This window comes from Flavobacterium pygoscelis, from assembly GCF_023162025.1.
Classification (GTDB): domain Bacteria; phylum Bacteroidota; class Bacteroidia; order Flavobacteriales; family Flavobacteriaceae; genus Flavobacterium; species Flavobacterium pygoscelis.
In genome coordinates this window covers 1-115,343 of the sequence record NZ_JALNUB010000003.1, presented here as the reverse complement: position 1 = coordinate 115,343, position 115,343 = coordinate 1, and the positions used below count along the sequence as shown (strand labels likewise).

118 protein-coding genes, 3 tRNA genes and 1 riboswitch are annotated in these 115,343 nt (G+C 32.1%); of the genes, 53 read left to right on the top strand and 68 right to left on the bottom strand.

The window, feature by feature from the left end:
- The first annotated feature begins 20 nt into the window (after positions 1-20).
- Positions 21-860: an aminotransferase class IV gene (locus MW871_RS05010; protein ID WP_248427773.1), complete on the top strand. Its 840-nt coding sequence runs from the start codon at positions 21-23 to the stop codon at positions 858-860.
- Here the strand turns inward: MW871_RS05010 and MW871_RS05005 are convergent.
- The 5 genes from MW871_RS05005 to MW871_RS04985 form a co-directional block, all read right to left on the bottom strand.
- A complete protein-coding gene (locus MW871_RS05005) occupies positions 857-1,417 on the bottom strand; it encodes a YqgE/AlgH family protein (protein ID WP_188051114.1) in 561 nt (186 codons plus the stop codon). The genes MW871_RS05010 and MW871_RS05005 overlap by 4 nt on opposite strands.
- Positions 1,418-1,535: 118 nt before the next feature.
- On the bottom strand, positions 1,536-1,808 hold the full coding sequence (locus MW871_RS05000) for an HU family DNA-binding protein (protein ID WP_026706853.1): 273 nt from the start codon (positions 1,806-1,808) through the stop codon (positions 1,536-1,538).
- A gap of 179 nt (positions 1,809-1,987) precedes the next feature.
- Positions 1,988-2,935 (bottom strand): methionyl-tRNA formyltransferase, encoded by a 948-nt coding sequence (fmt, locus tag MW871_RS04995; RefSeq protein ID WP_248427772.1) that lies wholly within the window; start codon positions 2,933-2,935, stop codon positions 1,988-1,990.
- Entirely contained in the window at positions 2,935-4,830 is a 1,896-nt protein-coding gene (locus MW871_RS04990) for a RecQ family ATP-dependent DNA helicase (RefSeq protein ID WP_248427770.1), read from the bottom strand. Before MW871_RS04990 ends, fmt begins: the two co-directional genes overlap by 1 nt.
- Positions 4,831-4,891: 61 nt before the next feature.
- Positions 4,892-5,431, bottom strand: a complete 540-nt coding sequence (locus tag MW871_RS04985; protein WP_188051117.1) for an AAA family ATPase — start codon at positions 5,429-5,431, stop codon at positions 4,892-4,894.
- A gap of 145 nt (positions 5,432-5,576) precedes the next feature.
- Here MW871_RS04985 and MW871_RS04980 point away from each other — a divergent pair, with 145 nt between their 5' ends.
- The 4 genes from MW871_RS04980 to MW871_RS04965 all read left to right on the top strand — a co-directional run bounded on the left by MW871_RS04980 (position 5,577) and on the right by MW871_RS04965 (position 9,042).
- Positions 5,577-5,861, top strand: a complete 285-nt coding sequence (locus MW871_RS04980) for a DUF493 family protein (protein WP_188051118.1) — start codon at positions 5,577-5,579, stop codon at positions 5,859-5,861.
- Between the two features lie 86 nt (positions 5,862-5,947).
- The gene (locus tag MW871_RS04975) at positions 5,948-6,673 is read left to right on the top strand and encodes a DUF4290 domain-containing protein (RefSeq protein ID WP_188051119.1); all 726 of its coding nucleotides are present in this window, start codon (positions 5,948-5,950) and stop codon (positions 6,671-6,673) included.
- A 77-nt stretch (positions 6,674-6,750) separates the two neighbouring features.
- The gene (gene murA, locus MW871_RS04970; RefSeq protein ID WP_210645733.1) at positions 6,751-8,061 is read left to right on the top strand and encodes a UDP-N-acetylglucosamine 1-carboxyvinyltransferase; all 1,311 of its coding nucleotides are present in this window, start codon (positions 6,751-6,753) and stop codon (positions 8,059-8,061) included.
- A 111-nt stretch (positions 8,062-8,172) separates the two neighbouring features.
- Positions 8,173-9,042, top strand: coding sequence for a cation diffusion facilitator family transporter (locus MW871_RS04965; RefSeq protein ID WP_248427769.1), 870 nt, complete (start codon positions 8,173-8,175; stop codon positions 9,040-9,042).
- Between the two features lie 75 nt (positions 9,043-9,117).
- On the opposite strand, the gene aroQ is transcribed toward MW871_RS04965, so the two are convergent.
- The 3 genes from aroQ to MW871_RS04950 all read right to left on the bottom strand — a co-directional run bounded on the left by aroQ (position 9,118) and on the right by MW871_RS04950 (position 11,553).
- Positions 9,118-9,531: a type II 3-dehydroquinate dehydratase gene (gene aroQ, locus MW871_RS04960; RefSeq protein ID WP_188051122.1), complete on the bottom strand. Its 414-nt coding sequence runs from the start codon at positions 9,529-9,531 to the stop codon at positions 9,118-9,120.
- A 266-nt stretch (positions 9,532-9,797) separates the two neighbouring features.
- The gene (locus MW871_RS04955; protein ID WP_248427768.1) at positions 9,798-10,448 is read right to left on the bottom strand and encodes a hypothetical protein; all 651 of its coding nucleotides are present in this window, start codon (positions 10,446-10,448) and stop codon (positions 9,798-9,800) included.
- A gap of 541 nt (positions 10,449-10,989) precedes the next feature.
- Positions 10,990-11,553: a porin family protein gene (locus tag MW871_RS04950; protein WP_188051124.1), complete on the bottom strand. Its 564-nt coding sequence runs from the start codon at positions 11,551-11,553 to the stop codon at positions 10,990-10,992.
- Between the two features lie 260 nt (positions 11,554-11,813).
- On the opposite strand from MW871_RS04950, the gene MW871_RS04945 reads away from it, so the two are divergent.
- On the top strand, positions 11,814-12,326 hold the full coding sequence (locus MW871_RS04945) for a hypothetical protein (RefSeq protein ID WP_188051125.1): 513 nt from the start codon (positions 11,814-11,816) through the stop codon (positions 12,324-12,326).
- A 77-nt stretch (positions 12,327-12,403) separates the two neighbouring features.
- Positions 12,404-13,300, top strand: a complete 897-nt coding sequence (gene xerD / locus MW871_RS04940; protein ID WP_188051126.1) for a site-specific tyrosine recombinase XerD — start codon at positions 12,404-12,406, stop codon at positions 13,298-13,300.
- A gap of 63 nt (positions 13,301-13,363) precedes the next feature.
- On the opposite strand, the gene rny is transcribed toward xerD, so the two are convergent.
- From rny to MW871_RS04925, 3 genes are all read right to left on the bottom strand, one after another.
- Entirely contained in the window at positions 13,364-14,929 is a 1,566-nt protein-coding gene (rny, locus tag MW871_RS04935; protein ID WP_188051127.1) for a ribonuclease Y, read from the bottom strand.
- A gap of 208 nt (positions 14,930-15,137) precedes the next feature.
- Entirely contained in the window at positions 15,138-15,431 is a 294-nt protein-coding gene (locus MW871_RS04930) for a cell division protein ZapA (protein ID WP_121926008.1), read from the bottom strand.
- An 8-nt stretch (positions 15,432-15,439) separates the two neighbouring features.
- Complete coding sequence (locus tag MW871_RS04925; protein WP_188051128.1) at positions 15,440-15,730, bottom strand: hypothetical protein; 291 nt, start codon at positions 15,728-15,730, stop codon at positions 15,440-15,442.
- Between the two features lie 176 nt (positions 15,731-15,906).
- On the opposite strand from MW871_RS04925, the gene MW871_RS04920 reads away from it, so the two are divergent.
- From MW871_RS04920 to MW871_RS04910, 3 genes are all read left to right on the top strand, one after another.
- On the top strand, positions 15,907-17,604 hold the full coding sequence (locus MW871_RS04920; protein ID WP_248427767.1) for a M23 family metallopeptidase: 1,698 nt from the start codon (positions 15,907-15,909) through the stop codon (positions 17,602-17,604).
- Between the two features lie 54 nt (positions 17,605-17,658).
- Complete coding sequence (locus MW871_RS04915; RefSeq protein WP_248428027.1) at positions 17,659-20,076, top strand: TonB-dependent receptor; 2,418 nt, start codon at positions 17,659-17,661, stop codon at positions 20,074-20,076.
- A gap of 119 nt (positions 20,077-20,195) precedes the next feature.
- Complete coding sequence (locus MW871_RS04910; protein WP_188051130.1) at positions 20,196-20,918, top strand: hypothetical protein; 723 nt, start codon at positions 20,196-20,198, stop codon at positions 20,916-20,918.
- Between the two features lie 8 nt (positions 20,919-20,926).
- On the opposite strand, the gene MW871_RS04905 is transcribed toward MW871_RS04910, so the two are convergent.
- The 5 genes from MW871_RS04905 to MW871_RS04885 all read right to left on the bottom strand — a co-directional run bounded on the left by MW871_RS04905 (position 20,927) and on the right by MW871_RS04885 (position 27,346).
- Positions 20,927-21,628: a hypothetical protein gene (locus MW871_RS04905; RefSeq protein ID WP_248427766.1), complete on the bottom strand. Its 702-nt coding sequence runs from the start codon at positions 21,626-21,628 to the stop codon at positions 20,927-20,929.
- Positions 21,629-21,674: 46 nt separating this feature from the next.
- Positions 21,675-23,543: an ABC transporter ATP-binding protein gene (locus tag MW871_RS04900; RefSeq protein ID WP_248427764.1), complete on the bottom strand. Its 1,869-nt coding sequence runs from the start codon at positions 23,541-23,543 to the stop codon at positions 21,675-21,677.
- 75 nt (positions 23,544-23,618) lie between these two features.
- Positions 23,619-25,346 carry a phospho-sugar mutase gene (locus tag MW871_RS04895; RefSeq protein ID WP_248427763.1) on the bottom strand — a complete coding sequence of 576 codons (1,728 nt, stop codon included), beginning with the start codon at positions 25,344-25,346 and terminating at the stop codon, positions 23,619-23,621.
- Between the two features lie 496 nt (positions 25,347-25,842).
- Positions 25,843-26,799 (bottom strand): glycosyltransferase family 2 protein, encoded by a 957-nt coding sequence (locus MW871_RS04890; RefSeq protein ID WP_210645742.1) that lies wholly within the window; start codon positions 26,797-26,799, stop codon positions 25,843-25,845.
- Between the two features lie 4 nt (positions 26,800-26,803).
- Positions 26,804-27,346, bottom strand: a complete 543-nt coding sequence (locus MW871_RS04885) for a DUF4199 domain-containing protein (protein WP_210645743.1) — start codon at positions 27,344-27,346, stop codon at positions 26,804-26,806.
- Between the two features lie 242 nt (positions 27,347-27,588).
- Between MW871_RS04885 and MW871_RS04880 the strand changes: the two genes are divergently transcribed.
- From MW871_RS04880 to MW871_RS04865, 4 genes are all read left to right on the top strand, one after another.
- Positions 27,589-27,840 (top strand): type B 50S ribosomal protein L31, encoded by a 252-nt coding sequence (locus MW871_RS04880; protein WP_188051136.1) that lies wholly within the window; start codon positions 27,589-27,591, stop codon positions 27,838-27,840.
- Between the two features lie 174 nt (positions 27,841-28,014).
- Complete coding sequence (locus MW871_RS04875; protein ID WP_188051137.1) at positions 28,015-29,190, top strand: GlmU family protein; 1,176 nt, start codon at positions 28,015-28,017, stop codon at positions 29,188-29,190.
- 298 nt (positions 29,191-29,488) lie between these two features.
- Complete coding sequence (locus MW871_RS04870) at positions 29,489-30,952, top strand: alanine/glycine:cation symporter family protein (protein ID WP_188051138.1); 1,464 nt, start codon at positions 29,489-29,491, stop codon at positions 30,950-30,952.
- 165 nt (positions 30,953-31,117) lie between these two features.
- The gene (locus tag MW871_RS04865; RefSeq protein ID WP_210645745.1) at positions 31,118-32,752 is read left to right on the top strand and encodes an ABC-F family ATP-binding cassette domain-containing protein; all 1,635 of its coding nucleotides are present in this window, start codon (positions 31,118-31,120) and stop codon (positions 32,750-32,752) included.
- An 83-nt stretch (positions 32,753-32,835) separates the two neighbouring features.
- Here the strand turns inward: MW871_RS04865 and MW871_RS04860 are convergent, their stop codons facing one another.
- The 6 genes from MW871_RS04860 to MW871_RS04835 form a co-directional block, all read right to left on the bottom strand.
- On the bottom strand, positions 32,836-33,993 hold the full coding sequence (locus tag MW871_RS04860; RefSeq protein WP_248427762.1) for an ABC transporter permease: 1,158 nt from the start codon (positions 33,991-33,993) through the stop codon (positions 32,836-32,838).
- Positions 33,994-33,996: 3 nt separating this feature from the next.
- On the bottom strand, positions 33,997-34,950 hold the full coding sequence (locus tag MW871_RS04855; protein ID WP_248427761.1) for an HlyD family secretion protein: 954 nt from the start codon (positions 34,948-34,950) through the stop codon (positions 33,997-33,999).
- Between the two features lie 12 nt (positions 34,951-34,962).
- Positions 34,963-36,348: a TolC family protein gene (locus tag MW871_RS04850; protein ID WP_188051142.1), complete on the bottom strand. Its 1,386-nt coding sequence runs from the start codon at positions 36,346-36,348 to the stop codon at positions 34,963-34,965.
- Position 36,349: 1 nt separating this feature from the next.
- Positions 36,350-36,796: a MarR family winged helix-turn-helix transcriptional regulator gene (locus MW871_RS04845; RefSeq protein ID WP_188051143.1), complete on the bottom strand. Its 447-nt coding sequence runs from the start codon at positions 36,794-36,796 to the stop codon at positions 36,350-36,352.
- 268 nt (positions 36,797-37,064) lie between these two features.
- Positions 37,065-37,367: a GNAT family N-acetyltransferase gene (locus tag MW871_RS04840; RefSeq protein WP_223151108.1), complete on the bottom strand. Its 303-nt coding sequence runs from the start codon at positions 37,365-37,367 to the stop codon at positions 37,065-37,067.
- An 11-nt stretch (positions 37,368-37,378) separates the two neighbouring features.
- Positions 37,379-38,095: a pirin family protein gene (locus MW871_RS04835; protein ID WP_188051144.1), complete on the bottom strand. Its 717-nt coding sequence runs from the start codon at positions 38,093-38,095 to the stop codon at positions 37,379-37,381.
- A gap of 114 nt (positions 38,096-38,209) precedes the next feature.
- Between MW871_RS04835 and MW871_RS04830 the strand changes: the two genes are divergently transcribed.
- The 3 genes from MW871_RS04830 to MW871_RS04820 are packed head-to-tail and all read left to right on the top strand — an operon-like array spanning position 38,210 to position 40,186.
- Positions 38,210-38,872: an alpha/beta hydrolase gene (locus MW871_RS04830; protein WP_210645750.1), complete on the top strand. Its 663-nt coding sequence runs from the start codon at positions 38,210-38,212 to the stop codon at positions 38,870-38,872.
- Between the two features lie 37 nt (positions 38,873-38,909).
- Positions 38,910-39,800, top strand: a complete 891-nt coding sequence (locus MW871_RS04825; protein WP_248427760.1) for a lytic transglycosylase domain-containing protein — start codon at positions 38,910-38,912, stop codon at positions 39,798-39,800.
- Positions 39,801-39,811: 11 nt separating this feature from the next.
- Positions 39,812-40,186 carry a sulfite exporter TauE/SafE family protein gene (locus tag MW871_RS04820; RefSeq protein WP_317192530.1) on the top strand — a complete coding sequence of 125 codons (375 nt, stop codon included), beginning with the start codon at positions 39,812-39,814 and terminating at the stop codon, positions 40,184-40,186.
- A 164-nt stretch (positions 40,187-40,350) separates the two neighbouring features.
- Here MW871_RS04820 and MW871_RS04815 read toward each other — a convergent pair whose 3' ends face one another.
- On the bottom strand, positions 40,351-41,196 hold the full coding sequence (locus MW871_RS04815; protein ID WP_188051148.1) for a hypothetical protein: 846 nt from the start codon (positions 41,194-41,196) through the stop codon (positions 40,351-40,353).
- A 144-nt stretch (positions 41,197-41,340) separates the two neighbouring features.
- Positions 41,341-41,856, bottom strand: coding sequence for a DUF2892 domain-containing protein (locus MW871_RS04810; protein WP_188051149.1), 516 nt, complete (start codon positions 41,854-41,856; stop codon positions 41,341-41,343).
- Between the two features lie 162 nt (positions 41,857-42,018).
- On the opposite strand from MW871_RS04810, the gene rpmH reads away from it, so the two are divergent.
- Both rpmH and carB read left to right on the top strand, forming a co-directional pair.
- Positions 42,019-42,180 carry a 50S ribosomal protein L34 gene (gene rpmH / locus MW871_RS04805; RefSeq protein WP_007136275.1) on the top strand — a complete coding sequence of 54 codons (162 nt, stop codon included), beginning with the start codon at positions 42,019-42,021 and terminating at the stop codon, positions 42,178-42,180.
- 157 nt (positions 42,181-42,337) lie between these two features.
- Positions 42,338-45,190, top strand: a complete 2,853-nt coding sequence (gene carB, locus MW871_RS04800; RefSeq protein ID WP_248427759.1) for a carbamoyl-phosphate synthase large subunit — start codon at positions 42,338-42,340, stop codon at positions 45,188-45,190.
- A 100-nt stretch (positions 45,191-45,290) separates the two neighbouring features.
- On the opposite strand, the gene yiaA is transcribed toward carB, so the two are convergent.
- Together yiaA and MW871_RS04790 are read right to left on the bottom strand one after the other, a co-directional pair.
- Positions 45,291-45,686 (bottom strand): inner membrane protein YiaA, encoded by a 396-nt coding sequence (yiaA, locus tag MW871_RS04795; protein WP_248427757.1) that lies wholly within the window; start codon positions 45,684-45,686, stop codon positions 45,291-45,293.
- 28 nt (positions 45,687-45,714) lie between these two features.
- Positions 45,715-45,951, bottom strand: a complete 237-nt coding sequence (locus MW871_RS04790) for a hypothetical protein (protein ID WP_248427755.1) — start codon at positions 45,949-45,951, stop codon at positions 45,715-45,717.
- A 61-nt stretch (positions 45,952-46,012) separates the two neighbouring features.
- Here MW871_RS04790 and MW871_RS16315 point away from each other — a divergent pair, with 61 nt between their 5' ends.
- Positions 46,013-46,141, top strand: a complete 129-nt coding sequence (locus tag MW871_RS16315; RefSeq protein ID WP_282454596.1) for a hypothetical protein — start codon at positions 46,013-46,015, stop codon at positions 46,139-46,141.
- A gap of 418 nt (positions 46,142-46,559) precedes the next feature.
- Here MW871_RS16315 and MW871_RS04785 read toward each other — a convergent pair whose 3' ends face one another.
- From MW871_RS04785 to MW871_RS04750, 8 genes are all read right to left on the bottom strand, one after another.
- Complete coding sequence (locus MW871_RS04785) at positions 46,560-47,168, bottom strand: YkgJ family cysteine cluster protein (protein ID WP_248427754.1); 609 nt, start codon at positions 47,166-47,168, stop codon at positions 46,560-46,562.
- Between the two features lie 170 nt (positions 47,169-47,338).
- Complete coding sequence (locus MW871_RS04780) at positions 47,339-48,391, bottom strand: hypothetical protein (RefSeq protein WP_248427753.1); 1,053 nt, start codon at positions 48,389-48,391, stop codon at positions 47,339-47,341.
- Positions 48,388-49,374, bottom strand: a complete 987-nt coding sequence (locus tag MW871_RS04775; protein WP_248427752.1) for a PD-(D/E)XK motif protein — start codon at positions 49,372-49,374, stop codon at positions 48,388-48,390. Before MW871_RS04775 ends, MW871_RS04780 begins: the two co-directional genes overlap by 4 nt.
- Positions 49,364-51,604, bottom strand: a complete 2,241-nt coding sequence (locus tag MW871_RS04770) for a Z1 domain-containing protein (RefSeq protein ID WP_248427751.1) — start codon at positions 51,602-51,604, stop codon at positions 49,364-49,366. The genes MW871_RS04775 and MW871_RS04770 overlap by 11 nt, the downstream gene beginning before the upstream one ends.
- A gap of 10 nt (positions 51,605-51,614) precedes the next feature.
- Positions 51,615-53,150, bottom strand: coding sequence for an ATP-binding protein (locus MW871_RS04765; protein ID WP_248427749.1), 1,536 nt, complete (start codon positions 53,148-53,150; stop codon positions 51,615-51,617).
- The gene (locus tag MW871_RS04760) at positions 53,101-54,492 is read right to left on the bottom strand and encodes a DNA cytosine methyltransferase (RefSeq protein ID WP_248427747.1); all 1,392 of its coding nucleotides are present in this window, start codon (positions 54,490-54,492) and stop codon (positions 53,101-53,103) included. Before MW871_RS04760 ends, MW871_RS04765 begins: the two co-directional genes overlap by 50 nt.
- Before the next feature lie 607 nt (positions 54,493-55,099).
- A complete protein-coding gene (locus MW871_RS04755; RefSeq protein ID WP_248427746.1) occupies positions 55,100-55,969 on the bottom strand; it encodes a DUF808 domain-containing protein in 870 nt (289 codons plus the stop codon).
- 3 nt (positions 55,970-55,972) lie between these two features.
- Positions 55,973-56,866 (bottom strand): dienelactone hydrolase family protein, encoded by an 894-nt coding sequence (locus MW871_RS04750; RefSeq protein ID WP_248427745.1) that lies wholly within the window; start codon positions 56,864-56,866, stop codon positions 55,973-55,975.
- A gap of 302 nt (positions 56,867-57,168) precedes the next feature.
- Between MW871_RS04750 and MW871_RS04745 the strand changes: the two genes are divergently transcribed.
- The 6 genes from MW871_RS04745 to MW871_RS04720 all read left to right on the top strand — a co-directional run bounded on the left by MW871_RS04745 (position 57,169) and on the right by MW871_RS04720 (position 62,947).
- Positions 57,169-58,071, top strand: a complete 903-nt coding sequence (locus MW871_RS04745) for a MerR family transcriptional regulator (RefSeq protein ID WP_188051157.1) — start codon at positions 57,169-57,171, stop codon at positions 58,069-58,071.
- A 40-nt stretch (positions 58,072-58,111) separates the two neighbouring features.
- Positions 58,112-59,581, top strand: coding sequence for a phytoene desaturase family protein (locus MW871_RS04740; protein ID WP_248427744.1), 1,470 nt, complete (start codon positions 58,112-58,114; stop codon positions 59,579-59,581).
- Between the two features lies 1 nt (position 59,582).
- Positions 59,583-60,425, top strand: coding sequence for a phytoene/squalene synthase family protein (locus MW871_RS04735; protein WP_188051159.1), 843 nt, complete (start codon positions 59,583-59,585; stop codon positions 60,423-60,425).
- A 45-nt stretch (positions 60,426-60,470) separates the two neighbouring features.
- Entirely contained in the window at positions 60,471-60,911 is a 441-nt protein-coding gene (locus tag MW871_RS04730) for a sterol desaturase family protein (RefSeq protein WP_210645768.1), read from the top strand.
- A 279-nt stretch (positions 60,912-61,190) separates the two neighbouring features.
- Positions 61,191-61,652: an SRPBCC family protein gene (locus tag MW871_RS04725; protein ID WP_188051161.1), complete on the top strand. Its 462-nt coding sequence runs from the start codon at positions 61,191-61,193 to the stop codon at positions 61,650-61,652.
- Positions 61,652-62,947 carry a cryptochrome/photolyase family protein gene (locus tag MW871_RS04720; protein WP_248427743.1) on the top strand — a complete coding sequence of 432 codons (1,296 nt, stop codon included), beginning with the start codon at positions 61,652-61,654 and terminating at the stop codon, positions 62,945-62,947. The genes MW871_RS04725 and MW871_RS04720 overlap by 1 nt, the downstream gene beginning before the upstream one ends.
- Before the next feature lie 435 nt (positions 62,948-63,382).
- On the opposite strand, the gene MW871_RS04715 is transcribed toward MW871_RS04720, so the two are convergent.
- The 9 genes from MW871_RS04715 to MW871_RS04675 all read right to left on the bottom strand — a co-directional run bounded on the left by MW871_RS04715 (position 63,383) and on the right by MW871_RS04675 (position 71,507).
- Positions 63,383-64,801, bottom strand: a complete 1,419-nt coding sequence (locus MW871_RS04715) for an SDR family oxidoreductase (protein WP_188051163.1) — start codon at positions 64,799-64,801, stop codon at positions 63,383-63,385.
- Positions 64,802-64,919: 118 nt separating this feature from the next.
- Entirely contained in the window at positions 64,920-65,531 is a 612-nt protein-coding gene (gene folE, locus MW871_RS04710) for a GTP cyclohydrolase I FolE (RefSeq protein ID WP_236023911.1), read from the bottom strand.
- A gap of 31 nt (positions 65,532-65,562) precedes the next feature.
- Entirely contained in the window at positions 65,563-66,246 is a 684-nt protein-coding gene (locus MW871_RS04705) for an SDR family NAD(P)-dependent oxidoreductase (RefSeq protein ID WP_248427742.1), read from the bottom strand.
- A 58-nt stretch (positions 66,247-66,304) separates the two neighbouring features.
- Positions 66,305-66,589 (bottom strand): TIGR03643 family protein, encoded by a 285-nt coding sequence (locus MW871_RS04700; RefSeq protein ID WP_210645772.1) that lies wholly within the window; start codon positions 66,587-66,589, stop codon positions 66,305-66,307.
- A gap of 46 nt (positions 66,590-66,635) precedes the next feature.
- Positions 66,636-68,120, bottom strand: a complete 1,485-nt coding sequence (locus MW871_RS04695; protein ID WP_248427741.1) for a cryptochrome/deoxyribodipyrimidine photo-lyase family protein — start codon at positions 68,118-68,120, stop codon at positions 66,636-66,638.
- A 6-nt stretch (positions 68,121-68,126) separates the two neighbouring features.
- Positions 68,127-69,431 (bottom strand): DASH family cryptochrome, encoded by a 1,305-nt coding sequence (locus tag MW871_RS04690; RefSeq protein ID WP_248427739.1) that lies wholly within the window; start codon positions 69,429-69,431, stop codon positions 68,127-68,129.
- Positions 69,407-69,541, bottom strand: a complete 135-nt coding sequence (locus MW871_RS04685) for a DUF2256 domain-containing protein (protein ID WP_188051168.1) — start codon at positions 69,539-69,541, stop codon at positions 69,407-69,409. The genes MW871_RS04690 and MW871_RS04685 overlap by 25 nt, the downstream gene beginning before the upstream one ends.
- Positions 69,541-70,848, bottom strand: a complete 1,308-nt coding sequence (locus tag MW871_RS04680) for an ABC1 kinase family protein (protein WP_188051169.1) — start codon at positions 70,846-70,848, stop codon at positions 69,541-69,543. The genes MW871_RS04685 and MW871_RS04680 overlap by 1 nt, the downstream gene beginning before the upstream one ends.
- Positions 70,848-71,507 carry a TetR family transcriptional regulator C-terminal domain-containing protein gene (locus MW871_RS04675; RefSeq protein ID WP_248427738.1) on the bottom strand — a complete coding sequence of 220 codons (660 nt, stop codon included), beginning with the start codon at positions 71,505-71,507 and terminating at the stop codon, positions 70,848-70,850. Before MW871_RS04675 ends, MW871_RS04680 begins: the two co-directional genes overlap by 1 nt.
- A 207-nt stretch (positions 71,508-71,714) precedes the next feature.
- Between MW871_RS04675 and MW871_RS04670 the strand changes: the two genes are divergently transcribed.
- On the top strand, positions 71,715-72,623 hold the full coding sequence (locus tag MW871_RS04670) for a TIGR01777 family oxidoreductase (RefSeq protein WP_248427737.1): 909 nt from the start codon (positions 71,715-71,717) through the stop codon (positions 72,621-72,623).
- Between the two features lie 8 nt (positions 72,624-72,631).
- On the opposite strand, the gene MW871_RS04665 is transcribed toward MW871_RS04670, so the two are convergent.
- From MW871_RS04665 to MW871_RS04645, 5 genes are all read right to left on the bottom strand, one after another.
- Entirely contained in the window at positions 72,632-73,171 is a 540-nt protein-coding gene (locus tag MW871_RS04665) for a YceI family protein (RefSeq protein ID WP_248427736.1), read from the bottom strand.
- Between the two features lie 78 nt (positions 73,172-73,249).
- The gene (locus MW871_RS04660; RefSeq protein WP_210645778.1) at positions 73,250-73,804 is read right to left on the bottom strand and encodes an acyl-CoA thioesterase; all 555 of its coding nucleotides are present in this window, start codon (positions 73,802-73,804) and stop codon (positions 73,250-73,252) included.
- Positions 73,805-74,170 (bottom strand): 6-phosphogluconate dehydrogenase, encoded by a 366-nt coding sequence (locus MW871_RS04655; protein WP_188051174.1) that lies wholly within the window; start codon positions 74,168-74,170, stop codon positions 73,805-73,807.
- Positions 74,171-74,177: 7 nt separating this feature from the next.
- Complete coding sequence (locus tag MW871_RS04650) at positions 74,178-75,548, bottom strand: DNA recombination protein RmuC (RefSeq protein ID WP_248427735.1); 1,371 nt, start codon at positions 75,546-75,548, stop codon at positions 74,178-74,180.
- A 230-nt stretch (positions 75,549-75,778) separates the two neighbouring features.
- On the bottom strand, positions 75,779-76,156 hold the full coding sequence (locus tag MW871_RS04645; RefSeq protein ID WP_248427733.1) for a hypothetical protein: 378 nt from the start codon (positions 76,154-76,156) through the stop codon (positions 75,779-75,781).
- Between the two features lie 171 nt (positions 76,157-76,327).
- On the opposite strand from MW871_RS04645, the gene MW871_RS04640 reads away from it, so the two are divergent.
- Both MW871_RS04640 and MW871_RS04635 read left to right on the top strand, forming a co-directional pair.
- Positions 76,328-76,963: a pseudouridine synthase gene (locus MW871_RS04640; protein ID WP_248427732.1), complete on the top strand. Its 636-nt coding sequence runs from the start codon at positions 76,328-76,330 to the stop codon at positions 76,961-76,963.
- On the top strand, positions 76,964-77,419 hold the full coding sequence (locus MW871_RS04635) for a tRNA (cytidine(34)-2'-O)-methyltransferase (RefSeq protein WP_248427731.1): 456 nt from the start codon (positions 76,964-76,966) through the stop codon (positions 77,417-77,419). It abuts the gene before it with no gap.
- 3 nt (positions 77,420-77,422) lie between these two features.
- Here the strand turns inward: MW871_RS04635 and MW871_RS04630 are convergent, their stop codons facing one another.
- The 3 genes from MW871_RS04630 to MW871_RS04620 are packed head-to-tail and all read right to left on the bottom strand — an operon-like array spanning position 77,423 to position 80,380.
- Positions 77,423-78,205, bottom strand: coding sequence for an ABC transporter ATP-binding protein (locus MW871_RS04630; RefSeq protein WP_248427729.1), 783 nt, complete (start codon positions 78,203-78,205; stop codon positions 77,423-77,425).
- The gene (locus MW871_RS04625; RefSeq protein ID WP_248427728.1) at positions 78,205-79,236 is read right to left on the bottom strand and encodes an iron ABC transporter permease; all 1,032 of its coding nucleotides are present in this window, start codon (positions 79,234-79,236) and stop codon (positions 78,205-78,207) included. Before MW871_RS04625 ends, MW871_RS04630 begins: the two co-directional genes overlap by 1 nt.
- 1 nt (position 79,237) lies before the next feature.
- Positions 79,238-80,380 (bottom strand): ABC transporter substrate-binding protein, encoded by a 1,143-nt coding sequence (locus MW871_RS04620; RefSeq protein WP_248427727.1) that lies wholly within the window; start codon positions 80,378-80,380, stop codon positions 79,238-79,240.
- A 97-nt stretch (positions 80,381-80,477) separates the two neighbouring features.
- Here MW871_RS04620 and MW871_RS04615 point away from each other — a divergent pair, with 97 nt between their 5' ends.
- The 8 genes from MW871_RS04615 (at position 80,478) to MW871_RS04580 (ending at position 88,532) form a co-directional block, all read left to right on the top strand.
- A complete protein-coding gene (locus tag MW871_RS04615) occupies positions 80,478-80,885 on the top strand; it encodes a C1orf53 family protein (protein WP_248427726.1) in 408 nt (135 codons plus the stop codon).
- 36 nt (positions 80,886-80,921) lie between these two features.
- The gene (gene cobU / locus MW871_RS04610) at positions 80,922-81,431 is read left to right on the top strand and encodes a bifunctional adenosylcobinamide kinase/adenosylcobinamide-phosphate guanylyltransferase (protein WP_248427724.1); all 510 of its coding nucleotides are present in this window, start codon (positions 80,922-80,924) and stop codon (positions 81,429-81,431) included.
- 2 nt (positions 81,432-81,433) lie between these two features.
- Positions 81,434-82,084: a Dph6-related ATP pyrophosphatase gene (locus tag MW871_RS04605; RefSeq protein ID WP_248427723.1), complete on the top strand. Its 651-nt coding sequence runs from the start codon at positions 81,434-81,436 to the stop codon at positions 82,082-82,084.
- A gap of 35 nt (positions 82,085-82,119) precedes the next feature.
- Positions 82,120-83,793, top strand: coding sequence for a nicotinate-nucleotide--dimethylbenzimidazole phosphoribosyltransferase (gene cobT, locus MW871_RS04600; protein ID WP_248427721.1), 1,674 nt, complete (start codon positions 82,120-82,122; stop codon positions 83,791-83,793).
- 175 nt (positions 83,794-83,968) lie between these two features.
- Positions 83,969-84,766 (top strand): adenosylcobinamide-GDP ribazoletransferase, encoded by a 798-nt coding sequence (locus MW871_RS04595; protein WP_248427720.1) that lies wholly within the window; start codon positions 83,969-83,971, stop codon positions 84,764-84,766.
- Positions 84,751-85,272 carry an alpha-ribazole phosphatase gene (gene cobC / locus MW871_RS04590; protein ID WP_248427718.1) on the top strand — a complete coding sequence of 174 codons (522 nt, stop codon included), beginning with the start codon at positions 84,751-84,753 and terminating at the stop codon, positions 85,270-85,272. Before MW871_RS04595 ends, cobC begins: the two co-directional genes overlap by 16 nt.
- A gap of 99 nt (positions 85,273-85,371) precedes the next feature.
- Positions 85,372-85,634: riboswitch (cobalamin riboswitch) on the top strand.
- Positions 85,635-85,664: 30 nt separating this feature from the next.
- Complete coding sequence (locus MW871_RS04585; RefSeq protein ID WP_248427717.1) at positions 85,665-87,500, top strand: TonB-dependent receptor plug domain-containing protein; 1,836 nt, start codon at positions 85,665-85,667, stop codon at positions 87,498-87,500.
- Between the two features lie 3 nt (positions 87,501-87,503).
- Positions 87,504-88,532, top strand: coding sequence for a YncE family protein (locus MW871_RS04580; protein ID WP_248427716.1), 1,029 nt, complete (start codon positions 87,504-87,506; stop codon positions 88,530-88,532).
- A gap of 130 nt (positions 88,533-88,662) precedes the next feature.
- Here MW871_RS04580 and MW871_RS04575 read toward each other — a convergent pair whose 3' ends face one another.
- The gene (locus tag MW871_RS04575; protein ID WP_248427715.1) at positions 88,663-90,123 is read right to left on the bottom strand and encodes a S41 family peptidase; all 1,461 of its coding nucleotides are present in this window, start codon (positions 90,121-90,123) and stop codon (positions 88,663-88,665) included.
- A 123-nt stretch (positions 90,124-90,246) separates the two neighbouring features.
- Between MW871_RS04575 and MW871_RS04570 the strand changes: the two genes are divergently transcribed.
- The 4 genes from MW871_RS04570 (at position 90,247) to MW871_RS04555 (ending at position 93,114) form a co-directional block, all read left to right on the top strand.
- Positions 90,247-90,756: an RNA polymerase sigma factor gene (locus MW871_RS04570; protein WP_248427714.1), complete on the top strand. Its 510-nt coding sequence runs from the start codon at positions 90,247-90,249 to the stop codon at positions 90,754-90,756.
- Positions 90,743-91,240: a hypothetical protein gene (locus tag MW871_RS04565; RefSeq protein ID WP_248427713.1), complete on the top strand. Its 498-nt coding sequence runs from the start codon at positions 90,743-90,745 to the stop codon at positions 91,238-91,240. The genes MW871_RS04570 and MW871_RS04565 overlap by 14 nt, the downstream gene beginning before the upstream one ends.
- Positions 91,241-91,282: 42 nt before the next feature.
- Complete coding sequence (locus MW871_RS04560; RefSeq protein ID WP_210645796.1) at positions 91,283-91,885, top strand: DUF4252 domain-containing protein; 603 nt, start codon at positions 91,283-91,285, stop codon at positions 91,883-91,885.
- A 269-nt stretch (positions 91,886-92,154) separates the two neighbouring features.
- A complete protein-coding gene (locus MW871_RS04555) occupies positions 92,155-93,114 on the top strand; it encodes an MBL fold metallo-hydrolase (RefSeq protein ID WP_248427712.1) in 960 nt (319 codons plus the stop codon).
- 109 nt (positions 93,115-93,223) lie between these two features.
- Here MW871_RS04555 and MW871_RS04550 read toward each other — a convergent pair whose 3' ends face one another.
- From MW871_RS04550 to MW871_RS04535, 4 genes are all read right to left on the bottom strand, one after another.
- On the bottom strand, positions 93,224-94,564 hold the full coding sequence (locus tag MW871_RS04550) for a Kelch repeat-containing protein (RefSeq protein WP_248427711.1): 1,341 nt from the start codon (positions 94,562-94,564) through the stop codon (positions 93,224-93,226).
- Positions 94,565-94,755: 191 nt separating this feature from the next.
- A tRNA-Leu gene (locus MW871_RS04545) sits at positions 94,756-94,838 on the bottom strand.
- A gap of 41 nt (positions 94,839-94,879) precedes the next feature.
- Positions 94,880-94,952, bottom strand: a tRNA-Lys gene (locus tag MW871_RS04540).
- Positions 94,953-94,989: 37 nt separating this feature from the next.
- Positions 94,990-95,062 (bottom strand) — tRNA-Lys (locus MW871_RS04535).
- 128 nt (positions 95,063-95,190) lie between these two features.
- Here MW871_RS04535 and MW871_RS04530 point away from each other — a divergent pair.
- Positions 95,191-95,709 (top strand): shikimate kinase, encoded by a 519-nt coding sequence (locus tag MW871_RS04530; protein WP_188051196.1) that lies wholly within the window; start codon positions 95,191-95,193, stop codon positions 95,707-95,709.
- Here the strand turns inward: MW871_RS04530 and MW871_RS04525 are convergent.
- Entirely contained in the window at positions 95,701-96,201 is a 501-nt protein-coding gene (locus tag MW871_RS04525) for a phosphoribosyltransferase family protein (RefSeq protein WP_188051197.1), read from the bottom strand. The two genes, MW871_RS04530 and MW871_RS04525, sit on opposite strands and share 9 nt — an antisense overlap.
- Positions 96,202-96,245: 44 nt before the next feature.
- Complete coding sequence (locus tag MW871_RS04520) at positions 96,246-96,632, bottom strand: RNA-binding S4 domain-containing protein (RefSeq protein WP_188051198.1); 387 nt, start codon at positions 96,630-96,632, stop codon at positions 96,246-96,248.
- Between the two features lie 80 nt (positions 96,633-96,712).
- Here MW871_RS04520 and bamM point away from each other — a divergent pair, with 80 nt between their 5' ends.
- Positions 96,713-97,723, top strand: coding sequence for a BamM family beta-barrel-assembly machinery protein (gene bamM, locus MW871_RS04515; protein ID WP_248427710.1), 1,011 nt, complete (start codon positions 96,713-96,715; stop codon positions 97,721-97,723).
- Between the two features lie 71 nt (positions 97,724-97,794).
- On the opposite strand, the gene MW871_RS04510 is transcribed toward bamM, so the two are convergent.
- Positions 97,795-98,748, bottom strand: coding sequence for a transketolase family protein (locus MW871_RS04510; RefSeq protein ID WP_188051200.1), 954 nt, complete (start codon positions 98,746-98,748; stop codon positions 97,795-97,797).
- A 118-nt stretch (positions 98,749-98,866) separates the two neighbouring features.
- Positions 98,867-99,721 carry a transketolase gene (locus MW871_RS04505; RefSeq protein ID WP_210645800.1) on the bottom strand — a complete coding sequence of 285 codons (855 nt, stop codon included), beginning with the start codon at positions 99,719-99,721 and terminating at the stop codon, positions 98,867-98,869.
- A gap of 152 nt (positions 99,722-99,873) precedes the next feature.
- Between MW871_RS04505 and MW871_RS04500 the strand changes: the two genes are divergently transcribed.
- From MW871_RS04500 to MW871_RS04490, 3 genes are all read left to right on the top strand, one after another.
- Positions 99,874-100,455, top strand: a complete 582-nt coding sequence (locus tag MW871_RS04500; RefSeq protein WP_248427709.1) for a Crp/Fnr family transcriptional regulator — start codon at positions 99,874-99,876, stop codon at positions 100,453-100,455.
- A gap of 91 nt (positions 100,456-100,546) precedes the next feature.
- Positions 100,547-101,026, top strand: coding sequence for a hypothetical protein (locus MW871_RS04495; protein ID WP_248427707.1), 480 nt, complete (start codon positions 100,547-100,549; stop codon positions 101,024-101,026).
- Positions 101,027-101,066: 40 nt separating this feature from the next.
- Positions 101,067-102,155, top strand: a complete 1,089-nt coding sequence (locus MW871_RS04490) for an alkene reductase (RefSeq protein WP_248427706.1) — start codon at positions 101,067-101,069, stop codon at positions 102,153-102,155.
- 122 nt (positions 102,156-102,277) lie between these two features.
- Here MW871_RS04490 and MW871_RS04485 read toward each other — a convergent pair whose 3' ends face one another.
- Together MW871_RS04485 and MW871_RS04480 are read right to left on the bottom strand one after the other, a co-directional pair.
- Positions 102,278-102,598 (bottom strand): rhodanese-like domain-containing protein, encoded by a 321-nt coding sequence (locus tag MW871_RS04485; RefSeq protein ID WP_248427704.1) that lies wholly within the window; start codon positions 102,596-102,598, stop codon positions 102,278-102,280.
- Positions 102,599-102,604: 6 nt separating this feature from the next.
- Complete coding sequence (locus MW871_RS04480; protein WP_248427703.1) at positions 102,605-102,931, bottom strand: rhodanese-like domain-containing protein; 327 nt, start codon at positions 102,929-102,931, stop codon at positions 102,605-102,607.
- A gap of 199 nt (positions 102,932-103,130) precedes the next feature.
- Between MW871_RS04480 and MW871_RS04475 the strand changes: the two genes are divergently transcribed.
- A complete protein-coding gene (locus MW871_RS04475; protein WP_248427702.1) occupies positions 103,131-103,964 on the top strand; it encodes an alpha/beta hydrolase in 834 nt (277 codons plus the stop codon).
- 77 nt (positions 103,965-104,041) lie between these two features.
- Here the strand turns inward: MW871_RS04475 and MW871_RS04470 are convergent, their stop codons facing one another.
- Positions 104,042-104,461 (bottom strand): DoxX family protein, encoded by a 420-nt coding sequence (locus MW871_RS04470; RefSeq protein ID WP_210645807.1) that lies wholly within the window; start codon positions 104,459-104,461, stop codon positions 104,042-104,044.
- Between the two features lie 347 nt (positions 104,462-104,808).
- Here MW871_RS04470 and tgt point away from each other — a divergent pair, with 347 nt between their 5' ends.
- From tgt to MW871_RS04440, 6 genes are all read left to right on the top strand, one after another.
- On the top strand, positions 104,809-105,939 hold the full coding sequence (gene tgt / locus MW871_RS04465) for a tRNA guanosine(34) transglycosylase Tgt (RefSeq protein ID WP_188051208.1): 1,131 nt from the start codon (positions 104,809-104,811) through the stop codon (positions 105,937-105,939).
- Between the two features lie 56 nt (positions 105,940-105,995).
- Complete coding sequence (locus MW871_RS04460) at positions 105,996-107,084, top strand: LptF/LptG family permease (RefSeq protein ID WP_210645808.1); 1,089 nt, start codon at positions 105,996-105,998, stop codon at positions 107,082-107,084.
- Positions 107,071-107,958: a DMT family transporter gene (locus MW871_RS04455; protein ID WP_188051210.1), complete on the top strand. Its 888-nt coding sequence runs from the start codon at positions 107,071-107,073 to the stop codon at positions 107,956-107,958. The genes MW871_RS04460 and MW871_RS04455 overlap by 14 nt, the downstream gene beginning before the upstream one ends.
- Before the next feature lie 114 nt (positions 107,959-108,072).
- Positions 108,073-109,026 (top strand): acetyl-CoA carboxylase carboxyltransferase subunit alpha, encoded by a 954-nt coding sequence (locus tag MW871_RS04450; RefSeq protein ID WP_210645869.1) that lies wholly within the window; start codon positions 108,073-108,075, stop codon positions 109,024-109,026.
- A 144-nt stretch (positions 109,027-109,170) separates the two neighbouring features.
- On the top strand, positions 109,171-110,715 hold the full coding sequence (gene dnaB / locus MW871_RS04445; RefSeq protein ID WP_188051211.1) for a replicative DNA helicase: 1,545 nt from the start codon (positions 109,171-109,173) through the stop codon (positions 110,713-110,715).
- Positions 110,716-110,816: 101 nt separating this feature from the next.
- On the top strand, positions 110,817-112,079 hold the full coding sequence (locus tag MW871_RS04440; protein ID WP_210645810.1) for an asparagine synthetase B: 1,263 nt from the start codon (positions 110,817-110,819) through the stop codon (positions 112,077-112,079).
- Positions 112,080-112,174: 95 nt separating this feature from the next.
- On the opposite strand, the gene MW871_RS04435 is transcribed toward MW871_RS04440, so the two are convergent.
- The 5 genes from MW871_RS04435 to rpmI all read right to left on the bottom strand — a co-directional run bounded on the left by MW871_RS04435 (position 112,175) and on the right by rpmI (position 115,288).
- On the bottom strand, positions 112,175-112,978 hold the full coding sequence (locus MW871_RS04435) for an endonuclease/exonuclease/phosphatase family protein (protein WP_248427701.1): 804 nt from the start codon (positions 112,976-112,978) through the stop codon (positions 112,175-112,177).
- A gap of 409 nt (positions 112,979-113,387) precedes the next feature.
- Entirely contained in the window at positions 113,388-113,822 is a 435-nt protein-coding gene (locus tag MW871_RS04430) for a carboxymuconolactone decarboxylase family protein (RefSeq protein WP_248428026.1), read from the bottom strand.
- 79 nt (positions 113,823-113,901) lie between these two features.
- On the bottom strand, positions 113,902-114,408 hold the full coding sequence (locus tag MW871_RS04425) for a Crp/Fnr family transcriptional regulator (RefSeq protein WP_248427700.1): 507 nt from the start codon (positions 114,406-114,408) through the stop codon (positions 113,902-113,904).
- 163 nt (positions 114,409-114,571) lie between these two features.
- The gene (gene rplT, locus MW871_RS04420) at positions 114,572-114,916 is read right to left on the bottom strand and encodes a 50S ribosomal protein L20 (RefSeq protein WP_121365987.1); all 345 of its coding nucleotides are present in this window, start codon (positions 114,914-114,916) and stop codon (positions 114,572-114,574) included.
- Positions 114,917-115,090: 174 nt separating this feature from the next.
- Complete coding sequence (gene rpmI / locus MW871_RS04415; protein ID WP_022827375.1) at positions 115,091-115,288, bottom strand: 50S ribosomal protein L35; 198 nt, start codon at positions 115,286-115,288, stop codon at positions 115,091-115,093.
- Positions 115,289-115,343: the final 55 nt, after the last annotated feature.

Sequence of the window (115,343 nt, the reverse complement as noted above, 5' to 3'; positions counted from 1 at the left end):
TATTATTTAGGGCTTTTTTTATGATTAATTTTAATGGATCTATTGTATCACAGGATACCAATGTACTAACTCATAACCGTGCTTTTTTATATGGTGACGGTGTGTTTGAAACAGTTAAAATTTTTAACAATAAAATTCTTTTTCTTGAAGATCATTATTTTAGATTAATGGCTTCGATGCGAGTTGTTAGAATGGAGATTCCTATGAATTTTACAATGGAATATTTTGAACAACAAATTCTTTTAACTTCAAGCGAAAATAATTTTGGTAATTCTTCTCGAGCCAGAATTACTGTTTATAGAAATGACGGCGGATATTATTTGCCACAAAATAATACAGTATCCTTTATAATTCATACGTCAGTACTAGAGAATAGGTTATATTTTATCGAAAAAGAGCATTATGAAGTAGATTTGTACAAAGATTTTTATATTACAAAACAGCTACTTTCGTCAATTAAAACAACTAATAAAATCATTAATATTACAGGAAGCATATTTGCTGATGAAAATAGTTTAGATAACTGTTTGTTATTAAATGACAGTAAAAATGTTGTTGAGGCACTACAAGGAAATGTATTTATGGTATTGGGTAATAAGTTGATTACACCACCAATTTCTGAGGGTTGCTTGAACGGAATTATGAGAAAACAAATACTTGTCTTAGCAAAAAAAATAGAAGGGTTAGAGGTTTTAGAAGAGATTATTTCTCCATTTGATCTACAAAAAGCAGATGAATTATTTGTGACTAATGTTATAAAAGGAATTCAACCGATAACTAAATATCGTAAGAAGAGTTTTGTAATCAACAGAGCAACGCAGTTATTAGGGAAACTTAATGAAATGATAAGCGCTAGTTAATTTAAATAAGGATTTTCAGGCGCATTTAGCCATATAAGATATTCTCCACCCAATTCTTTGATTTGTTCTTTCCAAAAATGAGTCGCAGATTTGCCTATTATTTTATTTTCATATCTATTGGAGTTGATGATCCATGAGTGACTTTCCATTTCGCTTTCTAATTGTTTTTCATGCCATCCTGTATAGCCTAAAAAGAAACGAATATTGTCATTACTGATTTCTCCTCTATTGATAAGTTCTTTGGTAGATTCGAAATCACCTCCCCAATAAATACCATTAGAAATTTCAATACTGTTCGGAATTAAATCTGGAATGTTATGTATAAAATAAAGGTTGTCTTGTTCTACTGGACCGCCATTATAAATTTTAAAACGCGCATCAATCTCTGGAATTAAATCATGAATGGTATATTTTAAGGGCTTGTTGATTATAAAACCAACAGATCCTTCTTCATTATAGTCAGCTAATAAAATCACTGATCTATTGAATGATAAATCACCTATTATTGTTGGTTCTGCAATAAGTAAGTGGCCTTTTTTTAATTTATCTGTAATCATAGGATTTTATTTTTTAATAAATTTAAGTTTTTTATTATAATACTGCCAAATAAAATCGTTAAAAAGTATAAAAAAACCTTCCATATGGAAGGTTTAGATTATATAGAAGCGAATAGAATTAGTTTACTGCACCTTCTAATTCAGCTCCTGCTTTAAATTTAACTACATTTTTAGCAGCAATTTGAATAGTTTTTCCTGTTTGAGGATTTCTACCATCTCTAGCAGCTCTAGCAGAAACAGACCATGATCCGAAACCTACTAAAGATACTCTTCCACCTTTTTTCAAAGTCTCTCCTACATTTCCTAAAAATGATTCTAAAGCTAATTTTGCTGCAGCTTTTGTAATTCCTGCATCAGCAGCGATAGCATCGATTAATTCTGATTTGTTCATAATAAATAGTTATTAATTGTTGGTTATACAAATTGTTAATACACAAATTTAGTAGGAAATACGTTCCTTGCAAGCGTTTTGTGTTAATTTAATTTATTTTGTTGATAACTTATTTTTTTTGTTGATAAATGAATGCTTTTTTTCTTAATAAAGTTAAAAAAATCCCATTTTTATTGACTTTAGTGCACTTTTGCCTCTTCAGAAAATGATATTCCATTCAGTAATTCTGAGGTGCTCATTTTCTTCTTTCCTGGAAATTGTAATTGTAAAATTTGAATAAATCCATCTTTAACTGCAATTTTCATTTCTTTTTTAGTGCAAATTATGCTTCCGATAGCGTACTGGTGTTCCTCGTTAATAAGATTAGCTTCGTATATTTTTACGTTCCACTCTTCGTTTTTATCTGCAAAAAAGCACCAAGAACTAGGATATGGACTTAAACCTCTAATTAGATTATTAATTTCTAATGCAGATTTTGTCCAATCAATTTTGCAGTTTTCCTTATTGAGTTTGTAGGCTGTTTTAATATCTGAGTCTTCTTTCTGAATGATAGTTGCTACATTTCCTTTTTCAATTAATTTTAAAGTGTCAATAACCGTATGACTTCCTAGTTCCATAAGTCTATCATGCAAATTACCTGCACTTTCTGATTCCTGAATCGCTAATTCGGAACTCAAAATCATTGCGCCAGTATCAATTTTATCATCTATAAAAAAAGTAGTTACTCCAGTTTTTGTTTCACCATTTATAATTGCCCAATTTATGGGTGCTGCACCGCGATAATTAGGAAGTAGTGAGGCGTGAAGGTTAAAAGTTCCTAGTGAAGGCATTTCCCAAACTACCTTTGGTAACATTCTAAAGGCGACTACAATTTGTAAATTGGCTTGTAGCGCTTTTAATTCGGATAAAAAACCCTCGTCTTTTAAGTTTGTAGGTTGTAATAAAGGGAGATTATTGGCTAAGGCGTAATCTTTTACTGCTGAATATTTTATTTTTTGTCCACGGCCAGCAGGTTTGTCTGCAGCGGTAATAACCCCTACAACTTCATAGTTGTTTTTAAGTATAGTATCTATAATTCCTACTGCAAATTCTGGAGTACCCATAAATACAATTCGTAATTTTTCCATTATGATTTTAGTGTGTATTTGTTATTTGGCTTTACCAAAATTGTGTTATTTTCTAATAGATCTTGAAGTACAAATATAACTTCCTCTGGACTATTTTTAGTCTTATTTTGAATTTCTCTTGAATTTAAATCTTCCGATTGTAATAATTGAATTATTTCTTTACCAAGAGATGTAAAATCTTTTTTCTGAATTTTCTTAGTGATGCAATACGAGCAAATACCACAATTCACCATTGTTTTTTCTCCAAAATAATCTAAAATCAATTTGTTTTTACAAACTGTTTTCTCGTTAATATAATGAACTATGGCTTGAAGTTGCTCTTTTTTTAACTGATTTTGGTTTTCTAAGTGTTTCGAAACCCGACTGATAGTTCTCTCATCTTCTCGAACTTCATTAAACACTATAGTAGCATCATTATTTTTAGAATGAAATGCTATGATATCTTTTTCTTTCAATTTATGTAAAACAGCTAATACTTGAGATTCTTTATGATTCGATTTTTTTGCAATTAATTGTAAGTTAAAAGCCGTTTGCATTTCATAAATTCCAGGATAGGTTCGTAGAATAGCCAAAATAATTTCTTCATCATTTTGATTCAAACTCATGTATCGAATTACTTCTTTGGACGGAATAAGGAACTGTAAAGTTATTTTTTCTGAAAATTCCTGTGATAAAGTGATGATTCCTTGGCGGTCAAGAAATTGCAATGCGTTATAGGTTTTTAGTGTAGGAAATTCATATTTTAAACAAAAGTGATGCAAATTAAAAGTAAACTGCTCATTGATTCCTTCTCCATAAGCAATTTGAAAATAATTGTTAAGCTTGATGTAAACTGAATTTAAAAATTTTTTATCTGGAAGTACATTTATAAATTGACTTTCAGCTTGGATAATATCCGAGGAACTAGTTAGCAATACTGCAAAAGCTCTTTCTCCATTTCGGCCTGCACGTCCTGCTTCTTGGTAATAATTCTCCATATTTTCGGGTAATTGAATATGGATAACTGCTTTTACATTGGCTTTGTCAATCCCCATTCCAAAGGCGTTTGTTGCTACAATAACCTGAACTTCTTCATTCATCCATAATTGCATGTTCTTGTCTTTTTCTTTAGACGAAAGTCCACCGTGATAATAGGTAGCTTTAAATCCTAAAGATTGCAATTGTGAGGAGATGTCTAAACATGATTTTCTGTTTCGAACATAAATTATAGAAGGTTGTGGGTTTTTTTTAAGAATTTGTTCTATCCTAAAAAGTTTATCTTCCACTTCAAAAACCATGTAGGCGATATTCTCTCTTGCAAATGATTTTTCAAATAGTTTTGGCTCGTGTAATCCTAACGCATTGATAATGTCTTTTTTTACTCTTGGAGTTGCGGTTGCTGTAAGGGCTAAAAAAGGTGTTTTTGGAAAATGTTTTTTTAGTGCTGAAATTTTTAAGTAAGCGGGGCGAAAATCATGACCCCATTGTGAAACGCAATGCGCTTCATCAATAGTAATTAGATTTATAGGTAAAGATTTTATACGTTCTAAAATCCAATCTGATTGTAATCTTTCTGGAGATAAATACAAGAATTTATAATTACCAAACTGGCAATTGTCTAGTAAATCGATTAATTCTTCGGAACGTATGCCACCAGTTAATGCAATTGCTTTTATATTGCGCTTTTGCAAATTTGCAACCTGATCTTTCATCAGCGCAACTAATGGCGAAATGACTAAGCATATTCCATCATTCATTAAAGCCGGAATCTGAAAACAAATAGATTTTCCGCCTCCAGTTGGCATTAAAGCAAAAGTATCATTACCGTCTAAAACAGCTGTGATAATTTCTTTTTGAAGCGATCTAAATTTGTCGTGTTTCCAATACTTTTGGAGTAAGGCTAGTGCTTCGGGCATATAGTACAGATTTCAGTTCCTTTAAAAACACCTTAAAACATAAATAACTAAGAAAGTTAGATTATTTAGAAATTTCATCTAATATAAAAATAATTCTGTTATCCATGGTGTCTTTTGGAACTTCTATTAATTCATAACCGTAATTTTTATAGGTTTCTATAAGATGGGTATTGATCAATTTTGCCTGTTCAAAGTTTTCATAACGCGCTTCGTCACTGATGTAAATTTCTTCCCATGGTGGAAGAATAAAAATTTTAGAGTAAGTATGTTCTCGGCACGCAGTATCAAAGCTAGCTGGATAACTATCTCCAATATAGTGCATGTAGGCAAGCACATCAGGAATTCCTCTGTCTATAAACACCACATCATGTGATTCATTGTAGGCATTTACGAATTGTTTTTTTCTTCCCTCCAGCAATAACTCGCTGAATAATAAAGGTTTTTCTAAAAACAACTGTTCAATTCCTTGTTTTTTTGCTTCCAAAGTAACTTCCCGAGAAATTTCGGGATAGCAACAATATCCTTTCGCGACTAATCCGTCGATAATAGTAGATTTACCTGTTCCAGGACCGCCAATAATAACTATGATTTTTGTTTGCACTTTTAAAAAATAAGGCGCAAATTTACTTAAACTAATTGGAATTTGAAAAAATCATTTGTTTTAAATGGGATTAGTTAAAAAATTATATTTCAAAATTCATAATATAGGTTTGAAACAGTATCTTTGCTAATATTTTAAAAACACTATGGATAACAAGACTAAAGAGTTCTATGATAGGTTAAAAGTAGAGTTGGATTTGAGTAATACTTGGCCAGCAATCTATTTATTCAAATTTATTGTACCTACAGAAAATGATAATATAGCGCGTGTAGAAGCTGCTTTTGATTGCATGGGCGCAGTTATCAATACCAAAAAATCTAAAACTGGAAAATTCACTAGTATTTCTGTTGATGTTACTATGAAAGATTCTCAAGAGATAGTAGATAAATATCTAGAAGTTTCAACTATTGAAGGTATCATTTCCCTTTAAATAATTAAGATGATTTAATTGGCATAACCGATTTTAATTCATAAATCGTTTCAAAAGTCAGTTGAATAAAAAACATAAATTCCAATATGAATTCAAAGTACATTAAAGAAAATGCAAATGATATTGTTCATCATTTGGAATACAATGCAGAGCGATCGCATTTAATTATTCCAGAATACGGTAGACATTTGCAAAAATTGATTGATCAAGCAACTCAAATAAAAGATGATGTAGAGCGCAACAAAGCGGCCAAATACATTATACAAGTTATGGGAAGTTTGAATCCTCATTTGCGTGATGTTCTTGATTTTCAGCATAAATTATGGGATCAGCTTTTTATAATGTCTGATTTTAAATTGGTAGCAGATTCTCCTTATCCAATTCCATCTCGTGAAGTTTTACAACTAAAACCAGATGTTTTAAACTACCCACAAAATTTCCCAAAATACAGGTATTATGGTAATAACATAAAATACATGATTGATGTGGCAAATAAATGGGAAGATGGAGATATGAAAAGTGCTTTGGTCAAAGTGATTGCCAATCACATGAAGAAATCTTATTTAAGTTGGAACAAAGACACCGTTAAAGACGATGTGATTTTTGAACATTTATACGAGCTCTCTGATGGGAAATTGAATTTGCTTCAAAGTAGTGAGGAGTTATTAAATACCACAGATTTATTGAGAACTAATAAACGAGTTTCTAATAAAATTTTACCGGTAGGTCAGCCTAAAATTCTAAGTAATAAGAATTCAAAAACGGGTAAACCTAATCCAACGCATAAAAATCAAAATAGAAAACCTTTGTAACACAGTTTAGGCAAAAATCACTCTTAATTTAAGTAGTAATATAATGCCTTAAACAATAAACTCATAACCTTAAAAAAATGGGAATTTTTAAAATAGAAGGCGGTATTAGTCTAAAAGGTGAAATTACACCACAAGGAGCAAAAAATGAAGCTTTGCAAATATTGTGTGCTGTTCTTTTGACACCTGAGAAAGTAATTATTAATAATATTCCTGATATTATCGATATTAATAAACTAATCACTCTTTTGGGTAATTTAGGAGTTAAAATCCAAAAAAATGGTTCAGGTTCTTATATTTTTCAAGCAGATGAAGTGAATATGAGTTACCTAGAAACAGAAGCATTTAAGAAAGAAGGCGGCTCGTTGAGAGGTTCAATTATGATTGTTGGGCCACTTTTAGCACGTTTCGGTAAAGGATATATTCCAAAACCTGGAGGAGATAAAATTGGTCGCAGAAGATTGGACACCCATTTTGAAGGATTTATTAATCTTGGTGCTAAATTTAGATACAACAGAGAAGATCATTTTTATGGTGTAGAAGCTCCAGAAGGATTAACAGGTGCGAGTATGTTACTCGATGAAGCATCGGTAACTGGAACTGCTAATATTGTTATGGCAGCCGTTCTGGCAAAAGGAATGACTACAGTATATAACGCTGCTTGTGAGCCTTATTTACAACAGTTGTGCAAAATGTTAAATTCTATGGGTGCTAAAATTACTGGCGTAGGATCTAACTTGTTGACAATTGAAGGAGTAGAGCGTTTGGGAGGTTGTGAACACCGAATTCTTCCTGATATGATTGAAATAGGAAGTTGGATTGGTCTAGCGGCTATGACAAAATCTGAAATTACTATCAAAAATGTAAGCTGGGATAATCTAGGATTAATTCCGAATACATTTAGAAAATTAGGGATTACATTAGAACGCAGAGGAGATGATATTTACATTCCTGCTCACGTAAATGGGTATGAAGTAAAAACGGATATTGATGGTTCTATATTAACTATTTCAGATGCACCTTGGCCTGGATTTACGCCAGACTTATTGAGCATAGTTCTTGTAGTAGCAACTCAGGCAAAAGGAGATGTTTTAATTCATCAAAAAATGTTTGAAAGCAGATTGTTTTTCGTTGATAAATTAATTGATATGGGAGCTAAAATTATGTTGTGCGATCCGCATCGTGCTGTAGTTATGGGCCATGATTTTAAATCACAATTAAAAGCAACTACAATGTCATCTCCGGATATTCGCGCTGGGATTTCATTATTAATAGCGGCGCTTTCGGCAAAAGGAACGAGTACTATTCAAAATATTGAACAAATCGATAGAGGATATGAACTAATAGATGAACGATTGAGAGCTATTGGAGCTCAGATTATTCGTGCCTAAATAACATTAATTATATAAAATTTCGTTTAAGTAAACCTATAGAATTTGAATTTAAAATCGAATTCGGTTTACTTAAACGATTTTAGTTTTAATACCTCATATAATACAAGCATGTCAAGCGAACAAACTGCAATAAAGGCTACCTATTTTAGTATCATTGGGAACACTTGTATGGCCATTATTAAAGGTTTAGCTGGTTTTTTTGGAAATTCTTATGCCTTGATTGCAGATGCAATTGAATCAACTACTGATATTTTTGCTTCTTTCTTAGTATTGTTTGGAATTAAATATTCTAGTAGACCAGCAGATAAAAATCATCCGTATGGACACGGAAGGGCAGAGCCACTAATAACTTTTTTGGTTGTAGGTTTTTTAATCACTTCGGCTACAATTATTGCTTACGAAAGCATTATAAACATTCAGACGCCACATGAGTTGCCGAAACCTTGGACGTTAATCGTTCTTGGAGGCATTATTATTTGGAAAGAATATTCTTTTAGAGTAGTCATGAATAGAAGCGTGCAAACCAATAGTTCGTCTCTTAGAGCTGACGCTTGGCATCATCGTAGTGATGCCATAACTTCTGTGGCAGCTTTTCTAGGAATTTCAATTGCTTTATTTTTAGGCAAAGGATATGAAGCTGCTGATGATTGGGCAGCACTATTTGCATCAGGTTTTATTTTGTATAATAGTTATCAGATATTTAGACCTGCATTAGGCGAAATAATGGATGAGCATTTATATGATGATCTAATTATTCAAATTAGAGCTGTCTCCTTAGAAGTTGAAGGAATTATTGATACTGAAAAGTGTTTTATCAGAAAAGCCGGAATGCAATATCATGTTGATTTGCATGCAACCGTAGATTCTACAATTACGGTTAAAGAAGGGCATTTCCTTGCTCATAAATTAAAAGACACATTACGAGAAAGAATACCAGAATTAGGCCATGTGCTAATACATGTAGAACCTAATGATTAAAGCAAAATTCTACCTAGATTTTGAAAAAACATCCAATTTTATTTTAATAATTTATTGTATTTTATAAGTAATAATTTATAAAAAAGATTGAATTGCTAATTGGTAACTTTTTAAACCAAAGCCTAGAATAACACCTTTGGCATTTCCAGAAATGTAAGATTGATGTCTGAAGCTTTCGCGAGAAAAAGTATTAGAAATGTGAACTTCTATAACTGGAGTTGTAATTGATTTTACAGCGTCACCTATTCCAATAGAAGTATGAGTATAGGCTCCAGCATTCAGTATAATACCATCAAATGAAAATCCGTACTCTTGAATTTTATCGATCAATTCGCCCTCAATATTACTCTGAAAATAAGAGAAGTCAATAGTTGGAAATTGTATTTGAAGCATTGTAAAATATTCTTCAAAAGTTTGGTTTCCGTAAACGGCTGGCTCGCGTTTTCCTAACAAGTTTAAATTGGGTCCGTTGATAATGCATATTTTCATAGAAAGTGTTTCTTGTAAAAGTAAAAAAAAATATCTCCATTACTAAAAAAAAAATATTTTTTGAAACATTGATTTCTTAATAAATTAAGTAGCATTCTTAGAATGTTAAATAAAATTAAGACCTAAATTGTAATCTCTCTTAATTGTTCCTGCTTTAATTATGAATAATGTCTAATCTTTTTTTCTTAGGAGGATATTAATTGTTTATATAAAAAAAATCCCGTTCTGAATTTTCAGAACGGGATTTAATATAATGATTGTTAGGACTAGAATTGGTATCCAAGTCTAACTCCACCAAAAACATCAGTAGCTAACGTGTTCCCTTTACTACCTGGAGTAGTTGTAGTGTTTGTAACGTTACCAACTTTTGTTGAATTTTTAGCATCTTTTAAATTTTCAGTCATAAAGCTTAATCCAGCTTCAACTCCTAAGTATACTTTTTTAACGATGTAGTAATCTGCACCAGTAAAAACGGCAACTCCAAATCCTGATCTTTTTTGTTCCAATTTGTTGTAGTTCCCATTGTCAAAAATAGCATCTGTAGTGTTTTTTCCAAAACCTAACATTAAATCAGCTCCACCATAAGTAGACAATCTGTTTGTTCCAGCAAAATGCTTTTCAACACCTAATTTTACTGTGTTTGCTGCCGTTTTTGTAGTAGTTGTAAGTGTATTAGCAATAGCTTCAGTTTTTTTGTTATCTAAACCTAAACCAACTCTAAAAGCTAAATCATCTTTTAAGAAATATCTGAATTTCACACCACCACCATTTAAATCAAAATTAGCTGCGTTTAATCCACCAGTTAAAAGTACTTCAGTTGTAAGTGTACCAGTTGTTGGTTTGTAAGAAGCATCTTCTTGTGCGTTAGCTGCTTGAAAAGCGAAAAATCCTACTGCGATTAAAAAAATCTTTTTCATCTTAATTATTAATTTTTGTTATTTGATATCTTTTGCTCTGTGCAAAATTTTTGCAAAGGTAGATATAAAGATCTTATTTTTATTACTTTTTAATGTTAAATCTTCAATTTTTTGAAAGTAAAATACTATAGTATTTTTAAATCATTGATTCATAACACATAAGGTTACTGGTATTGATTTCTTTTTTAATCTAATTTTATGTTTTTTTTTATTTACACGATTAATCTTTCAAAAAGTAATTCAAATAATTTTTAAATTCATAAATAGTTACATCCTTTAATGTAATTTGAATCTTTTTTTTATATCTGAAATCCATTTAATTATCATTATTAAAGAATTAGTTGTTTTCTGAAAGATATTAAAAACTTGCTTGAAATTATTTTCTAAAAGTTATTCCTTATTTTTATCAAATTCATTTCATTAAAAATTAATCTTTAATAAAGAGCATTATTAATACAATTAGAGGATTATTACTGTTATCGATAAAAAAAAAGCCGTTACAAATTATCTAACGGTTTTATCTATATTTAAATATATTTTATTAGAATTTAAAACCTGCTGAAACTTGAAGTACTGAGTTCTTAACTTGAGCCTCTTTCGAAGCATCTGTAAGTCCTAATACATAACGTCCTTGCAGAAAAAAGTTTTCAGTAATGTTTAAACTTAATCCACCAGCTAAGCCAAAGTCAAAAGTTTCTGCATTTTTTGCATCAAATTTATTTTTTTCACTTACTAAAAATGAAGCTTGTGGACCAAGATCTAAACTAATGGCTTTATTTAAGCTTATTTTAGCCATTACTGGTATAGACAAATAACCTAATTCATTTTTAAAATCTTCAATGGCATTTTTGTAGGTAGCGCCTTCAGTGGAATATAATAATTCTGGCTGTATTGCAAAACCATCTGTTAGTTTTAATTCTACTAGCAAACCTACATGATAAGTAGTTATAGCGTCTGTTTTGTAATTTTTGCTATTTACTGTAATATCACTTCCGGTTTGATTGGCGTAATTCAAGCCTGCTTTAAAACCAAATTTGACTGCTTGTGCATGTAAAGCTGTAAAACTGAATGTTAATACAGCTGCTAAGATGATTATTTTTTTCATAATTTGTTTTTTAATTTATTAAAATTTCGATTCGAGATTAAAACTCTATAAACTTAAAATTATTATGTTTTTTCTATTTCTAAAATCACTATTTTAATGTTGTTTTATCTCTTTTTTATCATAATTTGTTTCAATAGAAAGAATTAGTTTTTTCTTTCTAGGTTTAATAACGATAAAATATAATTATTTTTTAACAGAGTTAATTGAAAAATTAACAAGATTAATTATATATTTGGCCTATTAAATTTAAAAAAAATAAAATGAAAAAAATTATTTTAGCTGCTGTAGCAGTTATGGCATTTGGTTTTGCAAATGCACAAGAAGGTCAGTTTAAGATTGGTGCTCATGTTGGTTTGCCAATGGGGGATATCAAAGATGCGTATTCTTTAAACGTAGGTGCAGATGTTGCTTATTTATGGAATGTAGCAGATGGTTTTAAAGTTGGAGCTACTACTGGTTATAGTGCTTATTTGGGTAAAACAACAACAGTTGATTTGGGCCCATTTGGTTCAATAGAAACAAAAACACCAACTGCTAGTTTTGTACCTGTAGCAGCAACAGCTCAATTTTCTGTAGCTGACAACCTATTTTTAGGTGCAGATTTAGGGTATGCTGTTAATGTTGGTAAAGGTGATGGTAATGGTGGTGTATACTACCAACCAAAATTTGGTTTCCAAACTGAAAAAGTAGAAGTTTATTTAGGATATAAAGGAATTTCTGTTGATGGTGGATCATTTTCTTCACTTAATGTAGGAATGAATTTTAAATTCTAATTTTCCTAGAAATTATTTTAAAAACCTCTCAACTGAGAGGTTTTTTTATGCCTTAAAAAAAGTGTTTCTTTGTATTTATGGATTGGAAAAAGTACATAAAGAAATATCAGTCGTATTTAAGAATCGAAAGAGGTTTGTCTAAAAATACACTTGAAAATTATTCCTATGATATAGAGCGACTTTGTCTTTTTCTAAATCAGAACGAAATCGAAATTTCACCAATTGCAATTAAGGAAGAAACCTTGCAACAATTTATTTATAGTGTTTCAAAAGAAGTTAATCCACGTTCGCAAGCCAGAATAATTTCAGGTCTTAAGAGTTTTTTTGATTACTTAATATTTGAAGATTTGCGAGTTGATAACCCTTTAGAGCTTATAGATTCTCCTAAAACGGGTCGTAAACTTCCAGATACATTAACCGTAGAGGAAATAGATACGCTTATTGAGGCTATTAATCTGAATTCTAATGAAGGAGAGCGCAACCGTGCTATGCTAGAAACTCTTTATGGTTGTGGACTTCGTGTTTCTGAACTTATAACATTAAAAAATTCAGATTTATTTTTTGAAGAAGGTTTTATCAAAATAACGGGTAAAGGAAATAAACAACGGTTCGTTCCAATAAGTGAAATTACACAAAATTACATTCAGATGTATAGAGAAACGAGTAGAAATCATGTTACTATACAAAAAGGATTTGAGGATACTTTATTTTTAAATCGCAGAGGAAGACAGTTAACGCGTGCTATGATATTTACTATTATTAAAAACTTAGCTGTAGTAGTGAATTTAAATAAAACAATAAGTCCTCATACATTCCGTCATTCTTTTGCTACACATCTTTTAGAAAATGGTGCCGACTTGCGGTCTATTCAATTAATGTTAGGGCATGAGTCTATTACAACTACAGAGATTTATGTGCATCTGGATCGTAGGTTTTTAAAAGAAGTGATGAATACCTATCATCCTAGAAAATAAAAATTCCAAAAACCATTTGACTGGGATTTGGAATTTTTAAGTTTCAATAAATGAAATTATAATTTATTTAGCAATATTCACAGCTCTTGTTTCACGAATTACTGTTACTTTAACCTGCCCTGGATACGTCATTTCTGTTTGTATCTTTTGTGATATATCAAAAGATAAGGTAGCCGCATTATCATCTGAAACTTTTTCGCTTTCTACAATAACACGTAGTTCTCTACCAGCTTGAATAGCATAAGCATTTTTAACGCCGCTAAAACCGTAAGCAACTTCTTCTAAGTCTTTTAAACGTTGAATATAAGAGTCTAAAACTTGTCTTCTTGCACCTGGTCTTGCACCAGAAATCGCATCACATACTTGTACTATTGGTGATAGTAAAGATTTCATTTCGATTTCATCGTGATGCGCTCCAATAGCGTTGCAAACTTCTTCTTTTTCACCATATTTCTCAGCCCATTGCATTCCTAATAAAGCGTGAGGTAAATCACTTTCTGCATCCGGCACTTTACCAATATCGTGCAATAAACCAGCTCTTTTAGCCAGTTTAACGTTTAAACCAAGTTCGGCTGCCATAATTCCACAAAGTTTAGATACTTCGCGAGAGTGTTGTAATAAATTTTGTCCGTAAGATGAACGATATTTCATACGGCCCACCACTTTTATTAATTCGGGATGTAAACCGTGAATTCCTAAATCGATCACAGTACGTTTTCCTACTTCAATAATTTCATCGTCAATTTGTTTAGCCGTTTTAGCAACTACTTCTTCAATTCGCGCTGGGTGAATACGACCATCTGTTACTAATTTGTGTAATGCTAAACGGGCAATTTCTCTACGTACAGGGTCAAAACAAGAAAGGATAATGGCTTCTGGCGTGTCATCAACAATGATTTCTACTCCAGTTGCGGCTTCTAATGCACGAATGTTTCTACCTTCACGGCCAATAATTCGTCCTTTAACATCATCAGATTCGATGTTAAATACAGAAACGCAATTTTCTACCGCTTCTTCTGTACCAACGCGTTGTATGGTATTAATGATGATTTTTTTAGCTTCTTGTTGTGCTGTAAGTTTAGCCTCTTCAATAGTGTCCTGAATATGAGACATTGCAGAGCTTTTTGCTTCCGCTTTTAATCCATCTACTAATTGATTTTTGGCTTCTTCTGCAGACAAACCAGAAATTACTTCAAGTTGTTGCAATTGGCTTTTGTGTAAACGATCTACTTCAGCTTGTTTTTTATCTAAATTTTCAATTTTTGCAGTAAACTCAGCAGTTTTAGATTCAAAATCGTCATTTACTTTCTTTGCTTTTGATAATTCATTAGAAATTTGGGATTCCTTATCACGTACTCTTTTTTCTATTTCAGCTACTTTTTTATCGCGGGATAAAATTACTTGTTCGTGTTCAGACTTTAACTCGATAAATTTTTCTTTGGCTTGAAGTATTTTATCTTTCTTTATGTTTTCTGCTTCAAGGTTTGCGTCTCTTAGGATAGATGCTGCTTCTTTTTTAGAATTTTTAATTAAGTTAGAGATATTGCTTTTTTCTATTAATTTGGCGATTGCAAAACCCGCTACAATACCTATAATTCCTGCAATAATAATCGTTAATATGTTGTCCATGTTTGTTAAAATTTATATATAAAAAAAGCCTACATTAATTGCTTGAATAAACTCGAAAAGACAAGTTTTGAGCTAACTCACTGTTCAAGTTTCCTCGCCGAAGCGTGGCATGCTTTAGTAGTGATGATTTGCTCATTCTAAATTGTTAGTGTTGAGTTTACCAAATGTGAACTAATGTAGGCAGTATCTTAGTTTTTGTAAAGAACGTTTATTTGTCGAGATATTGATCTAAAACAGCATTGATTTTTTTAATTCTTTCAATGGTTGCTTCTCCATCAATGGCGTTATCAATTTGTTTTTGTTCTGTTTGTGAAGCAAATTGTAGGGCACACATTGCCAAAACATCTTGTTTATCACGAACAGCGTAATTTTCTTCAAATTGCTTTATCATCTTATCAATTTTTTTCGAAGCACTTCGAAGTCCTTCTTCTTGAGAGGGATCTACCGTTAACGGATAAACCCTGTCGGCTATTGATATTTTAATTTTAAGCTTTTCGTCCATATCTTTTATTAATCTGATAGCTGTGCTATACAGTAATCAATTTCGCGAATTAATGAATTTATTTTAAGCTTTGTATCTCTTTTATTATCGTCACTGCCTAATAATGAATTGGCTATCTTAAGTGTTTCATACTGCTTTTTCAAAGCTTCAATCTCTTCTAATTGAATTTGTATTTGGGATGCATTTTTTATTAATTCCTTTTCTAATTCTTGATTGTTTTGTTCCAAATTTTTCATTTTAATGAAAAGTTTTTCGACTTTATTTTCAAGAGTATCAATAATTTCTGCAATTACACTCATTATATATCTTAATTCATTACATAATCATACAAAGTTAGTATTCCTTTTTAAATTTACAATATTTTATTATTTTTTTTGCATAAAATTAGTTAAACATCAGTATTACAAATAGTTGTATTCTTTTTTTTTTAGTGGGGTTTTGAATACTTTTTTTATCTTAGCAAAAATGTAAAACAATGAAATTTTCTGTATTAATTTTATTTTTTGGTGTCTCTGTTTTTGCACAAGTAGAGTATCCTAAAGACTATTTTAGAGCGCCTTTAGATATTCTGATACAATTGTCAGGAAACTTCGGTGAATTACGTCCCAATCATTTTCATGCTGGTTTTGATTTAAAAACACAGCAAAAGGAAGGTTTGAATGTATATGCAGTAGCTGATGGTTATATTTCTAGAATTAAGATATCTACTTTTGGAAACGGAAAAGCAATTTATATTAATCATCCCAATGGCTATACCTCTGTTTATGGTCATTTAAAATTAGCGAATGATGAAATAGAAAAATTCATTGAGGCTACACATTATAAAGAAGAAAATTTTGAAATTGAAATGTTTTTAAAGCCTGGTGAACTGCCCGTTAAAAAAGGCCAAATCATTGCTTTCTCTGGTAATACTGGATCTTCAGAAGGACCTCATTTGCATTTTGAATTTCGAGATACAAAAACCGAATTTGTTATTAACCCAATGTTTTTTGGTTTTGATCAATTGACTAAGGATACTAAAAAACCAATAATTTCTAGTGTTTATGTATATCCTTTAGATTTTAAAACAGCTGTGAATCGGGCTAAAAGGCCTTTGCTGCTAAACTTAACTCTTCAAAATGATGGCACTTATTTATCTGAGAAAGTGGTATCCAATGGCGCAATAGGTTTTGGAATTACTACTTATGATACCGATGACGTTTCGTTCAACAATAACGGTGTTTATAAGGTGCAATCTTTTTATAATGGAAAACCTAATTTTGGATATGAATTTAACACCTATTCATTTGATGAAATGCGATATATTAACGCATTGATTGATTATCCAAGATATAAGAAAATGCAACAAAGGGTTCAGAAACTTTTTATGAAAAACCCCTATAATTTAAGTATTATCAAAACGGATGAGAATAAAGGAATTTTACAAGTTTCTCCAAATTTAAACTCCTCGTATCGTATAGAAGTATCCGATTTTTACGGTAATAAAAGAAGTGTTACTATTCCGGTACAATATGATTTATTATCGACTATTATAGACGCAGAACCGTCACAATCTAATTATTACATAAAGGCGAATAAAGATATGAATTTTGCTCTAGGTGGGATGTCCGTGTTTTTTCCTGCTGGAACTTTTTATGATGATTTTGAATTTAATTTTGGGGTAAAAAATGACACTTTAATTTTACACGACGATACTGTTCCCGCTCATACTAATTTTACGGTTAGTATTGAAGACACTAAATCTACATCAGTTCAAAAAGAAAAAATGTTTATTGGTAGAATAGATGGTAATAAAATCAGTTATAATTCGACTTATAAAAAAGACAATGTTTTTAGTGCAAAAGTTAAAACATTAGGTAAATATAAATTGGCAATTGATACTATTGCACCAAAAATTAGTATAGCAACTCCAATTGAAGGGAAATGGATAAGTGCTCAAAAAACACTGCAGTTATCTATATATGATGAATTGTCTGGTATAAAATCCTATAACGGTTATTTGAACGGAAAGTGGATTTTGATGGAATATGATAATAAAACTAGAAAATTAACTCACTTTTTTGCTGATGGAATCGTTGCCGAAGGTGCAAATGATTTAAAAGTTGTTGTAATAGATAATGTAGGAAATTCGACTACCTTTGAAACGCATTTTTTTAGAAATCAAAAAAAATAATCACTTTTGAGTACAAAACAATTCTTTACTATTTTTTTATTCTCACTAAGTCTGATGATTTTTGGTCAGACAGCTAGGATTAAAGGGATTGTTTTGGACAAAAATAATCATCCAGTAGAGAATGTTAATATTTCTTGTCTTTCAATAAATACAAAATCGAATTATGATGGATTTTATGAGCTAAAAGTTCCTGCCAATCAAAAAGTTACAGTTGTTTTTTCTCATGTGTCTCTAAAAAAAGTTACAGTTTATCTTACTTTAGCTACCAACGAAACTAAAGAGTTTAATCCTGTAATGAGTGATCAAGAGGAACAAATGAGTGAAGTTTTGGTTGACGGTAGTTCTAAAAAGTTATTTCAAAATGGGATTTATATTGAGCCAGAAATGCTTAAAAGAATTCCAGGAGCTAACCCAGGAGTCGAAAATATTTTGAAAACTTTACCAGGTGTCAATTCTAATAATGAATTAAGTACTCAATATACAGTTCGTGGAGGAAACTATGATGAAAATTTAGTTTATGTAAATGAAATTGAAGTCTATCGCCCTTTTCTTATTCGATCTGGTCAACAAGAAGGTCTTAGTTTTACCAATACTGATTTAGTACAAAATGTAGATTTTTCTGCGGGTGGTTTTCAAGCTAAATTTGGAGATAAATTATCCTCAGTTTTAGATATTACATATAGAAAACCTATAAAATTCAGCTCTGGTATTGAAGCGAGTTTCCTTGGCGGAAGCGTATTTGTAGATGGCGTTTCTCAAAATAAAAAATGGTCTGTTATTACGGGGGTTAGGTATCGCAATAATAGTCTATTAGTCAAAAGTCAAGAAACACAAACCAATTTTAAACCCTCTTTTGCGGATCTTCAAACGAATATTAATTATGTAGCATCTGCAAAATGGCAATTTAGTTTTTTAGGAAACATTTCTCAAAATAAGTATCAATATCAACCCTTGACGCGACAAACTAATTTTGGAACAATTGATAAACCAATGGTTTTGACTGTATTTTATGAAGGTCAAGAAAAGGACAAGTACGATACTTATTTTGGAGCTTTTAAGACCACATACAACGCCAATGATCACTTTACTTTGAAATTTATAGGTTCTATATTTCATACAATTGAACAGGAATATTTTGATGTTTTGTCACAATACAAACTTGGTGAAGTTGATTCGAGTTTGGTTTCCGGAAGTTTTGGGAAAGTGGGTTATACAAGAGGGATTGGTTCGCAGCTCAATCATGCCAGAAATGATCTGGATGCATTAATTGTAAATACAGAAATTAAGGGTTTTCAGGATTGGAAAAATAGTCAATTAGAATGGGGAATTAAATATACTAGAGAGTCCATAAGAGATCGTATCATAGAGTGGGAGGTAATCGATTCAGCAGGTTTTTCTATAAATCCTCCAATGATTAATTTGCCTAAAAATGATCAACCTTATTCTTCCTACACCGGACCACTTATTCCGTATCAAAATGTAAGAGCTACTAATTTTAACTCTATTAATAGATTTTCTGGTTATTTTCAATGGAGTTTAAAAGGAATGATTGGTTCGAGTGAAGTTTTTTATAATGCTGGCGTTCGGGCGCAGAGTTGGAATGTTTTAGGAGATTACGAAATAGGGAAATTTCAAACTACTTTTAGTCCAAGAGCACAAATTGCTATAAAACCGAATTGGCAAAAAGATATGGTATTTAGATTATCTGGAGGATTGTATCACCAACCTCCGTTTTACAGAGAATTAAGAAATGCCCAAGCCGTAGTTCAAACCAATACAAAAGCACAACAATCCGTACATATTGTGTTAGCGAATGACTACAGTTTCAAGATGTGGAGCCGTCCTTTTAAACTAGTTTCCGAGTTGTATTATAAATCATTAACCAATGTCAATACCTACACAATAGACAATGTTCGAATTCGATATGCCGCAAATAATGATGCTATAGCTTATGTACAGGGTTTAGATCTAAGGTTAAATGGCGAGTTTGTCCCAGGTACGGAATCTTGGATTAGTTTTGGTTATTTAAAAACCCAGGAAAATAGTCAAGAAAAAGGATATATTGCCAGACCTACGGATCAAAGATTAAAATTCGGATTGTTATTTCAAGATTATATGCCAACAATTCCAAGTTTAAAATTATACTTAAATTTAGTTTATAATACAGGATTACCAGGAGGATCACCTTCATACACGGATGCTTATTTATATCAAAATAGATTGAATGACTATCGTAGAGTAGATGTAGGTTTTTCTAAAGTTTTGATTGATTCTAACACTGAAAAAAGAAAAACACTTTGGCTGAATAATTTTAAAGAATTGACTTTAGGTTTAGAGATTTTTAATCTTTTTAACAATCAAAATGCGATTACAAATACTTGGGTAAGGGATGTGTATTCTAAAAATCAATATGCCATTCCAAATTATATGACTACCCGTGTCTTTAATTTAAAATTGACTGCAAAGTTATAATAAAAAGAAAAAGAACGTAAGTTAGCAAGCCGTACAGCTATTTATTAAGTTAAATCAAGTTTTAATGCACGTACCATTTTTTAAAAATGATTACATTTGAATATTAATAGTATTACAATATGAAAAAAATACAATTTACATTTATAGGAATAGCAGTTTTACTTTTAGCAAGTTGTAAGGAAGAGGTAGAAAAGCCTAAAGTAACTTACGATCAAACCGCTAAAGCAAAAGATCCAGTTCGAACAGATTCATCTCAAATTCAAATTGCTGATTTGCCAATACAAATGGATGGAACAGATTACTTATTGCATCCAGTTGCTGATTTAAGCATTCGTGAAAAAGGAATTAAAGCACGCTATGGTTCGTCAAATGTAAATGACTTGAGTTTTACGATTTCTAATTATGGAGAATTTGAAATTACGGGTTATTTACAAAACATTAAATTCCAAAAAATTGATTCTGATTCTATTAGGAAGTTAACTGACAAACCAGTTTTAATACAAACTGCAACTTATTTAAAGTCTGTAGCTGATAAAACTAACAATCATGTCATGGTATATACTATGGTAGATATGGATACTAACAAAGATGGCAAATTAGATACCAGTGATATAAAAGCATTGTATTTGAGTGATATTAGCGGAGAACGATTTACTAAAATATCTACTGATTTTCAGGAATTAATCGATTGGAAATTAATAACCTCTAAAAATCGATTGTATTATAGAACAGTTGAAGACACTAATAAAAATGGTGAATTTGATAAAAATGATGCTGTAAATTACTACTACATTGATCTATCCAATAAAGAATGGAAGATAGTAAGCTACGAACCGGTTTAGAATTAATTCTAAATTAAAATATCACTTTCTAAATCTGATTTTTCTATTGTAAAATCGAAATTCAGCTTTTTTACTAATTGTATAACTAGGTTTTTATACCAGTTTTCAGATTTAGGATGAATGTATATTTTTTCAATGAGCTCGTTAATATTAACATTGATTTTCAATCCTTCATTTATCCTTAATTGATTGTCGCCAATATCAGTAATAACACGTACTTCACCTTCATATTGAAAGCTTTTACGTTTGAATAAAAAAGGAAAGAACATATCGTCAAAAGGAATATGTTCTTTCTTGTAATCAATATAGTTTACTTCCCCAATGTATTGGTTGAAATTTGTTTCGGGAATAAGCGATTTTTGTAGCCTTCCTATAGTAGATTGTATGGCTAAACCTTCACTGTTTTGAGTGAAAATTTGCCACATAGCAAACGATTCATACTCATTAATATGCCAACTGCTAATGGCTACTTTTTCTCTATGACTTTTATAAAAATCTAAAAAAGAAGGATTGTCAATAGAAAGCTTCTTTATTTCTTCAAATGTAGGCTCGCTGAAAGTACCTTCGTACTGATCTTCAAATTTATCAGATCGAGACATGAATAGTTTTTGCGACATCAGTAAATCCAGAAACTTTGACAAATCGAGATACTTCCAAATAATAGTATTTGGATCCTCAGGTAGTTTTATGTTTGTATTATGGATGTACATGGTATTAGATTTTAATTAAATAAAAAAAATACTTCTTAAAAATAAGTTATTCAAAAGATTGCATAGAGACTAACTTGTTATAATTACCATTCATTGCCATAAGTTCGTCATGTTTGCCTTGCTCAACAATTTTTCCTTTTTTCATTACCACAATCAAATCGGCTTTTTGAATGGTCGAAAGTCGGTGCGCAATTACAATAGATGTTCTGTTTTGCATCATATTCTCTAACGCAATTTGAACAAATTTTTCGCTTTCCGTATCCAAGGCTGATGTAGCTTCATCTAAAATCATGATAGGAGGATTTTTCAAAACGGCACGAGCGATAGATAAACGTTGTTTTTGTCCACCAGAAAGTTTGTTTCCGCTATCACCAATATTGGTATAAATTCCAAGAGGTAGGTCTTTTACAAATTCGTAAGCATTAGCAATTTTTAGCGCTTCCATAATTTCATAATCTTTGGCATCGTGCTTTCCTAAAGCAATATTGGCTTTAATAGTGTCATTAAACAAAATGCTATCTTGTGTAACCAGTCCCATTAAATCACGAAGAGAATGTAGATTCATGTCTTTAATATCAACTCCATCAATACATATAGTCCCTTCATTAACATCGTAAAAACGGGTTAGCAAATTAGCAATAGTACTTTTTCCGCTACCCGATTGGCCTACAAGTGCAATGGTTTGTCCTTTTTTTACTTCCAATGAAAAATGTTTCAAAACATTCTCATTTTCGTATTTAAAGTTGATGTCTTTGATGACAATGTTTGTGTCAAAAGAATCTTTCTTAATCGCATTAACTTTACTAGTAATGGTATTTTCTTGTTCTAAAATTTCTAAAACTCGCTCTGCAGCTGCGTTTCCTCTTTTTACAGAATATGAAGCCTTAGATATTGATTTTGCTGGTGTAAGAATGTTATAAGCAAGTCCCATGTAAGCAATAAAGGAAGCTCCATTTAAAGTTTTTTCTATCAAAACCATTTGTCCGCCATACCATAATAAGATCGCAATAACCATAATTCCCATAAATTCACTCGCAGGTGAAGCTAGATTCTGACGGTTTCCAATGCTGTTTGATAAATTAAAAAAACGTTGGGTAGATTCTTGAAAAACTTTATAAAAATGATTCTCTGAGTTGTATCCTTTTACGACTTTTAATCCCCCTAAGGTTTCTTCAATCGTAGATAGGAAAATACCTTGTTCTTGTTGTGCTTTTGTTGATTGTTTTTTTAATTGCTTTCCTATTAATGATATGATATAACCCGAAACTGGAATGAAAATAAATACAAATAAGGTTAATTTTACACTTATTGAAAGCATAGCAATTATGGTAAAAACAATGGTCAGAGGTTCTTTTACCACAAGTTCTAGTATAGACAAAAAGGAAGTTTGCACTTCGTTTACATCAGCAGAAATTCTAGAGATAACATCACCTTTTCTCTTTTCAGAAAAAAAGGATAAGGGTAAATTGATGGTTTTTTTATACATAGCATTTCGCATGTCTTTTAGAATACCATTTCGTAAAAAGGTAATAAAAAACATAGCCAGATAATCAAAAAGATTTTTCAATAAAAAAATCGAAATAATAACCGCAACCATTATAGACAATGTATAACCTACGCCTTGTGTTGCTGTTGTTGTGGTAATAAAGTAACTTAGATAGTTTTCTAAAAAGAGTTTTGTACTTTCAAAATAGAGTTTTATATCCTCAAAAAAATGATTGGTATTTATAAAACCGTTATAAATAGGAACGATAGTATTTTTTTTTGTTTGGTCAAATAAAACCTGCATCATGGGTATCAATGCCATGAAGGAAAGTGTGCTAAAAAGCGCATACAAAACATTAAAAAATATATTTAAGTAAGCGTATTTTTTATAGGGAATTATAAAAGGAAATATCTTTTTGAAATTGCTCATTGTTTGTTTTTTACCATCAAGACCCGACCTTTTATAGAATGGGTCGGGTCTGTCAGAAAAATTAATATTTTATAATTAATTCAGTTGCATTGCTGCAATAATGTCTTTTATTTTATTGTCTAAGATTTCTTCTACTTCCTTAAAATCTTCTACCGCATGTAATTCCGTGTTTACACTAATGTAAAACTTTATTTTTGGTTCTGTTCCGCTAGGACGGGCGCAAATTTTAGAACCGTCTTCGATATAATAGATTAAAACATTTGATTTTGGAATGTGTAATGTAGTAATCTCGTCGTCTAGTAAGTTTTTAGCAGTTGATGACTGATAATCCTCCACCATTATAACGCGTTGTCCGTTGATCTCTTTTATTGGATTCTCTCTCATATCAATCATCATCTGATTGATTTCTTCTAAGCCATGCATTCCTTTTTTGGTCAACGAAACTAAATGCTCTTTGTAGCATCCATTATCTACGTATAATTTGACTAACTCTTTGTAAATGGTACTTCCTTTTGCTTTTGCTTGAGCTGCCATTTCGCAAATTAATAAAGTAGCGGCAACAGCATCTTTATCACGAACAGCATCACCTACCATAAAACCAAAACTTTCTTCACCGCCACCTATGAATTCTAGTTCTGGAAAATCTTTTATCATTTTGGCTATCCATTTAAAGCCAGTCAATCCTATTTTACATTCTACTTCATAATTAGTCGCTAACTCCATCATCATAGGAGTAGAAACGATTGTAGAACCTACAAATTGTTTTCCGTTAATTTTTCCCGCTTTTTTCCATTGTTCTAATAAAAAAGCAGTCATCAAGATCATAGTTTGATTCCCGTTTAACAAAATCATTTGACCTGCATTGTTTCGAACGGCGACGCCTAAACGATCACAATCTGGATCTGTTCCTATAACAATATCCGAATTGGTTTTTTCTGCCAATGCAATCGCCATAGCCAATGCTTCTGGCTCTTCTGGATTTGGAGATTTTACGGTAGGGAAATCGCCATTAGGAACCGCTTGTTCAGGTACGATATGCACATTGGTGTATCCAGCTTGCGCTAAAGTATCAGGAACCAAAGTGATAGAGGTTCCGTGTAAGGAGGTAAAAACGATTTTTAAATTTTCTTTGGCTGCAGCATCCGTGTTAAAGCTCGCATTTTGAATAGATGATTTTATAAAAGCTTTATCGACTTCTGTGTCTATATAATGAATCAAATCTTCGTTAGCTGTAAAGTTGATTTCATTGTAATTTAAATTTTCAATACTCGTAATAATACCTTTGTCTTCTGGAGGTACAATTTGGCCCCCATCTTCCCAATATACTTTGTAACCATTGTATTCAGGCGGATTGTGTGAAGCTGTTAAAACGATTCCTGCTTGGCAACCTAAATATTTTACGGCAAAAGATAATTCTGGCGTAGGTCGTAAATCTGAAAACAAATACACTGAAATTCCATTAGCAGTAAATACATCTGCTACAAGTTTTGCTAAAGTTTTACTGTTGTGGCGACAGTCATAAGCAATAGCAATTTTTAATTTTTTGTTAGGAAATACTTCATGCATGTAATTGCAAAGGCCTTGTGTGCTTTTTCCAAGCGTATATTTATTGATACGATTGTTTCCAACTCCCATTACACCACGCATTCCGCCTGTTCCAAATTCTAAATTTTTATAGAAACTCTCTTCTAATTCCGCAGGTGATGTAGTCATTAACTCTTTAATGGCAATGTGAGTTTCATTATCAAATGTTGGTGTTAGCCATTCATTTACTGCGTCTAATATATTTTGTTTAATCTCCATTTTTAATAATTTTTAGTTCAAGAACTATTTGTAATTCCCAAGGTTTTTAGATTTTTCAATCTTTGGTTGAAAAACAGTAAATAGTTTATTCAAACCAATCAAGACTTGCTAGGCATTTATGAACTTTTTGTATAACTTTTTTTCTCTCTTTATTTTGTTGGTATTGTCTGTGTTGTCAGCAAAATGTTTGTTGATAATTAGATACTGATTTTTAATTATTTGAATATAATACAAGACAAATAGTCTTCAAACTTAGATTCAATACTAGCAAAGCTACAATAGTAATCTAAAACTCTATTTTACACTTTAGGAAAGATATTAGAAAAAATTTTAGCTTTTTATGTAATAGGAAACAATCATCACTATAGAAAATATATTTCATGCAATCCTATTTTCGATCATAAATAAACGAAATTCTGTATTTAAAAAAAAACGATAATTTAGTGCTAAGTATGCAAAAAGCATTTGTTTCTAAGTTTCAGTTGTATGAAATTAACTAAAAATTCACTTCTCTAGATACTTTGTAGCGCTCTTCGTTGTTTTTGGTTCGTAATATTATTTCTCCAAGGAAACCAGCTAGGAATAATTGAGTTCCTAAAACCATTGATGTTAATGCAATATAAAACCAAGGATTACTTGTTACAAGGCTGTATCTCATGTCATTGTACATATGGTATAATTTAGAGATACCAATAAATCCTGCTAACATAAATCCAATTATGAACATCAAAGAACCTATAGCACCAAATAAATGCATGGGACGTTTTCCAAACCGAGAAAGAAACCAAATCGTAATTAAATCCAGGAAACCATTGATAAAACGTTCCATACCAAATTTAGTTTCACCATATTTTCTGGCTTGATGTTGCACTACTTTTTCACCAATTTTTCCAAATCCGGCATTTTTAGCTAAAACAGGAATATAACGGTGCATTTCACCAGAAACTTCGATGTTTTTTACGACAACATTTTTATAAGCTTTTAGCCCACAATTGAAATCATTGAGTTCTACTCCCGAAGTTTTTCTTGCAGCCCAATTGAATAATTTTGAAGGTAAGTTTTTGGCAACAACGGAGTCGTAGCGTTTCTTTTTCCAACCAGAAACCAAATCATACTTACCGTTTACGATCATTTCATATAATCCCGGAATCTCTTCTGGACTATCTTGTAAATCGGCATCCATCGTAATAATTACATCGCCTTTAGCTTTTGCAAAACCAGCATGTAGTGCTTGCGACTTGCCAAAGTTTTTCATGAAACGAACACCTTTTACAAAGTTGTTTTCTTGAGCAAAACCTTCAATAATTGCCCAAGAATTATCCGTACTACCATCATCTAAAAAAATAATTTCATAGGTATAGTTGTTTTCTTGCATCACTTTGATGATCCAAGTGTATAATTCTTGTAGCGATTCCTCTTCGTTAAGAAGCGGTATAAGTATGGATAAATTCATTAATTTATATGCTTTGCGGGTTTTGGTTCTTTACAAATGCACCAACAATCAATGAATATATTAATCCGAAAAAGGAATACATTGCAAGAGTAGCTGGAAAAACAATATATGGGTTCATGAATTTTTTAATCATTCCTAAACCTAATTCTAATTGTTCACTTGTAATATTTGGAGTTGTTTTGATCATTTCGCTTCTTGAAATGGAAATCATCTCATCTATGAATTCTGGAAAAATCAAATTGAAGATAATACTAAAAATAGCATATATAAGTGCTGCGATAAAGGTGATTGACACACCAGTTTTCAAACATTCACCAAAAGAAATAAATCCATTATTGATGTTTTTTTTATAATTATTACATCCTATATAAATAAAGACAAATGGCAGTATTAGATAATTGGCAATATTTACAATCAAACCTGCACTTGTTCCTACAAGGGCTTTCATGCCGATAATGTACATTATAACAAACTCTAATACCATTATTACACCGAATAAAACGCCATATTGGAGTCCAGATTTCGCAGGAGATATTTTCTTTTCCATATTTATACTTATATTTATTAAGCTACAAATATAACAATTCCCAATATATGGCGGTGCAAAAATCTCTTTTTACAATTATATAAAAAAAGTCATGCATATAGTTGATTATTGGAAATAAATTGTAAATTTGCAAACTCAAAATAATATTGTAAAACAAAAAGTTATAATGAGTTTATACCTTTTCTGTTAGAGGAAAAGCTTCAAAACAAGTTGTAGCCAACAAATAAAAAAAGATTAACACGATGAAAAAAGGAACGCACCCAGAAAATTACAGATTAGTTGCATTTAAAGACATGTCGAATGACGAAGTTTTTATTACTAAATCTACTGCAGATACTAAAGAAACAATTACTCACGATGGTGTTGAATACCCAGTAGTGAAAATGGAGATCTCTAGAACTTCTCACCCTTTTTACACAGGTAAATCTAAACTTATCGATACTGCAGGACGTATTGATAAATTTAAAACTAAATACGCTAAGCACGTTAAATAATTTTAATTTGTTTATCTATATAATTAAGCCATGCTGGGAAGCGTGGCTTTTTTTATTAATAATAAGTAATGTGAAGTGAATTTTAGTACTAATTTTATTAAAATAACGCATTTTTATAATTATTTTTGCATTTAAAAAGTTTAAAACTAAGAAATCTATAAATAAATTCGTTTTATGAATTATATCCTTTTTGACGGACCTGCACGAAATGCCTTATTACCTTTTACTTTTACAAGACCTGTTGCTGATATTCTTATCGGAATCGTGACCATTCGTCAAAAATGGGAAATGCGTTTGGGTTCTACTACAACGACATTAACCGAAGAATACTTGTCTGAAAAATATCCTATGGTAGAGTTAGAAGAAAATGTTATGATAAACGCCTCTTTTCTTCCTAATGATGTTTTGGCTGAAATGGTTAGTAATTTAGAGGTGAATCAAGCTATTTTTAAAGGAGATGAAGTCATTGCTTTTTATACCAGCGAAGAGCAGGAAGAAGTAGATTTTGATACTTACGAAATTATAGAATACCACGACGAGTGTATTACGATTAAAAATACTTGGGAGATTTTTTCTAAAAATGATTTGGCAATTCAGGAGGATTTTAAATATTTAACAGAAGATAGAAAATCACAACCTATTCCTAGAAGTGTAAATGTGATTGCTCCTGAAAATATATTTATTGAAGAAGGTGCAAAATTAGAATTTGTTACTCTAAATGCCTCTGCGGGACCTATCTATATAGGTAAAGACGCCGAAATTATGGAAGGTTCTATGGTTCGTGGTCCTTTTGCGCTTTGTGATAATGCCTCTGTTAAAATGGGATCTAAAGTTTATGGTGCTACAACTGTAGGACCGCATTCAAGAATAGGTGGTGAAGTAAAAAATACCGTTCTTTTTGCACATTCTAATAAAGGACATGAAGGATATTTAGGGGATTCTGTTGTGGGAGAATGGTGTAATTTGGGTGCAGATACTAACAATTCAAACCTAAAAAATAATTACGAAGAAGTAAAATTATGGAGTTATGAAACAGAAGGATTTGCTAAAACGGGTCTTCAATTTTGTGGATTAATGATGGGTGATCATAGTAAATGTGGTATCAATACCATGTTTAACACTGGAACTGTTGTGGGTGTAAGTGCCAATATTTTTGGTACTGGTTTTCCGCGTAATTTTATACCGAGTTTTTCTTGGGGAGGTGCTTCTGGATTTACAACCTATCTTACTAAAAAAGCATTTGAAACTGCTAAATTAGTAATGATTCGTAGAGGTGTTGAATTCGACGAAAGAGAAGCTGCTATTTTAGAGCATGTTTTTGAAGAAAGTAAAAAATGGAGGAAAGACTAATTTAATTTAGAAAACTCATCGATCTAGAACTGCCTTATTTTTGTAAAAGGGGCAGTTTTTTTTTAGTTCATTTTTGCCGATTTAATTTTACATAATGAGTTTTATATGTTAAAAAAACAACTTTAAACTAAAATAAAGGTGATCTATTAGATGTTGATTTATAGAGAATTAATTATTTTTTTAGTTTTATTACTGCACATAGTTAGTTTTTATTGTCTGTATGTTATAGTTTTATCGAAAATTAATAATAAAATCAAACCTTTATTGGTTTTATGATAATTATAAATGAATTAATTATATGGAGAATTTTGTAAGTGTCATCAATGGACTTGTTTGGAGTAATGCATTAATCGCTTTGTGTCTTGGAACAGGACTTTATTTTTCTGTAAGAACGCGTTTTTTACAAGTACGTCATTTCAAAGAAATGTTTCGTTTGTTATTTGATGGTAAGAGCACTGATTCGGGTGTTTCCTCTTTTCAAGCTTTATCAATGTCTTTGGCGGGTAGAGTAGGTACGGGAAATATTGCAGGAGTAGCAACAGCAATTGCTTTTGGAGGTCCAGGAGCCATGTTTTGGATGTGGTTAGTGGCTTTTTTAGGAGCGAGTACAGCGTTTATTGAAGCTACTTTAGCTCAAATTTATAAAGAAAAACATTTAGGTGAATTGCGAGGTGGTCCTGCATTTTATATCGAGCGCGGATTAGGAATTAAATGGTTTGGAGTTTTATTTGCTATTGTTTCTGTAATTTCTGCTGGAGTTCTTTTGCCAGGTGTTCAGGCAAATTCTGTTGCAGACGGAATCAAAAATGCCTTTAACTTAGAAACATGGGTTACTGGTGTTGGTCTTGTTTTGATATTTGCTGCAATTGTTTTTGGAGGTGTAAAAAGGATCGCAAAATTCACTGAATATATTGTTCCTTTCATGGCTATTGGGTATATGTTAATTGCGGTGATAATTATAGTAGTTGATTTCAAGAACCTTCCTGATGTAATTGCCTTAGTTTTTAAAAGTGCCTTTAATATGGAAGCTGGTTTTGGAGCTGTTTTTGGTTTAGCAGTTCAGTGGGGAGTAAAAAGAGGAATTTATTCTAATGAAGCTGGGCAAGGAACAGCTCCACATATTGCAGCGGCTGCCAATGTTTCTCATCCCGCGAAACAAGGTTTAGTTCAGTCCTTCTCTGTTTATATTGATACTTTATTAGTGTGTTCTGCAACAGGATTTATGTTATTAATGACCGGTAAGTACAATGTGCATAATCCAGATTTTGGAATCGCAGGTGCCTCTGAATTCTTATATTCTGGTGCTCAAAATATTGCAGTAGGTCCAGGATACACGCAGAGTGCTATGGATAGCGTTTTTCCAGGTTTTGGTTCTTATTTTGTAGCTATTGCATTGTTTTTCTTCGCGTTTACTACTATTTTGGCTTATTATTATATTGCAGAAACAAATATTTCTTACCTAACAAGAAAATTTGAATCTCCTTTTTTTAATTATGTTCTTAAAATAATTATGATGTTAGTGATCATGTATGGTTCTATAAATCAAGCTAAACTAGCATGGGATATTGGAGATATTGGGGTTGGATTGATGGCATGGTTTAATATTATTGCAATCATTTTACTTCAAAAACCAGCATTAGCAGCGCTAAAAGACTATGAAAAACAGAAAAAGCAAGGTTTAGATCCAGTTTTTAACCCGGAAGATATTGGAGTCACTAATGCGCATATTTGGAACACTATTCAAAAAAACGAGCAAGTCTAAACCTTTTTTTTATTTGCAAAAGCTTCTAAAAATAGTAATTTATTACTGTTCTTAGAAGCTTTTATTTTATAAAAACTAATTACTTATTTACTCTATATTTGCACCTTCAAATTTTAGGCACTATTTTGATTCTATTTTTTGATTTCTAATCTCTAACTTATAAAAATGATTACAGTTAACGATATTTCTGTGCAATTTGGAGGCACAACACTTTTTAGTGATGTTTCTTTTGCTATAAATGAAAATGATAAGATTGCCCTAATGGGTAAAAATGGAGCGGGAAAATCGACGCTGCTTAAAATAATTGCAGGTCAAAGCAAACCATCAACTGGAAATATTTCGGCACCAAAAGAGGCGGTTATCGCTTATTTGCCACAGCATTTATTAACTACAGATGGCGCAACTGTTATGGAAGAAACTTCAAAAGCATTTGGAGAAATTTTTTCTATGAAGTCAGAAATAGATGAAATCAATGAACAATTAACGATTCGTACGGATTACGAAAGTGATGCTTACATGAAATTAATTGAAAGAGTTTCTGATCTAAGTGAGAAATTCTATGCTATCGAAGAGGTAAATTACGAAGCTGAGGTTGAGAAAATATTAATTGGTTTAGGATTTGTTAGAGAAGATTTTAGTCGTCAAACTTCTGAGTTTTCAGGTGGTTGGAGAATGCGAATAGAATTAGCTAAAATCTTGTTGCAAAAACCAGACTTAATTTTGTTAGATGAGCCTACCAATCACATGGATATCGAAAGTATTCAGTGGTTAGAGGATTTCTTGATTAATTCAGCCAAAGCGGTTGTAGTAATCTCGCACGATAGAGCTTTTGTAGATAATATAACCAATCGTACTATTGAAGTGACAATGGGACGTATTTATGATTATAAAGCGAAGTATTCTCATTATTTAGAGTTGCGAAAAGACCGTCGTATGCACCAACAAAAAGCATACGATGAACAACAACGTATGATTGCGGATAACAGAACTTTTATTGATCGTTTCAAAGGAACTTTTTCTAAAACAGATGCCGTTCAATCGCGTGTAAAAATGTTAGAAAAGTTGGTTATTGTTCAAGTCGATGAGGTAGATACATCTGCTTTAAAATTGAAATTTCCACCAGCTGTCCGTTCGGGTCAATATCCTGTAATTGTAAAAGATTTATCTAAATCGTATGGCGATCACGTGGTTTTCAAAGATGCTAATATTGTTATCGAAAGAGGCGAGAAAGTAGCATTTGTTGGTAAAAATGGAGAAGGAAAATCGACAATGATAAAAGCTATTATGAAGCAAATCGAAATCGATGGCGGAAGTCTAGAGATTGGTCATAATGCACAAATTGGTTATTTTGCTCAAAATCAAGCGTCTTTATTAAACGAAAATGCTACGATTTTTGAAACTATTGATGATATTGCTGTGGGTGATGTTCGAACAAAAATCAAAGACATTTTGGGTGCGTTTATGTTTCATGGCGATGACGTGACTAAGAAAGTGAAAGTGCTTTCTGGTGGAGAAAAAACACGTTTGGCGATGATAAAATTATTGTTAGAGCCCGTAAACTTATTAATTCTGGATGAGCCTTCCAATCACTTGGATATGAAAACTAAAGATATTATCAAAGATGCGTTGCGCGATTTTGATGGAACTTTAATATTAGTTTCTCACGATAGAGATTTTCTTGATGGTTTAGCAACTAAGGTTTTCGAATTTGGAAACAAAAGAGTAGTGGAGCATTTTGAAGATATCACAGGTTTCTTAGCGCACAAGAAAATGGATAGTATGAATGAAATAGAGAAATAATCCTTTAGCTCTAACAGGCAAAGTACAAAAGTAAAAGGCATAAGTTAAATTCTTATGCCTTTTGCTTTTTATATATCAGGATATTAAATTTCTTTTAAAACACTTTTTCTTTTTAAATACAAAGCAATATAGGATAGAATGCTGCAAATTGTTCCAATGATAACCATATTCCAAATGGAACTAGTAGTTTGGGATAGCGTTCCGTCTTCAATAATTAAAATGCGAAATGCTTTTAGGAAATGAGTTAGCGGGATACAATTAGCAATGCCTTGAACCCAGACTGGCATTTGACTTAAAGGCCAGGTAAATCCACTCAAAATAAAGCTTGGCGTAGCAATTACCATTAAAATCTCGGTTGCTTTTAACTGGTTTGGAATCATAATACTGACTAAAATTCCGATAAAGCACACAGAAAGTACAAATATTCCTGCCACAAATGTAAGCGGAAGCAGGTTCTCATAGAAGGGAATTCGGAACCAAAAGGTAAATAACCAAAACAATAGCCAAAGTCCGAAACTCATCATCAAATAGGGAATAATTTTTACACTCATCAATTTTAGTAAAGAAGGGCTTTTTTTTACTAATTTTTTGAATGTGCCGTTCTCGTATTCTGACGCAAAAGACAAGGCTAAACCCAGCAAAAGAACTTGTTGTAAAACGGCTGCTAATACTCCTGGCCAAAGGAAATACATATAGTTAGTGCTGCGGTTGTTCTTTTTTATAAAGGTTGTTTTAAACGGTTCATATTGTGTCGCTAGTAATTTTTCGGGTATTCCTTGTTTGCGTAATGTTTCCATTTGAACCCCTGCTTTTAATGTTCCAAGACAAAGTTGCAAAGCACCAGAAGCGTAATTAGCCGTTAAAACATTTGAGGTGTTTACGATAGTTACAATTTCTGGATATTTTTTGGTCAACACCATTTTCTCAAAACCCTTTGGAATAATTACAACGCATGCTGCTTCTTTTTCTATGGCAATTTGGGAAAGATTATTTTGGTCGTATAATAATGAGGTGATATTAAGCACTTCATTATCATCAAACATCTGCAATGCTTTTGCGCTCATTTCGCTACGGTCTTCATCCACTACAACGATCGGTAAGTCGGTAACTTTTCCTTTTCCATAAACGTAGCCTAACAAAATACCATAAAGTAACGGTGCTCCAATAAAAAGCAATCGGAGTACTTTATTTTGCCAAAAGAGTTTGAATTCTCTTTTAAGAAGTGACCAGAAATTTTGCATAATTTATAGGGATAAAGTTACGGTGGTTTTTGTAATCAGGTCTTTTGCTTCCTTACTATTCGAAGGCGTTATTTTTATTTCAAACAAGCTTTCCTGCATTTCATAATCGGGATAGGCAGTTGCAATGTTTCCATAGGCGCCCAATTGTTTTACGGTAGTAACAATTCCTTTTATGTCTTTTTTAGTATAGGGGATATGAACTAGTATTTCCTGCCCTTTTTTTATTTTGCCTAATTGGTTTTCTGCAACCGTAAAACGAAAATAAACACTATCGGCAATATAGCCATTAAACAAGGTATATCCAGGCAATGCAAGTTCGCCTAAGTTTAGGGTTATGGTTTCGATGCTCATGTCTTGAGGGGCAATAATGTAACGCTCTTTGTCTGCGGTTTGTACTTCTTGCAATGCGCCAACAGCTCTGTCTTGTTGACCAAGAGCCATCGTTTGTTGCTCGATTCGGCCACCTTTCTTTGCTTCGTTCAATTCTGCCTGAACAGCATTGTATTGTGCTTGTGCTCCTTGATATTTAGCAAATGTTTCATCATAGGTTTGCTGTGAAACTAAGGAATCTTTGAGCATATTACTCAATCTTTTGATGGATTTTTGAGCAAATTCATACTGTTCTTTCAGGCCTTGTTTTTTTGCTTCAAGTTGTTTAATTTGGTTTTCAGTAGCCCCTTTCACAGCCATATTGTACTGTGCTTTTGCCGAAGTAACCGCGCCTTCAGCCTGCTGTTTTTTGGCGTCAACTTCTGGAAGATCCAGAATAGCAAGTGTATCTCCTTTTTTTACCAAATCGCCTTCTTTTACAAATAGTTGGACGATTTTTCCAGGAACCTTACTAACTATCGAAATTTGTTCTTTTTCTACTTTCCCTTGAATTTGAGCTTCTTTTTTTGATTTTCCACAGCCAATTAGCAAAACTACGATTGCCACTAAAGTGATTATTTTTTTCATGGATTCTGGCTTTTAATTTGTTATATATTTTGTTAATTCGCCCGTAGCTATAATGGTTTCAATAGCTGATAGACGCTGTTCTATTAGGATATTTATTTTATTTAAAGATGCTTTATAAGAATCGTTTTCGGCTTCTAGACGTTCAGATATGTTTATCAAACCTTCTTTATATTGTTTAATGGCTAAATTCAAATTGTTATGGGCTACTTTCTCTTGTTGTGATGCTATTTCTATTTTTTGATTCAAAACCGAATAGTTAACATAATTGTTTTCCAATAGCAATTGTAATTTTTCTTTAGTGTCATCAATTTGGTTTTGTACTTGTTCAATATTTATTTTGGCTTCATGAACTTTATGATTTCTTTCAAAACCGGCAAAAACTTCCCATTTTATTCCTGCACCAATCATCCAATTTGGACTTATCGTGATCTCATTTAACTGTAAATGAAGAGGCGTATTTAGGCCTGGAATTACAGGAGTTGTTGAGTTTGCATCAAATACACTGCTGTGGGTTACGCCCCCAAAAGCACCTAAAGTAGGAAGAAAAGTTCCTTTTTCTTTCTTTAGCAAATATTCATAGGCTACTTTAAATGATTCTAAGGCTTTGATTTCTTTTTTGTTTTCGGTGCTTAAATTCTCTTCCAAAATTAAATAAGGAACTAAATTGTATTGAACATTATTTATTTCTGAATCGGAATAGCCGGTTAAATAGCGTATTTTTCTATATACTAATTTTCGTTTTCCCTCTAGTTCAATTCTTTTAGATTTCAATTCTAATGAGGCCAATTTTATTTTATCTCGATCATAAGGAATAGCAAGACCTTCTTCGATTGCTTTAGAAATTCTTTTGGTTTCTGTTTGCAATCTCTTTTCACTGTCATTCAAAAGTTTTTCAACTTCATTTAATAAAGTGATTTGGTCAAAGGTGTTAATTACGTCTTTTATAATAATGTCCTTCTCAGATTCTTTTAGGTATTCTGTTCCGATTGCTTTTTGCTTCAATGCCTTAGCACCATTAGGAATTTGCATACCGCTAAATAAAACCGTTTTTGCCATTATACTTCCATTAAAAATATTTCCGTAATTATCAAAAGTCGATTTTCCACCAAACACCGGAATGTTAATTATAGGTAGGGTTGTGGCAGGAAGATCAACTGTCAATTTATTGTCAAAATAGGAGTAAATGGCACTAGCTTCTACCGTTGGGATATATTTATTCCAAACGCTTTTTTCCTGAAGTTGCAGTTTTTCAATTTCGAGTTCTTTATTTTTTATCGAACTGTTTTTTTCAATAGCTTTATGAATCGCCTCTTGTAAAGAAGTTGAAATTTCTATTTGCGCATAACCAGTAGCAAATGTAAAAAGCGAAAAAAGGGAAAGTAGTAGATATTTTTTCATCTTATTTTTTTGTTTCTAAATTATTATAAATTTGAAGAAAAGTCTCCTTTACGATTTCGAGCCTTTCTGGTTCAATGTCTCTTATCGCATTTTTAAGAGTTTCATTGACAACAATCATTACTTCCTTTTCAATTGATTTCCCTTTGGGAGTCAAAAAAATTAATTTTAATCGTTTGTCATTTGCGTCAGGATGCCGTTCTACTAAATTTTCTTTTTCCAAATGATCAATTAAACGCGTTATTCCGGGTTTGTCAGTCGAAGTTTGATCTGCTAAGGTTTGTTGTGTACAGCCTTCATTTTTCCACAAAACACCTAAAATAGTCCATTGCTCTTTTGTTAGCGAAATATTGTTTTTTCTAAAATTAGTCAACAACGCTCTGTTAAAAGCGGAGTGCGTCCTTCCAGACAAAATAGTATATAAATTTTCTGTTGAAAAAATTGTTCCCATAAATATAGTTGTTTAAACAACTACAAAGGTATTTAAAATTTACTTGTAAATTACAAGTATTATTTTTTATTGTAAAAGAGTGTCTTATTAACGATTTTAGATGTTGATTTTATCAAATAAATAACAGCTACAATGATTTTTCAGCAGCATACAGAATGAACGAACTAAATGGTGCGATAACTGGAACTGATTAGTAAAAAAGGATATTGATTTTGTTTTAAACAATTTATAAAAAAAAGGTGCAGCTCATTCGAACGGCACCTTTTTACTAAAGTCTAATTCCCGGTGGAAGTAATTCTTTATATACTGGGTTTTTCTTGAAGAAAACCACTATTTTTGGAAGAATTGGAACTACTTTGAACTTTCGCTCTATCGCAATTTCCATTATATTTTTTAGAAAATTAGTGATAAACTCTTCATTTTCATACGATTCTGGAGTATTAATTTTCGTTAGAAATATCTTCTTCTCTTGAAAAGAATATTCAACAGTAACTAATCCTTCCTCTACTGTAGTTTCAAATTGTCGTGCAAATGTGTTGTCTTTAATGTCAATAGTGATTAATCCATCCATGATAATTAACGCTAATTCATTGGTACTTCTACCAAAAGTATTTTTGATTTGGAAATAATCTGAATTTCAACGGAATCAAAATCCGTTATTCCCATGGCATCTCTTGCCTTCAAAACTTGGTTATTAATTAGTATTTCGCCTTCAATTAAAAATAAATAAACACCATTTTTAGTAATCCTAACCGAATAATTGGTTGTAGTGTTACTGTCAAAAATTCCTAAATGGAAAAAGGTTTTCTGGTAAACCCAAAGTGCATTGCCATCATTTTGATCGTTTGGCGAAACAATATTTACAAAGGTATTGATTTGATTTTCAATATCAAATGATTTCTGGTCGTATCTTGGAGCTACATTTTCTCGATCAGGAAATACCCATAATTGTAATGTTTTTGCTTCTTCTAATTTGCTTGCGTTCATTTCAGAATGTTCTACGCCAGATCCAGCGCTCATAACCTGAACTTCTCCAAAGCGAATTACTCCTTCATTTCCCATGCTATCTCGATGTTCTAGACCGCCTTCTAAAGGAATAGTTATTATTTCCATGTTAGCGTGACTGTGTGTGCCAAAGCCAGTTCCTCCGTCAATAGTATCGTCATTTAATACGCGTAACATTCCAAATTGTACGCGATCGGCATTGAAATAATTGCCAAAAGAAAAAGAGAAATTTGCCTTTAGCCAACCAAAATTAGCAGTACCTCTTGTGTCTGATTTAAAAAGTTGTGTATTCATAAATTATTGGTAATATAAGGTGTGAAGTGGGATGAATCTAAATAAAAAAAATTAATTTTATACAAAAATCGAGATAAAAAATCAGAATGTTGTTATAAAATCGTTAAAACAATTATGAGTAAAATACCTGTTTATCTAATGCCAGGATTGGCCGCAAGTACTTCAATTTTCGAGCGAATTAAGCTTCCAGAAGCTGATTTTGAAATTTACTTATTAGAATGGGAAATCCCTTTAGATAATGAAACTTTGTTGGATTATGCTAAACGAATAGCAGCTAAGATAAAGCATCCTAATCCCGTTCTCATTGGTGTTTCATTTGGTGGAATTTTAGTGCAAGAAATGGCTCGCTTTATACAGGTAAAAAAAGTTATTATTATATCCAGTGTCAAAAGTAATTTAGAGTTTCCTCGTAGATTTAAGTTAGCCAAAACGACTAAAGCTTACAAGTTAATTCCAATGAGTTTACTAATGAATCTAGAGAATTTAGCTAAGTTTTCCTTTGGTGAAACTATAAATAAGCGTTTAGAATTGTATGAAAAATTCCTTTCCGTTAGAGATATTCGATATTTACAGTGGTCGGTAGAGCAAGTAATTCTTTGGGATAGAACTGTGGTTGATAAAAATGTGATTCACATTCATGGCGATGCAGATGATGTTTTTCCTATAAAATACATCAAGGATTGTATCGTGGTCAAAGGAGGAACGCATATTATGATTTTAAATAAATACAAATGGCTCAATGAAAATTTACCTGAAATAATATTGGGAACAAAATAGGGTAGCCGTTAATCAGTAATGATAAAACATAGAAAATATGAAAGGAATACACAAAACCATAATAATTGTTGCAGTAATTTTTTTGAGTGGCTTGTTTGTTTTTGCAACAACTAAAAAAACAAATTTTACAGTTGACAGTATTGATACGTCTGCTTTTCCAAGTAAATTAGACTTTGCTGGCGAGCCCACTCCATTGCATATTGCAGATGTTAAAGAGCGATTTGATCGAGAATTATTGGTCAATGTAAACTTACATGCTTCTACAATTTTAGCAATAAAAAGAGCCAATCGTGCTTTTAAAATTATTGAACCTATTTTGAAAAGAAACGGTATTCCTGATGATTTTAAATATTTAGCTGTCATTGAAAGTGGTTTAGTAAATGCGGTTTCGCCAGCTGGAGCGAGAGGAATTTGGCAGTTTATGCCAGAAACAGGAAAAGAACGCGGTATGGAAGTGAATGAGAATGTTGATGAACGTTATGATCTGGCAAAATCTACACAAGCTGCTTGTAGTTATTTTTTGAGTGCTAAAGGTAAATTAGGTACTTGGACTTTGGCTGCTGCTTCCTATAATGGTGGAATGGCAGGTGTTAATAAGCAAATTGCAATTCAGAAAATATCGAATTATTATGACTTGTTACTTACTGAAGAAACTTCTAGATATGTTTTTAGGATCTTAGCTTTAAAAGAAATTATGAATAACGCCTCAAAATATGGATACAACATCGCTTCTGAGGATTTATATACGGTGTTGCCTACTCGAAAAATTGAAATTGATAGTGCAATTACAGACTTAGCTGATTTTGCAAAAGGACAAGGTATCAATTATAAAATTTTGAAAATTCATAATCCTTGGTTGAGAGAAGCAAAATTGATTAATTCGGAGGGCAAAAAATATCAAATAGAAATTCCACTTAGTGGTTATTAATCTTAAATGACATGAAAATGACAATGCAAACTATAGTTTTATTGATGTGTATAGGTTTAGCTGCTGGTATTCTCAGCGGATTAATAGGAATTGGTGGAGGCATAATTATGGTTCCTCTTTTATTACTGATGGGATTTACACAACAACAAGCACAAGGAACGAGTTTAGCGGCTTTATTGCCTCCAGTAACCATGCTTGCAGTGATTAATTACCATAAGGCTGGATATATTGATTGGCGATTTGCAATAATTATTTCGATAGTATTTGTAGTAGGTGGTTATTTTGGAAGTAAATTAGCGATTAACATTGACCAAAAAATATTAAAGAAAGTTTTTGCGGTTACTTTGTTATTTATAGGAGGATTTCTTCTTTTTGATAAGAGCTGAATTAGATTATTTTGCCAATCTAACCAATCTAAGTTTTATTTTTTGTTTTTTTTTATTCCTAGAAAAGAAGGTTTTATAACAAATTATCTGCTGTAGAAGAGGGAAGTAGAAAAGTAGAATACTGTTAGGTTCTATATTTTAAAACCATTTCGGACATACTAATTTTATTCAAAGACAAATATTTTATCAAGTAATTCTGTTTTTACAATTTTTGCATTTTCTTGATCATAAAAATTTTTCATTCCATTTATCGTAGTAAAACCAAACCATTCTGTAAATCTTTCAAACGTTCTCACAGTATAACAACTATTAAATTGTTTTTCAGGGGAAACGTAATCGTCGTTGAATAGAGTTAAGAATTTTTCGAAAACTTGTAAATATTTTGAAGCATAAAAGCTTGTTGCATTTTCTTTATCTCCAAATATCTTCAATAAGTAGATTGAAAATAAACAGCCATATTGACCAACAGGTTCTTTCGTATAACCATCAATGTAAGCCCAATTAAATTTTTCGGTAAAAATTAAATAAATTACTTTAAATAATTCAACGCGATTTTCAGCTTTCAAACATCTTTCTCCATTTTTTGTCAAGAGTAATTTTCCTTTACTTTTTTTAACAAGATTGGTAGATTCGCAAACTATTCGAGCTGTTTTTAAAGAGATGCATTCGTCCTCTCTATAAAGCTTGTTTATACCAGAGGCTATGTGTTCGTCAGTGATAAAGTTGAAGTCGTATAATTCTACGAGAATTTTTTTAGGAAGTGCGCCAAGTGGAGTAACTTTTAGGAATCCATCACGTTTAATAATCTTTAAAAGTTCTTCTGCAGTTCTAAAAAAAGGAATTTGGTCTAGAATTTCATTAGTGATGTGTGAACTAAATTTAATACAAGAATTTTCGCCTAATGGATTGTGAATTAATTCATGAGTTTGAGAAGGAGAAAGTCCAGATAATTTTTCTTGTGGAGAATTATTGTATTTGTTAATGGCCTCTTCGGTCTTAAAATGATCCATGTTCAACGTGTTTAAAAGTATTGTGGTGAATTACTATTTTCAGGAAAAAATATGCTAAAAGTAAAAACAGAAAAGGATGCGATATTCTTTATGTGAATTAAAACAAAAAAGGACCAATGAAATGCATTTGGCCCTTTTTGTTATTTAGATCTTTTTCATCTGATCTTTCATCATCGTGATCTGTTCTTTTAACATATTTTGTTTGTCTAGCTTTTTAGCTTCATTCAATAAGGTGGTTGCTTCTAGCTTTCTTCTTCTTGACATGGCTACTCCGGCAAGGTTTAATTTAGCAACAGCTAAATCCATATCCATAGACAATCCCAGTTCGATTGCTTTTTTAAAATATTTCTCCGCTTGATTGATATTTGTTTGTGACAACATGATACCCTGTAAATAATTAAAGTATCCTTGTTGTTTTCTTACCAAAGCCGTATCTGGATTTTTAATGTATGCTAGCCATTTTTTAGCTCCTTCAAAATCTTGTTTTCTTAGTTTTAAGAAGGCTAATAAGATGAATTCATTTTTGAAGTAAAGAAAAATAGGAATTGCACTTAATAGTATAAGGAAAATTCCGTTACCAATATTACTTTCTGTAAATTGCCAAAAGCCAGTAGCAATGATAAGTCCGGCGATAATAAGTTTAATATTTCTGTGAAACATAGTGTGATTATTTTAAGATCACAAATATAGTAAAATGAATTGAAAATATTTTTACAAAACTACTTGTGAGGAAAAAAAGTCTTTGTATATTTGCACTCGGATTTCGGGTAACAGGTATCCGAATTAAGAAAGATATAAATAAGTTTTTAAAGATACAAAGCAATGAGCAAAAGAACGTTTCAACCATCGAAAAGAAAAAGAAGAAATAAGCACGGATTTATGGACAGAATGGCTTCTGCTAATGGAAGAAAAGTTCTTGCGCGTAGAAGAGCTAAAGGAAGACATAAATTGACTGTTTCTTGCGAACCAAGACACAAAAAATAATGTTTGTATAAACATAAATAAGGCGTTACTTTCTTTAGTATCGCCTTTTTTTATACCTAATCGGTAAATAAAGCCTAAAGAGCAGCGTTTAAAGTCGTATAATTTAAGTACTTTAAACCCTTAAAAAATAACTACACAACACAATAATTACTACAAAATGCCAAAAGATACATCGATAAAATCCGTCTTAATAATAGGTTCAGGTCCTATTGTAATTGGTCAAGCGTGCGAATTTGATTATGCAGGATCTCAATCTGCTCGTTCTATTCGTGAAGAAGGAATTGAAGTTATTCTAATCAATTCTAATCCTGCAACCATCATGACCGATCCAACTATGGCCGATCATGTTTACTTGAAGCCATTAACGACTAAGTCTATTATTGAAATACTAAAAGAACATCCTCAAATCGATTCTGTTTTACCTACAATGGGTGGACAAACTGCTTTAAACTTGTGTTTAGAGGCGGATGAAAAAGGAATTTGGAAAGATTTTGGTGTAAAAATGATAGGTGTTGATGTAAACGCCATCAATATTACCGAAGACAGAGAGCAGTTCAAACAATTGCTTAAAAAGATAAATGTACCTTCTGCACCTGCAGAAATTTGTACATCATATTTAAGAGGAAAAGAAATTGCACAAGAATTTGGTTTTCCATTAGTAATTCGTCCTTCGTTTACCCTTGGAGGAACTGGAGCTGCAATTGTTTATAAAAAAGAAGAATTTGACGAAAAACTAACCTACGGTTTAGAAATGTCACCTATTCATGAGGTTTTGATTGACAAAGCTTTGATGGGTTGGAAAGAATATGAGTTGGAATTGTTGAGAGATAAAAACGATAATGTGGTAATTATCTGTTCTATCGAAAACATGGATCCAATGGGAATTCATACTGGAGATTCGATTACTGTTGCGCCAGCGATGACTTTATCTGACACGACTTTCCAAAAAATGCGTGACTATGCGATTTTGATGATGCGTAGCATCGGAAACTTTGCTGGAGGTTGTAACGTGCAGTTTGCTGTTTCGCCAGACGATAAAGAAGATATTGTAGCGATTGAAATCAATCCTCGTGTATCTCGTTCTTCTGCTTTAGCATCAAAAGCGACGGGTTACCCAATTGCAAAAATTGCTTCTAAACTAGCTTTAGGATACAATTTAGATGAATTACAAAATCAAATTACCAAATCGACTTCTGCTTTATTCGAGCCGACTTTGGATTATGTGATTGTGAAAATTCCACGTTGGAACTTTGATAAATTTGAAGGTGCTGACAGAACTTTAGGACTTCAAATGAAATCCGTTGGTGAAGTAATGGGAATTGGACGTTCGTTCCAAGAAGCGTTACACAAAGCGACGCAATCATTAGAAATCAAAAGAAATGGTTTAGGTGCTGACGGAAAAGGATACACGAACTACGAACAAATTATCGAGAAACTGACTTATGCAAGTTGGGATCGTGTTTTTGTGATTTATGACGCAATTGCAATGGGAATTCCTTTGAGTCGTATTCATGAAATCACTAAAATAGATATGTGGTTCTTGAAACAATATGAAGAACTTTATACTTTAGAAAAAGAAATTTCTAATTATAAAGTAGAAACGTTGCCAAGAGAATTGTTGTTAGAAGCCAAACAAAAAGGGTTTGCTGACAGACAAATTGCGCACATGATGGGTTGTTTAGAAAGTCAAGTACACAGTTTGCGTGACGTGATGAACATTAACCGTGTGTTTAAATTAGTAGATACTTGTGCGGCAGAATTTAAAGCAAAAACACCATATTACTATTCTACTTTTGAAGCGGAAATAGAAAAAGCAGACGGAACACGCTACGTAGATAACGAAAGTGTAGTTACAGATAAAAAGAAAATTATCGTTCTTGGATCAGGTCCAAATAGAATTGGTCAAGGAATTGAGTTTGATTATTCTTGTGTACACGGAGTTTTGGCTGCAAAAGAATGTGGTTACGAAACAATTATGATCAACTGTAATCCAGAAACAGTTTCGACTGATTTTGATACAGCAGATAAATTATACTTCGAGCCAGTTTTCTGGGAGCATATTTACGATATTATCCAGCATGAGAAACCAGAAGGGGTTATCGTGCAATTAGGTGGTCAAACGGCTCTTAAATTAGCGGAGAAACTATCTAAATACGGAATAAAAATTATAGGAACTAGCTTTGATGCTTTGGATTTAGCTGAAGATAGAGGAAGTTTCTCTGAATTATTAACCGAATTAAACATTCCTTTCCCACAATTTGGAATTGCTGAAACGGCTGACGAAGCTTCTGCTTTAGCGGATGTTTTAGACTTTCCATTATTGATTCGTCCTTCTTATGTGTTGGGTGGTCAAGGAATGAAAATTGTAATCAACAAACAAGAACTGGAAGAGCACGTAATCAATTTATTGAAAACAATTCCAGGGAACAAATTACTTTTAGACCATTATTTGGATGGAGCGATTGAAGCAGAAGCGGATGCGATTTGTGATGGTGAAAATGTGTATATCATAGGAATTATGGAACACATTGAACCTTGCGGAGTGCACTCTGGAGATAGTAATGCGACTTTGCCACCTTTCAACTTAGGGGAATTTGTAATGCAACAAATAAAAGATCATACTAAAAGAATTGCTTTAGCGTTGAAAACAGTTGGTTTAATCAACATTCAGTTTGCCATTAAAGATGATACGGTTTACATCATCGAAGCGAATCCTAGAGCGTCTCGTACGGTTCCTTTTATCGCAAAAGCATATGGAGAACCTTATGTGAATTATGCAACTAAAGTAATGTTAGGTCACAATAAAGTAACTGATTTCACTTTTAATCCACAATTGAAAGGATTTGCGATCAAACAACCGGTTTTCTCTTTCAGCAAATTCCAAAATGTAAACAAAGCATTAGGACCAGAAATGAAATCAACCGGAGAAAGCATCTTGTTTATTGATGATTTAAAAGACGATCAATTTTACGAATTGTACTCTAGAAGAAAAATGTATTTAAGTAAATAATACTTGGATTGTATATATTGAAAAAGCCCCGTTTGGGGCTTTTCGTTTTTCTAAATCAGTTTTATCTGCGCTGGTATTCTTATTAGGAACAAGCTATTTATTATTTTTGTTCTGTAATTGTCATATTATCTCTTGTGTTTTTTTGAACTGCAATCGCTCCAAAAATCGCCAATAAAAATGCAAAACCATAAAATCCTTTTTCACTTGGTAATAAAGTTGCATTCCAAAGTCCAACGATTAATAACACGATAGATAAAATTGTTCCAAACCAACAAATACCATAATAAATATCGGTTACAGGAAAGCCTTCAATTCTATCTCTAACACTTTTTTGAAGTGATATTACTGAAAAAAGACCAAACATTAGAACTGTAAAATAGTAGCCTATTTCATTTAGTAACATTTCTGAACGCCATAGTCCAACTAAGTAACCGATCATTCCCGCCCCTAAGGCCACCCAAGAAGCTGCTACGAAAGCATTTGAAGTTTTTTGCATTGTTTTTATTTATTTAATATGTGAATTATTATCTGTTGCTACGATTATTGCAACACTTAGTTTTTAGTAAATGACGTTTTTTATCTGCTTCTTTTAAACCTTTTGTTACCTGCTGCATTACATAATTGAATGCAAAAAGATTACTTTCAAGTTCTAAAAGCAAAGAAGTAAAACCACTTAAAATTTTTCTAAGACTTATTTTTTGGGTAAATATAGTCGATTTATCGTACAAAAATAAATTTTTAAATAATTTCTTGAAACTCATTGATTTGAATTTATTTATCCAAAAAGTTATAGGCCTAACTTACTTTTAATTCAGAAATTTCATGAGTTATATCATCCTATTTACGCATGTTTTAAAATGTAAACAAGTAGTAGGACCAGAAATGAAATCAACAGGAAAAAGCATCTTGTTTATTGACGACTTAAAAGACGATCAATTCTACGAATTGTAGTCTAGAAGAAAAATGTATTTGAGTAAGTAATACTTGAATTATATATATCGAAAAAGCCCCGTTTGGGGCTTTTTTTGTTGGTTGAAACTATATGATTTTGTTTTATGACGTATTCAACAGTAGTTTTTAATGAAATAATTATTTAGAACTAATAGCAGTTTTTCAGTTATTTCAGCCAAATAATAGAATTCAATTTATAGGTAAACATCACCCTTAGTTTGTCACGCTGGAAGCGTCTCAACAAACATGAGCAACTTTGCTGCTAAAGCTCTAACGAAGAAAATTGTACAATGAATTGTTAGTTAGAGTTTTTGCATTATGGTTTTTTACGTCTAATTGCAATACTGTTTTACATTTTTAACCATTAAGTGATTTAAGTAAAATTAAGACTTAAACAAACTTAACTTTGTTATTGCTTTTAAGCACTATTTCCTAGACCATTCGGTAATGGTCTGTAAGCGTAATAATGCAAGACTTCTTCTATGGCTGTTGCCAAAGCTTGGTTTATAGGAAGTAGTGTAGTAGCGAGTCTATTGTCTATTTGTGACAGTTGCATATAATAATCGGTAAAAACAGGAACGTAAAGTCCTTTGCTGATCGCTACTTCGGCGGTGTTGTAGTTTTCTTGTTGGCCTTCTTTAATTATCTTACAAGTGGCTAAACGGAGCTGTCCATATTTATCTCTACTGGCTGCATATCCAAAAAGTCTACAAATTAATCCCCGATAACGATAGTCGCTACAACTTCCCATACTTCTATCAATAAAAGAATGCGGACGATATAAATGACAGTTGGAGTCTGATTTTTGTTGGAGTTGGAGCAAGATATCTTCGGCTTCTCCATTTAAAAATAAATGAAATGCCCAAGGCAAAAACTCTAATGGCGAGGCATCTATTTCTGGAGTCGAACAACACTTACCGCATCCAGCAATACAATGCAAATGCGTTTCTGACTGGAATACAGCAATTTCTTTTTCAAGACGGTCGAACAACTCTTCAACCAATCGAACCTTGTGCTCTATAGCCATTATTTTTTTTGAAAGGTAGTTTATTCTAATTCCTTACAGAGAAAATGAGGTTTTTTGTGATAATTTTATTTTTTGTGGAGAAGATTGGATTTTAAAATTATCCTACAGACATTTTAGCAGATTTAATGTAATAATATTTAAAATTTTAATTGTATTTATATTTACGATAGCTAAATTTCTCGAACAAGATTAATCCAATCAGATAATTCCATTGATGGATATTGATTTTGATAGTAATTGCCAACTATCTGAGCCGCTGAAAGTAGTCGGTTCGACTTAATGTATGGTTCTATTTCGTTTATTAAATCTGAATTATTTATTTTTAATAATTTACCTATTCTACAGTATTCTTCATTTATATCATTTACAATAGTAGCATTTTCTTCAACCTCATACACATAAAGGTTTTTTATGAAATTAATATAATTATCAAAAGCACAAGAATACATGTTTTTCCCTGTTGAATTTAGTGCTTTATATTCCTCTTTTTTAAAAATTTGAATTTTTAATTCCTCTAAAATTAAAAGGTTTTCAATAAAATATATCGTTTCTAGAGTTGGAATAAAATATTTTCTAATGCCTTCAGAAATTCTACTTTTAAGTGCATTTGAATAATTTTTTATTGATTTATCTGATAGGTTTCTATTTTCTTTTAAATAGACTTTAAATTTTTCTTCATAGTTAATTTTACCGACTGCATTAATAAATTCATTTTTTGGAAAAATGCCTGGTGCAAAAAAAGTATCAATATTTGTGAAAAATTCAATTAGAGAAGACCTTTTAAATAATATAGGTAAGTCACCATTTTTCAATTTTTTTCTAACTAACTCACCTTCTTTAACATCAGACTGAAAAAAAGTACGCGAGTAGAAAGAAACACTTTTACCAAGATTTAATCTTTCTTTAGCAACGTGAAAATTCCAACATACAAAAACATCATTTATGCCGTCATAACCTAAAAATATAAATGGATAAGGTGATGATTTTATTAAATTAAACTCTTTCTTAATTGGTAATTGTGCTCTTGTGGTTTTATCTCTATCTGAAAAATACGCACTCGAAATATTCTTTACATATACATAAAACTTTTGACCTTCAAAAGACATGAAAAATGGTTGAGTACCATTAATATATGAAAATTTAGAAGATTGATCTAGTACTTCGCGCATTAATGCGAGCAAAGTTTCTGGTTTTATTTTTTCTATGTTTTTATATTCATTCATATTCCAAGACTTTCAAATAATAAACTATCTTTTACCTCTAATACGTCTGGAACATTCGTAAGATCACAACTAAACGTGACATTTGAAATTTGGGACGGAATTGCGTCAATATGGATACTGGGTATATCCTTAATTTTATAAAATGATAATGAATCTGATGCTTGTTGATAATCAAAAAAAATATCTCCTAGCTTTTCATAATCACTCCCCATCGTTTTATAAATTATTTCATTTAAGCGAAGTTGAACTTTTATGTTACTTATTTTAGAAACTATGTTGTCCCTAAGGTTTATAATACTTTTACCAGAGCCAGTCTCAATTGTAAAAGCGGAAGCAATTAATAAATCAGAACCAGGATTATTGTTTAATTGTTCAATAGAAAAATTGTGAACTCTTTTTGACTTAGTCGTAGATTTTACTTCAAGTTTATCTATTCCGTCATTGAAATCAAATTTATCGAAAGGAGAAATGTGCCAAGCATTAATTAAATATTCTGGATTAATTGCTTTTTCAATTACTAATAACTCAGTCCAAAGACCTTGTATTGATTTAAGAGGAGGTTTGTTAATTGAACTAAATAAATCAATAACCTTTTTTACCTCCCTGTATAAATCTCTTTCTGATGGAATTGATTCAATATGTTTAAGAATAATTGAAAAAACATCCGTAAAGTATTGTTGTAAGTCTGAGTTATATGTTTTTAATAAAACAATAGTATAAATTTCAGTAGTATTATTTTCATTTTCTTTTATACTACATTCTTGAGAAAAAAAAACCGAAATTAATTCTAAATTAATATTAATAGCTTTAGTAAGGCCATCACATTTAACAAAAAACATTGGATATCCTTCAGATGAAATACCAATTTTATGATGCTTAGAGAAAGGTACAGACTCAACAGAAACATATTCTTTACTACTTGAATCTCTTCTTAATAGTTCTAAAAAAACTTTATATCCAGAATTTTCCATATTATTCGTCATCTTCAAAAGTTAATATTTCTGGTTGAGCTGATACGTATCCAGTTGCAAAATCATCAGGATAATATATAGCTATTGTATATATTATTTTGCCGACTAACTTATGAACTGCATGGTTTTTTAATTTAATTTTATGAATTTGAATACAAATAGTATCTTCGCCTTTAATTCCTCTATCACTAGGATATACCTGGCTACCTGTGGTTGAACGACCAGAAAATAATTGATCAATTTTTAAATTTAATAAGTTAAATGAACGCTCACGATACTCTCTTTCGTAAGCCATTTGAATAAATTGAACATTAGTAATTGGGTATTCAGTTTTTTCGCTTAAGTATTGTAAATATCTGATGGTTGCCATTTTACGAGCAGTATCTCCATAGTTACCAAACTTGAATTGCGTCAAAAAATCAATTGCTTTATCAACATCTACTCTTACCGTTTTATGATTCCTATCCGTTGTATCATATTGAGGTTCATATAGCGAAAAATTATTGACTTTTAGAAAATCATCTACAACCAATTTATTATTTTCAATATACTGTAAAGCATTCATAGCATGCCATCCTTTCATCTTAGCCTGAACAATACCATATGGTAAAATATTTTTTCTAGTAGGACTTAATTTTTCGGATAAAATAAGTTGTTGTTGGACTTTAGCTAAACTTTCTGTACTTTTTAACCAATTACGCATCTCTTCTTCATGAATTACATATTCAACATATTCAGCAATAGAGTCTGTTGGTAGGTAAACACGACATGCATTAAGGTATTTCTGTTTGTAGCCAAAAAAACGACACCTTTGTTGAATTGTGTCAGCATTAGATTTGCTTTTTGTATATCTTGGCATATACGTAACAGCAAGGTTTTCCACTGTAAATCCACGATTAAGCATGTCAGCACCGACTAATATATGGGACGATGCACTATCCCAGTCTACTTCTCTTGTGGCATCAGTTTCGCTTATTATTAAATATAATTGAGAGTCATTTATAGCATCAGCAATTAGAGGCTTAATTTCTGAAAAATTAGGTACATTATCCTTTTCAGAATAAAACTTAGAAGTTTCTTTATTATATAAATTTTCAAATTCATTATCTAAGTCAATTCTAGCTATATCACCATCTTCCAGATTTAATATAGTAGCCCATCTACTAATTAATTCTTCAACCCAACCATGAAATAATCTACTCACATCCTTTTGTCTATCTGCATGTATCATCATGGACAAAAACTTAACTTTATTCCAATGGTTAGTAATAAGTGCTACATTTAAAATATATAATTGTAATGATTCTTTTAAAGATTTTGGTGGACTTGTCAATGGATTATCTTTGTAATGATAGACCTCATCGTCAGGAATAGAGATTACTAAATCAGGGAAATCTTGAAAAAACATTTTACCTCCTGTATACTTTTTTCCAGGAGTCAATATTGTATGGCTTTTAGGAGAAAGTAAGTCCATAATACTTATAAGTAAAGGCCCTTGAGGAGTTGCTGTATACTGAACATACGAATGGTTAGGTATTGAAGCTCTTAAGTTTAAAATACTAGAATAAGTACTCGATTCTTTATTATCTGTCTCTTCATCCCATTCATCTGAAACACTTGCCTTTTTACTGTTTGCATAAGAAAAACCATTTAACGAAGCTTGGTCTGCTTCATCATCAATTATTAATACACCTTGTTTTCCTAACTCTTGTTGGATTATTCTTGACTTAAATATTTCTGCAAGCTCATTTACATACTTATAGTGTTTAAGTAAAGTAATCAAGATAGTTGGTTTTGTTGACAATCTCATTTTACCCCTAATTTCAGAAACTTTTGCTAAGCCTGGATTTTCTAAAATTTTATAAATGTTGTTTAGAGAACTATCTTTAATTAAGTCTTTAGTTAATCGTTTAGTTGTTTGTGAAAGTAAATTTGTTTTTGTACCTGCTAAATAAATTATAATACGATAGCCGTTATCCGCAGACAGTGCAGTTAATGCAGTAAAAGACATTGTTTTACCACTTTGCACATACCCAACAGACAGATGTGTTGTGTCTTGTTCCTGTAGTAATTTTGGATTAGTACAATTAGATAGAATGTGATAAGTTTCAGTAATTAAATTATCAATCTCATCTTGATCTAAAAACAATTCAAAACGAGATATTATATCATTCATTTTTTCGCCAACGGTCGGCTTAAAAACTTCTGTAGTCTTTTCAGTAGGTATAATTTTTATTTCCATTGCATTAATTTTATTCTTGTACTATATAATTATTGAAAAGCGTTCTTAATTCAGAAGGATACTGCATACTTTTTTTAGTAGCAAGAAACTCTGCTAATGCAAAAGATTTAAAAATGGCCATAATTGGTTCATAATCGTTTGCCTTTCTGAACTGTTCAAAACGATTAAAAAAAGGGTGTGCTAGATTGATTTTACATATTACACATGGTACTTCAAACATTCCTTCATGAATAATAATCTGTTTAACAGAATAAAGAGCATCTGATTCATCTTCATTAATTAAATCTACCTGAAATTTATATGCCACTCCCTCATAATCAAAAGAATCTAAAACTGAACCTAAAGAAAGTGCTTCTTCAATTATTTGTTCATCTTTTAAAGTGTTTATTCTGTCTGCGCCTAAGTCTTCAACTTTTTTAATTTTATCTGTTATTGGCTCATTAACAATATCTTTCTTTTGAGAGTTAATTATCTTTTCTGCTATTTTGGAGTTTTCTTCTTTTGTTTTAACTCTAAAATTATCTGCTTGACTTAGTAAATTTAAATTAGGATCTTTAAGTTCATCTCTTAACGCGTCAATAAAAGCATTAAGATTTTCCTCGTCGGTAAAGCCATTTTTATTAAAAGTCACATCAAATCCTTCTAATTCAAGTTCACCAAAAAGACGTTTATATCTAAAATTACCTGCTGCTCCAAAAATCGAAGAAGGAAAGAAGCGATCCTCGTCTCCTCCAACAATTACACGTCCTCTTCTTAGCAAAACTAACCCATTTGCATTGTTCTGAATTGCTTTTAATATTGCAATGAATCCTTTAGCTTTGTATTTTCCAATTTGAAAATCAATATCTTTTTTCCATAAAATATCTTTTCCATTAGATTCTTTGAAAAAAGGAACGTTTAGGATTTCATATTTTGGAGCTTGAAGGTTTTCTCCATTTACAATAATTTTAATTTCTTCATTCCTTAAAAAAATTCTATAAATACTTGCTAAATGTCTTCGGACTTTATCCATTTGATGTGCTGAAGGTGCATTATGTGATAGTTCTGATAATATTATCTCTGTGTAATGCTCAACTTCATCTTTTGGGGTTTCTGTAACAATTAACTCTTCTTTGTTTTCAGCTATTACCTTTTGCAAATCAAATTCAGTAAATCTTTCAATGGTTTCTCCAATAGCTTTAGTATTAACTGACCATTTATTAGCAAGCCAAACTGAAGCAGTTTTCATACCCATACCAAACTCATTTAGTTTTGTATTATCTAAAGGAATATTGGCTGGTTCAAAAGCTCTTAAATAATTCAGTGAATCAATACCTGCAGCATTATCTTTAATTATTATTTGATTTGCTTTTTGATCAACTTCAATGCTAACTTCAAAAAAATAATCTTTATTAATTTGTAATAATTTTTCCTTATTATCTAAATAAGATTGTACTGAATTATCTACATACTCACTTAAGGTGAGAGCTACAGTATTGTTTAAAGCTCGAAATGTATTATATACACTCGGTTGCAGTGCAATTGATACTTTTTCTATTTTGTTCATGTGTTATTAATTTCTCAGCTATTATTTTTACTAAATCAACATTTACAGCATTCCCGAACGCTTTAAACGCTGCAGGAATAGTTTCTGGATATTTTTTTAACCTTTGCATTCCTTGTAATGAAGCCGCTTCATCTTTAGTCATATAACGACCTTTTAGACCTTCTCCTTCTTCCAATGATTCGTTTGGAAGATTCACCCATGGGAAAATTGGAATTTGTGTTGTAGTTAAAACTAATGCAGGTGAAAATGTTGGTTTTTTAACTCTAATACCAGATGGTCTGAATTGAATGATTTTATTAAAAATTGTTGGATTCTCTTCAGTACCACAATTCCACTCAAATTTTTGATGACTATTTTCAAAATTTTTTATTTTTGGAAGCCATAAATCTAGCCATGTTTTATTTAATTTATAAAATTCTCTATTTCGCTTAATAAATTGAATTTTCCAATTTGGAAATTTTTCACTTTTATTAGTTACAGCATAATTCGGTAAAAATGATAGGCAATCATCTTTTGAACTTCCATTAATTGTAGTTCCAAATTTACCTTTCTTGTTTTTCAATTGATTAATTGATTGAAATGCTGGAGCTATTTCTTCGAAATCATAATCAGCGCCAAATTCCATTGCCCAAATTGGGAAAGTAGGTAATTTTCCACCATGTTTATAAAGTTCATCTACGAATTCTTGCCAAATTAATAAATGATTTCTTGTTTCATTTCGTAAATGCATAAAGTCGGTTGCAGATTCATCAATTATGTTTCTAATATCACATTCATAGTTTTTAGGTTCGGGAAATTCAAAATATTGAAGAGGATTATAATTGATTTGACTTTTTAGAATACCAACTATATAAATTCTAAACCTATGCTGAGGTGTTCCAAACTGATGTGGTGACAATATAGACTCTTTAACATCGTATAACTTAGAAAGTGTCTCATTAATAACTTTCCAAGTATTACCTTCATCATGATTTTTTAAATTTTGAACATTTTCTAAAATAACATATTTAGGTTTATGGTAATCAAGAATTTCCATAATGTTTCCAAATAAACTTCCTCTCACTTCTGTAAAACCTAATCTTTTTCCAGCTTGTGAGAACGGCTGACATGGAAATCCACCACATAAAATATCGTGACCAGGTATTTCATTAACTGGGATCTTTGTAATATCCCCATAAATTGGAGTGTTTGGAAAATTTTCAGTATAAAGTTTTTGTAACTCTGGTTGAAGTTCACTTGCGAAAACACATTTATGCCCTAATTCTTCTAAAGCTAAATGGAATCCGCCAAGGCCTGCAAATAAATCTATGAACGTATATTTTTCTTTATTCTTTTTTGACATTATTTTTTTATTAACCTTTTACTTTCATGTTTTTGTTCAGTTTAATTTAGTTTCTCAATTTTTTTTGAAAATATTTTTCAAATCATAATAGGTGTTATATTTTTTATCCTCATTTACTTTTTAAGAAACCATTATTTTTATGATATTTTTAAACTTTCGTTGTTATATGGAGGTAAAATTCGTCCGATTAAAAATATAAAAATTGTCATTTAAGCAAATGTAATAAATTGACTTGTATTAGACGAGAAGTATGAAACAGTTGATGGTAATATTTTGTACTAAAATTATTAAGTTTTAAAAACATTTAAATACTTCTAATACAATAATACACAATCCTTTTGAAAGAAAAATACGTAAAACCGTAAAAGACTAATTATTTACAACATTACTTTTTTCATAACTTAATTACATCTACACAAACAACTTGTTTACCACTTTTTTTAAAATCGTCAACAATAAACTAAATCCTCATTTCACCACAATTTTGCGTTAGGGATTATAGCAGAAATCCTTTTGTTTTTGAGAAAAAACAAAAGATTGTAGCGGAAAGCCCGACCTTTAGGGAACGCCCAAAAGAATTTAATCGCAATGTTCTGAGGTCTTGCGATTACTTCTTTTTAATCTTCCTCCAGATCATTGTACATCCTTTTACGACTATAAAAGCGAGGATTCCGCCGATTAATCCGGCTAGAAATTCACCAATTATCGAAGGTAAGTTTTGTAGTAAATGATGTAGCGGTTCTATCTTGTGCATGAATATTCCTCCGGCTACTAGAATCAGCGCGATGGTTCCTATAAATGCCAATCCTTTGATAACCATAGGAAGTAAGCCAATTAGCATTTTCCCGATTTTTTTTCCGATTTTAGATTTTTTAGTAAGGAGTAGCATTCCGAAATCGTCCATGCGTACAATGGCTGCAACAATTCCGTAAACGCCTATCGTGGCTACTAATGCAACAAATGAAACTACAATAATTTGGGTAGTAATTGGTTTTCCGACCACGCTGCCTAAAGCAATGATTACAATTTCTATAGAGAGGATAAAGTCGGTTACTATGGCGGCTTTTACTTTTTGTTTTTCTAATATTAAGAGTTCTTCTGGCGTGAGATCTAAATCTTCAGTTGTAGTTTCTTCTTTTGGATGTGGTACAATGTATTCGTATATTTTTTCGGCACCTTCGTAAGCTAAATAGACAGCACCTAATAAAAGAACTACCGTAATTAACCACGGTACAAAATAGCTTAGTAAAAAAGCGAGTGGTAGTATAATTAATTTGTTTAAAAGTGAGCCTTTGGTAATGGCCCATAAAACGGGAATTTCTCGTGAGGAAACAAAACCTGATGCTTTTTCGGCATTTACGGCTAAATCATCGCCTAATATTCCTGCCGTTTTTTTGGTGGCTATTTTACTCATCATTGCAACATCATCCATAATTGCTCCGATATCGTCTAGTAATGCAAAAAATCCTGTAGCCATAATTTATTTCTTATTTAGTTTTTCGTTAAAAAATTGTAATGTTCTTGTCCAAGAGAGTGTTGCGGCTGCTTCATCATATCGAGGTGTGGTGTTGTTGTGAAAACCGTGATTGACTTCGGGATAAATATAGGCTGTGTTTTCGACTTGGTTTTTATTGAGAATGGCTTGAAAAGCGGGCCAACCTTCATTTACGCGAGTGTCTAAACCGGCGTAGTGTAGTAGGAGTGGTGTTTTGATATTTTGGGCTTCTTCTGCAGTGGGTTGTCCTCCATAATACGGAACAGCGGCACCTAATTCTGGGATTTTGACTGCCATCATATTCGCTATCCAACCACCAAAACAAAATCCAACAACACCAACTTGTCCGTTGCAGTTTTTATGGGATTTTAAATAGTGATAGGCCGCAATAAAATCTTCGAGCATTTCCTCACGAGAACGTTTTTTTTGTAATTCCCTTCCGTCATCATCATTTCCGGGATAACCACCCAAAGGCGATAGTGCATCAGGTGCGAGAGTGATGAATCCTTCAAGAGCTGCTCTACGACCTACATCTTCAATATATGGATTAAGTCCACGGTTTTCATGCACGACTATAATTCCTGGTAATTTGTTTTTTGTTTTTGATGATTGTGATAAAAGCCCTTTGATTGAACCACCGCCTTGTGGAGAATCATAAGTTATGAAAGCTGATTTCAATCGAGGATCTTCGGGTTTTATCAAAATAGAATCCAAGTAATTAGGCGTCATAAAACTGAGTAACGAAGGAAGTGTAAGCGTTCCTACAGCAAATAGTGATAGTTTTTCGACAAACTGTCTTCTTCCAATTTTATTGTGCGCGTAATCATCGTATAAATCGAATATTTCCTGACTGATCTCTTCTTTAGTGAGCTTTTTCATGCGGTATTTTTGAGACACCTAATGTAAGAAAAAAAGTTTTTTTTGAAGCAATCTCTCTTTTAATGTTGCAATTAAATTTCATGACTGAATTTGAAATAGTTAATCGCAATTTGGTTTTGGATAGTGTTTTTAGTTGAAATTAAAACTACAAATCGCAACTAATTAGAAATGAGTAATTTGTATTTTTTATTTGGTTTTGTTTAACCTTTTTCAAAAAAATAACACATTTTTATAAAGTTTGAGGTGGAATGTGTCGTTTATAAATAAAAATTATTTTACATTTGTTTAATAAATATGAAGTAATGATAAACAATAATATAAAAAACGTGTTCAGTATTAAAGATCTAGAGAATCTTTCTGGTATCAAAGCCCATACCATACGTATTTGGGAGAAAAGATATGATATTTTGCAACCCATGCGTACTGATACTAACATTCGATTATATGATTTGGCGAGTTTACAAAAACTGCTAAACATTACCTTATTGCATGATTATGGTTATAAAATTTCAAAAATAGCTACGTATCCACAAGATAAAATTCCTTCTTTGGTGCGAGAAATAATTTCTAACAAAACTGCCAAAAGTCATGCTATTAGTGAGCTGAAAATGGCAATGATGAATTTTGATCAAGAGCTTTTTTTTAATACATATAACTGGCTGATTGCTGAAAAGTCATTCAAAGAAATTTTTCATCAAGTTTTCATTCCGCTGATGAATGAGTTGGGATTATTATGGCAATCAGATACGATTACTCCTGCTCACGAACATTTTATAAGTTATTTGATTAAACAAAAATTACTGATAAATACAGAAAAACTGCAGGTTTTAAAACCGACCAAATTAAATAAAGTGTTTGTTTTATCACTTCCAATGAATGAGATACATGAGTTGGGTTTAATGTATCTGAATTATGAAATTTTATTGCACGGTTACAAAAGTATTTTCTTAGGAGAAAGTATGCCAATAGACAATCTAAAAGACATGAAAAAGCATTTTGATTCTATCGTTTATGTGTCTTATCTGACAGTACAGCCAGAAAGAGATATTTTAGATTCCTATGTTCAAAAAATGTCAGAAGAATTAGTGGATGATACTACAGAATTGTGGTACATTGGGAGAATGGTAGAGTTTATAAATCGAGAGGGACTTTCGGATACTATTTCTATTTTTAATTCAATCGGTGATTTAGTAGAACAACTTTAACTTTTTTTTTGTCTAATCTTTTTGTATATTTGCTAAACAAATGAAACAAACAATTTCTATTATAGGTTCGGGATTTTCAGCTATGGCAGCATCTTGCTATTTGGCTAAAAGCGGACATCAAGTTACCGTTTACGAAAAAAACAGTAGTATTGGCGGTAGAGCCAGACAGTTAAAAAGAGAAGGATTTACATTTGACATGGGGCCAAGTTGGTACTGGATGCCGGATGTATTCGATCGTTTTTTTGCTGATTTTGGAAAAAAAACAAGCGATTACTATGAGTTAATAAAATTATCACCAGCCTACCGCGTGTATTACGGTATAGACGATTTTATTACTATTGCCGATAATTTAGAAGAAATTGTTGCCTCTTTTGAAGCGATTGAAAAGGGAAGCGGTACGCAATTGAAAAAATTTATGGCTGAGGCCAAAAGTAATTATGATATTGCTATTAAAGAATTGGTGTATCGTCCAGGTGTTTCTCCATTAGAACTGATCACGCCAGAAACGGCTATGAAAGTAGGACAGTTTTTTAGTAACATTAGTAAAGATGTTCGCAAGAAATTCAAAAATAAAAGACTGATTCAAATTCTAGAATTTCCTGTTTTATTTCTTGGAGCAAAGCCATCAGACACGCCTTCTTTTTATAGTTTTATGAACTATGCCGATTTTGGTTTAGGAACTTGGCACCCAAAAACAGGAATGTTTGATGTAGTTCGCGCTATGGAAAGTTTAGCTACAGAATTGGGCGTTCAGTTTGTTACCAATGCCAATATAGAAAAGATTATTGTAACGGATAAAATTGCCAAAGCAATCGTAGTAAATGGTGAAACTATTTATTCTGATTTGATTTTGAGTGGTGCCGATTATCATCATACCGAAACGCTTTTGGATCAAGAACACCGTGCTTATTCAGAAAAATATTGGGACAGTCGCGTTTTTGCACCTTCCTCCTTATTATTTTACGTAGGATTCAACAAAAAAATTGAAAATATTTCGCATCATGCTTTGTTTTTTGATGTTGATTTTTACCAACATGCAAAGGATATTTATGATGAGCCACAATGGCCTGCGGAGCCCTTATTTTATGCTAATTTTCCATCTGTTACCGATAAAACAGCTGCTCCTGAAGGAATGGAATCAGGTTTTTTTCTAGTGCCATTAGCACCTGGAATTAATGATACAGAAGCACTTAGAGAAGAATATTTTGATAAAATAATAGATCGTTTTGAGACTTTAACCAAGCAAAGTGTAAAAAATAGTATTATATTTAAGGAGTCGTTTTGCAAAAATGATTTTGTATCTGAATACAATTCTTATAAGGGAAATGCTTACGGCATGGCAAATACGCTATTACAAACTGCATTTTTAAGGCCTAAACTGAAGAGTAAAAAAGTAAAAAACTTATATTTCACTGGACAATTAACGGTTCCAGGACCAGGAGTTCCACCTGCATTAATTTCTGGAAAATTAGTGTCGGAATTAATTAATAAACAATTTTCAGAGCAATAATATGAAGCAATTATTTGATGATGTATCTTTTAAGTGTAGTAAGCTAGTTACTAAAAACTATAGCACTTCTTTTTCTTTGGCGGTTTATATGTTATCGCCAAGCATTAGAGACGCCATCTATAGCATCTATGGATTTGTTCGTTTTGCGGATGAAATAGTAGATAGTTTTCATGGTTTTGATAAGGAAGATCTTATTACTGAATTTGAAGAGGACTACTACAAAGCTTTTGATAGAGGAATCAGTTTAAATCCCATATTAAATTCTTTTCAGCAAACGGTCAAAGAATATAATATCACTGACGATTTGATACAAGCGTTTTTACGCAGCATGAAATTAGATTTGATAAAATCGGATTATCATAGTAAAGAAGAATACGATGCCTACATTTATGGATCAGCAGATGTGGTGGGTTTAATGTGTCTAAAGGTATTTGTTTCTGGAGATAACGAGCGTTACAATCAGTTAAAAGACGAAGCCATGAGACTCGGCTCTGCCTTCCAAAAAGTGAATTTCCTTCGTGACTTAAAGGATGATAATTTGGTTTTAAACCGAAATTATTTTCCTGGCGTAGATTTAAATTCATTTGATGAGAATGCTAAAACGGCTATCATCAACGAAATAAATGAGGATTTTAGAGTCGCTTATGAAGGTATTATCAAACTTCCGCTCGAAGCTAAGTTTGGTGTTTATACTGCTTTTGTTTACTACAAAAAATTGCTAAAAAAGCTAGAAAATACGCCCTATCAAGAGATAGGAAATGCAAGAATTCGGGTTTCAAATTATACAAAAGCAGGATTATTAGCCAAGTCATTCGTGTCTTATAAATTAAATTTAGTTCAATAAAAGACTTGTTATTAAAGGAATTTTTAAATTAAACAGCGCATAAAAATGATATTTTTTTTGATATTTTTCGGTACTTTTCTACTAATGGAATGTGTTACTTGGCTTACCCATAAATACGTAATGCACGGATCTATGTGGTATTTTCACGCCGATCACCACCAACCTAAATACGCAAATGTTTTCGAACGTAATGATATTTTCTTTGTCATATTTGCCATTCCTAGCATCGTACTTTTTTATTATGGGGTTGAAGGTGGCTTAAACTACTTATTTTTCATAGGCTTGGGAATCATGTTTTATGGAATGTGTTATTTCATGATCCATGATGTATTGATTCACCAACGTTTTAAATGGTTCAAGCACACCAATAATAAATATTTAATTGGACTTAGAAAAGCCCACAAAGTACACCACAAACACCTTGGCAAAGAGCACGGAGAATGTTTCGGAATGCTTTTCGTTCCTTTCAAGTACTATAAAATCTAAACGGTTTTTGAGCTAGTCATTTTAGTATAAATTACAGTTTGTGACTTAATTTGCGCAATTTGTGGTTAAATTATTTAGCAAGTTTGGATTTGCAATACTATAAAGTTTTATCAGGGCGTGACCCCGCTTTCACTCCCCGAAAAATCGGGAGTTAAAGCGAGGTCGGGCTATCCGTTCCCGCTTTTTTATACCTGGCAAAAAGCCAGTTATAAAAAGAGCTCCACTACTATCCCTCACGCAAATTGCGTATTTCATCAATATTTTTCTTAAAAATTAATCATGAAAATATACAAACAAGAAACCGTTCAGCACGTAAATGCAAGTCTTGAAGAATGTTGGTCTTTTTTTTCAAGCCCTAAAAATCTTCAAAAAATAACACCAAAAGAAATGGGTTTTCAAATCACCGATTTTGATGATAAAAACATGTATCCAGGTCAGATAATACAATATAAAGTAACGCCACTTTTAGGGATTTCTTTATCCTGGATGACTGAAATTACGCAGGTCAAAGACCATAGTTACTTTATCGACGAACAGCGTTTTGGTCCTTACAGTTTTTGGCACCACAAACATTTTTTTGAAGCTACACCAACAGGAACTAAAATGACTGATGTGGTACATTACGGATTGCCTCTCGGTTTTTTGGGTAGAATCATGAATACTTTAGTAGTACAAAACAAGTTGAAATCTATATTTGAGCACCGTCGTGTAGTCATTGACAAAATGTTTAATTCGAAATAATGAGCAAGCAACCAGTTTCTTTTTTTTGGTTCCGACGTGATTTGCGATTGGAAGATAATGTAGGATTATTTCAGGCCTTACAGTCTAAATATCCGGTAATTCCGCTCTTTATTTTTGATGATGCTATTCTGGATAGTCTGCCAAATAATGATCCAAGAGTTGGATTTATACACGAAAATCTTTCTAAAATTAATGCGCAATTACTAGAACAAGGAAGTTCCATTTTAATAAAAAAAGGAAAGACTTTTGAAGTTTGGGAAGCTCTTTTAAAAGAATTTGATGTCAAAGAAGTTTTCTTTAATAAAGATTATGAACCGTATGCCATTCAAAGAGATACTGCTATTTGCGAACTTTTAGAAAAAAACAATACTATTGCTTATTCCTTTAAAGACCAAGTAATTTTTGAAGAAAAAGAAATCACAAAAGCCGATGGATTGCCTTATACCGTTTATACTCCGTTTAAAAATAAATGGTTAGAAAAATACAAAACTTTAGCTCCTGTTCCTGAATACGACTGTGCTGCTTCGTTTTCTAATTTTTATAAAAGTATTTTTATTTTCCCCACTTTAGAACAAATAGGTTTTCAAGAAAGTACGATAAAAGTAAAGGATCATAATCTCAAATTTATTACCAATTACCAAGAGATAAGAGACTTTCCAGCTTTAGATCAAACCTCTTATTTATCTCCACATTTGCGTTTTGGAACCGTAAGCATCCGAAAATTAGTGAACTGGGCTTTTCATAAAAACGATGTTTTTTTGAGTGAATTAATCTGGAGAGAGTTTTTTATGCAAATTCTTTTTAGTTTTCCAAAAGTTGTGACTCAAAACTTCAAAGCGGCTTATGACGGAATTCAGTGGCGCAACAATGAGGAAGATTTCAAACGTTGGTGCAACGGAACTACTGGATATCCTATGGTCGATGCAGGAATGCGTCAACTTAATGAAACAGGCTATATGCACAACAGAGTACGTATGGTGGTGGCGAGCTTTTTATGCAAGCATTTATTGATTCAGTGGCAATGGGGCGAAGCGTATTTTGCTGAAAAACTATTAGATTACGAAATGTCTGCTAACGTAGGAAATTGGCAATGGGCGGCGGGAACAGGTTGCGATGCGGCTCCTTACTTTCGTGTTTTTAATCCTGAAATTCAACAAAAGAAATTTGACGAAAAAGGAATGTATGTTCGTAAATGGATCAAGGAATTCCAATTAGGATACGGAAAACCAATGGTTGATCACGCTATGGCGAGAGATCGTGCAATTGCCACTTATAAGGCTGGAATTTTAAAGTAGTATTTTTTACTTCAATTATTTTATCGTATAAGTCATTTAAGTTTTTTTAAATAATGAGTAAGTTTGTGAAGCAGGATTTAAGAATTACAAGTTTTTTTAAACACGGATTTAAAAGATTACCGCAGATTTTAATGTATTCTTTTGATTAAATAATTCGTAGTTCAAGAAATCATATATTAAGAATATACTACTTCTAAACTTCAATCTATATTTTTTTCCAAATTAGAGTTAATTAAATTCATCTCTAACGCTCGAGCCTCAAAACTTTTTTAAAAACTTAATTGAACTTTCTTTTTTGGGTGGTAAAAAATCACATTTATGCTTATTTGTCTTATATGTTTAATAAATTTTGGCAGTTCATTTCCCTTTCAATATAATTACTAAATGTGTTTAAGTTTACCACGTAAATAAACCCAATCTTGTTCATTGAATTAATTACTTGATTAACTTCTCTAGCATTCCCTTAAAAATAAACCCATGGAAAGGTAACACAGAATACCAATACACTTTTCCCCAAAAACCTCTAGGTCTAAAAGTCGCTGCTTGGTATAAGGTATTGTGAATAATCTTAAATTCTAGCCAAGCTTCGCCTGGCAGTTTCATTTCTGCAAAAAGAATTAATTTGCCTTCTTCTTTATTGGCATATAACACACGCCAAAAATCTAAAGCATCACCAGAATGAATATCGTGTCGGTTTGTTCTTCCTCTTCTTGAACCAACGCCACCATATAATTTATCTATAAATCCTCTTAAATCCCACAACCAGTCGCCATAATACCAACCCGTATCTCCACCAATAGACCAAATTTGGTTAATGGTGAAATCGCGATCTATAATTTCCATTTTGCGACGGTCTATGAAACAGTCTTTTTTAGGAACTTTTAAATATTCCGACATATTACTCGTGAAACGACCGCTTACTAAGGAATCTTTCCAACTCGATGCTACTTTATCTTCATCTACTTTTATCAAAGCACGAGATAGCGCTTGTTTGTACGACATTGGAGTCACCTCCAGTAATTCATTAATTCGGGTATCGCTACAAACTACTTCTACTTTCATACTGCTAACTAATGCGGAAGCCAATCTATAGGAAGTTGAGGTCACAAAATACAGCCAATAGGAAGATAATTTGGGTGTCATTATCGGAACGGTAACAATCCAACGTTTTAGGTTTTTTGCTTCGGCAAAACCAAGCAACATTTCTTTATAAGTCAAAATATCAGGACCACCAATATCAAAACTTTGATTGTAAGTCGCTGGATTAAATAATGATTTAGATAAAAACTGGAGTACATCTGTAATTGCAATAGGTTGGCATCTTGTGTTTAGCCATTTTGGTGTAACCATTACAGGTAATTTGTTCACTAAATCCCGAATGATTTCAAACGAAGCACTTCCTGAACCAACAATGATTCCGGCTCTCAATGTAGTGGTGTCAAATACACCTGAATTTAGTATTTCCTCTACTTTTTTTCTAGAAGATAAATGTTTGGATAATGAGGTATCATTCACAATACCACTCAAGTAAATCACCTGTTTTGCGTTAGTTTCATTCAGTCGGTTTACAAAATTTAATGCAGATTGACTCTCTAACTCATCAAAATTAGAGGCAGAACCAGACATCGAATGAATCAAATAATACGCTGCATCAATACTATCTGGAATGTTGGTTAATGTTTCATGATTTAAAAAATCGACTTCGACAACACTAACTTTATCTTTAAACTCAATAGGAAAATAAAATCTATTTTTATCTCTTACACAACAGATTATATCGTGTCCTTGAGCTACCAATAATGGTAAAAGTCGCTTTCCGATATAACCTGTTGCGCCTGTTAAGAGAATTTTCATAGTAATTTTATTTTCAATATTGTAAAGCGATTTTCGATTCTATAAATTACAAATTATCAGAGCAATATGCATTGAATCTTTTAAACAAGCAAAAAAAGAGTAGTGTTGTGCTACTAAATTAGCTTAATTTATTGGAAATTAAATTTATAAATTCTTTTCTAGTTTTGTTTTTTTCAAACGCACCTGTAAAAGAAGAAGTGGTAGTAACCGAATTTTGTTTCTGAATGCCACGCATTTGCATACACATATGTTGTGCTTCGATGACAACAGCTACTCCAAGAGGATCTAGTGCTTCCTGAATACAATTTTTAATCTGGTCTGTCAATCGTTCTTGTACCTGCATTCTTCTTGCAAAAGCATCGACTACTCTTGGTATTTTGCTTAAGCCAACAATTTTACCATTCGGGATGTATGCAACGTGCGCTTTCCCAAAAAAAGGTAACATGTGGTGTTCACACATCGAATATACCTCAATATCTTTAACGATAATCATTTGACGGTGATCTTCTGTAAACATCGCTGATTTTAAAATTTCTAAAGGATCTAAACCATAACCATGTGTAAGATATTGCATTGCTTTGGCCACTCTTTCTGGTGTTTTTTCTAGACCTTCTCTATTTACATCTTCTCCAAGCGTACCAATTACCGTTTTATAATTGCTGGCCAATGCTTCTGTTACTTCAGTATCGTATTGCTCTATTTTTTCGTAGCTTTTCATTTCTTTAATCATGGTTTTATTTTTTATTTTTAATGTGGTTTATTTAGATTTTGAAGGTTACAATTCCGTAATCCATTTCAAATACTTGTCCTGAAATTGATTTTGCATTTTCTGATATAAGAAAGTTTGCCATATTAGCTACTTCTTCGGGTTTTAAATACCCTTTCATCGGATGGCGTTCTACCATATTTTCTTTCATGCGATCGTTTCTCAGAATTCCTGCAGCTAGAGAAGTTTCTGTGATTGTTGGTGCAATGGCATTGATGCGAACCACCGAAGCTAATTCTGCTCCTAATGACTTTACCAATCCTTCTACACCCGCTTTTGCAGTAGCAATACTGGCATGAAAAGGCATTCCTAATTTGGCCGCTACGGTGCTGAATAAAACAATAGACGGATTATTTCCTTTTTTTAAGACAGGTAAATATTTCTGAATCGTCTTTACCGCTCCAATAACATTAATCTCGAAGTCCGTTCTGAAATCATCAATACTTAGACTTCCTATTGGTTTTAAATTAATAGAACCAGGACAATAGATCAAAGTGTCTATGTTTTCAATCTCCGGAAGTGTGTCTTTCAAAACATCTAAAGAGAAGTGTATTAAATTAGGATGTGTTATTTCTGGCGCATTTCTACTGATGTTAAACACTTTATTGCTTTCTAATTGTTGCAACAAAATGGCACTTCCAATTCCTTTGCTTCCGCCAATGATTACTATGTTTTTCATCTTTATTAAAAATAGTTATTATAAATATAATTTGGTTTTATTATTAGTTTCCAGAAGTTTAGCGCTTAGCAATCTTATTGTTATTAATTTGTCTTTGCATGCTACACTTAAAACGTCCTTCTCTAAAATCTCTTAATTTTTCATGTTTTGTTTTACGTCCTTGAACGCGTTCGCGCCACATTCTAAAACTCGACGGTTTCATTTCCGTACGCATCAAATCGATTACTTCTTGCTCTTTTAAACCAAATTGCAGCAAAATAGCATCAAATGTGGTTCGGTCTTCCCAAGCCATTTCTATAACTCGGTCTTTTTCTAAATCAGTTAGTTGTTTCTTTTCTGTCACAATTTCCTTTTTTTATTTAAAATGTATTTTTATATCTCTGTAAAATTTATTCGCTATCTCCAATATCAGCCATGGTATGTAATTTTAATATGCGCAAACCCTCTTCTTTTACTAATGGATTTTTTTTCATACTCCATAAAAAATCACTTGCATATTTTCTAGTTCTTTCCATGTTTACGATCGGTTTTGGATAATTTATACCTATTTCAAAATCATTAAATTTTTGATCTAAATAAGTCATTTTATAAGGTTCGTGTACAAATGCTCTAGGCAAGTTTTGTAATTCAGGAACCCATTTTTTTATAAATTCTCCTTCGGGATCGTGTTCGTAACTGTTTTTTATTGGATTGTATATACGTAACATATTAATTCCGGTTTCTCCTGCCTGCATTTGCAATTGCGGAAAATGAATTCCCGGTTCAAAATCCAAAAACATTTGTGATAAATGCGAAGTAGCTTCTTGCCAAGGTTGCCATAAATTATGGGTAAAAAAGGACACTAACATCGCTCGCATTCTAAAGTTCAAATAGCCCGTTTCATTTAAACATCGCATCGAAGCATCGATCAACGGAAATCCAGTTTGCCCTTTTTGCCAAGCTTCAATGTAATTTTCGTTGGGTTTCTTTTTTAGAGAATGAAAACCTTTGTTAACACTTTCAAATTCCATGATTTCTTCCATTTCAAATTTTTGAATGAAATGGGCTTGCCAAGTCAATCTAGATACAAAGGAATCGATCTGTTTTTTATCACTACAAGTCAATCGGAACGTAGCTGCTTTTTGTAAAACTTGTCTAGTAGATACATTTCCCCAAGCAATATAAGGAGACAATCTGCTACAACTTTTTCTGGCTAATAAAGGTTTAGATATATGATAACTATATTGATGATAGCGTTCATCAAGAAAAGTTTTTAAATATTTTCCAGCCATGGTTGAACCACCTTTTTGAAAAATAGTATCTGGAATCGTTTCCAGATCACTTTTATCTAACATTTTTTCCAATTCAGAAATTTCACTGTTATTTATAAATTGTTCCTCTTTTGGATTAAAAACAAAAACCGGTTCGTTCATGTAATTTTCCCAACTCGTTACCCAATTAGTTCTGTTTTTTAACGCTCTAAAAATGCCATTGTTAATATTCTCTATCCAACTAATTTGGTTGTTTTTGCAAAATCTTTTGAAGGTTTTATCTCTTTCATACGTAATTTTCAAACCTGTTTCTTGATGCGAATAAACAGTTTCAATACGATATACTTCTTCAATAATATTAAATACCTGAATTACTTCTGAGGAAACACACAAAACTCTAGTGTTGTAATTTTCCAATTGTTTGTTCATGTCAACTAACGATTGCTTGATGAAATTCCAATGTCTTTCACTATAATGTGCATCGTTTTCTAAAGACTTTTCGAATACATAAAGTAATAAAGTAGGCGTTGCTGATTTTGTTGCATTGTAGATTGCCTCGTTGTCTTGTAAACGAAGGTCTCTCTTAAACCAAACTACATTTATACTTTTCTTATTCGTGTTCATATCTCTTTAAAATAACTGTTGTTGCAACCATAATTTCCTAAACTTAGATTCTCCGTCATAATTTGAAGCTTGTAAAGCAATATTGAATTTGCGATCTCTAGGATCGTTACCCACACCAGCAACATACATCCAATTTCCATAATTGCTGTGTACGTCATAATCAATTAGCATCGATTCAAAATAAGCCGCTCCTATGCGCCAATCTAAATGTAAATTCTTAGCAAAATAAGATCCTACATTTTGCCTTCCTCTATTGCTCATCCATCCCGTTTGTTGCAGCTCGATCATATTGGCATTTACAAAAGGTTCTGCTGTTGTTCCGTTTATCCAACTTTTAATTTGATTTTGATTCGATTTCCATTCGTAATCTTTATCCAAAATTCCTCCGATTTTAAAAATGGAACTGCCATTTTTTAACGAAATATATTTAAAATAATCCCTCCAAATCAATTCGAAAACTAACCAATAAGTCGAATCATTTTTTTGTACTTGTTGTTCATAATTAATAATTTCCCAATAAATCGTTTTTGCCGAAATACTCCCATTGGCTAACCAAGGCGAAAATTTAGAACTAAAATCTGTTCCTATTAATCCGTTGCGAGTCAATTTGTAAACGCCCAATTTATTCGTTTCCCAAAAATAATGTTCTATCCTTTTTAAGGCTTCATTTTCGCCACCCTTAAAAGGGAAAGCCGTTCTAGAATCAATATCAAAAGCAGTAAAGCCTAAATCTTTAAGAGTCGGAATCTGAGTTTTATTTGCTTCTAAATTTTCTTTTGGCATGGCTTGAACTACAAATTCTGTTCTAACCTTACTGTATTTTTCGCACTTCGTTCGGAATTGTGTAAAAACGTTTGGAATAAACTCGATCTCAAAAGGAACGTCTTCAGGATGGTATAAAAACTGGTTGAAAGTTGGTTTAAATTCTATTGTTATAGGAACTTTTAACTTTACGTTTTCCAAAACTGCTGTTTCTTCAGTTGTCCATTCTTGTTGAAAATAAATAGTTTGAATTTCATTTTCAATGACTATTTTCGCAATACAATCTTCCGGCATTTGATGATAAACCAAAAGTGGAATATTTAGTTTTTCTAGATTTTGCTTTAATTCGGTTACTGTTTCAATTAAAAATTGAGCTCTGTATTTTTCTGTTTTTTTAAATCCGAATTTCGTGGTTTCAAAATGGCGAGGATCAAAATAATAGATACCAATTACATTTTCATTTTCCGCTATTGCCTTGGTCAATGATTCATTATCATTGACTCTCAAATCATTTCTAAACCAAACTAACCCTTTTTGTTTCTTTTGCATTTTTCACTACAATATTTGACTTCGTCCCAAACTTTTTCCCACTTTTTCCGCCAAGTAAATGGTCGGTTGCAAACCAAACACATTTTAGAGGGCAGATTTTCCTTTTTCACTATCTGTATTTTTCAAACTCATTTACCACAATCTTGGCTTTCAAGTCAAAAAGCAAATTGTATAATCCAAAGAAAGTTCGGTTCATGTAAATAAAATGTTTCGAACCTCTATTACCATTCATTTTTCTCAAATTGGTGTCCTTAGAAAAACGTTCTCCTAATTGAGCAATACTTTCAAAAAAACTTTCGTCTGAAAAATCAAAATTTTCTTCTTGAAAAGGCTTCGTAAACAAAGACAATAAATCGTAGAACATTTCAGTGAAATAAGCAATTTCTTCTTTAGAATCATCGGTTCTCAAAATCTCCAATTCAAATAATTTTGTATTGAATAATTCTGCATTATTGATTACTTTTTTGTCGATTAATTCAAAATAAGGAATGTAAAAATCGGTTGGAATTGTTTTCATACAACCAAAATCCAATGCAACTAATTCGTTGTTATCATTTACTAAGAAATTTCCAGGATGCGGATCGGCATGTACTTTTTTCAAAATATGAATTTGGTACATATAAAAATCCCATAAGGCTTGTCCCAATTTGTCAGACACTTCTTGATTGGTGTTTTTCTTGGTGAATTCAGAAAGGTGAAGGCCTGTCATCCAATCCATGGTAATGATTTTCTCCGATGAAAATTCAGGATAGTATTCTGGAAAAACGAGATTTTTTATTTTTTTGCAAGCAGCAACCACTTCTTGACTTTGCTCTAATTCCAATAAATAATTGGTTTCTTCAATTAGTTTATCCTCAACTTCTTTAAAATACTTATCAGAATCCTTTCCTTGCAAATTAAACATTCTAATTGCAATAGGTTTTACCATCGCTAAATCAGACGATATGCTGTTAGCCACACCAGGATATTGAATTTTCACCGCTAATTTTTTACCATTTTTTGTTGCTACATGCACTTGACCAATACTGGCTGCATTTACCGATGTGGCATTAAATTCATCAAAAATCTCGTAAGGAGTTTTTCCGAAATTATTTTTGAAGGTTTTTAATACGAGTGGAGCAGAAAGTGGTGGTACAGAAAATTGCGAAAGCGAAAATTTTTCTACGTATGCTTGCGGCAAGAAACTTTTGTCCATACTTAGCATCTGTGCGACTTTTAGCGCACTTCCTTTCAGGCTTTTTAAACCATCATAAATGTCCTCAGCATTGTCCTCGTTGAGTTTGTCTCTAGTCAAATCAGAATTGACCATTTTCTCACCGTAATATTTCAAGTAATTTACGCCCACTTTTGCACCAGTTTGCACCAGTTTTGTAGCTCTTTCAATTTTTGACGTTGGTATGTAGTCTATCGTTTTCATTATTTGTTGTATATTTTTTCTTTGAAAATAAATTTTCCAAAGTCGATTAAGCTATCTATAGGAGTAATATTCATCAATTCAAAAGTCGCTTTGACTGATTTTTCAATATAGATGTCTGTTTTTTCAAAAGCAGGAGAAGCATCTTCTATCCAGAATTTTAGCGCTAATAAAAGCTGAATCCAGGAAGCTTCTTGAAATGCTTTCTCTTGAAAGTTTTGTAGTTTTTCCTGTTGTGTTCTAAAATCATCAGTAATGATTTCTGTTAAATAATTTTTAAAACTATTTCTTAATCCAGAAAGCTGCATCAATTTTTTTAGTTGATCGCCTTGATTTTTTAGAACGAGAACGACATAACTTCTGTTAGCGGTTAATATTTCGAAGAATGTAAAGTAAAAGCTTAGCATTTTGCTTTTCATATCATAGTTTTCATAATCTGCATTTTTAGAAAGTAACTCCACTGTTTTTTCAACAAACATTTTGAAGATTTCTTTTTCGATATTTTCTATTGTACCAAAATAAGCGTAAAACTCTGTTTCTGTAAAATCATTCATTTTTGTAAAATGATAAACTGATTTTGGTTTTTCGCTATGCTCTAATACATAATCCATGTACATTGAAACTATTTTGTCTTTTGTAAGTATTGTTTTTTTAGTAGCCATATTTTTTGTGTTTCAAATTAAAGTATAAAGGTAATAAATGTTTAACTATATTTTAATAAAGTTAAACAAAATTTAATATAATTTTATAGTATTAAAAATCAGACGCTATATATTGGTATAAAATGGGCATAACATCCTATTTATTTTGTTCAGAAATGAAGTGTTGTGAATTAGTAAAAGCCAATTAAAAGCAATAAATTGCTAAATATGAAAAAGAACGTTTTAATAAGTGGTGGTTCAGGATTTATAGGAACTCATTTGACAGCATTATTACTAAGTAAAGGATATACTGTTTCGATATTGAGCCGAAGTGAAAAGCAAAACAAAGCAGATGTGTTTTATTATAAATGGGATGTGGCAACTCAGTTTATTGAAGAAGAGGCCGTTTTGAAAGCCGATTATATTATTCATTTAGCAGGAGAGAATATTGGTGAGAAAAGATGGACTGCGAAACGAAAAGCTGCTATCATCGATAGTAGAGAAAAATCATCTCAACTCCTATATATGGTTCTTAAAAAACACTATAAAAAATTAGATGCTTTTATTTCTGCTTCTGCCGTTGGAATATATGGAGCCGTAAATGGAGAAGAAATTTGTACTGAAAACGATGCGCCAGCCAATGACTTTTTAGGATATGTTTGCCAAAAATGGGAAGATTCTATCGATTTTATAGAGAATTTAAATATTCGTACTGTAAAAATTAGAACGGGATTAGTGTTGGGAAAAAATGAGGGTTTCTTAAAAAAACTGATTCCTCTTTTCAAATATAGATTGGGTTCTGCAATAGGTTCTGGAAAACAATATATGCCTTGGATTCATGTAGAAGATTTGTGTACTATTTATTTGCAAGCCATACAGAATGCTGAAATGTCAGGTCCTTATAATGCTGCAGTTACCGATAATACAAATAATACTATTTTTTCTAAAACCTTGGCTCGTATTTTTGGTTATTCTATTTGGTTGCCTAATGTTCCAGCTATTGTTTTAAAAATGGTTTTGGGTGAAATGTCAATAATTGTACTAACAGGTAGAAGAGTTTCATCAGAAAAAATACTTCAGACGGGTTTTAATTTCAAATTTAAAAATTTAGAGCAGGCGTTGAAAGATTGTTTGTAAATGAAAATTTATTTAAAAATACAAGCAATTTGCGTATTTACGGTTTTTGAAATTTTTGTACGCACGACAAATGGAATTTCTATATTAAAATCATCGGTGTTTAGAGGAAAAGCTGATATAAGTTCGATACCATTTTCGGTTTTTTTTAATGTGCCTTTGATTAGAATTTTTTTAGACAAACCACGTATAGTTATTTTGCCATTTATTTGATAAGTAGTTCGATCGGTGTTTACGTTTTTTAAATCAAATTTTTCAATTTTACCTTTGAATGTTGCTCTTGGATACCTATCACTTTCAATATAATTAGTATTGAAGTGCTCTTCCATTAAATTTCTTTTAAATTTAAAATCTTTGATCGAAACCAAACACATAATTTCTCCTGTTTTAGTAATTAAAACACAAGTTGTTTTATTATTGGTTGCTTTAACTTCTTCAAATAAAGGTATTGAAGCTTCGAAATTTATGATTCCATCATAGGAAACCATTTTTTCTTGTCCTGATGTTACTGTTGCAATGAGTAATAATGCTAGTATGGTAATTTTTCTCATAACAATCTATGATTTAGATTAATTAAAGTTACGAAAAATTAACTAATAGTATGTAATTACAACTTGATTTCTAGCACGTTATTGTAGTGATGATTCAATTTGAACGTTGTAGTTTTTTAAACTTTCTATAGATTCTTTTGAGTTGTAATCAAATGCTTCTTCATGAAGATTTTGTTCTTTTTTAAGTCCAATTTGTTTTATACAATTGATAAATCGTCTGATGTCATTTTTGTGAGATAAAATTAAACCAGGAACCGGTATATTTAAGCCTTCTTTATCTTTTGCAACCATGGTAAAATAGGAAGAATTACAATGTTTAATTGCTCCGGTTTGTATATTTTCTGCTTCGACTCTAATGCCAATAATCATCGAACTTTTGCCCACATAATTTACGCTCGCTCTCATGGTTACTAATTCGCCAACTTCAATGGGTTTTAAAAAGTTAACAGTATCTACTGAAGCCGTAACGCAATAATTACCTGAAAATTTAGACGCACAAGCAAAGGCAATCTGATCCAATAAAGATAAAATATAGCCACCGTGAATTTTGCCACTAAAGTTAGAATGGCTTGGTAACATCAATTGCGAAATACTAATATGCGAAGAGGCAACTGTTTTGAATAATGGATTCATTTATTTTATTTTAAAAGGAGAATTAACTTTCTTAACAGAGGTGATAAAAAACCTGGAATCTCCCCACCAAGGAAAAGTCTTGTAGAGTTCTTTATAGCTGACCTGAACATATTGACCTTCCATTTGGTTCAAATCGGCAATTACTTGTTTTTCGCTATCCATTACAGAAAACGAAAAAATTTGCGCCCCAGAAATACCTTGACTAATTTCGCCTTCCCATGTTTTAAAGAGGATTCCTTTATGACTTACTCTAATTAATTCTCCAGAACGAACGCCTTCGCTGTAATTAGTATTGTGTAAAAATCCAAAATAGGATGCTGTAATTAAAACCGCTATTGCGACTACTATTAATAGAAATTTTTTCATTTCGTCTTTAATTTAAAAGTTGGTTTTCATCTATTTCAGCTCTGTTTATAATACTTTCTGGAAGTGCTTTTTTAGCTTTAGCCCCCATTTTTTTTAGTTTTTCCACACTTACAATTAGGTTTCCTTTTCCTTCTACTAATTTGTTCATAGCGCCACTATATTCTGTTTTAGTTTCATCAATTTTTTTTCCTATCCGAATCAAATCATTTACAAAACCTTCAAATTTGTCGTATAAAGCTCCTGCTTGTCTTGCAATTTCCAAAGCATTTTCTTGTTGTTTTTGGTTGGTCCACATACTATCAATCGTTCGTAAAGTAGCCAACAAAGTTGCTGGAGTAACAATGACTATGTTTTTTTCGAAGGCTTTATTGTATAAAGTAGTGTCTTCATTAAGCGCCATTGCAAACGCGGGCTCAATAGGAATAAATAAAAGTACAAAATCTGGACTTTCAATTTGGTATAAATCGTGGTAATTTTTGTTACCTAATTGCTCTACGTGGCGTTTTATAGAAAGAACATGTTCCTTTAAATACCCTGTTTTTAGACTATCATCCTCTTCATTAATGTATTTTTCATAAGCAGTCAATGAAACTTTAGAATCGACAATCATTTTTTTACCGTCGGGCAAATTGATTACCACATCCGGAAAAACACGGTTTCCATCTGCTGTTGTAAAAGCTTGTTGCACTTCGTATTCACGCCCTTTTTCTAATCCCGATTTTTCTAAAACACGTTCTAAAACTAATTCTCCCCAGTTTCCTTGCATTTTACTATCGCCTTTTAACGCTTTGGTTAAGTTGATCGTTTCCTTGCTCATTTGAATATTCATTTCGCGTAAACCAAGAATTTGTTGGCGCAAAGCAGCATGATAATCTATACTTTCTTTGTGTGTATCCTCGACTTTTTTCTCGAATAACTGAATTTTATCTTGCAATGGAGTCAAGATGTTTTTCATATTTTCCTTATTCTGCTCTGTAAATTTATTCGATTTTTCTTCTAGTATTTTATTGGCTAAATTCTCGAATTCTTTTGTGAATTTTTCCTGTAGCTTTTCGACTTCTTCTTTTTGTTCTTTATTGCGTTCCCAAAGATTCTCAAAATCAACTTCTTTTTTAGAAAGCTGAATGGCTAAACTGTCTTTTTCAGTTCTAATAGTTTCTTTTTCTAGAATACTGTTTTCCAGCTGTTTTTGAAACACTATTTTTTCATTTGTAAGTTGTTCTCTCAATTGATTGATTTGTGAATTTGCAGCAATAAATTTTTCTTCTAAACTGATTTTTTCAGATTGAAATCGAGCGGCAAATATCAATTTTCCAATGAAAATGCCTAAAAAAAGGGCAATTATAAAAAGAAGTAAAAAGGGGATTAGAGTTGACATGAAAATAAATTTGAAAAGTAAAAGTAAGGAATAAAATGAATTATAGGATTTCTATAAAATAAGATTAATAGCTTTCGCTTTAAATAAAGTTCAAATTTGGACTTCATTAGTTTTAGAGTCATTTAAATTTGACTTCATAAACCTAATTAATATTGTTTTATGTAATTATCAAAAAAAAAAGCCAATAAAAATTTTCATCTCTATTGGCTCCTAATACAAAATATCAAAAGTTATTCATCTAACTTTATATTTCCTCTATCTTGATGATTGTCTGGATGTGAATTGGGATAACGATGTGCAGTAATGTCCGAATTTAAATCTTTATTTTCTACTGTTTTCATGGCTTCCTCTTCAGTAGAAACACCACGGCTTACACTTTCATTTTCATTCCAAGTTCTTTCTTCTTCGTCTGGCAATGGCGCAATACTACCATCTACATTTCGTGCTCTTTGAACAATTTTTTGATTGCCATTTGCATCAATTTCTATTTCTTCTTTAAGAATTGGTGCAGAAGGATTATAATCTTCTGGCAGGTTTCCCCCGCTAAATCCTTCATTTGTATTTTGCTTATTATTGGTCTTTTTAGATCCTAAATTGTTATTTTCCATACTATTTAATTTTAATGAATATCACTTTAATTAGTATAATATTACAAATTTTAGCCCGCTTTTGTTCATCATTTAACATCCTTTTGTGGTAAAATCATCAAATGTATAGCCATAGAACTTTAAATTCAGTCAAAACAAAACTATCTTTGTGGGCATTCCAAAAACAATACAATGTCGCATTCACATTTCATTATTCACAAACCCTACGGTTATTTAAGTCAATTCATTTATGAATTAAAACGCAAAAAAAAACTGTTAGGAGAATTGTATGATTTTCCAAAAGGTACTATGGCAATTGGGAGATTGGATGAAGATTCAGAAGGACTTTTGTTACTAACTACTGATGGAATGATGAGTGAAATCATTAGAAGTAAAAAAGTAGATAAAGAATATTATGTGCAAGTTGATGGAGTCATCAATCAGGAAGCCATTGAAAAACTGAAAATAGGAGTAGAGATTGGTTTTAATGGAACTAAATATATTACGAAACCTTGTGATGCGAGATTAATTACTGAAATCCCTGCTTTTGGTGCTCGTGGGAAAAAAATACGAGACGAACGTCACGGACCCACTTCTTGGGCTTCAATTACTGTTAATGAAGGAAAGTTTCGTCAAGTACGCAAAATGACTGCTGCAGTTGGATTTCCAACCTTACGTTTAGTTCGTGTCCGAATAGGCAATGTACATCTTAATGACTTACAAGCTGGCGAAGTGATAGAAGTCGAGGATTTTAATGATAATGTCAAAAATCAAGGTAACCAACTCTATCAAGAATCAGAAAGTGTTAATCAAAAATCAAAAATTTAAATGTTAAATATCGTTTTAGTAGAACCTGAAATCCCTAATAATACGGGGAATATTGGTCGTTTGTGCGTGGGAACGGGAAGTCGTTTGCACTTAATTCATCCTTTTGGATTTGTGATAAATGATAAAAACTTAAAGCGTTCCGGATTGGATTATTGGGTTCATCTTGACGTAACAGAATATCAAAATGTAGCCGAATGGAAAGCACAAATACCAGATTTATCGCGTGTTTTCCTAATGAGTTCTCATGCTACTACATCATATTTAGAAACGGATTTCCAAGACGGTGATTGGCTAGTTTTTGGTAAAGAAAGCAAAGGTTTAAGTGAGGAGGTTTTATCTCAATTTGAGCATCATCTTACGATTCCAATGTCAAATTTAATCAGAAGTTTTAATATTGCTAATTCTGTTGCTTTTGTAATTGGCGAAGCAAAACGTCAAATTTCATTGAAAAACTAATTTTTAAACAATTAAAAATTTTCCTTTTTCTGGGTCAAAAATAATATGTTCATCATTGAATAAATTGTTAAAACTTCCTTTTGAAATAAAGTTGCAAGGTTCGTCTTGAATCACAGTTTCAGGAGTCATAATAATCATTTCGTCACTTAATTGTATCGCCATATCAATATCGTGAGTAGAAAAAAGGATGCATTTCTCAGTTTCTTGTGTTAGTTTTTTTAGCAGTTTAAAAAGTGAAACTTTATGTAATAAATCGAGATGCGTGGTGGGCTCGTCTAGTATGATTAAAGGCGTGTCTTGTGCTAAAGCTCTTGCTATGAGAACCTTTTGTAATTGACCATCACTGATTTCGAAATGTTTTTTAGTAGCCAAATGACAAATTTGAGTGAGTTGCATCGCTTGCTCTACTTTTGCTATATCAAGATCTGTTAATTTTCCTATCCAATTGGTGTAAGGTTGTCTTCCCAAGGCAACCAATTCAAAAACAGTAAGATTGCTTGGTGGTAATTTTTCTGTAAGAACGACACTGAGATTTTGGGCTAATATTAAAGAATCTAGATTGTGAATACTAGTACCATTTAATAAAACAGTTCCTGTAATAGTTTTTTGAATCCCCGTTATTGTTTTTAATAAAGTAGATTTTCCAATTCCGTTAGCCCCAATTAAAGCGATTAATTTCCCTTTGCGCAAAGATAAATCAATGTTTGAGGCGATAATTGTTTTTTCTTTTTTATGAGAATATCCAATGCTAATTTTTGAAGCTTGTAATATGATTTCGTTTTTCATTAGTTCATCATTTTACGTTTTCTAATTAATAACCAAATTACGATAGGCGCACCAAAGATAGAGGTAACCGCATTAATTGGTAATGTAATATCACTTCCAGGAAGTTGGGAAATACAGTCGCAAATTAACATAATTAATGCTCCAAAAAGAATAGTGCCCCAAAATAAAATAGTGTGATTGCTCGTTTGAAAAACTAATTTTGCAATATGAGGAACCGCCAATCCAATAAAGGCGACTGGTCCGGCAAAAGCAGTAATACTTCCCGCTAATATACTGGTAGCAAAAATGATAATGAGTCTCGCTTTTTTATAATTCATACCTAAACTTTTTGCGTAATTTTCGCCAAGAAGTAAGGAGTTTAGTGGTTTCACACTAATAAGACTGAGTACTAATCCTATCAAAACGCAACTGGATAAAATAGAGATAGCCGTCCAAGATAAATTACCGAGATTTCCTAAAGACCAAAAAGTAAATTTTTGTAATTGCTCTGCAGTACTAAAATAAGTCAGTGTTCCTACGATTGCACTGGTGAGACTACCAAACATAAGACCAACAATTAAGATCGCCATAGTATCACGCAAGCGATGTGAAACCGTTAAAACAGCTAATAAAACAGCAAAACTGCCTAAGCTAGAAGCTAAAACAATTCCGTAGGAGGAGACTAAAAAAGTTGCTAAAAATGGAGGCATTAGTGCAGCGCCTAATATGACTATTGCAACTCCTAAACTCGCACCTGAACTGAGTCCTAAAACATAAGGACCCGCTAACGGATTTCTAAATAGGGTTTGCATTAATAAACCACTTATTGATAAACCCATTCCAACTAAAACCGCCGTAATCGCTTTAGGCATGCGGTAATTGATGATAATGTATTCCCAAGTGGATTTGCTTGCCTGTCCACCGGTTAAGCTTTTATATACTTCCTTCAAAGGAATGTTTATTGATCCAAAACTGATGTTTATAAAAAACAAAATGATGAATCCTAAACCCAGTAAGGAAAATAAAATAATATTACGTTGTTTATTGGCCAATTTAGTTCAGTTTTTGTGCAAAGGTAAAAGTATAATTGGGAAGTAATTCAGGATGGAAGATTTTGATATAATCTTTTAATACTAAATCAGGTCGGCTAGGTGCCGATTCATAATAAATTGTTCCTCCTGTTGCTCCTATTTTACCCTCAAAAGTATACACTTGTTTGGTTTTGAAAGCATCAAATTGACTGTAATGCGGATTGATATTTTCTAATTCCGCTACCGTTTTAAAAGGACCTGTTGCAATCCAATAATTGGCGTTTTTGGCTTTTTCTAATACTTTTTCGAATGATAATCCAATGCTACCTGTTCCTTCGGTATCTGCCCAAAGGTAATTCGACTTGGCATCTTTTAAAAATTGTGCAACCCAACTGTTGGCTTTAGCTACATACCATTGGTCTTGGTACATCGAGCCATATAATACGTTTGCTGTTGGTTTTTTGGTGGAAACTAAATTCATAGCTTCTTTGTAATTTTTTATAATATCGTCAAATTGAGTTTTGGCTTCTTTTTCTTTTCCGAAAAGAGCTCCGTACAATTTTATCCATTCTGCTTTTCCAAGCGGTGATTGTTCCATCCAGTCAGCTTGAATCAATACTTTTAAGCCACTTTTCTGCAGATTGTCGATCATTGGATTGTTATTGTCAATGCCAAAAGTGACAATAAGTTCTGGACTCATTTCGATCAATTGCTCCATGTTTAATTTTTCGTTTTGACCTACATTTTTAATCGACCCATTGTCAATTAATTTTCGAGTTTTTAAGGAAGAAATGTAATCCGTATGTGGGAATCCAACCAAATGATTTTCAACTCCAAGCATTTCTAAATAAGGAATAATAGTGGTTGAGGTAACAACTATGGATTGTAAAGGAACTTTAATTGTATTGTATTTTTGTAAACTATCAGGAACTACAACGTTCTTCTCTTTTAAGATGTAAGTAAAGTCTTTATCAGCATTGGGCCAAGGGTTGATTATCTTGACTATCGAATAGCCTTCCTGCTTGAATATAGCTAAGTTACTGGCGTATTCTATTTCATTTTTTGCGTTTGAAAATGATTTATTTGCTGATTTTTCGGTTTTTTTGCAACTAACGAAGGTTGAAAGAACAAGAAGTAAAAGAATTTTATAAGAAGTAAGCTTCATGATGCCATTTTATGATTAAGACAAAGGTAAAAGAAATTACAAAAAAATCTTGTTTATTTTTTAACCAAAAAAAATCAACAAATACTATCTTTACAACATGAATGGTAGTAAAGAAAAACAGTGTTCAAGCTGCGCTACCTACTTTGGTTGTGGAAATACAGCAGGAGGGAGTAGCTGTTGGTGTAATGATTTCCCACCTTTATTAGTTCCTACAACCGCAATTGATTGTCTTTGTCCTATTTGTTTCAAGCAATCCTGCTCAGAAAAAATTGATGAGTATATAGCGACATTGAATCCGGAGACCATTTTCCATAATAAGGTAGCATTGTTGCCTAAATCCAATAATTTGATTGAAGGAATTGATTACTATTTAGAGAAAGGGAATTATGTTTTTAAAGCTTTCTTTCATTTGAAAAGAGGAAACTGCTGTGGTAATGGTTGTCGTCATTGTCCGTATGATTTTAAAAACGACAAACCACAGAATAAGAACCTATCACAGGGATAAAAAAATCTATTGAATAATTAATAATTATTAACTATAATGATATATCTGATAACCGGCGGAGAGCGCTCAGGAAAAAGCAGTTATGCCGAGAATTTGGCAAAAGAATTATCGGCTAAGCCAATGTATGTAGCAACAGCGAGAAAATGGGATGATGATTTTCAAAAAAGAATTGATCGCCATCAAAAAGATCGTGACGAACGCTGGATAAACATTGAAAAAGAAAAACACCTGAGTGAAATTGATTTCTCCGGAAATGTTGCCATAGTTGATTGTGTTACGCTTTGGTTGACTAATTTTTTTATAGATACTAAAAATGATGTGGATTTGTGTTTAGAACAAGCCAAAGCAGAATTTGACCAAATCGTAAATCAAGAAAACGCTACTATTATTATTGTTACCAATGAAATAGGAATGGGTGTTCATGCTGAAACGCACATTGGACGAAAATTTACCGAATTACAAGGTTGGATGAACCAATATATTGCTAAAAGAGCGGAGAAAGTGGTGCTAATGGTTTCAGGAATTCCTGTAACAATAAAAGGATAATAATGAATTTTTTGACTTCTTGGAGTGGTGGAAAAGACAGTTGCTATGCCATGATACAGGCAGTTAATACAGGCTTAGTCCCTAAAGTATTGCTGAATATGATGAACGAAAATGGTCAAATATCCCGTTCTCATGGATTGCCTTTGTCAATTTTGAATCAACAAGCCCAAAAAATGCAATTGCCTCTGGAAGGCATTCCCACAACTTGGGGCGATTATGAAGCAAAGTTTATCAGTACTTTAAAAACGCATAAAATAAAATATGATTTGGATGCCGCTGTTTTTGGCGATATCGATTTACAAGCTCATAAGGATTGGGAAGATAAAGTATGTCAAGCAGCTTCTCTAAAAGCAATTTTGCCTTTGTGGCAGCAAGATCGGATTAAATTGGTTAACGAAATCATCGAAAACGGTGTCGAAACGATGATTGTTTCTTGCAATACAATAATGGGCGAAAGCTATTTGGGGAAAATCTTAACCAAGGAATTGGCATTAGAACTAAAAGAAAAAGGAATTGATCCTTGTGGGGAGAACGGAGAATTTCATACTTTGGTTCTCAATTGCTCTCTTTTTTCAGAAAGGATCACCCTTCCAAAGTTTTCGATTAAAACTTACAACGACTATTGTTTTGTAGTTTGGGAAGATTTCGTTTAGAAATTTAATGAATAATTGAGTATAAAAAAATTACGATGACCTATTTAGATGAAATTTTAAAATCCCGTCGCGACACTCGACATTTTACTACTGATGAAGTTCCTGATACCGTTATTCAAAAAGCACTTCAGGCAGGACATTGGGCACCTTCTGTGGGTTTAACAGATGCTACAAAATATTATCTGATTAAGTCGGACGAAATTAAGAAAGCTGTTAAAGAATTGTTTTTGGACTATGATACTAAAGCAGCAAATCAAACGGATAGCGCACAACAAAAGGAAGATTATAAGGCATTAAAATTAGAAGCAATTCAAGAAGCTCCGCTTGGACTTGTAATTTGTTACGATCGTTCGGTTTTGAATGATTTTAGCATTGGAACTGTAGGAAGTAATGAAGCAATTAAATTTAGTTCGGTTTGTGCTGCTCAAAATATATGGTTGTCTTTGACAGAACAAGGTTATTCGATGGGATGGATTTCGATTTTAAACTACTATCATTTCAAGCAGTTATTAGGATTGCCAGAACATATAGAACCGCTAGGATATTTTTGCGTAGGCAAACCTGCAACAGATTATGATAATCAACCGATGTTACAACAACTGAATTGGAAACAAAAATCAAAAGCTCCTTTTGTAGAAGAGATTTTAGTTCCAGTGAACTATCCAGAGTCATTGCGAGTAACTAAGCAAACTCACACAGAGTCTAGATCAATAAAGGATGCATTACAACATAAAATTGACCATAAAACCAAGCCTTTAGGTTCATTAGGGATTCTTGAAAAGCTAGCCCAACAAATAGGAGAGCTATTTCAAACTCTGGAACCAAAAATAATTCAACCCAATATTGTTGTCTTTGCCGCTGATCACGGAATCGCAGTACATGGTGTGAGTGCCTATCCACAGGATGTAACGCGTCAAATGGTGACTAATTTTCTTGAAGGTGGAGCGGCAATAAATGTTTTTTGCAAACAAAATAATATCAAGTTGTCAATTGTGGATGCTGGCGTGAATTATGATTTTCCGCCGAATGCCGATCTGACAACAACTAAAATTGCTAAAGGAACCCAGTCCTTTTTACACGGACCGGCAATGAGTGCGTCTGAATTGCGTTTGTGTTTTTCTAAAGGAGCAGCGGTAGTGAATGCTATTGCAAAAACAGGTAGTAACTGTATTGGTTTTGGAGAAATGGGTATTGGAAATACCTCGACAGCTTCGGTTTTAATGAGTATAATTACAAATATTCCACTTCAAGATTGCGTAGGATTAGGAACAGGAGTAAGTGATGAGAAGCTAATTCAGAAACAAAAAATATTACAAGCAGCGATAGCTAATTATTCAGGAACCGAAGAATTAGAGGAAAAACTGGCTTATTTTGGGGGATTTGAAATTATACAAATGGCTTCTGGAATGTTAGCGGCTCATGAAAATAACATGCTAATTCTAGTGGATGGATTTATTTGCAGTGTAGCATTTTTAATTGCTCATCAAAAAAATCCAGAGATAAGCAAAAATGCTGTTTTCTGTCATTGTTCTGCTGAACAAGCCCATGTTAAATTACTGGATTATCTAGGAGTTCAGCCCGTTTTACAATTGGGATTGCGTTTAGGTGAAGGCACTGGTTGTGCTATTGCATTTCCAATTATCCAGTCGGCGATCGCTTTTTTGAATGAAATGGCTAGTTTTGAAATTGCTGGAGTGAATAACAAATAATTTTAGGATAAGATGAAATTTGGTCAAAGCTATATTAAAAAATAAATTAAGAGTCGTCCCAATAAATCTGGAGGTAAATTAAAAATAATAAAACTGCTAACATCTTTATATGTTGCATTATAAATAGAAAATTTAATTGGCATTAGCCAAAAAGCAAAGAGATTTTTATACTAATATGAAAAAAGAGATACACATATTTTTTACAGCATTGATGTTTTACACCCGAATTCCTTGCCCCAAAAACATAGATCATAATCCAGATTATTTAAACAAAGCTTCTCGCTATTTTCCTATTATTGGATGGATTGTTGGCGCTGTGGCATTTGGTGTTTTTAGCTTGTTTAATTATTTAATGACTGTAGAAATAGCGGTGATTTTTTCTATGATTGCCTCTATTTTAGTTACAGGTGCTTTTCATGAAGACGGTTTTGCTGATGTTTGCGATGGTTTTGGTGGCGGATGGACTAAAGAAAAGATACTCTTAATCATGAAAGACAGCGCCATTGGGGCTTATGGAGCGATTGGGATAGTTTTATTGTTTTTACTCAAGTTTAAAACTTTGTCTGAAATAGTTTCTTCTTCAGAGTTCTTCAAAACTAAATATCAAATCCTAATTCTGTTACTTTTTGTTTCGGCTCATTCTTTGAGTAGATTAGCAGCAATTTCTATTGTTTTTACTCATGAATATTCGCGAGAGGATGCTACAAGTAAAAGCAAACCTATAGCACAAAATTATACTTGGCGTGAAGTGGCAGGTGCTTTCTTTTTTGGTTTATTACCACTTATTCTATTAGCTTATTTTCAATGGCAATTCTTATTGGTTTTAGTTCCTATTTTCATCACTCGTTTTTTCATGGCGCGTTATTTTCAGAAATGGATTGATGGCTATACAGGAGATTGTCTTGGAGCTACCCAACAAGTTTGTGAAGTAGTATTTTATATTTCAATTATTGTCTTATGGAAGTTTATTTAGTACGCCACACCGAAACGGTTTGTGAAAAAGGAATCTGTTATGGGCAATCCGATGTTCATATTTTAGAACCGTATTTAGAATTATTCGAATCAATAAAAAATCAAATTCCAGCCGGTGCAGTTGTCTATTCTAGTCCGCTGTTTCGTTGTACGGAATTGGCTAAATACCTTTCGAATGTTATAATTACAGATGATCGATTGATGGAAATGAATTTTGGGGATTGGGAAATGAAAAATTGGGATGCTATTCCTCCAGATGATTTTGCACCCTGGATGAACGATTTTGTCAATGTAGCTGTTCCAAACGGAGAATCTTTTGTGGATTTATACAATCGGGTAAATGATTTTTTAGAAAATGAACTTCAAAGAAAATACAATGCACCAGTTGTTATTGTTGCCCATGCGGGTGTTATTAGAAGTATTCTTTGTAAAATAGCTAGTTTACCACTAAAAGAGGCGTTTAATAACAAAGTTGGTTTTGGTGATGTGATAAAAATTGAATTGTAATTTACTAAAAATCAGTGCGTAACGATATATTTTTTAGTTTCATTTAAATAACCAGTCAATAGTTTCTACAAATTTGTTTTAAAACTGAATTAAATTTTACCTTTGCTGCCGTATTAAGGTTGTGTATTTGCTTTTTGTGAAACACATTAAAAGGGAATCAAGTGATTGAAGATTAGCGATTTTAGATTTCAGAATTATTCTGTAATCAAAAAATTGTAATCAAAAAATAAAAATCTTGAGCTGTTCCCGCAACTGTAAGCTATAAAGCTTGTTGTTAGCTACAAACCACTGTTCGCTTGTGCGAATGGGAAGGTAAACAACAAGACGCAAGCCAGGAGACCTGCCTTTTTTCATAACTAATATCGAACTTTCGGGAAAAAGGTTTAGGAATTATGGCAACTAAAAAATTTCGTTTACTTTCTATTATATTGTTAAGCCAATTCCTTTTGGCTCAAAATAAAACGGCAATACCTCTCAACGAAGTAGTGGTTTCTGATACGCAACTTAAAAACTTTTCAAGTTCCCAGTCCGTTTTAAAATTGAACGATTCTATTATTAGTAAAAATCAATCTTCATTAACCTCTCTTTTAAATTATAATTCAGTTATTTATTTCAAAGAAAATGGTTTAGGAATGGTTTCATCGCCATCTTTTCGAGGAACAACTGCGCAACAAACTGCCGTGGTCTGGAATGGTATTAATATTAATTCTCAGTTATTAGGGCAAACAGATTTTAACACTGTGTCTACAAGAGGCTATAATTCAATTGATGTAAAAGCGGGCGGAGGGAGTGTTGTTTATGGCAGTGGTGCAATAGGAGGCACAATTCACTTAAATAATGATTTGAAATTTAGAAACACTTTCGAAAATAACTTAGAAGTATATTATGGTGATTTTAATACACTAAGCACTATTTATGCGGTTACCGCAGCAACAAACCAATGGAGTACCAATGCTAGTTTTACCAGAAATAGTTCTGATAATGATTATAAATTTATTGGAAAACAAGGTAAAAACAGTAACGGAGAGTTCTATAATACTAATTTTAGTACTGCCATTGGTTATAAGTTGGATGCTAAAAATACCATTAAATTGTACAGTGAGAGTTATGATGGGGAACGTCATTTTTCTATAACCTCACCAAATGCTACTAAAACAAAATACCAAGATTTTAATACCAGAAATTTATTGGCGTGGACTAGTATTTTTGGCAAATCAGTTTCTAATATGAAACTCGCCTACATTACAGAGCATTATAAGTATTTTGATGATATCGAAGAGGAAGACTTTACTTCCGGAGGAGTAAAAAGTTTTATTGCAAAATATGATTTTGTATATGCATTTTCTTCTAAAATAAATCTGAATACGCTATTCGATTACAATAAAAGTAACGCATTTGGATCTGGAGTCGGTAATAATAGTAGACAAGTAGGAGGTATTAGTGTTTTAATGAAACAATATATTACTGAGAAATGGAATTATGAATTGAGTGCTCGAAAAGAGATTTCGGATGTTTATAAAAGTCCTTTGCTATTTTCAGCGGGTACAACTATCGATTTCTCTTCTCTTTACCAGTTTAAGTTTAATATTTCTCGCAATTTTAGGGTGCCTACTTTTAATGACTTTTATTGGGAAACGGGTGGTAATCTTGATTTAAAGCCGGAGAATTCCTATCAGTTAGAATTGGGTAATAATTTTAGATACAAAGATTTTAATGTAAGTGCTACTTTTTACGCTTCAAAAATTACGGACATGATTCGCTGGTTGCCCACTAACACCGGAAACTGGTCTCCTTTTAATACCGATAATGTTTCTATTTATGGATTTGAAACTTTGGGATCCTGGAAAAAGAACTTCAATAGTCACAACTTTGGGATTAACGCAACTTATTCTTACACTGTTTCGTTAGATGATAAAAATAACAATCAACTTTTTTATGTTCCCTATCATAAAGCAACCGCTGCTGGTTCATATTCCTATAACAGGTTTAATTCCTATTATCAATTTATGTTTGTAGGTGCTGTTTTTACTACTTCTGATAATAATCCAAAAAATATTTTAAGCGATTATACTATTTCTAATTTAGGAATGGATTATAATTTCAGTAAAAAAAATGTCTGTAAAATTGGCCTTAAAGTGGCTAATCTTTGGAATGAAATATATGAATCCTTACCAAGCCGATTGATGCCTGGAAGGAATTTAACTCTTTATTTAACCCTTAATTATTAAAAAATGAATTTTAAAAATGCTTTTCTTGGAATTTTTGCAAGTGCTTTATTATTAGCTTCTTGTAGTAATGATGATACAACTGAAAATAAAGTGCCTTTAGGCGCTTATGACAAAGGTGTTATTGTATTAAATGAAGGTAATTTTGGTACACCAAATGGTTCTGTATCTTTTATCTCTAGTGAATATGCTGTTATAAACAATATTTTTGGGATAGAAAACAGCAACAAACCTTTAGGAGATGTTGTGCAATCCTTAAGTTTTTCTGAGGATAAAGCATTTATTGTTGTAAACAATTCAAATACTGTTGAAGTAGTCAATAGATATACCTTTAAAAGCATTGCAACTATAACTGACCAAATAAAAAACCCTCGTTATAGTGTTGTTTTAAACGGAAAATTATATGTTACGAATGCAAAAACGAAGTCAGTAAACGTTTATGATGCTAAAACATACAATTTTTTAGAAGTTATTGCTGTAAATAAAGTGGTAGAGAAAATAATTACTGCAAATGGTAAATTATACATTACTAATGGTGCATACGGAAGTGGTACTAGTGTAACAGTTATTAATCCTCAAATTAATAATGCAATGAGTACTATTACGGTTGAAAACGGAGTAAACGCTATTGAGGAAAAAAGTGGATCTGTATATGTTTTATCTGGAAATGCTGAAAAAAGTAAGTTGTATAAAATTAATACTACTAATGATACAGCAACTGCTATTGAATCTACTGTGTTAAAAAACGCAAAAAATATGGATATTGATGGAGAAAAAATATATTATACTGTAGGTAATAATGCGTATGTAATGGCTTTGAATGCTACAAGTTTTAGTGAAGCTCCGTTATTTTCAATTCCTGATGGCGGTTATTTTACTTTTTATGCTTTTAATGTTATTGATGGTAAAATTTATTCTGCTAATGTAAACGGATTTACAGCAGCAGGAACAGTAAAAATATTTTCTTCTACAGGTGCCGAATTAAAATCAGTTACTGTTGGTATGGGCCCTAATGGATTTTATTCAAACAATTAATCCAATTATCTAAGCTAATATTCAAACTAAAAAAACACCTCTTTTTCAGTAGAAAAAGAGGTGTTTTTAGTTTGAATTTTAAAACAATTTAAATAATAAATAGCTGTTAATTATTTTCTTTATTGTCTTATTAATTTTGTTCCAATGCTTTCAAAAGTCCTTCTGGAGCTTTGTCAATATACATTTGGTTTTGAAATCTATTTAATGATTTAGAATCATTGATATATTTAAATGGATCCACTTTATTTTGATTGATCATTCTACCTGTTCCTGTAATTTTATTTATAGCTACACTTAATAAAGGTTCCGTACTTTCGCCCAAACTTCCTAAAGTACTTACTGTTTCTATTACTTTAAAATTAGGTACTAAGCCCGTAAAGTAATCTCCAAACCCTTCAGAATTTACGATTTTTAACACAATTGGTTGCATAGCATAACGGTGTTTTGGGTTTCTGTTTTTATCAGTAAAAGTAGGGGAATCATATAAAGTTACCGAACCTACATTTTTACCAACAGTTATATCGCCAATTTGAACAACAGTAAGATGAGGTTTTAATCCATTTATGACCAATTCACTCGCAGAGGCCGTATTATTAGAGGTCAAAATATATACTTTATTAAGATCTAGACAATTAATAGGAGTATCTTCTATTTTGTCGCTAAAATAATTAAACAAGGCATCAGGATTTTCAGCTTCAAAATAAGAATTGATTTTTGTATTCCATTGTTGTTTTGCAAATACTTCTTTTTCTTTAGTTTTCTTTTTAATCATACTCGCTAATCGAGTGGCTGTTTGCACAGATCCACCTCTATTGTATCTTAGGTCAAGAACTAAATCTGTTACTCCTTGTGCTTTTAGTTCACCAAAAGCTTCATTTAACTTGATGTCATAATCGCCATAAAAACCATTATACATTAAATAACCTATCTTATGTGCTCCTGAAGTAATCACTTTATTAACTAAAATTGGATTTTCAGACAATACCGTTTTTGTCAAAGAAACTGATTTTCCGTTGGGAATTATGGTGTTTCCATTCAACGTAGCCATGCTAAGAACGTAAGTTTCATTAGAACCGTATAGTAAGGATAAATAATTGTTGTTGTTCAGCGGAGTACCATTCACAGCAGTGAAAATATCACCTCGTTTAATATCTTTATTCGATGCATCTGAATTATTTATTACATAGCGAACGTATCCAAATACTTCCGTACTGCTTCCTGCTTTGTAACTTAACCCAAATTCTAGTCCGTTATTTTTTGTGGTTCCTTGCAATTGTCCTTCTAATTCTAAATAATCATCTACAATCCAACTAAAACGATCGATCGTTTTATCTACACGAAGCGCATTAAATAAGTCTTCGGGGTTTTGATAATTGCTTAGAAAACTGTTTAATTCCTTTTGGTTAGCAAAACGATTGTCATTTAAATTAGGAACATATTCTTGCCATAAATAATATTGATTAAGTCCTTTCCAGATAAAATCTTGGATTTCTAAGCTCGCTGGCGGAGCAATATCGTCATTGTCTTGACAGCTATTAAAACTAATGACGGCTATAAAAAGTAGGAGTGTAAGTAGGACTGTTTTTTTCATATTGGGGATATCGATATCAATTATAAACGTAAAAATACTAACTTTAGTTTTATTTTCTCTTCTTTGTAACAAAAAGAAATGGAAATCGTCTTGAATGTAAAACCTCTCTAATAATTATCTTTTATGGATCAAAACGAGTTTGTTCTGATAACGACACCGTTTAAAGACAAAATCTTCCGACTAGCAAAGCGATTACTCGTAAGCACAGAAGAAGCAGAAGATGCAACTCAGGAAGTTTTATTTAAGTTATGGAGCAAGAGTTCAAGTGTATCGACTTATAGAAATGTAGAAGCATTTGCTATGACTTTGACAAAAAATTATTGTTTGGATCAATTAAAATCTAAGAGAGCGACTAATGTTCCGTTAAATTCTGATCATGACAAGGATTTTGATTCGGAATTAGGTAAGAATATTGAAGATTTAGACAGTTTAAATTGGGTTGAGAAATGCCTCGCTCAATTACCAGAACAGCAGCAAATAATTATTCAATTGCGCGATATTGAACAATACGAATATGAAGAAATAGCGAAAATTGTAGCAGTAAGTGAAAACACAGTTAGAGTGACACTTTCTAGAGCTAGAAAAACAATAAGAGAATTTATGAAAAATGTACATGATTATGGAATTAAGTAGAATAGAAAGAATAGTAGATAAATATTTTGAGGGTGAAACTACTATTGAAGAAGAAAAAGAATTGCAAAATTATTTTTCTTCTACCGAAGTAGCTCCTCATTTAATGCAATATGTTTCGATATTTAAACATTTTGAAGCGGCAAGAAAGGAACATTCTAATTTAGAAACACCTATCTTTAAAAATCCTAAAACTCAAAAAAGAATTGGTAAAAATAATTTTTATTGGGTATCTATAGCGGCTTCAATAGTAGTTGTTTTAGGAATTGGTTTGTTTTATATGTTTGGAACTGAATCCTCAATCAAAAACAATGAATTGGGAACTTATGACGATCCTAAACAAGCTTTTGAAGCGACTCAGAATGCTTTGAATTTGCTATCAAATAATGTAAATGTTGGCATAGAAAGTGTACAGTATATTGACGAGTATCAAAAAACCAAAAACAGAATATTTAGGACGGTTCCCAATCCTACTTCTGAGTTTTAAATTTTAGAAAACCATTACAATTAATTTTAAATAAAATAAATAATGAAATCAAATAATATAATTACAAACTTTTCTGCAACAGCAGAATACAACAAAAAAGAACGTCATTTAACTAGAGTAAAAAACGGTTTACTGACTATTGCTTTTGTTTTTATTTCAAGTTCGATTTTTTCGCAAGCTGCTTTTGATAAATTTGACGGTCAAGAAGATGTAACGTCAATTATTGTTAATAAAAAAATGTTTGATTTAATGAGTAAAGTCAAAGTGGATGCTTCTGATAAAGAAACCCAACAATACTTAAACTTGATTAAAAAACTGGATAATCTTAAAGTCTTTACTACAAAAAGCGCTAAAGTAGAAGGAGATATGAGGTTGACCGCTGAAAAGTATATTAAAACAGCTGGTTTAGAGGAATTGATGCGAGTAAATGAAAATGGAAAGAATATTAAGATTTTAGTAAAATCGAGTACTACAGATTCTCAAATAAGAGAATTGCTGATGTTTATTGAAGGCGCTAAAAATGCTGATACTGTTTTGATGTCGTTGACAGGTAATTTTGATTTAAACGAAATTTCTATTCTTACAGACAAAATGAGAATTCCAGGAGGTGATGATTTGAAAAGAGCTACTAAAGGAAAGAAATAAGTAAAAATTGCACACTTTGGCTTACAATTTTGCTCTTGTAATATGTTAAAAAGAAAGAGCTGTATCCTTAAAATAATTTTGTAAAAAAGCGTCTTGATTGATTTCAAAACGCTTTTTTTTGATGTAGTTTCTTTTAAAAACAGTATTTAATGCTAAACTTGAATTTATATATTAAAATAAACAATTCTTGTTTTGCAATAATTTAGAAGGTTATAATACCGTTTATTGGTTGTAATAGATGAAATTTGTAAAAATATAAAGATACAAACATGACTGTTTTTAAACGTTTTTTGCTGTGCTTATTATTAATTTCCTTAAATGGGTTTTCTCAGAAAACACAGCATGCATCTTTCAAAGTAGTTCCTCTTGGAGTTAAAGGAGGAATAGATGAGAAAAATTTATCGGCTTATTTAATTGCTCCAGAAAACACGAACGATTACATCAGTCTGGATGCGGGAACATTACACTCTGGAATCGAAAAAGCAATTAAAAATAACGTTTTTAAAGTTTCCTCGAGTCAAGTTTTAAGGAAATATATAAAAGGATACTTTATTTCTCATGCGCATTTAGATCATGTTTCTGGTTTGATTATTAATTCGGCTGCAGACTCTTCAAAAACAGTTTACGCTACAAATAGGTGCATGAAAATGATGCAAAATCATTATTTTAATGATGAAACATGGATCAATTTTGGAGATGATGGTCCAGGAAAACCATTAAAAATGTATCATTTTCAAACTTTAGATATTGGTAAAGAAATACCAATAACAAATACTAGTATGACAGTAAAAGCATTTCCTTTAAGTCACGTTAATCCTTTTGAAAGTACTGCTTTTTTAATTAAAAATGCAGATAGTTATGCATTGTATTTGGGAGACACTGGACCCGATGTAATTGAAAAAAGTGATAATCTGAGTAATTTATGGATGGCAATTGCATCTTTGGTTAAGAGCAAACAATTGAAAGGAATGTTTATCGAAGTTTCTTTCCCAAATGAACAACCAGATCAATTTTTATTCGGTCATTTGACTCCTAATTATTTAATGAATGAATTGCATAAACTGGAAGAATTATCAGGAAAAGGCAGTTTGAAAGGGTTTAAAATCATTATTACTCACTTAAAACCGCCATCAAAAAACATCTTAAAAATTAAAGAACAAATAAAAAAACAAAATGATTTAGGATTGAAGATCATTTTTCCAGAACAAGGAAAACAATTTAAATTGTAAAAGATTTCGATGTAATTTTTTGTGCTAATGAATTATTTTAAATAATTTTCTTCACTTATTGACTTCTATTCTATTGCTTTTGTGTTATTGTCTTTCCTGAAAAATGAATTTATAATCTTTTAGATCTATTCACTTTAGTGTTTGCAAATTCACTAATTGCAATTTTTACAAATTCGTCCGAAGGATAGGTCGAGTAATCGTTTTCTATAAATCCTCCTAATAAATACAAGTTGTCCTCTGCATAATGTAAAGTAGACCCTTTTAGTGGTAAGTTAATTAAAAATTCTTTTAATACCTTAGTTTTGATATCGTAAGTACTTATTTTACCATTTTCGTAGATAAAAATTGTGTCCTCATAAAAAGTAAGTGCTGGATTCTGAATTCCATAAAATAAATCGCCTTCTTTTTCCCATTTTCCGGTGATCAAATCATAGGTTTCAATTTCTGTTAGCGGTTTGTTTTTATAACCTCCTACTAAGTATATTTTGTCTCCTATCAGTACTCCACTTGTTTCTTTTGCTGTTGGCATAGTGCCAATCTCATACCAATATCCTGTTTTTAAGTCGTAAGAATGTATTTTGTTGGAATATACTTTCTGTTTATCATCATTTGATTTTGTAGAACCTCCCATCACAATAATATTATTGGTATAGGTAAAGGAAACAAAATTAACGGCTTGGTGCGGATTGGCTTTGTCGAGAGTAATTGTATTATTGCTGGTGTCAAAAACTTCAATGGTGTTTTCTAAATATTCAAATTTACCGTTGGTAGAGACTCTTTTTCCTCCCAAAACATAAATTTTATTGTCATAATAATTTAAATTATGATACGCTCTTTTGTGAAATTTTAGATCAGGGATTTCCCAATTGTCTCTTTTAATATCATAAATGAGTAAATTATCTTTGTATATATTATTAGAGAATTGATACTTTAGCTCATTCAAATAATCATCTATTGTAAAATCTGGTTTTTCAGATTTTACTTTTTTCCAGGCATCTGTTTGAAAGGAGCCGTCACCACCAATTATATAAATTTTATCATTTAATAATAAAGAACCAAACGAACTAATTTTATTCTTAAGTGGTTTTAATTTTGTGAAATGAATTTGTGGATGTAAAACCTTGTGGCTATAAACGATCAGTTCATTCATTTTTTCCACATCCGTAGCTAGAAAAAGAGTAAAATTGTTTTCTTTTAATTTATTGAATACGATTGCTTGGGTTTTGTATCCAATATGAGAAAAGTAAACGGTGTCTTTTTTGTGATTACCAGAAGGAGTTATTAAATTATAATTTCCATTTTTATCACTAATTTCTAGAGGAGAGGATTTATTAAAGTAAACACTAACCCCTTCTACAGGTAAATTATTTTCTTGATCTAGTATGATTCCTTTGTGTTGTGCGAATAAAGAAAAAGTTGAAAATATAAATAATAAAAGTAATTTTTTCAATGGTTAAGCTTTAAGTTTTGCATTTGAGAAAAGTTCTATTTCTTTGTCTAATGTAGTTTTAATTTTGGGATCTCTACAGGTTTTCTTTATGATCCCCTAAATATTCCATAATAATGTGTTTTTTAAAACAAGAAATGCTCTTAAAATAATTCAAGTAAACTTGATTTTTTAAGAGCATTTTAAATTATTCGTGACCACGGTGGGATTTGAACCCACACGCCCTTGCGAGCACCAGCCCCTCAAGCTGGCAAGTCTACCGTTTCTCCACGTGGCCGAAAAATAAAAAAGGTCATTCGCATAGCGAACAACCTTTTGTGACCCGACTGGGGCTCGAACCCAGGACCCCATCATTAAAAGTGATGTGCTCTACCAACTGAGCTATCGAGTCAATGCATTCAAGAAAATATGTGTTGATCACTTAATTGTGACCCGACTGGGGCTCGAACCCAGGACCCCATCATTAAAAGTGATGTGCTCTACCAACTGAGCTATCGAGTCATATAATCTTTGCTTGAATGCGGGTGCAAATATAAGGACTTTATTTGAAGTTTTCCAAGGATTTTTATCATAAATTTGACTTTTTTTTACATTAATTTTTAACGTCTTAGTTTTTAGGGTTTTATTGCATGAGAAAAATTATATTATTAGGGTATATGGGCTGCGGAAAGTCGACTATTGCCAAGAAATTGTCTAAAGATAGCGGAATCGCATTTATTGATTTAGATGAATATATTGAGAAAAAAGCAAATCTTTCTATAAATACAATCTTTGAGAAGCACGGAGAAATTTATTTTAGAAAATTAGAACATCAATTATTTGTGGAGTTATTGCATTCGCCCGAAGAAATTATAATAGGTCTGGGTGGAGGAACACCGTGTTATGCAAATAATCATACACTATTAATAGGAGAGGGTGTGGTTTCTATTTATTTGAAGGCTTCAATCGATACATTATATGATAGACTTTCTTCTAATAAAAGCAAAAGACCCCTTATCGCCAACAAAAGTGATGTGGAAATGAAGGAGTTTATTGCAATGCATCTCTTTGAAAGAAGTTTTTACTACAATCAAGCAAATTATAAGGTCGTTGTAGATAATAAAACCATTGATCAGGTTGTGCTTGATGTAATGTGTGTGTTAGCTTAAGTAAGCGTGACTACTACCGTCTTCGTCAAATACTACTTGTACGTGTTCTAATAATGAAGTTGATAAAGATATTCCTTTAAAATCTGCCTTTACAGGATATTTTTTGTGATTTCTATCTACTAAAACGGCAGTTTTAAATTTCTTTAAAGGAACGTCTATAAAGTGTCTTACTGCATATATTAAGGTGGTTCCTGAGTTGAGTACATCATCAACTAGTATTAGTCCTTTATTGGCATATTCTTGTTGTGTTAAGGAGGTTTCAATAGGCAATTGTGGGTTTTGCTTATTAATTTGCACTTTGCATATTGAAACTTTTATAGGAGAAATGGCTTCTAAAGCTGTGGCTATCTTTTTTGCAAATATATAACCGTTACTCGCAATTCCTGCAATAACAATTTCTTCTTCATCTACAAAGGTTTCGTAAATTTGGTAGGCAATTCTTCTTATTTTATGTTCTATTTCCTGGTGTGTTAAAATAATATTTTTGCTCATTATATTTTTTCTTTGATGTTTTTTTTTAAAATTAGAACTTAGACTTAATCTTCTTCCTCGGTAATAATTTCATTTCCAAATTCGTCTATATCTCTTCGGTCTTTTTTTGTTGGTCTACCAGTTCCATTTTTACGATAATGTTCTTTCGATAATTTAAGAAGCTCTAAATGCTGATAAACTTCTGGAGGTGTATCATTTCTTCTATACATATCTACTAGTTTTGCTCCTAGACGATTTTCAGGAATATCCAATACGGTGATAATTTGTGTGATTTGATCCTTTCTAAAAGTAATTTTGTCCGTAGGAAACACTTCTTTTGATGGTTTGGCGACGAGTCCATTTACGGTTACATGATTCTTTTTGCAAGCTTCAGTTACCATGTTTCTGGTCTTGTAGTACCGAACACACCATAAATATTTATCTATTCTCATAAATTTTCTAAAATCCGAGTTAAATAGTTTACAAAAATCAATCAATATTGTATCTTGCGCACTTAAAAAAATTAGCTATAATGAACAAATTTAAGTATTATTTTATTTTATTAATTACAACCGTGTCTTTATTTTCATGTTCTAAGGATAATAATAGTAATCCTGAAATAATACCTCCTCGAGATTATGCAAAGCAGTATGCGACTGAACTAAATGATATTGAGAAATATTTAAAAGAGAATTATATAGAGGTTACAGTAGATCAAGACGTAACAATAAAAAAGATCCCAGCAGGAGGTGCACAACCTTCTATATGGTCGTATAAAGATAATGCCTCTTTTCCTAAATTACTTAATCGCGAAGTGAAATTACATAATATCGTGTATAAGCTGTATTACTTAGTTTTAAGAGAGGGTGTTGGCGAATCTCCAACAAATGTGGATGAGGTATTTACCACTTATAGAGGAGAATATTTAGGGAATGATGTCGTAAATGGTGTTACAAATCAAACGTCAACTAAATTTGAAGAATTTATATACGAACCACAACGAGCTAATTTATTTGGTTACATTAGAGGTTGGAAAGAAGTTTTTCCACAATTTAAAACAGGTAATAGTGCCCTTAAAGATGATGGTACTGTCACATATTCTGATTTTGGTGCAGGGGTAATGTTTATACCTTCTGGTTTGGCTTATTATAATTCAGCAAATGCTAGTATTCCAGCTTATTCTCCGTTAGTATTTAGTTTTAAACTTTTAGGAATGCAGCGTTTGGATCATGAATATCAAAATATTGGCCAAGTTGCTGTTCCTATACCTGACGGGATTATGTCTTTTCAGGAAGACTTAGATGGGGATGGTTATATGTGGACTAAAGCAGAATTACCTGATGGTGCTATAAATCCTGATGATTCTGATAAAGATGGAATACCTGACTTTTTAGATACCGATGATGATGGCGACGGAATTAGTACTCGCAAAGAGATAACAGATCCTTCTGGTAAATTATATCCTTTTAATTTAATTCCTGGTTGTGATGGAAAGGCAACTGATCCAGCAAGAATAAAAAGACATTTGATAAAATGTAATTAATTAATAAGGTAATAGTAAACAAAAAATCCAGTTCGTAAGAACTGGATTTTTTTTGTTTTAAGATGAAAAAATTATTTTCTTTTCATTACTTTTTCTACAGCTTCAACAATTGCTTGATTGTTCAATTTATATTTTTCCATTAATTGTTCTGGTGTTCCAGATTCTCCAAAACTATCATTTACAGCAACAAACTCTTGTGGAGCTGGGTCGTTTAATGCTAATACTCTAGAGATGCTTTCGCCAAGACCACCAAGAATGTTGTGCTCTTCAGCTGTAACAATACATTTTGTTTTAGCTAATGATTTTAGAATTGCTTCTTCATCTAATGGTTTAATGGTGTGAATATTAATTACTTCAGCAGAAATTCCTTGTACTTCTAATGCTTCAGCTGCAATTAATGCTTCCCAAACTAAATGACCTGTTGCAACAATAGTTACATCTGTTCCTTCTGTTAAAACAATTGCTTTTCCAATTACAAAAGGTTCGTCTGATGGCATGAAATTAGGTACTACAGGACGTCCAAAACGCAAGTAGGCTGGACCATGATGATCTGCAAGTGCAAGCGTTGCTGCTTTGGTTTGATTGTAATCGCAAGTATTGATTACAGTCATTCCTGGTAACATTTTCATTAATCCGATATCTTCAAGAATTTGATGAGTTGCACCATCTTCTCCTAATGTTAATCCTGCGTGTGACGCACAAATTTTCACATTTTTTTCTGAATAGGCTATTGATTGACGAATTTGGTCATAGACTCTTCCTGTAGAAAAGTTAGCGAAAGTTCCAGTAAATGGAATTTTACCTCCAATGGTTAATCCTGCAGCAATTCCAATCATATTTGCTTCTGCAATTCCAATTTGGAAAAAACGCTCTGGATGATTTTTCTTGAAATCATCAAATTTTAATGATCCAATTAAATCGGCACAAAGTGCTACCACATTTTCGTTTTTCTGACCTAATTCTGTCATTCCCGCGCCAAAACCTGAACGCGTATCTTTACTTCCTGTATTTGTATATTTTTTCATTTTTCCTCCCTTAAACCCCACCGTGGCAGGGGATTCCTATTTAGGGTAAATAGGGTTTTATATTTTTAAGTAATTTTTTTTTATTCCTCTCGCCGTAGCAGAAGGCTAAAAGGGGATTCTAATAATCTGAATTGCCTCCAACATTATAGTTTTGAGCTAAAGCAATTTCTAGTTGTGTATCATTGGGTGCTTTACCATGCCAAGCATGAGTATTCATCATAAAATCTACTCCATTACCCATTTCAGTATGCAATAAAATACAAACTGGTTTTCCTTTTCCAGTTCTTGATTTTGCATCGTTCAAACCAGCAATAATAGCCTCTATATCGTTTCCTTTTTTAATTTCTAAAACATCCCAGTCAAAAGCTTCAAATTTAGCTCTGATACTTCCCATGGCTAAAACTTCGTCAGTAGGACCGTCAATTTGTTTTCCGTTTAAATCAATTGTAGCGATTAGATTGTCTACTTTTTTTGCAGAAGCATACATTATTGCTTCCCAGTTTTGACCTTCTTGTAATTCACCATCACCAAGTAGCGTGTAAATGATATGGTTGTCACCATTTAGTTTTTTAGCTTGTGCAGCTCCAATAGAAACTGACAATCCTTGTCCAAGAGAACCAGAAGCCATTCTTATTCCTGGTAAACCGTCATGAGTAGTTGGGTGACCTTGTAATCTTGAATTGATCAAACGAAAAGTGGCTAATTCAGAAACTGGAAAATATCCGCTTCTTGCTAAAACACTGTAAAATACAGGAGATATGTGCCCGTTTGAAAGAAAGAAAAGATCTTCTCCAATACCATCCATTTCAAAACCTTCCTTGCGCTCCATTATATTTTGATATAAGGTTACAAGAAATTCAGTACAGCCTAGTGAACCACCTGGGTGACCTGAGTTGACTGCGTGTACCATTCGAAGAATATCTCTTCGTACTTGGATAGTTAAATCGTTTAATTGTTGTGTGTTCGGTTTCATTTGTGTGTTAAAAATTAGACTTGACAAAGATAATCAGATATTTTGATTTATGGATATTTCCATTTTTAGATTTATGAATAGTTATTAAAGGTTTTGCTTTTTTTGATATTAATATTTTGATAAGGCTCTAGAGTATTTACTATCTTGCCGCTATGTTTGAACAATTATTCAAAAGTATTCAGGAAAAAGTTACGTTGACGCAGGACGAAATGGAGGTTTGTAAAACTTTTTTCATCCCTAAGAAGTTGCGTAAAAAACAAACTTTATTGCAAGAAGGTGATATCTGTATTTACAATGCGTTTGTAGAAAAAGGAATTATGCGCTCCTTTTTTATAGATGAAAAAGGAAACGAACATATTGTTCAGTTTGCTATTGAAGGTTGGTGGATTACAGATTTATCTAGTTTTTTAACGAATACGAATTCTATTTATACTATCGAAGCGCTTGAGGACTGTGAACTGCTTTTATTTACTACCGAAGCAAGAGAAGCGTTAATGGAGAAAATCCCAATGTTTGAAAGATACCAACGTTTGTTGCTGCAAAATGCCTATATCGCTAATCAAGCAAGAATAAACTCGGCATTAACTGAAACTGCCGAAGAAAAATACATTAAATTAGGAATCGCTTATCCTGGAATAATTAAAAGAGTTCCGCAACACATGATTGCTTCTTATCTTGGGTTAAAACCAGAAACATTGAGTCGGGTAAGAAAAAAAATTAGCAATCGATTGTAATTTTCTTGACTTAAATCAATAGAATTTCTTGTGTTAGATCAACGTAAAGTATACTGCAACAGTCCTAAATTTGTACTGTAAATTGCAGTCGATGCCACAAAGAAAAACAGTTGCAGTAATAGGACTTTCAAAAGCTAATATTATTTTATTAGCAACAAAAATTGCGCAGTATCACACCGTACTACTTTTTGATACTGATGCTATTTTGTTAAATGAAGTCTATTTAAAAATGCATTCAGAAAATCCTAACAGTACTATAGAAATAGTAAATTGTCCTATCGATGCGAGTTGGGAAGCAGATGTTATTTTATTTTCGGACTCTTTTTTTTATGAAGAGGAGTTGATCCAAAAAATTAAGAAAGTGACAACTGGTAAAGTCATACTAATTTTATGGTCTCAAAATATGGATTTAGCAGTCGATATGGATCAAGCCAAGATAAGAAATTTATTTCCTTTCTCTAAAGTATTCTCAATTGCGGTAAAATCAGATAATTACGACAATTTCTTTCTAAAGGATAAGGATGATGAAAACATTCAGTCTGTTATGGCTTTTCTTAGCGCTAATTGCTAAAAAAAAACATATAAATCATTAATTTTTAATTAAAAAAAACATGAGCAAATCAATTTTATTTCAACCTTACACGTTAGGGAATATCGTTTTGAATAATCGAATAGTAATGGCGCCAATGACTCGAAGTCGTTCTAATAATGAAGGAAACGTTGCTACCGCACTTACTGCAAAATATTACGAACAAAGAGCAACAGCGGGATTAATTATAACCGAAGGAACTTTTGTAAGCACCAAAGCGGTTGGCTTTATTAATGTACCTGGAATCTATAGCGAAGCACAAACTGAAGGCTGGAAATTAGTTACCAAAGCGGTACATGATAAAGGAGGAAAAATATTTGCTCAACTTTGGCATACCGGAAGGTTATCACATCCAGATTTGCATGATGGCGAATTACCACATGCTCCTTCTGCTATTAATCCATTTGCAAAAGCATATACAAACGATGGTTTTGTAGATACCGTTGTGCCAAAAGAAATGACGATTGAAGATATTAAGCAAACTGTTTTAGATTTTGCAAATGGTGCTAAAAATGCTATGAGTGCAGGTTTTGATGGTGTAGAATTACATGCTGCAAACGGATATTTATTGCATCAGTTTTTTAACGGATATTCTAATCATCGTACAGATAATTATGGTGGTTCGATGGAAAATAAAGCCCGAATTTTATTTGATATTTTAGATGCATTTAAAGGTGTTATCGACTATTCTAAAGTTGGAGTTCGACTCAATCCTAGCTTACACAATGCGCAAGGAATGATGTTGGATAAAGATACTATTCCAACACACGAATATATTGTGAATCGTTTGAACGATTACGGCTTAGCTTACGTTCATTTGACGGAACCATTTACACCTGTAGAAGACGTTCCTTATGCAGTCACTGAAGTCGCAAAACATTTCAGACCTTTTTATAACGGGACCTTAATTATTAATAAAGGTTTTACAAAAGAAACAGGTAGTAAAGTTCTTGAAGAAGGATATGCTGATCTTGTTGCTTATGGAGTTCCGTTCATAGCTAATCCAGACTTAGTCGCTCGTTTTGAAAACGATGCTCCGTTAAGTACACCGGATCAAAATACTTTTTATACGCCGACAGAAAAGGGATATACAGATTATCCTACTATGTAATAATTAATAAAAGTAATATTTATTTTAGAGATAATTATAATTCATAAATAAGCCCGCATTTTGCGGGCTTATTTATAAACCAAATAGGCAATTTAATTATATAATAAAGTAATGTGATTTATTTATCTTCCAATTTTATTATTCAAACTGTTCCATCCGCCACCATTATAAACAGAGGTGTAGCCATTTGATTTCAAGATACTTTTTGCGGAGGCACTTCGCATTCCTGAAGCACAACACGTAATAATAGTTTGGTTTTTATCTTTTAATTTTGCCAAATTATTCTTTAGAGTATCTACAGATATATTTATTGATCCATTTATATGACCTCCAGAATATTCCCCTTTGCTACGAACGTCTAGAATAATAGCACCAGCTTTTATTAATTCATTATAGTTTACACTTGGTCCAAATCCCAATATTTTTTTTATAGCATTAATCATGATATTTTAGCTTATTTGTGATTGATAATAATTAACATCTAACCAAGAGCCACCGTTGTAGCAATCAATTCCTTTTTGAGAAAGAAAGTGTTGTGCTTGCCCGCTTCTATTTCCTGAAGCACAGCAAAGGATTAATGGTGCTTTAAGATTTTCTAATTCTTCCATTCTTTCTTGAATTTCTCCTAAGGGGATATTGATAGAATCTACTACATGACCACCCATAAATTCTTCATGCGTGCGCACATCCACAATAGTGCCTGCTTTTTCTTTAATTAAATTTTCGATTGTCATTATTTTTTCTTTTTGTAAGTTAATTTTATAAAATCCAGCCATTCTATTTTAATACTACAAAAGTAATACATGATAGAGTGATGTTGAGTAACTTTTGTTACATAACAAAAATTATATTTTAGTTTGTTTTAGCTGACTTATATCGCATTAAAAAAATGTTTTATTCATTTATTTTTCAAAGCTTATAAGAGGAGAGTTTTAATAGACTATTTTTTAATGGTATATTCGTAAAAAAAAATATATGCGTTTTTCTATAGCTATCATCATTTTATTTAGCGCTTTTCTTTTAGTAAATTGTAGTTCGAAAAAAAATGCAAATATTTCCTATTTGCAATCTTCAGACGAAAACAATGCAATACCAAAAATGAATATTTTTGTTCCTCGAAAGGCGAACGCAAAGCCACTTCCTGTTTTAATTTTCATACATGGCGGAAATTGGAATAGCGGGAGGAAAGGAACATATGATTTGCTAGGTAGAAACTTTGCTAGTAAAGACATAATTACAGTAATTCCAGATTATACCTTAAGTCCAGCAGCTAGTTATGATGGTATGACCACTCAAATAGCGGAGGTTATAAAATGGGTTCAAAAGAATATTTCAGAATACAATGGAAACCCAAACCAGCTCTATATTACTGGGCATTCTGCCGGTGGTCATCTAGGTGCTTTGGCTGTTATGAATCCAAAATATGGAATAGATTCTAAAAGTATTTCCGGAATTATCCTCAACGATGCAGCAGGATTAGATATGAAAAACTATTTAGAAGGAAATCCTCCAACTACAAAAGACGATTATATCGCTACTTGGACCTCCGATCCTATAAAATGGAAAGATGCTTCTCCTATTTATTTTCTAGACAAAAATTCCCCACCATTTTTAATTTACGTGGGAGATAAAACGTACAATTCTATTAAAATTGCTAATAGTCGTTTTGTAAAAGCTTTAACACTTTTTCAGCCGGATGTTTCACCCATACATCTGAATAAGAAACATGTACCAATGGTTTTGCAATATTTTAACCCTTATTCTGATCGCTTTGATGAAATTATTTCGTTTATAAAACAGCACAATTAATAAAACCTTAAAAACACTTGTTAACCAATGCTTTTAAGGTTTTATAAACTAGAATTTTATATTTTTAATAGCTTAATTTATCTTTTTCTGTTCAAGAGACTATCAATTGCATATTTGCCACTTCCTAACAAAAATAGTGCGCAGTAACCAAATAAGTACATAAATGCTGGTTCTTTTGTTCCTAAATCATCATTGATGTGAACAATAAATACCGCTACAATCATTGTGAAAATTAATGGAATTAATGCTAATCTTGTCCATAATCCAAAAAGGAGTAGTAAAGAGCAAAAAACTTCTGCAAAAACAGTCAAAGTCAATGATGCAGGAATTCCTATTCCTATTGGATCGCCAAATTGCATATCTCCATTCATTAAATTCATCAATTTAGGAATGCCGTGGCTTAACATTAATAAACCTAAAGAAATTCTCAGAAGGAGGGAAGCAAAGTCGGTTGCATTTGTAGACCAAACATTTGGTGAGAGCAGTTTTTTTATCATGACATGAATTTTAGGTTAGTAGATACGCAAACATAAGTTATTTTTACATTGATTATTTTTTTGAAAATTCCTTTTCGACTGTTTTATTCAAAAAAAAAGAAAGAAGGTTGTCAAAAGCACTTAAAATAAGTGTAAAATGATAGTTCAGAATCTTATTTTAAAAGTAAATCCCAATTCTTGATTAAATTTTCTGTTATCTAATTTCCCAATTGTCTAATTAACCTATCTTTGCGCTCCCGAAAGGTCGGGAAAAAAAGAATTTAGGATAAGAGTAGAGAATATACCTAATGAAAATAAGGTATTATTAACTATTTCAATCTAAACATAAGAAATAATAAGAGAGATAGATGAATTTTGATTTATTAAAAAAAGACCCATTATCGAAAGCTAGAGCGGGAACTATTACTACTGATCACGGGGTTATTGAAACGCCAATTTTTATGCCAGTTGGTACTGTTGCTTCTGTTAAAGGAGTGCATCAAAGAGAATTAAAAGAAGATATAAATCCAGATATAATTTTAGGAAATACATACCACTTGTATTTACGTCCTAAAACTGAAATTTTAGAAAAAGCCGGAGGATTGCATAAATTCATGAACTGGGATCGCAATATTTTGACCGATTCTGGTGGTTACCAAGTATATTCTCTATCGGCCAACCGAAAAATTAAGGAAGAAGGAGTGAAGTTTAAATCGCATATTGACGGTTCCTATCACTTTTTTACTCCGGAGAATGTTATGGAAATTCAACGTACTATAGGAGCAGATATTATCATGGCTTTTGATGAATGCACGCCTTACCCTTGTGATTATCGTTATGCGCAACGTTCTATGCACATGACACACCGTTGGTTGGACCGTTGTATCAATCACTTGGATAAAGTTCCTGTGAAATACGGCTACGATCAAGCTTTTTTTCCTATTGTTCAAGGAAGCACTTACAAAGATTTGCGTCGTCAATCAGCAGAATATATAGCTAATAGCAATCAAGTAGGAAACGCTATTGGTGGACTTTCAGTTGGAGAGCCAGCAGAGGAAATGTATGCAATGACCGAAGTCGTTTGTGAAATTTTGCCAGAAGACAAACCTCGTTATTTAATGGGTGTAGGAACTCCAATTAATATTCTTGAAAATATTGCATTGGGTGTTGATATGTTTGACTGTGTGATGCCTACTCGTAACGCTAGAAACGGAATGCTTTTTACGGCAAACGGAACGATCAACATTAAAAACAAAAAATGGGAGGCAGATTTTTCTCCAGTTGATGAAATGGGAATCACTTTCGTGGATACCGAATATACTAAAGCATATTTACGTCACTTGTTTGCTGCTAATGAATATTTAGGAAAACAAATTGCTACCATACATAATTTAGGCTTTTATATGTGGTTGGTTCGCGAAGCGAGAAAACATATCTTAGCAGGTGATTTTAAACCTTGGAAAGAAATGATGGTTAAAAACATGAGTCAAAGGTTGTAAATCTTTAACCTAATGATTTAGGATTAACGAAAAAAAAATAATTATCAAATAGAAATATGCTAACAATAATAGATAAATACATTTTAAAAAGATATTTAGCCACTTTTACAGTGATGTTATTGTTGTTTATCCCTATTGGAATTGTTGTTGACGTATCAGAGAAAATCAATAAAATACTGGAGAACAAAGTTCCAATATTAGATATTGCAATATATTATTACAATTTTACAGTTTATTTTGCTAGTTCACTTTTTCCAATTTTTTTATTTTTATCCGTTATTTGGTTTACTTCAAAATTAGCAAATGACACAGAGATTATAGCCATCTTAAGTTCGGGGATTTCTTTTACCCGATTTTTAAGACCTTATATAATGGGGGCTTCGATAGTTTCTGTTTTTGTTTTATTGATGGGATTTTTTGTCGTTCCTGCCGCTAGTGAGGGATTTAATAATTTTAGATATACGTATTTAAGAGGTGGTGGAAAGGAATCCATGCGGGGAGATAATACCGATATATACCGACAAATAAGCAACGACGAATTTATCTATGTGAATAGTTTTAATACAGATTCTAAAACGGCTTTTAACTTCTCATTAGAAAAATTTAAAAACGAAAAATTAGTTCATAAAATAACTGCAAGCAGAATACAATGGAATCCTAAAGAGAAAAATTACACGATGTATGATTATTCAAAAAGGACCGTTGGAGAATTGAATGACGTAATTGAAAAATTACCGGAGAAAAAAGCTAATTTCAGTTTTGATTTAGAAGATTTAACACCAGTAGTTTATATAGCAGAAACTTTAAGTTTAGGCAAATTGAATGCTTTTATCAAGAAAGAAAGAGAACGAGGTTCTTCAAATATCAACGTCTATTTAGTTGTTTTGTATAAAAAATACAGTGTTCCAGTATCTGCATTTATCCTTACAATTATAGCAGTTGCAGTATCCTCAATGAAAAGAAGAGGAGGTATGGGAACCAATTTAGCAATAGGAATAGCTTTAGCTTTTGCCTTTGTTTTCTTTGATAAGATTTTTGGAGTACTGGCTGAAAAGTCTAGTATTCCGCCACTTTTAGCAGTTTGGTTGCCCAATATTGCCTTTGGAATATTAGCCCTTTATTTATTACGAAATGCAAAACGATAATTTAAAAAGTTATTTAAATCTCCATCTAATTGTTTTTATTTGGGGTTTTACCGCAATATTAGGTGCATTAATCACCATTACAGCAGATGCTTTAGTATGGTATCGTATGATTTTTGCAGCTGTATTTCTAGGATTTTTTCTTGTTTATAAAAAAAAATCATTTAAAATTCCACTAAAATCATTCCTTAAATTAATTTTTGTAGGCTTGCTAATTGCACTGCATTGGATCTTTTTTTTCAAAGCTATTCATGTATCTAATGTTTCTATAACACTTTCTGTTTTTTCATTAGGTGCTTTTTTTGCATCCATATTAGAACCTCTTTTTTATGGAAGAAAAGTGTTGTGGTATGAAGTTTTCTTTGGATTGATAATTATTGCTGGTTTGGCATTAATTATGAAAGTAGAAATAAATTATTTAGCAGGTATGTTATATGCATTGGCTGCAATAATATTAGGAGTTTTATTCACTTTGATGAACGGAAAATTAATAGCAGATCACGAACCCTCGGTAATTTCTTTTTATGAATTTTTGGCAGGTGCTTTTTTTATCTCTATTTACTTTTTGTTCCAACAAAAATTCAGTTTAGATTTCTTTATTCTGACCACAAATAATTGGATTTTAATTTTGATTTTAGCCTCCATTTGTACAGCCTATGCTTTTACTGCATCTGTCAAAGTAATGCAAAAATTAACGCCGTACACCGTTATGCTAACAACTAATTTAGAGCCAGTTTACGGAATCATTTTAGCTTATTTTATTCTTGGCGGAAAAGAAAAAATGAGTTTTGAGTTTTACATCGGTGCCTTAATAATTGTACTAACTGTAATATTAAACGGGGTGATTAAACAGTATCAAAAGAAAAAATTAAAGTAAGATATCACAACTTTAAACTATTGATTTTTTACACATAAATAGACAAATAGCCATTTTGAACGATTTAAAATTTTATATTTGCCAATCCAAATAAAACAAAAACGCAAAAATCCTATGGAATATTTAGATTTTGAGCTTCCTATAAAAGAATTAGAAGAGCAGTTAGATAAATGTCTAGTTATTGGACAAGAATCAGATGTTGATGTAACGAATACTTGCAAACAAATCAACAAAAAACTAGAAGAGACTAAAAGAAGTATATATAAAAACTTGACTGCTTGGCAACGTGTTCAACTTTCAAGGCATCCTAGTCGTCCTTACACAATGGATCATGTACGCGCTTTATGTGGCGATACTTTTTTAGAACTTTTTGGAGACAGAGGTTTTAAGGATGATAAAGCCATGATTGGTGGTTTAGGAAAAATTGATGGACAATCATTTATGATTGTTGGACAACAAAAAGGATTCAATACTAAAACGCGTCAGTTTCGTAACTTTGGGATGGCAAATCCAGAAGGATATAGAAAAGCATTGCGATTGATGAAAATGGCGGAAAAATTTGGAATTCCGGTCCTAACTTTGATAGATACTCCAGGTGCGTATCCAGGATTAGAAGCGGAAGAAAGAGGACAAGGGGAAGCTATTGCTAGAAATATTTTCGAAATGGTTCGCTTAAAAGTGCCTATTATCACTGTTATAGTGGGTGAAGGAGCTTCTGGTGGAGCTTTAGGGATCGGTGTAGGAGATAAGGTTTACATGATGGAAAACACTTGGTATTCTGTTATTTCTCCAGAATCATGTTCTTCTATTCTATGGAAAAGTTGGGAATATAAAGAACAAGCTGCGGAAGCTTTGAAATTAACTTCTGCTGATATGAAAAGACAAAAATTAGTAGATGATATTATTCCTGAGCCATTAGGTGGTGCTCATTACGATAGAGAGACTGCTTTTAAAACGGTAGAGCAATATATCATGAAAGGATATAATGAACTGAAAGACTTATCAACAGAGAAACTGATTGAGAAGCGAATGGAAAAATACTGCGAAATGGGTGTTTACAGGGAGTAAAATAATTTAGTAGCATATATAATCCGTCTCGTTTACTAATGAGGCGGATTTTTTTTGGGTTATAAACAAAAAATAGTTAGTTATGAACATGTATTTGTAACAACTCAAACGTTATCTTTTTTTAATTTTTGTTACTTTCGCTTTATGGAAAACTTTAGAAATATTAGTCCTGTCAAGGTTGATAAAACTACTATAATTAGTCTTGAAAAAGGCAAATTACAGCCGCAAGTTCTTGATTTAGAAGAAGCTGTGTTGGGTGCGATGATGATTGATAAAAAAGGGGTTGATGATGTAATAGACATTTTGCAACCTGATGCTTTTTACAAGGAAGCGCACAAGCATATTTTTGAGGCTATTGTTCAGCTCTTTACAGAAACACAGCCTATTGACTTATTAACCGTTTCTGCACAACTTAAAAAAAATGCTAAATTAGAATTAGCAGGAGGCGATTTTTATCTAATTCAGTTAACTCAAAAGATATCTTCATCGGCACACATCGAATTTCACTCTAGAATTATACTTCAAAAATTCATTCAACGAAGTTTGATTCGAATTTCAACTGAAATTATCGAAGATTCTTATGACGAAACAACCGATGTTTTTGATTTATTAGACCGTGCAGAATCAAAATTATATGAAGTTACTCAAGGAAATATAAAAAGAAGTTCTGAGACTGCTCAGAGTTTAGTCTTACAGGCCAAAAAACGTATTGAAGAAATTGCTGGCCAAGAAGGATTAAGTGGTGTAGCTACTGGTTTTGATAAATTAGACAAGATTACTTCGGGTTGGCAGCCAAGTGATTTAATTATTATTGCAGCGAGACCTGCAATGGGAAAAACAGCTTTTGTATTATCTATGGCTAGAAATATGGCTATAGATTTCGGAATGCCTGTTGCCTTATTCTCTTTAGAGATGGCTTCAGTACAATTGATTACTCGTTTAATTTCATCCGAAACAGGTTTGTCATCCGAGAAATTGCGTACAGGAAAATTAGAGAAACATGAATGGGAACAATTAAGTACCAAAGTAAAGAATTTAGAAAAAGCACCTCTTTTTATTGATGACACACCGTCGCTTTCGATTTTCGATTTAAGAGCAAAAGCCAGACGTTTAGTTTCGCAACATGGAATCCGTATTATTATTGTTGATTATTTGCAATTGATGACTGCTGGAGGAAACGGAAAAGGTGGAGGAAATAGAGAGCAAGAGATTTCTACCATTTCCAGAAACTTAAAAGCATTAGCAAAGGAGTTAAATGTTCCTGTAATTGCACTTTCGCAATTGTCTCGTGCTGTAGAAACCCGTGGATCAAGTAAAAGACCTTTGCTGTCTGATTTACGTGAATCTGGAGCGATTGAGCAAGATGCTGATATTGTATCGTTTTTATACCGTCCAGAATATTATAAAATTGACGAATGGGATGATGATGAAGCATCACCTACTGCTGGACAAGCCGAAATAATGATAGCAAAACACCGTAATGGTAGTATAGAAAATGTTCGATTAAAGTTTATTGGACACCTTGGTAAATTTGACAATTTAGAAGATCATAGCGGTGGTTATGATGATTTGCCTTCGAGTATGAACCAAGATGACAATCCTTTTATTACAAAAAATTTACCGTCAGCTAATGAGGCATTTGGTAGTAATTTTAATGATTTGGATGACGACAGTGACGTTCCGTTTTAACCGCTAAACCTATTAAAAAAACCGCCTCTTAGATTTAAGGGGCGGTTTTTTTATTTATGTAGTCCCGTAAATTCGTTTATCTTTGAAATAAAAATATAGCAATGTCTTTCACAAAGTCACTATGGGTTTTTATACTTTTTCTTTCCTTTTCGGTTAGAGGTTCCTTTATTCTGGTACCAATGGATGAGACTACGCAACAAAATCATTTAAAAGCGTATGGAATTACATTTTGGTGTCTCGACAAGAACTACAAAGCGAGTTGGTTACTCAATTATAGAGGCGGTTCTTTCTTACTACCGGATGCGCCAGAAATTCGAAAAGAATGCCAAATTAGAGGAGTAAGTTTTGAAATTATTTCTGATGCAGAACAAGTAAGTATTTTAAACCAAATAGCGAGTCCTTCTCAAAATATGGAATCTGTTCTTTTAGAAAAAGCACCCAAGATTGCTGTTTATACACCTAAGGGAAAGAAACCTTGGGATGATGCCGTTACTCTTGTATTAACTTATGCCGAAATTCCTTTTACAGCTATATATGATGAAGAAGTTTTAAGTGATCAACTTTTACTTTACGATTGGTTGCATTTGCATCATGAAGATTTTACAGGACAGTACGGGAAGTTTTATGGGGCTTACAAAAATGTACCTTGGTATATTGATCAAAAGAAAGAATCTGAAGCACTTGCTATTAAATTAGGCTATCCTAAAGTGTCGCAAGAAAAAGGAGCTGTTGCCAAAAAAATTAGAGATTTTGTCATTGGTGGCGGATTCATGTTTGCCATGTGCTCCGCAACAGATAGTTTTGATATCGCCTTGGCAGCAGATGGTCTTGATATTTGTGAGGCTATGTTTGATGGTGATGCAAGCGAAGGCAATTATCAATCGAAGATAAATTATAATAATTCTTTCGCTTTCAAAGATTTTACTTTAGAAAGAAGACCTGAAATATATGAATTTTCAGATATAGATATGACTACAAAAAGAAAAATTCCGATGGAGAAAGATTATTTTACACTCATGGAATTTTCTGCAAAATGGGATCCTATTCCTAGTATGCTTTGTCAGAATCATACCCAACTTGTTAAAGGTTTTATGGGACAAACAACTGCTTTTGATTCGGAACTTATAAAATCAAATGTCTTGGTGATGGGAAGTTGCGAATTAAATGGTGAAGCTCGCTACATTCACGGTCAAAAAGGGAAAGGAATGTTTACTTTTTACGGCGGACATGATCCTGAAGATTTTCAACATCAAGTGGGTGATCCGCCTACTGTACTAGATTTACATGCTAATTCACCTGGTTACCGCTTAATTCTTAATAATGTATTGTTCCCAGCAGCAAGAAAGAAAAAAATGAAAACTTAGTTTTTTTTACTATTCATTGGAGTATATGATTCCTTTTTAGTAAAATAATTTATACTGACTTTTTAAGATTCTCAATTCTATTTTTAAATAGAGTTTTAATTTAATAAAAATTCAAACCAAATAGGAATATGATCCGATATTTTTCGGGATTCATTAAGCGAGTTGAAGTTTTTGTAAAAATGAATTACTCCAGAATTAAGGTGCTTAATTTGGGCAACATTAAAATACATATTATCAAATTCTGAAGCCAAACAAATATCACTTTTACATTCTTTTTTCAACGAAGTTTTTTGGCCTACTAAAATAGATTTGTATCCCATTTTTTTCAAAGGATTGAAAACAGTATGGGATTGAGGACAATTAAAATCACCCACAAAAATTAAGTTCAATTCAGGATATTCATTAGGTAGAAATTTAAAATATTTAATTTCGGTTTCTGGTTGTCTGTTTTTTGTAATGGCATGAAAGTTAACTACTGTAAATTGTTTATTTTGATATTGAAATGTGCAGTAGTAAGGTTCTCGATCAATCTCTAAATGGTATTTTTGTTCCAGCCATGCTTTGCCAATTTTCTTTACAGTATTTGTTTTCCATATAAAAGCATATCGTTCTGTTTTATAAGCGCTACTACTAGTTGGATCACTAATAGTATAATCCCATTTTACTCCTGTTCCATTCAGTCTTTCTACTAGTTTTGCAACTGCTTGTGCGCCGCCAACTCCAGCGACTACTTCTTGAATGGCTATGATATCGTAGTTCTTGATTGTTTTAGCAATGAATGTTATCGTAGAATCTGATTTAGATTTGCCAAGGTTTTCAATGTTCCAAGAAAGAAGTTTGACTTGGGGGAAAGCAAAGGAGAAAATAAAGAAAAAAAGTATTGAAAAGAGTAATTTCATATCCTTTGTTGGGATTTTAATAGCAACCAAATAACGTTTATTATTTCATATATAAAAAATATTTTATTAAGTTTTAGTATGAAATATTAATAAAGAAAAAGTGTATTTTGAAATGAAAATGCCTTATTTTATTATCTTTTTTATAAGAGTGCTTTCTTGATAAGTTTTATAGATTTTGAATTTATTTTAATTCACATACCGTATTGTAACCTTACATTATCAATTGCTTTGAAATAAGGATTGTGATTGCTTGTGGTTATTATTATTATTATTATTATTATAAAAATTTTTCAAATAAATTCAGTTTTGAATTGTAATACAAGGTTAATTAAAAATCTATGTATTTAGGACGATAAATAAATGTTTTTAAACTAAATTCCAACCTTTCCGATTGGGATTTTAGAATAAATTAATCAAGAGGCATTGTTGTTGGAATTGCTATGCGATTCCAAGCATTAATTGTTGTAATCATCATGATTATTTCTGCAATGTATCTTTCATCAAAAAGTGATTTTGCTTGTTCATAAGTTGCTTTAGATAGCTTATTTTGAATCAAAGTCACCTCTTCAGTCATTGCAAGAATTGCTTGTTCTTCAGCTGTGTATAGATCAGTCTCCCTCCAAGCGTTCAATAGATAAATTCTTTGTTCAGTTTCTCCTTTTTTTCTAGCCTCTTTAGTATGCATATTAATACAATAAGCACAGCCGTTAATTTGAGAAGCTCTGATTTTAATGAGTTCTTTATGAGTAGAACTTAAGGACGTAGAAGCAATATATTTTTCTAATCCCATCATTGCTTTATAAGCTTCTGGTTGCGTTTGTAAAATGTTTACTCTTGTTTGCATCATGACTGTGTTTTTAAATTCATTACAAAGTTGCGGTAATATGTTTTCGAAAAACTTGAAGTACTTCAAGAAAAGTAAATCAAACTTTTCCGGAGCGAATTTTGCTCATAAATTCTGCAGAAAAATCCAAATAGGAAGCGATCATATATTGAGGAACCCGTTGAATAAATTCAGGAAAATAGTCATTCATGTGATGAAATCGCTCTTCGGCTGACATCGTAAAAAGATATTTAATACGAACTTGTGCTGCACCAAAAGATTTTTGAAGTACTAATCTAAAGTATTTTTCTAATTTAGGCAATCGTTCTAATAAAGCTTCAAATGAATTTCTCTCTATAGAAAGTATTTCTATGTTCTCAATGGCTTGAATGTTAAAAGAGGAAGGCGTTAGGTATTGAAAACTTAAATAGTCTGTTATCCACCAATTTTCAATTCCAAATTGAGTAGTTTGTTCAGTTCCTTTTGTAGTATTAATGTAAAAGCGAACACACCCATTTACAATGAAATATTGTTTATTACAGATTTGATTTTCTTGTAATAAGAGTTGTTTCTTTTTAAATTTTTCGATTTTAAAATAAGACAACACAATTTCGGCCTCTTCATTATTTAAAGGAATAAACTTTTGGATGTGGGAAATTAAACTATTCGTGAAAACAAATATAATCTTTGTAAAGCAAAAAAAAACTCATTCGCCGTAACGAATGAGTTTTTTATATAAGTAAGTAATCTAAATTATGTTGATAAAACGTTTATTTTACTTTATTAAGTATTGCTTTGAAAGCTTCTGGGTGATTCATAGCTAAATCTGCAAGAACTTTACGGTTCAATTCGATGTTATGCTTTTTCACTTTACCCATGAATTGAGAATAAGACATTCCTTCCAATCTAGCTCCAGCGTTGATACGTTGAATCCATAAAGCACGGAAATTTCTTTTATTCACTTTTCTGTCACGGTAAGCGTAGCACATTGCTTTCTCTACCGCGTTCTTAGCAACTGTCCAAACGTTTTTACGTCTACCAAAGAAACCTTTGGCTTGCTTCATTATTTTTTTTCTTCTTGCTCTTTTAGCAACTGAATTTACCGATCTTGGCATAATTTTATTGTTTTTTTGTAGCAGGCGGCCTGAATTTAATCAAAAGCACTTAATGGCCATACTCCAAGGTTATTTTAAATTGTTTTAACCTAAAGAAATCTTTAGTCAAATGTCAAAAGTCAAATGTCGAAAGTAATTAACTTTGGACTTTAAGACTTTCTAACTTTAGACTTATTAGATAATTCTTAATTGTTGTTTAATACTTTTCATATCTGTTTTGTGAACTAGCGCAGAGTGAGTCAATGCTAATTTACGTTTTTTAGATTTTTTAGTCAAGATGTGACTTTTAAAAGCATGCTTTCTTTTAATCTTTCCAGAACCAGTAACTTTAAAACGTTTCTTGGCGCTAGATTTGGTTTTCATTTTAGGCATTTTTTCCTAGTGTTTTAATTTATTCTTACTTACTTATCTTTCCCCTCCCCAGCCC

Excerpts from the sequence above, each read along its gene's own strand:
- MW871_RS05010 (WP_248427773.1), top strand. The coding sequence starts at position 21 with ATGATTAATTTTAATGGATCTATTGTATCACAGGATACCAATGTACTA.
- MW871_RS05005 (WP_188051114.1), bottom strand. The coding sequence starts at position 1,417 with ATGATTACAGATAAATTAAAAAAAGGCCACTTACTTATTGCAGAACCA.
- MW871_RS05000 (WP_026706853.1), bottom strand. The coding sequence starts at position 1,808 with ATGAACAAATCAGAATTAATCGATGCTATCGCTGCTGATGCAGGAATT.
- fmt (WP_248427772.1), bottom strand. The coding sequence starts at position 2,935 with ATGGAAAAATTACGAATTGTATTTATGGGTACTCCAGAATTTGCAGTA.
- MW871_RS04990 (WP_248427770.1), bottom strand. The coding sequence starts at position 4,830 with ATGCCCGAAGCACTAGCCTTACTCCAAAAGTATTGGAAACACGACAAA.
- MW871_RS04980 (WP_188051118.1), top strand. The coding sequence starts at position 5,577 with ATGGATAACAAGACTAAAGAGTTCTATGATAGGTTAAAAGTAGAGTTG.
- MW871_RS04975 (WP_188051119.1), top strand. The coding sequence starts at position 5,948 with ATGAATTCAAAGTACATTAAAGAAAATGCAAATGATATTGTTCATCAT.
- murA (WP_210645733.1), top strand. The coding sequence starts at position 6,751 with ATGGGAATTTTTAAAATAGAAGGCGGTATTAGTCTAAAAGGTGAAATT.
- MW871_RS04965 (WP_248427769.1), top strand. The coding sequence starts at position 8,173 with ATGTCAAGCGAACAAACTGCAATAAAGGCTACCTATTTTAGTATCATT.
- aroQ (WP_188051122.1), bottom strand. The coding sequence starts at position 9,531 with ATGAAAATATGCATTATCAACGGACCCAATTTAAACTTGTTAGGAAAA.
- MW871_RS04955 (WP_248427768.1), bottom strand. The coding sequence starts at position 10,448 with ATGAAAAAGATTTTTTTAATCGCAGTAGGATTTTTCGCTTTTCAAGCA.
- MW871_RS04950 (WP_188051124.1), bottom strand. The coding sequence starts at position 11,553 with ATGAAAAAAATAATCATCTTAGCAGCTGTATTAACATTCAGTTTTACA.
- MW871_RS04945 (WP_188051125.1), top strand. The coding sequence starts at position 11,814 with ATGAAAAAAATTATTTTAGCTGCTGTAGCAGTTATGGCATTTGGTTTT.
- xerD (WP_188051126.1), top strand. The coding sequence starts at position 12,404 with ATGGATTGGAAAAAGTACATAAAGAAATATCAGTCGTATTTAAGAATC.
- rny (WP_188051127.1), bottom strand. The coding sequence starts at position 14,929 with ATGGACAACATATTAACGATTATTATTGCAGGAATTATAGGTATTGTA.
- MW871_RS04930 (WP_121926008.1), bottom strand. The coding sequence starts at position 15,431 with ATGGACGAAAAGCTTAAAATTAAAATATCAATAGCCGACAGGGTTTAT.
- MW871_RS04925 (WP_188051128.1), bottom strand. The coding sequence starts at position 15,730 with ATGAGTGTAATTGCAGAAATTATTGATACTCTTGAAAATAAAGTCGAA.
- MW871_RS04920 (WP_248427767.1), top strand. The coding sequence starts at position 15,907 with ATGAAATTTTCTGTATTAATTTTATTTTTTGGTGTCTCTGTTTTTGCA.
- MW871_RS04915 (WP_248428027.1), top strand. The coding sequence starts at position 17,659 with ATGATTTTTGGTCAGACAGCTAGGATTAAAGGGATTGTTTTGGACAAA.
- MW871_RS04910 (WP_188051130.1), top strand. The coding sequence starts at position 20,196 with ATGAAAAAAATACAATTTACATTTATAGGAATAGCAGTTTTACTTTTA.
- MW871_RS04905 (WP_248427766.1), bottom strand. The coding sequence starts at position 21,628 with ATGTACATCCATAATACAAACATAAAACTACCTGAGGATCCAAATACT.
- MW871_RS04900 (WP_248427764.1), bottom strand. The coding sequence starts at position 23,543 with ATGAGCAATTTCAAAAAGATATTTCCTTTTATAATTCCCTATAAAAAA.
- MW871_RS04895 (WP_248427763.1), bottom strand. The coding sequence starts at position 25,346 with ATGGAGATTAAACAAAATATATTAGACGCAGTAAATGAATGGCTAACA.
- MW871_RS04890 (WP_210645742.1), bottom strand. The coding sequence starts at position 26,799 with ATGAATTTATCCATACTTATACCGCTTCTTAACGAAGAGGAATCGCTA.
- MW871_RS04885 (WP_210645743.1), bottom strand. The coding sequence starts at position 27,346 with ATGGAAAAGAAAATATCTCCTGCGAAATCTGGACTCCAATATGGCGTT.
- MW871_RS04880 (WP_188051136.1), top strand. The coding sequence starts at position 27,589 with ATGAAAAAAGGAACGCACCCAGAAAATTACAGATTAGTTGCATTTAAA.
- MW871_RS04875 (WP_188051137.1), top strand. The coding sequence starts at position 28,015 with ATGAATTATATCCTTTTTGACGGACCTGCACGAAATGCCTTATTACCT.
- MW871_RS04870 (WP_188051138.1), top strand. The coding sequence starts at position 29,489 with ATGGAGAATTTTGTAAGTGTCATCAATGGACTTGTTTGGAGTAATGCA.
- MW871_RS04865 (WP_210645745.1), top strand. The coding sequence starts at position 31,118 with ATGATTACAGTTAACGATATTTCTGTGCAATTTGGAGGCACAACACTT.
- MW871_RS04860 (WP_248427762.1), bottom strand. The coding sequence starts at position 33,993 with ATGCAAAATTTCTGGTCACTTCTTAAAAGAGAATTCAAACTCTTTTGG.
- MW871_RS04855 (WP_248427761.1), bottom strand. The coding sequence starts at position 34,950 with ATGAAAAAAATAATCACTTTAGTGGCAATCGTAGTTTTGCTAATTGGC.
- MW871_RS04850 (WP_188051142.1), bottom strand. The coding sequence starts at position 36,348 with ATGAAAAAATATCTACTACTTTCCCTTTTTTCGCTTTTTACATTTGCT.
- MW871_RS04845 (WP_188051143.1), bottom strand. The coding sequence starts at position 36,796 with ATGGGAACAATTTTTTCAACAGAAAATTTATATACTATTTTGTCTGGA.
- MW871_RS04840 (WP_223151108.1), bottom strand. The coding sequence starts at position 37,367 with ATGGATGGATTAATCACTATTGACATTAAAGACAACACATTTGCACGA.
- MW871_RS04835 (WP_188051144.1), bottom strand. The coding sequence starts at position 38,095 with ATGAATACACAACTTTTTAAATCAGACACAAGAGGTACTGCTAATTTT.
- MW871_RS04830 (WP_210645750.1), top strand. The coding sequence starts at position 38,210 with ATGAGTAAAATACCTGTTTATCTAATGCCAGGATTGGCCGCAAGTACT.
- MW871_RS04825 (WP_248427760.1), top strand. The coding sequence starts at position 38,910 with ATGAAAGGAATACACAAAACCATAATAATTGTTGCAGTAATTTTTTTG.
- MW871_RS04820 (WP_317192530.1), top strand. The coding sequence starts at position 39,812 with ATGAAAATGACAATGCAAACTATAGTTTTATTGATGTGTATAGGTTTA.
- MW871_RS04815 (WP_188051148.1), bottom strand. The coding sequence starts at position 41,196 with ATGGATCATTTTAAGACCGAAGAGGCCATTAACAAATACAATAATTCT.
- MW871_RS04810 (WP_188051149.1), bottom strand. The coding sequence starts at position 41,856 with ATGTTTCACAGAAATATTAAACTTATTATCGCCGGACTTATCATTGCT.
- rpmH (WP_007136275.1), top strand. The coding sequence starts at position 42,019 with ATGAGCAAAAGAACGTTTCAACCATCGAAAAGAAAAAGAAGAAATAAG.
- carB (WP_248427759.1), top strand. The coding sequence starts at position 42,338 with ATGCCAAAAGATACATCGATAAAATCCGTCTTAATAATAGGTTCAGGT.
- yiaA (WP_248427757.1), bottom strand. The coding sequence starts at position 45,686 with ATGCAAAAAACTTCAAATGCTTTCGTAGCAGCTTCTTGGGTGGCCTTA.
- MW871_RS04790 (WP_248427755.1), bottom strand. The coding sequence starts at position 45,951 with ATGAGTTTCAAGAAATTATTTAAAAATTTATTTTTGTACGATAAATCG.
- MW871_RS16315 (WP_282454596.1), top strand. The coding sequence starts at position 46,013 with ATGAGTTATATCATCCTATTTACGCATGTTTTAAAATGTAAACAAGTA.
- MW871_RS04785 (WP_248427754.1), bottom strand. The coding sequence starts at position 47,168 with ATGGCTATAGAGCACAAGGTTCGATTGGTTGAAGAGTTGTTCGACCGT.
- MW871_RS04780 (WP_248427753.1), bottom strand. The coding sequence starts at position 48,391 with ATGAATGAATATAAAAACATAGAAAAAATAAAACCAGAAACTTTGCTC.
- MW871_RS04775 (WP_248427752.1), bottom strand. The coding sequence starts at position 49,374 with ATGACGAATAATATGGAAAATTCTGGATATAAAGTTTTTTTAGAACTA.
- MW871_RS04770 (WP_248427751.1), bottom strand. The coding sequence starts at position 51,604 with ATGGAAATAAAAATTATACCTACTGAAAAGACTACAGAAGTTTTTAAG.
- MW871_RS04765 (WP_248427749.1), bottom strand. The coding sequence starts at position 53,150 with ATGAACAAAATAGAAAAAGTATCAATTGCACTGCAACCGAGTGTATAT.
- MW871_RS04760 (WP_248427747.1), bottom strand. The coding sequence starts at position 54,492 with ATGTCAAAAAAGAATAAAGAAAAATATACGTTCATAGATTTATTTGCA.
- MW871_RS04755 (WP_248427746.1), bottom strand. The coding sequence starts at position 55,969 with ATGGCTACAGGATTTTTTGCATTACTAGACGATATCGGAGCAATTATG.
- MW871_RS04750 (WP_248427745.1), bottom strand. The coding sequence starts at position 56,866 with ATGAAAAAGCTCACTAAAGAAGAGATCAGTCAGGAAATATTCGATTTA.
- MW871_RS04745 (WP_188051157.1), top strand. The coding sequence starts at position 57,169 with ATGATAAACAATAATATAAAAAACGTGTTCAGTATTAAAGATCTAGAG.
- MW871_RS04740 (WP_248427744.1), top strand. The coding sequence starts at position 58,112 with ATGAAACAAACAATTTCTATTATAGGTTCGGGATTTTCAGCTATGGCA.
- MW871_RS04735 (WP_188051159.1), top strand. The coding sequence starts at position 59,583 with ATGAAGCAATTATTTGATGATGTATCTTTTAAGTGTAGTAAGCTAGTT.
- MW871_RS04730 (WP_210645768.1), top strand. The coding sequence starts at position 60,471 with ATGATATTTTTTTTGATATTTTTCGGTACTTTTCTACTAATGGAATGT.
- MW871_RS04725 (WP_188051161.1), top strand. The coding sequence starts at position 61,191 with ATGAAAATATACAAACAAGAAACCGTTCAGCACGTAAATGCAAGTCTT.
- MW871_RS04720 (WP_248427743.1), top strand. The coding sequence starts at position 61,652 with ATGAGCAAGCAACCAGTTTCTTTTTTTTGGTTCCGACGTGATTTGCGA.
- MW871_RS04715 (WP_188051163.1), bottom strand. The coding sequence starts at position 64,801 with ATGAAAATTCTCTTAACAGGCGCAACAGGTTATATCGGAAAGCGACTT.
- folE (WP_236023911.1), bottom strand. The coding sequence starts at position 65,531 with ATGATTAAAGAAATGAAAAGCTACGAAAAAATAGAGCAATACGATACT.
- MW871_RS04705 (WP_248427742.1), bottom strand. The coding sequence starts at position 66,246 with ATGAAAAACATAGTAATCATTGGCGGAAGCAAAGGAATTGGAAGTGCC.
- MW871_RS04695 (WP_248427741.1), bottom strand. The coding sequence starts at position 68,120 with ATGAACACGAATAAGAAAAGTATAAATGTAGTTTGGTTTAAGAGAGAC.
- MW871_RS04690 (WP_248427739.1), bottom strand. The coding sequence starts at position 69,431 with ATGCAAAAGAAACAAAAAGGGTTAGTTTGGTTTAGAAATGATTTGAGA.
- MW871_RS04680 (WP_188051169.1), bottom strand. The coding sequence starts at position 70,848 with ATGAAAACGATAGACTACATACCAACGTCAAAAATTGAAAGAGCTACA.
- MW871_RS04675 (WP_248427738.1), bottom strand. The coding sequence starts at position 71,507 with ATGGCTACTAAAAAAACAATACTTACAAAAGACAAAATAGTTTCAATG.
- MW871_RS04670 (WP_248427737.1), top strand. The coding sequence starts at position 71,715 with ATGAAAAAGAACGTTTTAATAAGTGGTGGTTCAGGATTTATAGGAACT.
- MW871_RS04665 (WP_248427736.1), bottom strand. The coding sequence starts at position 73,171 with ATGAGAAAAATTACCATACTAGCATTATTACTCATTGCAACAGTAACA.
- MW871_RS04660 (WP_210645778.1), bottom strand. The coding sequence starts at position 73,804 with ATGAATCCATTATTCAAAACAGTTGCCTCTTCGCATATTAGTATTTCG.
- MW871_RS04655 (WP_188051174.1), bottom strand. The coding sequence starts at position 74,170 with ATGAAAAAATTTCTATTAATAGTAGTCGCAATAGCGGTTTTAATTACA.
- MW871_RS04650 (WP_248427735.1), bottom strand. The coding sequence starts at position 75,548 with ATGTCAACTCTAATCCCCTTTTTACTTCTTTTTATAATTGCCCTTTTT.
- MW871_RS04645 (WP_248427733.1), bottom strand. The coding sequence starts at position 76,156 with ATGGAAAATAACAATTTAGGATCTAAAAAGACCAATAATAAGCAAAAT.
- MW871_RS04640 (WP_248427732.1), top strand. The coding sequence starts at position 76,328 with ATGTCGCATTCACATTTCATTATTCACAAACCCTACGGTTATTTAAGT.
- MW871_RS04635 (WP_248427731.1), top strand. The coding sequence starts at position 76,964 with ATGTTAAATATCGTTTTAGTAGAACCTGAAATCCCTAATAATACGGGG.
- MW871_RS04630 (WP_248427729.1), bottom strand. The coding sequence starts at position 78,205 with ATGAAAAACGAAATCATATTACAAGCTTCAAAAATTAGCATTGGATAT.
- MW871_RS04620 (WP_248427727.1), bottom strand. The coding sequence starts at position 80,380 with ATGAAGCTTACTTCTTATAAAATTCTTTTACTTCTTGTTCTTTCAACC.
- MW871_RS04615 (WP_248427726.1), top strand. The coding sequence starts at position 80,478 with ATGAATGGTAGTAAAGAAAAACAGTGTTCAAGCTGCGCTACCTACTTT.
- cobU (WP_248427724.1), top strand. The coding sequence starts at position 80,922 with ATGATATATCTGATAACCGGCGGAGAGCGCTCAGGAAAAAGCAGTTAT.
- MW871_RS04605 (WP_248427723.1), top strand. The coding sequence starts at position 81,434 with ATGAATTTTTTGACTTCTTGGAGTGGTGGAAAAGACAGTTGCTATGCC.
- cobT (WP_248427721.1), top strand. The coding sequence starts at position 82,120 with ATGACCTATTTAGATGAAATTTTAAAATCCCGTCGCGACACTCGACAT.
- MW871_RS04595 (WP_248427720.1), top strand. The coding sequence starts at position 83,969 with ATGAAAAAAGAGATACACATATTTTTTACAGCATTGATGTTTTACACC.
- cobC (WP_248427718.1), top strand. The coding sequence starts at position 84,751 with ATGGAAGTTTATTTAGTACGCCACACCGAAACGGTTTGTGAAAAAGGA.
- MW871_RS04585 (WP_248427717.1), top strand. The coding sequence starts at position 85,665 with ATGGCAACTAAAAAATTTCGTTTACTTTCTATTATATTGTTAAGCCAA.
- MW871_RS04580 (WP_248427716.1), top strand. The coding sequence starts at position 87,504 with ATGAATTTTAAAAATGCTTTTCTTGGAATTTTTGCAAGTGCTTTATTA.
- MW871_RS04575 (WP_248427715.1), bottom strand. The coding sequence starts at position 90,123 with ATGAAAAAAACAGTCCTACTTACACTCCTACTTTTTATAGCCGTCATT.
- MW871_RS04570 (WP_248427714.1), top strand. The coding sequence starts at position 90,247 with ATGGATCAAAACGAGTTTGTTCTGATAACGACACCGTTTAAAGACAAA.
- MW871_RS04565 (WP_248427713.1), top strand. The coding sequence starts at position 90,743 with ATGGAATTAAGTAGAATAGAAAGAATAGTAGATAAATATTTTGAGGGT.
- MW871_RS04560 (WP_210645796.1), top strand. The coding sequence starts at position 91,283 with ATGAAATCAAATAATATAATTACAAACTTTTCTGCAACAGCAGAATAC.
- MW871_RS04555 (WP_248427712.1), top strand. The coding sequence starts at position 92,155 with ATGACTGTTTTTAAACGTTTTTTGCTGTGCTTATTATTAATTTCCTTA.
- MW871_RS04530 (WP_188051196.1), top strand. The coding sequence starts at position 95,191 with ATGAGAAAAATTATATTATTAGGGTATATGGGCTGCGGAAAGTCGACT.
- MW871_RS04525 (WP_188051197.1), bottom strand. The coding sequence starts at position 96,201 with ATGAGCAAAAATATTATTTTAACACACCAGGAAATAGAACATAAAATA.
- MW871_RS04520 (WP_188051198.1), bottom strand. The coding sequence starts at position 96,632 with ATGAGAATAGATAAATATTTATGGTGTGTTCGGTACTACAAGACCAGA.
- bamM (WP_248427710.1), top strand. The coding sequence starts at position 96,713 with ATGAACAAATTTAAGTATTATTTTATTTTATTAATTACAACCGTGTCT.
- MW871_RS04510 (WP_188051200.1), bottom strand. The coding sequence starts at position 98,748 with ATGAAAAAATATACAAATACAGGAAGTAAAGATACGCGTTCAGGTTTT.
- MW871_RS04505 (WP_210645800.1), bottom strand. The coding sequence starts at position 99,721 with ATGAAACCGAACACACAACAATTAAACGATTTAACTATCCAAGTACGA.
- MW871_RS04500 (WP_248427709.1), top strand. The coding sequence starts at position 99,874 with ATGTTTGAACAATTATTCAAAAGTATTCAGGAAAAAGTTACGTTGACG.
- MW871_RS04495 (WP_248427707.1), top strand. The coding sequence starts at position 100,547 with ATGCCACAAAGAAAAACAGTTGCAGTAATAGGACTTTCAAAAGCTAAT.
- MW871_RS04490 (WP_248427706.1), top strand. The coding sequence starts at position 101,067 with ATGAGCAAATCAATTTTATTTCAACCTTACACGTTAGGGAATATCGTT.
- MW871_RS04485 (WP_248427704.1), bottom strand. The coding sequence starts at position 102,598 with ATGATTAATGCTATAAAAAAAATATTGGGATTTGGACCAAGTGTAAAC.
- MW871_RS04480 (WP_248427703.1), bottom strand. The coding sequence starts at position 102,931 with ATGGCTGGATTTTATAAAATTAACTTACAAAAAGAAAAAATAATGACA.
- MW871_RS04475 (WP_248427702.1), top strand. The coding sequence starts at position 103,131 with ATGCGTTTTTCTATAGCTATCATCATTTTATTTAGCGCTTTTCTTTTA.
- MW871_RS04470 (WP_210645807.1), bottom strand. The coding sequence starts at position 104,461 with ATGATAAAAAAACTGCTCTCACCAAATGTTTGGTCTACAAATGCAACC.
- tgt (WP_188051208.1), top strand. The coding sequence starts at position 104,809 with ATGAATTTTGATTTATTAAAAAAAGACCCATTATCGAAAGCTAGAGCG.
- MW871_RS04460 (WP_210645808.1), top strand. The coding sequence starts at position 105,996 with ATGCTAACAATAATAGATAAATACATTTTAAAAAGATATTTAGCCACT.
- MW871_RS04455 (WP_188051210.1), top strand. The coding sequence starts at position 107,071 with ATGCAAAACGATAATTTAAAAAGTTATTTAAATCTCCATCTAATTGTT.
- MW871_RS04450 (WP_210645869.1), top strand. The coding sequence starts at position 108,073 with ATGGAATATTTAGATTTTGAGCTTCCTATAAAAGAATTAGAAGAGCAG.
- dnaB (WP_188051211.1), top strand. The coding sequence starts at position 109,171 with ATGGAAAACTTTAGAAATATTAGTCCTGTCAAGGTTGATAAAACTACT.
- MW871_RS04440 (WP_210645810.1), top strand. The coding sequence starts at position 110,817 with ATGTCTTTCACAAAGTCACTATGGGTTTTTATACTTTTTCTTTCCTTT.
- MW871_RS04435 (WP_248427701.1), bottom strand. The coding sequence starts at position 112,978 with ATGAAATTACTCTTTTCAATACTTTTTTTCTTTATTTTCTCCTTTGCT.
- MW871_RS04430 (WP_248428026.1), bottom strand. The coding sequence starts at position 113,822 with ATGCAAACAAGAGTAAACATTTTACAAACGCAACCAGAAGCTTATAAA.
- rplT (WP_121365987.1), bottom strand. The coding sequence starts at position 114,916 with ATGCCAAGATCGGTAAATTCAGTTGCTAAAAGAGCAAGAAGAAAAAAA.
- rpmI (WP_022827375.1), bottom strand. The coding sequence starts at position 115,288 with ATGCCTAAAATGAAAACCAAATCTAGCGCCAAGAAACGTTTTAAAGTT.